The following is a 113,998-nucleotide window of genomic DNA, read 5'->3' on the forward strand; positions in this document are numbered from 1 at the left end:
CCGCTGGATCACTCCAGCGGCCCGCCCCTCCCGCGTACGCGTGCGTCAGTGGCCGGCCGAGTGGCTGGCGCCGCCCGACGGGGTGCCGGTGGCGGTCGGGGTCGCGGTGCCCGTCGGGGTGGCCGTGGAGCCGGGCTCCGCGCCGTGGCCCGCCTCGCCGGTCGGGGTGGCGGTGGCCGAACCCGTCGGCTTCGCGGCCGGGGGCTGCGGGATCTCGGTCGGGCCGTACTCCTTGAAGTAGCTGGTCGCCGGGACGACGAAGGCCTCCAGGGCCACGTCACCGGTCTTGCTCAGCTTGAAGACGAGCTCCTGCGCGTTGCCGTCCTTCACGGCCTCGTGGCCGTTCTCGATCGTGGCGGAGGCGTTGCCCTTGCCGCCGATGACGACCGAGCCGCCCGCGGCGATGGTGATCGGGCCCGAGCCCGTGGCGGGCTTGAGCTTCACCTGGCCGGGGGAGTCGCCCAGGGTGATCGAGTCGAGCGTCTGCGGCGTGCTGCCGTTGTTGAACACCGTCGCCGAGACGACGGCGGGACCCGCCGCGCCGACGGTCGGCTGGGTGATCACGAGGGCGTTCTGGATCTTGACGTCTTCCACCGTGACGGCGGCGTTGTCCGGCTTGACGCCGAGGGTCTGCGCGTTGTTCCCGGCGCCGCAGGCGGACAGCGAGGCGATCGAGATCACGATGGCGGTTGCGGCGAGGGCGCCGCGTCGAAGGCTGCGGCTCACGGCGGCGGCATCTCCTAGGACGTACGGAACAGGCATGGACGAGTCGGCTGGAGTCGAGCTCAGGACCAACCGGCTAAGGGCGAGCTAAAGGTGCGTCAGCGGGCTTAGGTTACCGAGCCACCCTCCCCCGCCCGCACCCGACCCGCCCCTTGAAGCCCCGCCCCTCCCCGCCCCCGTCCCGGCACCCCTGCCCGCGAGCATCCCGAACCCACTCCACGATGGCCTGATCACGTCGCATTGACGCGCCGTTCACATAACCGACTTGATCAATTCGGGGACCGTCCTCGCATCGCGCTCGCATTCCACCGCCCGGCTCACGGAAAAACCCGGTTCACACCTGCGGGTGATCAATTCGAGATTCGGTCCCGGATGCATCCGCACGGGTGGCCGATCCTCGAACGGAGTACGTGAGCTTGTACGCTCCGAACCCCCCAAAACGGGGCATCCCGCCCCCATCGGAGCCCCCCGGACCGGCGTGACGCCCGTGTTTCTCTCCGTCCGTGCAGCCGCTCCGACCTGCGAATACCGCCTTCCGGAAGCCCTCCGCAGCACGTCCCCGTCGCTGTTGTCAAGCCCCGAGATATGCCCTGACCTGCGAAAACGCCATTCAGAAGAAGCCGTTTCCGTGTTACCCTGGATAGCCACGGAAGGGGTACCTGTCACATGACGTTCAAGGTTGGCGACACCGTGGTCTATCCCCATCACGGGGCCGCGCTGATCGAGGCCATCGAAACTCGCCAGATCAAAGGCGTGGACAAGACCTACTTGGTGCTCAAGGTCGCCCAGGGCGACCTGACGGTTCGTGTGCCGGCGGACAATGCGGAGTTCGTCGGTGTTCGCGATGTAGTCGGTCAGGATGGGCTGGACCGGGTCTTCGAGGTGCTGCGCGCGCCGTACGCCGAGGAGCCCACGAACTGGTCCCGACGCTACAAGGCAAACCTCGAGAAGCTCGCCTCCGGCGATGTCATCAAGGTCGCCGAAGTGGTCCGCGACCTCTGGCGCCGGGAGCGCGAGCGCGGACTCTCCGCAGGTGAGAAGCGCATGCTCGCCAAGGCTCGGCAGATCCTGGTGAGCGAGCTGGCGCTCGCGGAGAACACGAACGAGGACAAGGCCGAGGCTCTCCTCGACGAGGTCCTCGCGTCCTGAATGAAGCGATGCCGCGGTGCCCGTTGGCGTGCTGTGTTCCACACAGCGCTGCCGCCGGGCGCTGCGGCATGTTTCGTCTCAGGAGCCTCAAGCCCTGAGCGCCGGTGACGCCCGCGGGGCCGAGGAGCGGCGTACGAGGTGACGTCCGTCTCGTGACGCGTCCGTCCACGAAACTCCCGTATCCCCAACCCCCTCGCGTCCCACAGATCGCGTCCCACGGACCTTGTGCCACGCGCCACGCCCCGACCGTCGTCACGGAAAGGGCCCGGTCAAGGCGGTGCGCCGGCACTCCCCCCAGCCTTCGGCCGGGGGCACCCCCAGGGCCATACCCATGTCCGCCGAGGAAACAAACCTGCCGGAGTGCAACCGATGACTGACGAAACGCGTCCCACACGGACCGCCGTGGTGATCCCCGCGGCGGGCCGGGGCGTACGCCTCGGCCCGGGCGCCCCCAAGGCGCTCCGCGCGCTGAACGGCACCCCCATGCTCATCCACGCCGTCCGGGCGATGGCCGCCTCCCGTGCCGTCTCCCTCGTCGTCGTGGTCGCTCCCTCGGACGGCGCCGTCGAGGTCAAGAACCTCCTCGACGACCACGCGCTGCCCGAGCGCACCGACTACCTCGTCGTCCCCGGCGGTGACACCCGCCAGGAATCCGTACGCCTCGGTCTCGCGGCGCTCCCCGAGGGCGTCACCACCGTCCTCGTCCACGACGCGGCCCGCCCGCTCGTCCCCGTCGACACCGTCGACTCGGTCATCGAGGCCGTCCGCGACGGGGCCGTCGCCGTCGTCCCCGCACTGCCGGTGTCCGACACCGTCAAGGAGGTCGAGCCCGCGGCGACGAAGGGCGACCCCGAGAGCGTCGTCGCGACCCCCGAGCGCTCCCGGCTGCGCGCCGTCCAGACCCCGCAGGGCTTCGACTACGAGACCCTCGTCAACGCGCACGCGACCGTCGCCCTCACCGGTGACGGCGCCACCGACGACGCCGGCATGGTCGAACGGCTCGGCGCGCCCGTCGTCGTCGTGCCCGGCCACGAGGAGGCGTTCAAGGTGACCCGCCCGCTGGACCTCGTACTCGCCGAGGCCGTACTCGCCCGCCGGAGGGCCAACGATGGCTTCTGAGCCGCTGAACGCGCCCCTCATCCCGCGGACCGGCATCGGCACCGACGTCCACGCCTTCGAGAAGGGCCGCGAACTCTGGTGCGCCGGCCTCCTCTGGGAGGGCGAGGAGTACGGCCTCGCCGGGCACTCCGACGGTGACGTCGCCGCCCACGCCGCCTGCGACGCGCTCTTCTCCGCCGCCGGCATCGGCGACCTCGGCGCCCACTTCGGCACCTCCCGCCCCGAGTGGTCGGGCGCCTCGGGCGTCACCCTCCTCACCGAGGCCGCCCGGATCGTCCGCGCCGAGGGGTACGAGATCGGCAACGTCGCCGTCCAGGTCATCGGCGTACGCCCCAAGGTCGGCAAGCGCCGCGACGAGGCGCAGAAGGCGCTGAGCGCGGCCGTCGGCGCCCCCGTCTCCGTCTCCGGCACCACGACGGACGGCCTCGGCCTCACCGGCCGCGCGGAGGGCCTGGCCGCCCTCGCGACCGCGCTGGTGTACCGCACCGCCTGACGCACACAGGGACGTACACAGGGACGCACACCGGGACGTACGCCTTCGGGGGTCACCGAAAATCTCGCCCCGCGACCGGCAATCGGTCGCGGGGCACTACCACACGCCCACTACCCTGGAGTGGTGACTATTCGCCTGTACGACACCAGCGCCCGGCAGATCCGTGACTTCACCCCGCTCACACCGGGCACCGTCTCGATCTACCTCTGTGGCGCCACCGTGCAGGCCGCCCCGCACATCGGGCACATCCGGTCGGGGCTGAACTTCGACATCATGCGCCGCTGGTTCGAGTACCGCGGCTACGACGTCACGTTCGTCCGCAACGTCACCGACATCGACGACAAGATCATCGCCAAGGCCGCCGACCAGGGCCGCCCCTGGTGGTCCATCGGCTACGAGAACGAGCGCGCCTTCAACTCCGGCTACGACGCCCTCGGTTGCCTGCCGCCCACCTACGAGCCCCGCGCCACCGGCCATGTCACCGAAATGGTCGAGATGATGCGCGGGCTCATCGAGCGCGGCCACGCCTACGAGTCCGACGGCAGCGTGTACTTCAACGTCCGCTCGTTCCCCGGCTATCTCCAGCTCTCCAACCAGGACATCGACGACCTGCGCCAGCCCGACGAGGGCGTCTCCGGCAAGCGGGACCCGCGCGACTTCGCCATGTGGAAGGCGACCAAGCCCGGCGAGCCCGACTGGGAGACGCCGTGGGGCCGCGGCCGGCCCGGCTGGCACCTGGAGTGCTCGGCGATGGCCCACAAGTACCTGGGCTCCGCCTTCGACATCCACGGCGGCGGCCTCGACCTGATCTTCCCGCACCACGAGAACGAGATCGCCCAGGCCAAGGCGTTCGGCGACGACTTCGCCTCGTACTGGGTGCACAACGCCTGGGTCACCATGAGCGGCGAGAAGATGTCGAAGTCGCTCGGCAACTCGGTGCTCGTCTCCGAGATGGTGAAGAACTGGCGCCCCATCGTCCTGCGCTACTACCTGGGCACCCCGCACTACCGCTCGATGATCGAGTACAGCGAGGAGTCGCTGCGCGAGGCCGAGGCCGCGTTCGCGCGGATCGAGGGCTTCGTCCAGCGCGTCACCGAGAAGGCGGGCAAGACCGTGCCGCCGGCCCCCGAGGTGCCGCCCGCGTTCGCCGAGGCGATGGACGACGACCTGGGCGTCCCGCAGGCGCTCGCGATCATCCACACCACCGTCCGCCAGGGCAACAGCGCCCTCGCCGCCGACGACAAGGACGAGGCCATCGCCCGCCTGGCCGAGGTCCGGGCCATGCTCGGCGTCCTCGGCCTCGACCCCCTCGACCCGCACTGGGCCGAGGAGAGCGACCGGGGCGAGGAGCTCCACGGCGTCGTCGACACGCTTGTACGCATGGTGCTCCACCAGCGCGAGTCGGCCCGGGAGCGCAAGGACTGGGCCACCGCGGACGCGATCCGCGACCAGCTCGCCCAGTCCGGCCTCGCCATCGAGGACAGCCCCGAAGGCCCCCGCTGGACGCTGGGCAGCCGCTGATGATGTGCCGCTCGGGCAGCCGGGCGGCACACTTCACTTACAGACCTATGTACGGACGTGAACGCACGTGCGTACGCAACACCGAGGATTAGGTAGTCATGGCCGGGAACAGCCAGCGCAGGAACCGCCGTACGTCCAACAAGAAGGGCGCGACGGTCGGCAGCGGTGGCCAGCGGCGCAAGGGCCTCGAAGGCAAGGGCCCCACGCCGAAGGCCGAGGACCGCAAGGGCCACAAGGCGTTCCGCGTCTCCAACGCCATCGCCCGACAGGCCGCCAAGCGCCGCCCCGCGCCCCGTCGCGGCGGCCCCAAGGGCACCTCGGAGATGGTCGTCGGCCGTAACCCGGTCTTCGAGGCGCTCCGCGACGGCGTGCCCGCGACCACGCTCTACGTCCAGCAGTTCATCGACAACGACGAGCGCGTCCGCGACGTGCTGAAGCTCGCCGGTGACCGGGGCAACATCCACCTGATGGAGGCCCCGCGCCAGGAGCTGGACCGGATGACGAACGGCCTGAACCACCAGGGCGTCGTCCTGCAGGTCCCGCCGTACGAGTACGCGCACCCCGAGGACCTCACGGCGGCCGCCTACGACGCCCACGAGGACCCGCTGATCGTGGCCCTCGACGGCGTCACCGACCCCCGCAACCTCGGCGCGATCGTCCGCTCCACCTCCGCCTTCGGCGGTCACGGCGTGGTCGTCCCCGAGCGCCGCGCGGCCGGGATGACCGCGGGCGCCTGGAAGTCCTCGGCCGGCACCGCCGCCCGTACGCCGGTCTCCCGCGTCACCAACCTGACGCGCGCCCTGGAGGGCTTCCAGAAGGAGGGCCTCACGGTCGTCGGCCTCGCCGCCGACGGCGAGCACACGGTCGAGGACCTCGAGGCGCTCGACGGCCCGGTCGTCATCGTCATCGGCAGCGAGGGCAAGGGCCTGGGCCGCCTCGTCGGCGAGACCTGCGACTACCGCGTCCGCATCTCGATGCCCGGTGGCGCCGAGTCGCTGAACGCCGGTGTCGCCGCGGGCATCGTCCTCTACGAGGTCGCGCGCCGCCGCGCGAAGTGACGCCGGTACGACACTCGGGGAAGGGCCCAGCTCGCTGAGCTGGGCCCTTTCGCGTACATCGGCACAGATGGCGCGATCTTGACGGGTCTCGGACATTCCGAGCACGTCAAGGCAGTGTCCAAACCCCCCGTCACTCGGTTAGATGAGTGTGGACACCAGAACGCCCCGGCCGGGGTTCGACGATCAGCCCGCGCTGAGCATGCTCAAGGTGCATTCCGATCCCGCGCAGGTCATCGTGAACCACGCCAGCTTCCGTGTGCGGCTCGCGCCGGCCCAGCAGCCGAAGTTCGCCGCCGCCTCTCGCGGTCCGGCCCTCGCCGGAGTGGCAGCGGCGGGCGGGTCCGCCGGGCGCCGCCGCCCCGTCGTGTGGACCGGCAAGTCCTCACCCGGGGCAACCGGGCTGCTCCAGGCCGTCCGGGAGTCGTCCGTCTCCACTATGGAGCCCCCCGGGCACCTCGACGCGGGCGCCACGCAGGCCATCCCGCGCATCGACGACACCATGCCGACACCCGTCGTCCCCGCCGACGTGCCGCTGCTTCCCCCCATGCGCCGCGCCGAAGGCGCCTTCGACCAGCCGTACGAGACTCCGTACGAGCTGTCGCGCGACGGCTCGCACCGCGAGGGCCTGTACGGAGGCGCGGGTTACGGGCACGGGGAGGGGGCGGACGGTGACGAGTACGGCGCCCGCGCGTCGCAGCGCCACGGCGCCGACCCGGTCCGGCACGCCTACTACCCCGGGCGCCGGATGAACCTCGGCGTCGTCCTCCTCCCGCTCCGCGTCTTCCTCGGCTTCATCTCCATCTACGCGGGCATGGGCAAGCTCTGCGACCCCGTCTACTTCGACGGCGGCGAGCGCGGCTCCATGGTCAAGTGGCTCAACTCGCTGAACCCCTGGGCCCTCGCCGAACCGCTGCGCGACTTCGCCCTCCAGCACCCGGTCGGCGCCGGACTGACCGTCGCCTTCCTCCAGGTCGTCGTCGGCGTCCTCACCGTCCTCGGCCTCTGGCAGCGGGTCGGCGCCGTCATCGGCGCCCTGCTCTCGGCGGCCCTGCTCCTGACCGTCAGCTGGAAGACCGTCCCGGTCTACGACTCGGCCGACATCATCTTCCTGGCCGCCTGGTCCCCGCTGATCATCGCGGGCGCCCCCGTCTACTCCATCGACGGCCGCCTGGCCGGCGAGGCCTGGCGCAGGCTCGGCCCGCGCTCGGAGCTGTGGGACCTGCGCCGCCGTGTCCTGCGCCGCGGCGCGCTCGTCACCTCGGTCGTCGTCGGCCTGACGCTGCTCGTCGGCTCGGTGCTCGGCGGGGCGGTGCGGTCGGCGGAGATGGTCACCGTGCCCGGTCCGAACGACGACCCGATCAACCACCTGCCCGGCCGGACGCTCCCCGCGGAGCCCGGCGAGCGCACCCCGTCCCAGTCCGCCTCCACGCGGCCCAAGCCGTCGGCGACGCAGGGCGCGAGCGGGGAGACCGAGAAGGACGAGACGGCCGAGCCGACCGAGTCCGCCCGCGAGACCGGCCGGGCGGAGAGCAGCCGGCCGACCGCGACACAGGGCACCGGCACCCGTACGCCGACCCAGTCGAGGCCGGCGGCCCCGCCGTCGACCAGCTCGGGCCCGACGAGCTCGGGCGGCTCGAACGGCGGCGGAAGCGGCGGCGGCACGGGGACGAGCGAGCCGACGAGCGGCTCGTCGTCGGGCGGGAGCGGCGGGAACAGGAACCCGATCGGCGGCCTGCTGGGCTGAGGGCAGGGAGTACGTAGGGAGTACGTACAAACGCCGAAGGGCGGCACCGCGAGAGAAGCGGTCGCCGCCCTTCGGCGTACGTACGCGTACATACGCGTACGTGTTCAGGGAGTCTCAGAGGGCGCCCTGGGCGGCCAACTCCTTGGCGGCCTCGGTGAGGTCCTTGGCGGTGTCGATGGCGCGCCAGTAGGCCCCCTGGGGCAGCGGGAAGCCGGCGAGGCGACGCTCCCGGGCGAGCCGGGGGAAGGTGGTGCGCTCGTGGTCGCCCAGGTCGGGGAGAAGCTCGGTGAACGCGGCGGAGAAGACGTACACGCCCGCGTTGATGAGGTACGGCGACGGCGGCGACTCGATGAAGTCGGTGATGTGCCCGAAGGTGTCGGTCTCGACGGCCCCCCACGGGATGCGGGGGCGGGCGAGGGCGAGGGTGGCGGTGGCGTCGCGTTCGGCGTGGAAGGCGGCCATCTCACGCAGGGAGAAGCGGGTCCAGATGTCGCCGTTGGTGGCGTACCAGGGCTGTGTGGGCTCGGGCAGGTGCGCGGCGGCGTACTTGAGGCCGCCGCCACGGCCGAGCGGCTCGGGTTCGACGACGGTCTTCACGCGCAGCGGAAGATCGGCGGAGGCGAGCCAGTCCTGGAGCACCTCGGCGAGATGGCCGCAGGACACGACGGCGTCGGTCACGCCCTCGGCGGCGAGCCAGGACAGCTGATGGCCGATGATCGGGGTCCCGGTGCCGGGGATCTCGACCATCGGCTTGGGGCGGTCGTCGGTGTAGGGGCGCAGGCGCGAGCCCTGGCCGCCCGCCAGGACCACGGCCTGCGTCGGGGAGGTTTCCATACCGCGAACGATATGCGCACCGGGTGAGGCAGCCGTTCAGCGTCGGGCGTCAGCTCGCGTACATCACACCGGTCGCGAATGAGGTGTCGCAGACCGGGCGGGAGTAGGACTGGGCGCGGGTGGGGCCGTAGTGGCGTACGGCGGCCTTGCCGAGGGCGCGGGCGATGGACATGCAGTGCTTGGCGAGGGAGGGGGTGTTCTCGATCTCGCGCTGGAGGTGCGTCAACGCGGTGCCGGGGTCCTTCTCCTGAAGCTCAGCGAGGAGGCGGTCGCGCAGAATATCCTGCGGGGCACGGGACTTGGCGGGGACGGAGACGTCCTCGGAGGATGCGGTGAGCATCTGGGTGTCGGACCCCTTGCCGGCCCACGGGACGGCGGAGACCGCGAGCGTCCCGGAGAGCACCAGGACGACGGGCAGGACGAGGGCGAGAGAGCGGCCGATACGGCGGGCAGTGTGCGTCACGGAGGCGAGCGTAGCGGCCGGTGATGATATGGCGACATTTAGTCACTCTCGCGGGGGATGGTTCGAGGCGGCTTTTCGATTCGGGTGTTGACGAGGTGCCCGAATTGGGTGCTGTGCCGGGGTATTTGTCGACATACCCGATGGCTACGTGAACGGCCCCGTATCTGCAAGAGATACGGGGCCGTTCAGCGGTGCTGCGGGGTGGGTCAGCCGTCAGCCGTCAGCCGTCAGCCGTCAGCCGGAGAGCCGTTCACCGGTGGAGGTCGAGAAGACGTGCAGCTCGTCGGGGCGCGGCACGACGTGGAGCGTGGAGCCCTTCTCGGGGACGGCGCGGCCGCCGACGCGGACGACCAGGTCCTTGTCCTCGCTGCCGACGCGGGCGGAGCCGTAGACGTAACCGTCGGCGCCGAGCTCCTCGACGACGTTGACGGAGACGGCCAGCCCTTCCTTGCTGGTGGCGCCCGAGACGTCGAAGTGCTCGGGGCGGATGCCGACCGTCACGGTCGTGTCGCCCTTGCCGGAGGCGGCGGAGAGCGCGTCGCGGGAGACCGGGACGACGCTGTTGCCGAACTTCACGCCGCCGTCGGTGATCGGGACCTCGATCAGGTTCATGGCGGGGGAGCCGATGAAGCCGGCGACGAAGAGGTTGGCCGGACGGTCGTACATGTTGCGCGGCGAGTCGACCTGCTGGAGCAGCCCGTCCTTGAGGACGGCGACGCGGTCGCCCATGGTGAGGGCCTCGACCTGGTCGTGGGTGACGTACACGGTCGTGATGCCGAGCCGGCGCTGGAGCGAGGCGATCTGCGTACGGGTGGACACACGGAGCTTGGCGTCGAGGTTCGACAGCGGCTCGTCCATGAGGAAGACCTGGGGCTCACGCACGATGGCGCGCCCCATCGCCACACGCTGACGCTGACCGCCGGAGAGCGCCTTGGGCTTGCGGTCCAGGTACGGGGTGAGGTCGAGGATCTTGGCGGCCTCTTCGACCTTGGCGCGGATCTCGCTCTTGTTGACGCCGGCGATCTTGAGGGCGAAGCCCATGTTGTCGGCGACGCTCATGTGCGGGTAGAGCGCGTAGTTCTGGAACACCATGGCGATGTCCCGGTCCTTGGGCGGCAGGTGCGTGACGTCGCGGTCACCGATGCGGATGGAGCCGCCGTTGACGTCCTCGAGCCCGGCGAGCATCCGCAGGGAGGTGGACTTACCGCAGCCGGAGGGCCCGACGAGGACGAGGAACTCGCCGTCCTCGATCTCGATCTCGAGCTGGTCGACGGCGGGCTTGTCGGAACCCGGGTAGAGCCGGGTCGCCTTGTCGAACGTGACAGAAGCCATGATGGCGTGTCCCTTCACCGGCAGGAACGTGCCGGACGATCCGAGTAAAGGAAGGATTGAGGTCTAGTCCACCGGAGTGAACCGGGGGTGACGCTACCTTGGCGATGTCCGATCTGTCAGTAGTCGGGGACGCAGAGATTTTCGACGGGGGCTCGCTCCTGGGCAGAGCAGCACTTTTTTGACCCGCGCCTTCGGTGGCAGAGCAGCTGACTCTTGGCCCTGCCATCTCTATGGCGCTTCATGCTTCAACACCCATCGCCGAACCAGTACGGCCCTGAGGGCCGCACAGAGCCGGTCTTACGCGGGCTCCACATGCATTCCGGACCGACGGCCCGTCGGTCCGTACTGATCGTCGGCCTACGCAGCCAGCACAGCGTCTGGCAGTTCCGAGGCTCGGATCAAGGAAGGCGCGGCCCTGCCGGGCGGCAGGGCCGCCGCCACCAACCAGTACAGCCGCATCCCCTCGTCCCGGAGATTGACGGCTGCGTTCCTATCCCGGCCGTGTACGACACCGCACTCCGCGCAGGTCCACTCCCGAACGGAGACGTCCAGTCGAGGCCCCTTGGTGTGGCAAGTAGAGCAACGGCGAGTCGAAGGGAAGAACCGGTCCACGATCACCAGGGTTCGCCCGTACCACTCGCACTTGTAGCGCAGCTGGCGCAGCAGCTCACCCCAGGCCGCATCCCGGATCGTCTGGTTCAGCTTCGCCTTTCGTCGCCGCCCCTTCCCGACAGCCGGACGCATCAGGTTGGCGATGGGCAGGTCCTCCACCACGAGCACTTGGTTCTCGCGCACGAGGCGGGTGGTGAACTGATCCAACAGATCCCTGCGGACATCGCCGATGAGCGCGTACAGACGCGCGATGCGCACCCTCGCCTTCCCCCGGTTCTTCGAACCTCGCTTCTTACGATGCATCTGCCGCTGGCGATGGGCCAGCTCCTCCCCGTACTTCTTCAGCAGACGCGGGTGCTCAAGCACAGAGCCGTCGTCCAGAGTCACCAGAGCCGCAAGACCAAGATCCAGACCCACCGCCTTCGGCTCGGAGCCGCCGGACAGGAACACGGGTGGCAGCGGCTCGATCCGCTCCTCCACCAGGACGGATAGGAAGAAGCGCCCCGCACGGTCCCGCGTCACATTCAGCCGCACCGGCATCTGCCCGGCCGGCAGCGGACGCGACCACCGGACATCCAGCGGTGTCGTCTGCTTCGCCAGCGTCACGAGACCGGTGCCAGGGCGCTCGGGATCCTCGACCCACCGAAAGCCGGTCCTGACGTACACCGCTGAATCCCGCGACCGGCCCTTCTTCTTCTGCTTCGGGTACTTCGCCGACATCTTGAAGAACCGCGAGAACGCCCCGTCCAGATGTCGCAGCGCCTGCTGCAATACCGTCGACGACACCTCACGTAACCATTCCCTCCCCTCCTCTCTCTTCCATCCGGTCAGAGCCCGGCAGGTCTCCGCGAACCCGACAGAGACGCGGTGCTGCTCCCAGGCACCCGACCGGAGGGCCAGGCCCTCGTTGTAGACCCAACGGCAGGCGCCGAAGGTCTGGATCAGCTGCTCGGCCTGGTCGGGGCATGGATAGAAGCGGTAGCGGTAGACCCGCTGCTGCGTGCCCGCTTGCTTGACCCGTTGTCGCATCACCCCAGAAGCGCGACCGTGCCTCTCATGCCGGTCGGCGATGCCCAGCGCGTCACGCTTCACGCGCTTGGCTTCAGCACCGACGACCCGTACCGGCTCCTCCTCCGATGGCTCGGCCATCGCCCCTCCCCACCCTGCTGTCTGATATTCGGAACGGCACTCCAGTCCGGTCAACGAACGTGTGGGCGGGTGGTTACGGTGGTCGTGAAGTTCTTGGCTGGGGGTTCGCAGAGCTGTGTAGAGTGGGGGAGCCCCTCGCGCGCGGGCGAAAGCGTGCGATGCCTCCTTAGCTCAGCCCGGTCGAGAGCGCCGCACTTGTAATGCGAAGGTCGTCGGTTCGAATCCGACAGGAGGCTCCACCAATCTCGTGTCCCGGACCACACAGGTCCGGGACACTTGTGCGTTACGGGGGCGTATTTGGACGGGGTGTTTCTGGGGAGGGGTGCGGCGGATGAGTCGTCGTTCCAGTGGGCTGATCGGTGCGTGGGCCGAGGCGCAGCGTTTGGCACAGCGGGAGCGGGAAGGGCAGCTGCAGGCGGTGCTGCGGCAGCAGCGGGACGCGGAGCGGGTGCAGCGGTCGCATGAGCGGGATGTGGCGCGGATGCAGCGGGAGCAGCGTGCCGCGTATCGGCAGCATCGTGATGCGGATGCGTTGCGGCGGACTCGGGAGTTGGACGAGCGGGTCGAGGTGCTGTCCGGGCTGTTGGCGCGGGGGTGTCGGGCTGCGGCGTTCGGTGTGGAGTCGATGCGGCGGTCGGAGGAGATCGAGCCGTTCGCTCCAGGGCCGCTCGCGCAGCCGGTGGTGATGCCGGATCAGCGGCGCTATCTGGGGCAGGGAGGTTGGACGGCGTCGGGGCGGGCGCAGGCGGAGCAGGAGGCGCGGGCGCGGTTCGAGCGGGATTGGTACGCGGCGCAGGCTGCGGAGGGGCAGCGCCAGCAGCAGTTGGCCGCCTACCGGCGTCAGTACGACGAGTGGGCCGCGGGGCGCTTGGCTGAGATCCGGGCGCACAACAGCGGGATCGCCGGGATGGTGGAGTCTCTGCGGGCGGGGGACCCGGAGACGGTGGTGGAGTTCTTCTCGGCGGTTCTGTACGCGTCGATGGCGTGGCCGGAGGGGTTTCCGCGGCAGGTGTCGGCTGCGTATGACCGTGGGGGGCGCGGGCTGGTTCTGGACTGGGATCTGCCGGGGTTCGAGGTCGTGCCGGGGGCGAAGGGCGTCAAGTATCTGCCCAGTACCGACCAGGACAAGGAGGTTCCGCGGCCGGTGCCGCAGCGGCGGGCGCTGTACCGGGACGTGGTGGCGCAGAGTGTGCTGCTCGCGGTGCGGGATCTGTTTGCCGCTGACCGGTTCGGTGTCCTGGAGGGGGTGGCACTGAACGGCTTTGTGGGTGGGGTGGATCCGGCGACGGGGTTGGCGGCGCGTGTCTGCGTCGCGTCGGTGTTGGTGGAGCGTTCGGTCTTCGACGGGCTCAATCTTGAGTTGGTCAGTGCGGTGGAGTGTCTGACGGGGGCGGTGTCGGGGCGTCTGTCCGCGAAGCCTGATGAGCGGGTGGCGGTGGTGCCTCTGCTCGTGCCGGAGCGGGTGGCGTCCGGGGTGGTGTCGCATGGTGAGGGCGAGGAGCCCGATCTCTTGGCGATGGATCCGATCGCGTTCGAGGGGCTGGTCGCGGAGTTGTTCCGGGCGCGGGGGCTGCAGGCGGTGACGACGCGGCGTTCCAACGATGGTGGTGTGGACGTAGAGGCGTTGGACCCGGATCCGATCAGTGGTGGGTCGATCGTCGTGCAGGTGAAGCGGTATCGGAACACGGTGCCGCCGAGTGCGGTGCGCGATCTGTACGGGACGGTCCAGGGGGCGGGTGCGAACAAGGGGGTTTTGGTGACGACGTCCGAGTTCGGGCCGGGCTCGTACACCTTCGCCAATGGGAAGCCGTTGACGTTGATCTCGGGTGCGGAGTTGGTGGATCTGCTGCATCAGCACGGTTTGCGGGGCCGGCTGGGGACGGGGGTGTCGGAGGCGGTGACGGTGGTGTCCGAGGCGTTGGCTCCAGCCGGGGCGGATGATGAGGTCAACGTGCTGGGGATGGTGTGGTCGGGGTCGGTGGCCCTGGATGTGTGCGCGTTGGTGTGTGAGGGGGGCCGGGTGCTCGGGGAGGAGTATTTCGTCTTCTTCAACAACGCTTCGACGCCGGATGGTGTGGTGCGGATGGTGCCTGCGTTGTGGGGGGACAAGGCTGCTGTCCGGGTGGGCTTCGATGCTCTGCCTGCGCGGGCGGATCGGCTGGTGCTGGTGGCGGCTGTCGATCCTGAGGTGAATCCGGAAGCGGACCTCGCCGGGTTCGTGGACGCGGGCATCCGGCTGCGGGATGGTTCGGGCGCCGAGCTGGATCAGCTGCAGGTGTCTGAGGGCCGGGCCGGTGAGACTGCTCTGGTACTGGGGTCGTTCCGGCGGCGCTCGGGGGGCGACTGGGATTTCGTGCTGGGAGGCAGGGGCTACAGGGGCGGGTTGGCGGAGTTGGTGGGTGACTTCGGTATCGAGGTCGAGTAGGAGCCCTTGGGTCGGAGGGCGCAGACCTTCGGATCTCCGATCTCTGCTTCCGGGGAACGGGTGGGGCCCGGATCGGCGTATGTGCCGGTCCGGGCCCTGTCGACGTCGGTGGGGTCGCCGTCAGCGGCCTGAGAGTTTGTTGGCCAGGGTGGCGATGGGGGAGGTCGTTGCCGTGTGGGTGGTGGATTCGGTGTGGTCTGCCTGGCGGTAGGCCGCGTACATGGTTTGGACGCCGAGCCAGCGGAGGGGTTCCGGTTCCCATTTGCGGACCTTGTGGTTGACCCAGGGGAGGGCCGTCAGGTCTGTGGGGCCCGACTGGCCCGAGTCCTGTTGGATCAGGTCGCGCAGGGTGCGGGCTGCCAGGTTGGTTGTGGCTACGCCCGAGCCGACGTAGCCGCCCGCCCAGCCCAGGCCCGTCGAGCGGTCCAGGGTGACCGTCGCGCACCAGTCGCGGGGGACGCCCAGGACGCCGGACCAGGCGTGGTCGATGCCGATGCCCGTGAGGGACGGGAAGAAGCGGGTGAGGATGTCGCGTAGGGCCTCGATCGTCTCGGGCTGCGTGCGGCCGTCGTTGTCCGTCTTCGAGCCGTAGCGGTACGGGACGCCTCGGCCGCCCAGGGCGATGCGGCCGTCCGCCGTGCGTTGGGCGTACATGTACGCGTGCGCCATGTCGCCCAGGGTTTCGCCGCCCTGCCAGCCGATCTCTGCCCACTGGGCGTCGGTGAGAGGTTCCGTCGCGATCATTGAGGAGTTCATCGGCAGCCAGGTGCGGCGCTGGCCGGCGAGGGATGCCGTGAAGCCCTCGGTGCAGCGCAGGACGTACGGCGCGCGGACCGTCCCGTACGGGGTGATCGCGTGCTTCGGCTTGATCTCCGTGACCGGGGTCGACTCGTGGATCGTCACGCCGAGCGCCTCGACCGCCGCCGCGAGGCCCTTGACCAGCTTCACCGGGTGCAGGCTGGCGCCGTGCGGGGTCCAGGACGAGCCGACCGCGCCGGCGACCCGGATGCGGTCGGCCGTCTCCCGGGCGCCGTACAGCTCGCGTTCCTTCTCGCCGAACGCGATCTCCACCGCGTGGAAGGCCTTGAGGCGGGTCAGCTGGGCCGGCGAGTTCGCGATCTCCAGGACGCCGCCGCGGTTGATGTCCGCGTCGATGTTCTCCGCCGCGCAGATCTGCATGACCTCGGTGACCGTGTCGTTCATCGCTTGCTGGAGGCGGACCGCCGCCTCGTGGCCGTGCAGCTTCGCGTAGCGGTCGCGGCCTGCGATGCCGTTGTAGAGCCAGCCGCCGTTGCGGCCGGAGGCACCGTACCCGCAGAACTTGGCCTCGAGGACGGTGATGTTGAGGAAGGGGACCGCCTTCTTGAGGTAGTAGGCCGTCCACAGGCCGGTGTAGCCGCCACCGACGATGCATACGTCCGCCGTGGCGTCCCCGGGCAGCGGCTCGCGCGGGGCGGGGGCGCCCTCCTGCGCGTACCAGAACGAGATGCCGCCGTTGATCGTGCTGCTGCTGTTCCTGCTGTTCCTGCTGACCATGGGCGGGAGGGTACTGGATGGGTGGGGGCCTTGGACCCTGCCATCAGGGTCTTTCGGCGCGGGGCGGGGGTGCCGGGCGCGCCTAGGTTCGAGGGTGCGGATTTCGTTGCCGTCTCGCCCGTTCCGAAAGGACCCTTTCATGCCCGTACGCAGGACTGTTCGCGTTGCCGTGGCCCTGGTTGCGGCCGGGGCCGTCGCGCTGGCCGGGGCGGGATGTTCGTCCTCCGTCACGTCCGCGTCGGCGGCCGTGGCCGAGGACGCGGACGGGCCCACTGCCGTTGTCGGCGCGGGCCTTACGACCGTTGTGGAAGGGGCGAAGATCATCGTTGGGGATCCGAAGGCTCCGCATACCGCCACCGTGTATCTCGACCCGCGGTGCAGCTACTGCGCCAAGTTCGAGGAGGGCGGCGCCGTGGCGCTCGCGCAGGCGGCGGCCGAGGGGAAGGTACGGATCGAGTACGTCGTCGCCTCCTTCCTCGACGCGCGCTCGGGCGGTACGGCCTCGGCGCGCGCGGCGAACGCGATGCGGGCGGCGGCGGAGGCCGGGAAGTTCGCGGAGTTCCAGGCCGCGCTGTTCGCGGGTGGCGGGGCGGAGGATCCGCTGAAGGTCGCGGACCGGGTGGAGGGGCTGCGGAGCGCGGAGTTCGACCGGGCGGTACGGGAGGACACGTACCACGGCTGGGTCGCCTCGGCGGAGAAGGCTTTCGAGGACTCGGGGGTCGGCGGGACGCCGTCGGTGTTGGTCGACGGCCGGCAGGTGGGCGTGGGCGGCGACGCGCTGTACGACCAGGACGCGTTCGCTCGGGTGTTGCGGGACGCGGGGGTCTGAGGGGTCTGAGGGCGGGGTTTACTCGGGTGTGCCCTGCCGCGCTCGTGTGTAACTTCGTCCTGTGATCGAGATTCCCGCTGAACTGGCAGCGTCACAGGCGAAGTACAACGGGGAGGCCGGCCGCGCGTTCGTCGCGGCGCTGCCCGGGCGGGCGCGGGAGTTCCTGGACCGGTGGGGGCTGAGGGTCACCGGGCCCTCGATGTACGGGGTCGCCTCGCTGGTGCTGCCGGTGACCCGGAGCGCGGACGGTACGCGCGCGGCGCTGAAGATGCAGCTCCTCGACGAGGAGAGTGCGGGCGAGGCGGAGGCGCTGCGGATCTGGGACGGCGCCGGGGCCGTACGGCTGCTCGCGGAGGACGCAGGGACCGGCACGATGCTGCTGGAGCGGCTTGACGAGGGCCGGCACCTGTCGACGCTGGGGGACGCGCGGGAGGCGGTACGGATCCTCGCGGACCTGCTGGCCCGCCTGGTCGCCGTACCCGCGCCGGAGGGCCTGCGGGGGCTCGGGGAGATCGCGGCGCGGATGGTGGCGGACACCCCGGACGCGGCGGCCCGGCTCGGCGCGGAGGACGCGGCGCTGCTGCGGGACTGCGCGGCGGCGGTACGGGAGGTCATGGGCGAGCCTGGCGACCGGCTGCTCCACTGGGACCTGCACTACGACAACATCCTCGCGGCCGAGCGCGAGCCGTGGCTGGCGATCGACCCGAAGCCGCTCGCCGGGGACCCGGGGTTCGACCTGCTTCCGGCGCTGACGGACCTGTGGGGCGTGGATGGGGATGCGGACGGTGGCGCGGACGGCGACGGGGGTGCGGATCCGGCGGTCGTGACGCGGTGGCGGTTCGACCTGTTGACGGAGCGGCTCGGGCTCGATCGTGAGCGGGCGCTGGCGTGGACGCTGGGGCGCGTGCTGCAGAACGGGCTGTGGGACGTGGAGGACGGGGAGCCGGCCCTCGACCCGAATCAGGTCGTCATCGCCCGGAGCCTGATGGGTGGGATGAGTCGCGGGCGTTGAAGGTGGAAGGTGGTACGAGCACGCTGACGCGGTGCAGGCTGGGGACATGATTCGTACCGCCACACCTGCCGACGTGCCCGTGATCCACGCGATGGTCCGCGAACTCGCGGAGTACGAGAAGGCCCTCCACGAGGCCCGCGCGACCCCCGAACAGCTCCACGAGGCGCTCTTCGGCCCCCAGCCGGCCGCCTACGCCCACATCGCGGAGTCCCCCGAGGGCGAACCGGTGGGCTTCGCCCTGTGGTTCCTCAACTTCTCGACCTGGCGCGGGGTCCACGGCATCTACCTGGAGGACCTGTACGTCCGGCCGTCGAGCCGCGGCGGCGGCCACGGGAAGGCCCTGCTGGCCGAGTTGGCCCGGATCTGCGTGGAGCGCGGGTACGAGCGCCTCGAGTGGTCGGTCCTGGACTGGAACGAACCCGCCCTGGAGTTCTACAAGTCGCTCGGCGCGGTGTCCATGGACGAGTGGACGGTGAACCGGCTGACGGACGACGCCCTCCGCCGGCTGGGTGCGGGCGGGTAGCGCGATTGTCGCGTCAACTGGCTTGTGAATAAGCCGAGTTACGGGTCGCTAGCGAGTAGCCTGGATCCATGCACCTCATTGATCCGGGCGCATAGGGGAGCCGGCCCCGGCGGAGGCAGAGGGGGCCTCGCCGGGGCCGGTCTTTCCCTCCTCGTACGAGGTGGTTCCCCTGCCATCTCGGCGGTGAGCGTCAGCTCGCCGTAGGCCCGGACGAGGAGGTTGCAAGATGGCCGCAAAGGATAAGGAGTCCTGGATCAAGGAGTTGGCCTCACGGTTCGCGGTCGCACTCGCAGTCAAGGCACTGTGGGCCGCGATCACGAGGCTGGCCGTCCGCGACGACGCCTGAGCAGTGCCCATCCGGCCGGTCCTCGGTACCCCTTGCTGAGGGCCGGCTGTTCTGTCCGCCTGCCGGCTGTTTCCCTCCGCCTGTCGCCTGTCGCCTGCCGCCCGCTGTCGCCCCGTTCGCTACGGGATCAGGACCACCTTGCCGATGGTGCCCCGGGTCTCCAGCGCTCGGTGGGCCTCGGCGGCGGCGGCCAGGGGGAAGGTGTGGACGGCCGGGCGGAGGGTGCCGGTGGTGGCCGCGGCGAGGGCGGCGAGTTCGAGGTTGCGGATGTCGCCGCCCGCCTTCTGGAGCATCGTCGGGCCGAGGACGGATTCCGAGGTGATGCCCCTGGCCGCGAGTTCCTTCTCCGTGAACGTGAGCGGTTCGCCGTCCTGGAGGCCCGTGCTGGACCAGCCGAAGACCAGGTGCCGGCCGCCCTTGCCCAGGAGGTCGACCGCCGCGCGGCCCGTGTCCCCGCCGACGGAGTCGAAGACGACCGTCGCCGTCCTGGCGCCCAGGAACGCGCGGACCCGGTCCGGCCAGTCCGGGAGCTTGTAGTCGACGGCCAGGTCGGCGCCGTTCTCGTGGACCCGGGCCACCTTCTCCGGGCCGCCCGCGAGGCCGATGACCGTGGCGCCCGCGTTCTTCGCGTACTGGACGAGGAGGGTGCCGATGCCGCCCGCCGCCGCGGGGACGATCGCGATCGACTGTGGGCCGAGCTCCGTGAACTGGAGGATCCCGAGCGTCGTACGGCCCGTCCCGATCATCGCGACCGCCTCCGCTTCGCCCACGTGGTCCGCCAGGGCGTGGAGCTTGGCCGCGTCGACGACCGCCTTCTCCGCGTAGCCCCCGGGGGCCATGCCCAGGTGGGCGACCACGCGCCGGCCCAGCCACGACGCGTCCGTGCCCTCGCCCAGCGCGTCCACCGTGCCGGCGACCTCGCGGCCCGGGATCGTGGGCAGCTCGGCCGGGGCCGGGAAGGGACCGGTGTGCCCCATGCGCAGGACCGTGTCCAGGAGGTGCACGCCCGCCGCGGCGACCGCGATCCGTACCTGACCGGGGCCGGGGACCGGGTCCTCGACCTCCTCGTACGTGAGGTTCTCGGCCGGGCCGAAGGCGTGGAGCCGGATCGCGTGCATGGTGTACTCCCCGGTCGGTGGGTGGTGTGCGGCTGCGCGTACAGCCTCTGACCTCAAGTGGACTTGAGGTCAAGCCTTCTTGGCGGGCGTGCGTTGTCAGTGGTGCCCGGCACCATGGATCCATGACGACGGGCAGGAAGAAGAAGATCGCGGCAGCGCGGCGGGCGGAGGTGCGGCTGCCGCCCCTGGAGGCGTACGAGGGGGGAGGGCTCGCGCCGGACGGGGACTACGACGGGTTGGAGTTCCGGGGGCTCGACCTGGCGGGGCAGAGCGGGACCGGGGCGCGGTTCCTGGACTGCGCGGTGCGGGACTGCGCGCTGGACGAGACGCGGCTGACCAGAGCGCGCGTCCTGGATTCCGTACTGAGCGGGATCCGTGGCGTCGGTACGGATCTGGCGGGGGCGTCGCTGCGTGACGTGGAGATCGTGGACGCGCGGCTGGGCGGGACGCAGCTGCACGGGTCGGTGCTCGAGCGGGTCCTGGTGAGGGGCGGGAAGCTCGACTATCTGAATCTGCGCGAGGCGAAGCTGAAGGATGTCGTCTTCGACGGCTGCGTGCTCGCCGAGCCCGATTTCGGGGGTGCGGTCCTGGAGCGGGTGGAGTTCCGGGACTGTGTGGTGACGGGGGTGGACTTCAGCGGGGTCCGGATGACGGACGTCGACCTGCGGACGGTGCAGCGGATCGAGATCGCGCGGGGGGTGGACGCGCTCGCGGGTGCCGTGATCAGTACGGGGCAGCTGTTGGACCTCGCGCCGCTGTTCGCCGCCCAGTTGGGGGTGCGGGTGGAGGACCAGGGGTGAAGGAGAGCGTTACGGGAGGCGGGGTTACGGGAGGCGGGGTTACGGGACGCAGGGCTACGGGACGCGGGGGAAGCGGGCCTGGAGGTCCCAGATCACCGGGTTGTCGCCCAGGCCCTCGTGCATGTCGGTGAGGTCGGCGACCAGGTCGTGCAGGAAGTCGCGGGCCTCGCGGCGCAGCTCGCGGTGGCTGAAGGTGACCGGGGGCTCGTCGCCCGGCATCCAGTCGGCCTCCACGTCCACCCAGCCGAAGCGGCGCTCGAAGAGCATCAGGTCCGAGGACTCGGTGAAGTCGAGTTCGGCGTACTGACGCTTCGCGGAGCGGCTGCCGCGCGGGTCGCGGTCCAGCTGCTCGACGATGTCGCACAGCGCCCACGCGAAGTCGAGCACCGGCACCCATCCCCAGGCTGTGGACACCTCGCGGTCGGACTTGGGGTCGGCCAGGTACACGTCTCCGCAGAACAGGTCGTGGCGGAGCGCGTGGACGTCCGCGCGCCGGTAGTCGGTCTGCGGGGGGTCGGGGAAGCGACGCGAGAGGGAGTAGCCGATGTCGAGCACAGACGATGGTCCCACGCGCCCGGACGTCCGCCTGCCCGGGACGGGGTCCTGCCCGGGGGACCGGGTGATGGGTACCTGGGCGGGACGGGGCCTTGCCCGGGGTCGGGTACCCGGGCGGGACGGGGCTCTGCCCGGGGGATGGGTACCTGGGCGGGACGGGGCTCTGCCCGGGGTCGGGTACCCGGGCGGGACGGAGCCCTGCCCGGGGTCGGGTACCCGTCTCGGGACGCGTACGCCCGGGCGAGTGCCTGCCCGGGACGCGTACGCCCGGACGTCTGCCTGCCCGTGACGGGGCCCTGACCCGTACCTGAGCGGGGCGGACGCCCGCCCGCCCGTCCCGTCGCGCTCGCCCCCCTCAGCCCCGTGAGCGGGCGTGGAGGGTGCGGGCCAGGCGGGGGCCCAGCCAGCGCTTCAGGCGGCGGAGGGGTTCCAGGCCGTCCGCCGCGCGGTCGATCCGGTAGTAGAGCTGCGGCGGGATGTGGGGGAGCAGGGGCGAGTGGCGCTGGCCGAGCAGCGCGAACATCTGGCCCGGGGGCAGCCGCATGTAGCGCGGGAGGTTCTCGTACCACCGCGCGCTGTAGCGGGCCGCGCTCTGTGCCGAGAGCAGCTCGGCGCGGCGCCGCCTGCCGTAGCGGGTGAGCGCGGCGTCGAGGCCAGCGGCCCCGGCCCCGGCAACGCTCCCGGCCCCACCCTCAACCCCGCCCGCCCCGCGCAGCGCCTCCGCCAGCGCCAGGGCGTCCTCCAGGGCCAGCGTCGTGCCCGCGCCGATCGAGTAGTGGGTGGTGTGGGCGGCGTCGCCGAGGAGGACCAGGTTGCCGTGGTGCCAGGCGCGGGTCGTCAGGGTGCGGAAGTTCAGCCACTGCGCCGCGTCGTCGTCCTGTGCGCGGCCGATCAGCCGCTGGCCGTCCAGGAGGTCGTGGAACAGCTTCTCCAGCACGTTCAGGCTGTCCGCCTCGCCCATCCGGTCAAGACCGAGCCCCGTCCACGTCTCCGGGGCGCACTCCACCACGCACGTCGACCGCTCGCCGCTGAACCCGTAGGCGTAACACCAGATCCAGCCGTGCTCCGTCTCCTTGAAGGCGAAGCTGAAGGAGTCGAAGACCTTCGTCGTGCCGAGCCAGATGTAGTGGTTCCGGCCCGAGGCGATCTCGGCGCCGAAGTGTCCGGCGTACGCCTCGCGCAGCGCGCTGTTGACCCCGTCCGCCGCGACCACCAGGTCCGCGTCAGCCAGCTCCGGGGCGTCCGGGCCCGTGATCCCGTGCTCGAACTCGACCCGTACGCCCAGGGCCTCCGCCCGCTCCGCGAGGAGCGCGAGCATCCGGCGCCGGCCGATGCCGAAGCCCTCGTCGCCCCGGTGGACGGTCCGCTCGTCGCGGACGATGGCGACGCCGTCCGTCCAGGTCACCGACGCCGCGCTGATCGCGTCCGCCGACTCCGGGTCGCCCGCCCGCAGCTTGTCGAGGAGCCCGGCCCAGTAGGTGACGCCCCAGCCGTACGTGGAGCCGGCCGGGTTCCGTTCGTAGACGGTGATCTCGTGGGACGGGTCCTGCCGCTTCATCAGGATCGAGAAGTACAGGCCGCCGGGCCCACCGCCGACGCAGGCGATCTTCACGCGCGCTCCCACTCGACAACGTCGACAACGCTCAACAGCGCTCAACGACACTCAATGACGGAACGGCTACGGAGGGTAGCAGTCTCAGGACAGCAGACGCTGTTCCTTCGCCACGGCGACGGCGCCCGCACGTGTGTCCACGCCGAGCTTCGCGTAGATCCGCCCCAGGTGGGTCTTCACGGTCGCCTCGCTGATGAAGAGCGCGCGGGCGATCTCGCGGTTGCCGAGGCCGTGCGCGAGCTGGCCCAGGATGTCCCGCTCGCGGTCGGTGAGCGTCGGGCCCGCCGCGCCGCGCATCCGGTCCATGACCCGGCTCGCGACCGGCGGCGACAGGGTCGTACGGCCCTGGGCGGCGGAGTGGATCGCGGCGAACAGCTCCTCCGGGCGCTCCGCCTTCAGCAGGTACCCGGTCGCGCCCGCCTCGATGGCGCGGGTGACGTCGGCGTCCGTGTCGTACGTCGTGAGGACCAGGACGTGCACCCCGGAGCCCGCCCCCGCGATCCGGCGCGTCGCCTCCACGCCGTCGATCCCGGGGCCGAGCTGGAGGTCCATGAGGACGACGTCCGGGCGCATTTTGGCGGCCATCGCGACCGCCTCCTCGCCGCTGCCCGCCTCGCCGACGACCTCGATGTCGTCGGCGCTGCCGAGCAGCGCGAGCAGCCCGGCGCGGACGACGGCGTGGTCGTCGCAGAGCAGGATCCGTACCGTCATGGACCGGCCTCCAGGGTCGTGGGCAGGGGGATGGCGACGGAGAGCACCGTGCCCTCGCCGGGGGTGGACTCCACGGTCAGCGTGCCGCCGAGCTGCTGGGCCCGCACCCGCATCGCGGGCAGCCCGTGGCCGCGGACACCGCTCCTCGCGCCGGCCGACGCCGACGCCGACGGCTCGAAGCCGCGCCCGTCGTCGGCGATGTCGAGGACGACCTGGTCGTCGAGGTAGGTCAGGGTCACGGCGGCGGATCCTGCGGAGGCGTGCTCGCGGACGTTGGCGAGCGCGCCCTGCGCGATGCGCAGCAGCGCGGACTGCACGCGCTCGGGCAGCGGGACCGGTACGCCGTCGACCCGGAAGGCGGCCGACTCGCGCCCCGCGACCGTACGCAGCGCCTCCTGGAGGCCGCCGCCCTCGGCGAGGTCGGCGGGGGCGAGGTCGTGGACGAAGCGGCGGGCCTCGGCGAGGTTGCGTTCGGCGATGGACTCGGCCGTACGGACATGACGGCGGGCGGTCGACGGGTCGCTGTCCCAGGTCCGCTCGGCCGCCTGGAGCAGCATCTGCTGGCTGGACAGGCCCTGCGCGAGGGTGTCGTGGATCTCCATCGAGAGCCGCTGGCGCTCGGCGAGGGTGCCCTCGCGGCGCTCGGTCGCGGCCAGCTCGCGCCGGGTCCGGATCAGGTCGTCGATCAGGGCGCGCTGCCGCTCCGCCTGCCGCTGCGCGTGGACGAAGACGGCGGTGGCGATCGCGGCGACGGCCGGCGGGGCGACCACGAGATCGGGGTCGAAGCCGTTCTTCGACAGCTGGACCTGCGCGGCGACGACGAAGACCGTGAGGAGTGCGACCAGGACGAAGGCGGCGCGGCGCGGGAGCGTGCGCAGGCCCGTGTAGAAGAGCGGCACCGCGCACCAGCCGAAGCTCGGCGCGAGCACCACCAGGAGCATCCAGACCGCGACGACGGTGACCAGCCAGGCGATCCGGCGCGGGGTGGCGCGGGCGCCGAGGGCGGGGCCGAGGAGGTAGAGCGCGGCGAGCGCGGCGGAGAGGAAGACGATCCAGGGGCTGCGGTCCTCCCATGGGTGCCGCAGCAGGAAGCGGGCCAGGGACGCGCCGAGGAGGAGGAAGAAGGCGACGTGCATGACCCGCGCGAGCCAGCGTGCGTCGGGGTCCTCTTCCGGGGCCTGCGCCGTCACTCGAAACTCCTCTGACCTGGGGCTACGTACCCATCCTGGCCCAGGAGGACCAGAGGGCCATCAACCGATCGGCTGACACGCCCGTCGTCCATCATGCGCGACGGCGGCAGCCGGTCCGTGGACCGTACGGGCCCGGAAACGGCCGGAGGATCGATGGCAGAGCGAAGGAACCGCCGGCCCCCACCGGATGGCGCCGACCGCCTCGACCACTGCCCACGCGATACCCCCCGGTCTTTCAAGAGGAGCCCGCCATGAACAAGAAGATCGTCTTCGGTGCCGCCACCGCCGCCGTCCTCGCCGCCGGTACCTTCGGCGCCGTCTCCGCGAACGCCTCCGCCCCGGCCGCCGCGCCCGCCGCCGCCGTCAAGGCCGACGCGTCGAACAAGAACCTGCAGCAGTCCACGCACCTGACGATCGAGGCCGCCACCAAGGCCGCGAAGGCCACCCTGGAGGCCGCCGAGGACGAGAACCAGCGCGTCTCGGTCGCCGTCGTCGACCGCAACGGCAACACCATCGTGACCCTCCGTGGCGACGGTGCGGGCCCGCAGTCCTACGAGTCGGCCGAGCGCAAGGCGTTCACCGCCGTCTCCTGGAACGCCCCGACCTCCGTCCTCGCCGGCCGCCTCGCCCAGGCCCCGAACCTGAAGGACATCCCCGGCACGCTGTTCCTCGCCGGTGGCGCCCCGGTGACCGTCAAGGGCGCCCCGATCGCCGGCATCGGCGTCGCCGGTGCCCCGAGCGGGGACCTGGACGAGAAGTTCGCGCAGGCGGGCGTCGCGGCGCTCGCCAAGTAAGGCCCGTCGCCAAGTAAGGCTCGCCGCCGAGCAGGGCTCGGCACGTAAGGCTCGGCTCGCCTAGGCGAGTCGTACGAGAGGTGCCGCCCGGACCCCCGCCGGGCGGCACCTTCGGCGTACCCCCGCCTAAGATCGATTCGTGGACATACGCAGCCGAACCGCCCTGGCGACCGCCCTCGCCGGGCTGCTCGTGCTCGTCGGCTGCACCGGCGGCACGGTCGGCGCGAGCGGGAGCGGGAGCGGCGGCATCGACATCGGCGGGGTGCACGGCACGCCCGGCGCGGCCGGGCTGCGCGACCCGTACTTCCCCAAGCTCGGCAACGGCGGCTACGACGTCAGCCACTACGCGCTCGACCTCCGCTACGACCCGAAGCGCGGCCGGCTCGACGCGACGGCCATGATCACGGCCCGCGCGACCCAGGACCTCAGCGCCTTCAACCTCGATCTCGCCGGGCTCACCGTCGACTCCGCCTCCGTCGACGACGCCCCGGCCGCCGTCAACCGCGCCGGGAACGAGCTGACGCTCCGGCCGCGTGACGACATCGACAAGGGCGAGGAGTTCCGTACGAAGGTCACGTACTCCGGCGTACCCGAGACGATCACCGACCCCGACGGCTCGCAGGAGGGCTGGCTGCGGACGGCCGACGGCGCCCTCGCGCTGGGGCAGCCGGCCGGCTCCATGGCCTGGTTCCCCGGCAATCACCACCCGTCCGACAAGGCGGAGTACGACATCACGCTGACCGTCCCGGCCGGCACGCAGGGCGTCGCCAACGGCGTACGGACCTCCGAGCGGACCGCGAACGGCCGGACCACGACCGTCTGGCACGTCGCCGAGCCGATGGCGAGCTACCTCGCGACCGTGGGGATCGGCAAGTACACGACGAAGGTGTCGGCGACGCCGTCCGGGCTGCCCGTGCTCACCGCCGCCGACCCGACGGTCGCCGAGCGGAGCGCCAAGCTGCTTGACCGGATCCCCGAGCTCATCGCCTGGCAGGAGGAGAACTTCGGTCCGTACCCCTTCTCCGCCGCCGGAGCCGTGGTCGAGCGGACCGGTGACGCGGGCTACGCCCTGGAGACCCAGACCCGGCCGGTCTTCCCGCTGGACGCGTTCACGCCGGAGATCCTCGCGCACGAGCTGGCGCACCAGTGGTTCGGCAACTCGGTCACGCCCGAGACCTGGCAGGACATCTGGCTGAGCGAGGGCTTCGCGGTGTACGCGGAGTGGCTGTACGCGGAGGACTTCGAGGACGTCCCCGCGCGCACCAGCTTCGAGGCGGCGTTCGAGTCCGACGCCAACTGGGCCTTCCCGCCCGCCGAACCGCCCTCGGCCGAGAACCTCTTCGACCCGCCCGTGTACCAGCGGGGTGCGATGGTCATCCACAAGATCCGTGAGCGGGTCGGCGACGAGACGTTCTACGAGATCCTGGCCGGCTGGCCGGCGACCCACCGTCACGGCAACGCCTCCACCGCCGACTTCACCGCCTACGTGGAGGACGTGGCGGGCGAAGACCTGGACGACGTGTGGGACGTGTGGCTGTACGGGAACGGGAAGCCGGCGCAGCCGGACTAGAACTTCTCCGGTCCGGGTTACGACCCGCTCGCGCCCGACCTGAACAGGATGTCCTCGACCGCGCGCAGGTCGCGGTTCCAGAACGTCGTCTTGGGGTTGGGGCCGACGTTCAGGTGGCCGAGGTCCTTGGGGACCGAGACGTCGAGCATCGCGACGTCGTTGTTGCTGCCGAGCGCGCGGTCCTGGTAGCCGATGGACACCGCCTCCACGGCGACCGTCTGCTCACCGCCCTTGAAGAGGAACAGGCCCGCGTACGCCTTCTGCTTCGGCCCGATCGTGGCGATCGCCTTCGGCTTGGGCCCCATCGCCGGGATCGGGCCGTCGATCTCGGCGCCGAAGCCGATGCGCGGGTAGTGGTAGAGGGTGCACGGCTTGTCGGTGAAGTTGGTGGCCGTGATGAGCAGGTGCTGGCCCGAGTCCTGTCGCCAGGCCGATGTGGCGATCGACAGGTCGTTGTCGTTGCAGGCCACGGTGGCCGTGGAGCCGCCTCCACCGCCGTCACCCGTCTTGCTCGGTGCGGGGGTGGTGGGGGGCGTCGTGCTCGGCGGGGCGGACGTCGGGGCGTTCGAGGGGGGAGTGGCCGACGACGGAGTGGCGGACGCCGTGGGCTTCTTGGCGTCGGCGGCCGGGTCGTCGGGCTGACAGGCCGTGGTCGTGAGGAGCGCGGCGGCGGCCGCGAATCCGAGGGTGCAGGTCTTCCATCTGGCTGAGCGAGCAGTGCGCATGAGTAGCCCCCGTGTACTTCGCTTGGACATCGCTTGGCTGGAATCGTGTGCTCGACCGATCCTCTGCCCTGGCGGCATCGGGGACATCCGTGGCCCGGGGGACCGTTACGGAGTCAGGACCTGAGGTCGACATTCCGCAGGGGTCGGGGGCGCGGGGCGGGGCGCGGGCAGGGGAGAGCCCCGGCGCGCTCGGCGCGCCGGGGCTCCCTGGGACGTGCGTACGTCAGAGGTTGACGCCGAAGTCGCGGGCGATGCCCTCCAGGCCGGAGGCGTAGCCCTGGCCGACCGCGCGGAACTTCCACTCCTGGCCGCTGCGGTACAGCTCGCCGAAGACCATGGCGGTCTCGACGGCGGCGTCCTCGGAGAGGTCGTAGCGGGCGAGCTCGGCGCCGCCGGCCTGGTTGATGATGCGGATGTACGCGTTCCGCACCTGGCCGAAGTTCTGCGAGCGGTTGACCGCGTCGTAGATGGAGACCGGGAAGACGATCTTGTCGACGTTGGCCGGGAGGCCCGCGAGGTTGACGTTGATCTGCTCGTCGTCGCCACCGCCCTCGCCCGTGCGGTTGTCGCCGGTGTGAACGATGGTCTGGTCCGGCGTCGACTTGTTGTTGAAGAAGACGAAGTGCGCGTCGGAGGCGACCTTGCCGGCGCCGTCGACGCCGATGGCGGAGGCGTCGAGGTCGAAGTCGGTGCCGGTGGTGGTACGGACGTCCCAGCCGAGGCCCACGGTGACGGCGGTCAGGCCCGGAGCCTCCTTGGTCAGGGAGACGTTGCCGCCCTTGGACAGGCTTACAGCCATGGGAAGTCCCTTTCTTCGTGCTTCATGTGGTCCTGCGTTCGTCACCCGGGATAACGCGGACGATGCCCCGCCGGTTCCATGCTGCGGAATCCATACGAAAACAGGATGACGTGGGGGAGCACGTCCAGGGAACATGGACACATGTCCGGTCCCTATCTGATCCGCGGCTCCGTCTCACTGCCCGAGGCCGAGCTCATGTGGCGTTTCTCGCGGTCGTCGGGGCCGGGCGGGCAGCACGTCAACACCAGCGACTCGCAGGTGGAGCTCCGCTTCGACCTCGCGTCGACGGAGGCGCTGCCCGAGGTCTGGAAGGCGCGCGCGCTCGAACGGCTCGCCTCGCGGCTCGTGGGTGGGGTGGTGACGGTCCGCGCGTCGGAGCACCGCTCGCAGTGGCGCAACCGCGAGACGGCGGCCGTCCGCCTGGCCGCGCTGCTCGCGGAGGCGACGGCCCCGCCGCCGAAGCCCCGGCGGGCGACGAAGATCCCGCGCGGGATCAACGAGCGCCGGCTCCGGGTGAAGAAGCAGCGCTCGGACACGAAGCGGGGGCGCCAGGGCCGCGGCTGGCGCTGACCCGGCGCCAGGCGGCCGTGCGCCCAGGGCTTCACGCGCCCCGCGCCCGGGCCTCACGCGCCAGGTGCCCCGCGCCCAGGGCCTCACCCCAACCTGCGGTACTTCCCCCGGAAGTACGTCAGCGGGTTGTCCTCCGTCGCCGTCGGGACCTTCGCCGTGAGGACGCGGGCCACCACCAGGGTGTGGTCGCCCGCCACCACCCGGTTCTCCGTACGGCATTCGAGCGTCGCGAGCGCGCCCGCGAGCAGTGGGGCGCCGCTCTCCTCGCCCCGGACGGTGGGGACGTCCGCGAAGAGCAGGCGGTCGCTCACCCGGCCCTTCATCGCGAAGCGGCCCGCGATGTGGCGCTGCTGCTCGGAGAGGACCGAGACCGCCCACACCGGGACCTCGGCGAGCAGGTCGTCCATGCGGGAGCCGTTGCGCAGGCTCACCAGGACCAGTGGCGGGTCCAGGGAGACCGACATGAACGCGGTCGCCGTCATCCCGACGTCCTCGCCGCGCGGGCCGTCGTCCGGGTCGTGCGCCGTCACCAGGACCACGCCCGCCGCCAGGCGGGACATCGCCGCCCGGAACTCGTCGTTGCTCACCCCCTCAGCATGAGGGATCGCCAGATCCGAAGTGGGGGGCGGGGAAGGCGTCGTCGTCAGCACACCCGCACGCTAGCCCCGGCCCACGCCCCCATACATCGGGCCCCGGGACCAGGCCAAGCACCCCCGCCGGTCCTAGGACCATCGGCCCCGGGATCGTACGGCCCTGTTCGCTTTGCGTTCACGAAGGCGCGGAAGCGCGTTCCGGAGGCCTCCCGAGACGCTCCGCACCCCTCGCTCATCCCTTACTCACCCCTTGTGACTTGAGTCACAGAGCGCAGTATTTGTTGACCCTGTGTACCGGGTGCACAGCTCGCTGTGATTCAGTGGCGGGGACAATGCAGCACGAGAGCCGATGAGAACCCCTGGAGTTGCTGTCGAGGTCTCGGGGAGAGCGAGCGATGGAGACCGAGTCGGAGCCGTACGTCCGTCTTGCGACCCTGCGGCAGCTGCATCAGGTCGTGGCCGACCTCAATACAGCCCGCAGTCTGGCGGACACCCTGCAGACCGTTGCCGACGGCATCGTCGCCGGTCTCAACTACGAGCTGGCCTGCGTCAACCTCGTCCGCCCCGACGGTGACCTGGTCGTCGCCGCCTTCGCCGGCAGCCCCGCCGCCGAAGCGCTGATCACCGGCCGGGTCGGCTCCCGCGCCTCCTGGGAACGCCGCCTCTCCATGGGCGTCGCCTGGGGTGACCTGCGGTTCATCCCGCACACCGAGGGCTGGGTCCTCATAGAGGACGACGTCCCGCAGTGGCACACCGAGGGCCCCGCCCCCCGCTTCGAGGACGAGTGGCACCCGCACGACCGCCTCTACGCCCCCATGTACGCCTCGGGCACAGGGCGCGAACTGCTCGGAGTCATCTCCGTCGACCGGCCCCGCAACGGCCGGCACCCCGGACCCTGGGGCCAGGAGGCCCTGCAGATGTACGCCTCCCAGTCGGCGATCGCGATCAGCAACGCCCGGCTGCGAGCAAACATGCAGCGGGCCCTCGTCCGGCTGGAACGCGAGCAGCAGGCCCTGCGCGCCAGCGAAGAGTCGTTCCGGCAGGCCTTCGAGTACGCCCCCTCCGGCATGGCCATCGCCGAGATGGGCGGCGACCAGCACGGCCGCCTGCTGCGCACCAACGACGCCCTGTGCCGCCTCCTCGGCCGGCCGGCCTCCGTGATGCGCCGCTACTCCTTCGCCGACCTCGTCCACCCCGAGGACATAGGGCTTCTGCTGCGCACCTCCGCCGAGGGCGGCCGCGCCGAGCTGCGCCTCGGCCGCCGCGACGGGACGTACGTCTGGGTCTCCCTCCGTAACTCCGTCGTCGCCGACACCGCCGACGGACCGCGCTTCCTCCTCACCCACGTCGAGGACATCGAGGAGCGCAAGCGTCACGAGCTCCAGCTCGCCCACCGCGCCTCGCACGACGCCCTCACCGGCCTGCCCAACAGCGCCGAGCTGCGCTCGCGGCTCAGCGCCCGGCTGTGCGAGCGCCCGCACGCGACGCCGGAGACCGACTACGACACCCCGTACGGCCACGAGCACGGCTTCGGCTTCGACGCGGGGCCGGGCGCGGGCGGTCCGTACGACCATCACGTCCACTCCGTCGCCCCGGCCGGCGGTGACATCGACGACGGTACGAAGGGGCTCGCGGTCCTCTTCTGCGACCTCGACGGCTTCAAGTCGATCAACGACCGCTTCGGGCACCACACCGGCGACGCCGTGCTCATCGAGGTCGCCCGGCGGCTCACCACCGGCGTCCGGGACGGGGACACCGTCGCCCGCCTCGGCGGAGACGAGTTCGTCGTCCTCGCCGACGGCCTCGGCGCGGCCGACGCGGCCGACCTGGCCGTGCGGCTCCGCAACGCGATCATTCCGCCGATCCGCGTCGACGGGCGGGCGGTCCGGGTCGGGGCGAGTTTCGGCATCGGCTGGGCCGAGTGCGGAATGACCGTCGAAGAGGTCCTGAACTCCGCCGACCAGCGGATGTACATCGAGAAGCGGTCCCGGGCCAAGGTCCACCGCCGCGCCGGATAAGGGTGCGCGGACCCCTCGCTTGTCAAGGTCCGGATCGTCGGGTTCTCCGTTCGGGGTAGGCTCGGCCGGTCGGCGACGGCTGGCGAGCATGGATAGGAGTGACCAGGGATGGCTGCCGGTAACGACGGCGCGAACACGCCCGAGGACGACGATCCGTTCGGCTACCTGTACGCGGACGGCCAGGCGGCAGGCGCCCAGCCGCCCGGTCAGGGCGGTGGCTACGGCTACCCCGGACCGGCCGCGCAGCCGGGCGTGCCCCGGACCTCGTACAACCAGGTCAGAACGGTCGGCGAGCGCCAGTACGGCGGTCAGCAGCAGTACGGCCAGGGTCCGCAGGGCGGCCCCGGCGGCTACCCGCCGCAGCCCGGGCAGCAGGTCCCGCACCAGCCCGGGTACGGCCAGCCGCACCCGCAGTACGCCGCGCCCGAGACGTACCCGGGCGGCTCGCAGACCCGGCAGATCCCGCACCAGCGCGGTGGCGGTGGCGGCGGTCGCGGACCGAACACCAGGGGTCTGCTCATCGGCGCGATCGCGGTCGTCGTGGTCGTCGTGATCGGTATCACGGCCGCCGTGATCACCAACTCCGGCGGCGACGACACCAACGGCGGCAACGCCGGCGGCAAGCCGACCGGCGGGACCACCCAGAGCCAGGGCACCCCGTCCGGCGAGCCCAGCACCAAGCCGTCGGAGGCCCCGCTGCCGCAGCAGGACGCGGCCACGCTCAAGCTGGGCGGCTCGGCGTCCCTCGCCAAGGACATCAAGGGCGCGGAGGGCGTGACCGGCGCCTACGTGACCGGCTTCAACGCTGTCGGCTCGTCCGTCACCTGGCAGACCGAGGTGCCCGCCGAGGGCGCGTACAAGATGTCGGTCCGGTACGCGATCCCGGCCAAGGACGCCAACGCCACGGTGACGGTCAACGGCAAGGCGAACACCAACCCGATGAACCTGAAGAACTTCATCGGCTCGTCGGACCCGAACCTGGAGAAGAACTGGCAGACCACCTGGTCCCAGGTGACGCTCCAGAAGGGCAAGAACACGATCATGCTCTCCTGCGAGCAGGGGAACCAGTGTGACGTGATCTTCGACTGGGTGAAGATCGACAACCTCTGAGCCGTACGGCTCGAAGGGCGCCGGGGTGGACGAGCGGTACGTCCACCCCGGCGCCCTTTCACATGCCGATCCCGTCGTTGCCACGAGGCCCCGGCGGCTGCGGCGGCTGCTGCTCGGGCCCGGACCGTGCGGGACCGCTCGGTCCGGCACCCGGCGCGGGCGCGGCCGGACCACGCTTACCGGCGGCGCCGGGCTGGTTGTGGATGAACCCCGCCTGCCAGCCGGGCGCAGGGTTCTCGGGCGCGGCGGGACGGGGGGCGGCGCTCTCGGGGGCAGGCTGCTTGTGCGCGATACCCGCCTGCCACCCCGGTCGGGGTGGTTCCGGTGCGGGTTGTTGAGGTGTGGGTTGCTGCGGCACGGGCGCTTGCGGCGTGGGTTGCTGAGGCGCCGGTTGCTGAGGAGCGGGTTGCTGCGGTGCCGCTTGCTGAGGAGCGGGTTGCTGCGGTGCCGCTTGCTCTGGCGCCGGTTGCTCCTGCCCCGGCCCCTCCCGCTGCGCGCCGATCTGGGCCTGCTGCGGCGCCGGTTGCACCAGTTCCGGTGCCTCGGGCGTGAGCACCTGACCGTTCGGTCCCTGGACCGTGCGGGCCGCGTCACGCTCCTGCGCGGTGACCATCATCTCGGGGCCGCGCTGCGGCAGCGGCGTCTGCTCCATGGTCGCCTGGACCAAGGCCTGCATAGCGTGGTCCCAGGAATACTGCTGCAGTACTTCCCGCAGGTAGAGCGCATCGGCCTGGCGCTGGGGGAGCTCCTGATCCAGCTGGTTGATCGCTTTCATCCATGCCTTGGCGCGGCTCGTGCCGTCGGTCGGCTCGGGCACCACGCACCGCTCGCCGATCTCCGCCGGCACGCGATCGGTGTCCTGGAAGAACATCGCGGCGCCGCTCTCCTCGTTGACCAGTACGGGAACACCGTGGGCCAGTCCCTCGGCTGCCACCATGCCGTAACCCTCGTGCTTCGAGGGCATGATCACCGCGTGGGAGCCCCTGATGTCCTCATTGAGCTCTTCCACGTTGCTCGTGCGGCCCTTGACCGTCGCGTTTCCGCCACTGAGTTTTGCGAGTTTGGCCGTTGCCGCTTCTATTTCCTCATCCTTGACACCTCGGACGGTGAGGTGGACGGAAACGCCGGCCTTGTTCAGCAGGCCTATCGCCTCCGCGGCGTCGTCCACGCCCTTGAGGGGGTCGTCGACCCGCCCCATGACCAAGATGTTCAGTCGGTCCGGTGCGGGGTCGTGCTGCACCGGATCATAAATTCGGGTGCCCGGGATGACTTCATGGGAATGCGGGATATGCGAGCCATCTGCGGAAAGCTGTCTGCTCGCTTCCGACAGGAGAGGTCCGACTCCGGCCGCGACGTCCGCGCGCGCCAAGGTTTCACGTTCGACCGAAGAGTCCTCGAAGGCCTTTTCCGTCGCCTTTTCGTGGGAAAGCCCCTTTACGAACGGCAGCCGTTCGGGGCTTGTGTGCAGGAAGTGCACCACGCGCGCGTCCGGATACCAGTTCTCGCGCAGCTCGGCAGCGGCCGGTCCGGAGAAGCGCGAGTGCCCGATGATCATGTCGTAGGGCTGGCTCGCCGGGTCTTCCAGACCATGCGTCGTGGGGTCCTGGCCGGCGACGTGCTCGATCCAGTCCCGCCCCTTCACCCCCTCCGGGGGTTGCGTGGTCACCTCCCTCTGTATGCCTTGGTGCTGGGGCATTTCAGGGTTGGCCGTGAACAACGTGACGTTGTGCTGGCGGGCGAGAGCCTCGGCCATCTCCTGGTTGAATACCTCCACACCTCCCGCGCCTCTGCCGCTGTTGTCCGACACGACGAGAATGTTGTACCGCTTGTCAGTCATTGGTCCCCCCGTATTCCTCTATCACCACTCGCCCTGCGTCAGAAGCCGTAGGTTTCCCGCAGTTCGCGGCCGATTCCCTCGGAGATGAAGTCCGTCAGGTCGAAGGCGGAGAGGTGCATGATGCCGGATTCCGCACCCGGGTGGATCCTCGCGGCGTACTCGTCCAGGATCTCCGCCAGAACTCCCGCGCGAGCGGCAGAGATGGCGACGTGGTCCGGGTCTCCCTTCTCGCGGAAGGTGCGGACCTCTCCGGGGTGCGGCGCCCTCGGCTTCCGCCCGAGCTCGGCACTGCGGGCGAAGAATTTCCCCTCGGCTCCGATCGGGCCGGGAACCGGCTGGCCCTCGGGCCAGTCCACTCCTGCGGTCGAGTGCACGCTCGGGTCGATCAACTCGTGCTGCTCCCGCCAGAACACCCTCGACCGCCCGGCCAGAAGATCCTGAACGTCCTGCGCTGCCAGCGTCGTCGTGGGGTTCACCGAGAAATCCGAGGACTCCCGCATGTACGCCAGGGTGGGCATGTTCTCCGATGCGCGCGAGGCCGCCCGGAAGAGTGCGTCATACCGCGGCCGCAGGTCGTCCACGTCGGACGGCCGGTGGGACACGCGCGCCACGTTGACCGCTCCGACGGGGTGCGGGGTCGGGGCGTTCGCGCCCATCGCCGCCCGCAGTTCGTCGGCCGCCACGTGTACCAGCCGGCTCAACTCCGCCGTGTTGCCGGCGATCTTCAGCGCAGGCCGCCCCGGCGCCAGCCGGTTGACCAGGTCGGCGAACGGGAGGGTCAGCGTCATCATGTGACCCTCAGGCACGACCACGGCCCGCCCCGGCACCAGGTAGTCGTTCAGATACGGCTCGCTCCGGGTCTCCCACGGGCCCGGGTCCGCGGCCATCCGGGCCTCCCACTCCGCCACCGCCTCGGCGAAGGTGATCGGCCGGTCGACAGGCCCGGCGGCGCGCCGGGAGATCAGATGACGCGTGGGATCCGACGGCTCCCCCTCCTGCGGCGCGGGACCCTCGGAGACGGACAGCGCCGCCTCCAACTCCCGCCATGCCGCGCGGCGCTCCTCCGACCACCCCCCGCCCAGACTGTCCAGGCGCCATACGCGGTTCTCCTCTTGCCACATCATCCGCGACGCCGCCGAATAGATCATTTCGTATGCGTCGGCAAGTTCCAGTTGGCCGCTCATCCCGACTCTCCTTCACGATCGATCAACTCACCCACATCCTCACATCGCGCAGGCGGTCCGATCATCTTCGCGGGTGGAGCTGTTTTTGTGGCGTCCCGTCAGGAGGGCGGCAGCCGTGAGCCCCGTGGGACCTTCGGTTCCGCGGGGCGTCGGCTTACGCGGCTTCGGACTCGTCCGTCACCGTCACACGCGTGAGCAGGTCCTCGTACGCCGTGCGGTCGAACTCGCCCGCGACCGGGGCGAGGACCGTTGCCGCCGAGAGGGCTACCGCGCGGGTGAGGCGGTCCGGCCAGGGGAGTTTGTCGACCAGGCCTGAGAGGAGGCCCGCTACGGCCGAGTCGCCGGCGCCCGTCGGGTTGCCCTTTACGGCGGCCGGGGGGCTCGCGCGCCAGAGGCCGTCCGGGGTGGCGGCCAGGAGGCCGTCGGGGCCCAGGGAGGAGACGACCGCGTGGGCGCCGCGGCGGCGGGCGTCGCGGGTGGCGCGGTGGGGTTCGCGGGAGCCGGTGAGCTGGGCGAGTTCGTCGGCGTTGGGCTTGACCACGTCGGGGCGGGCCGCGATGCCACGCCGTAGGGGTTCGCCGCTGGTGTCGAGGAGGACGGGGACGCCGGCCGAGCGGGCGAGCCGGATCAGCTCCGCGTACGCGCCGACGTGGATGCCGGGCGGGAGGCTGCCGCAGAGGGCCACCGCGGATGCGTCGGCGAGGAGATCGGTGTAGTGGGCGGTGAACGTCGACCACTCGGCCGGGGTGACTGTCGGGCCCGGTTCGTTTAGTTGGGTCGTGTCGCCGCTTGCGGTGTCGACTACCGCGACTGTACGGCGGGTCGTTCCGGTGGTCGGGACCAGGGCGTCGACCACGGGGCCGCCTGCCAGGTGGGTGCGGAGGATCTCGCCCGTCGAGCCGCCCGCGAAGCCTGTCGCGACCGTCTCGTGGCCCAGGGCGGCCAGGACTCGGGCGACGTTGAGGCCCTTGCCGCCGGGGCGTTCGATGACCTGGGTGACGCGGTGGGAGGCGTGCGGGACGAGGGCGGGGACGCGGTACGTGAGGTCCAGCGCCGTGTTGAGGGTGACCGTGAGAATCACCTGCCGTACCCCCGTACCTCGTCCAAAGTTCGCGCCCCGATCATGCCAAACAGAAGGCGGTTGGCCCAGTCCCCGGGCCAACCGCCTTGCGTCCGTCGGGGCGATATCAGGCCAGGTGCGGTTCAACCACCCAGTTGCCCTTGCGCATCACGCCCTTGACGTCGAAGTCGGCGTCTAGGACGACCAGGTCGGCGTCCTTGCCCGGTTCCAGGGAGCCGACGCGGTCGTCGATGCCCAGGACCCGGGCCGGGTTGGCGGAGACGGCCTGGACGATCGAGTCGACGGGCAGCTTGTCGATGGTCGCCGCGCGCTTGAACGCGCGGTCCAGGGTGAGGGTCGAGCCCGCGATGGAGCCGCCCTCGACCAGCCGTGCCACGCCGTCCTTGACCTCGACGGCCAGCGGGCCGAGCGAGTAGAGGCCGTCGCCGAAGCCGGCCGCGTCCATGGCGTCCGTGATGAACGCGACGCGCCGGGGGCCCGCGTGATGGAACGCCAGTTCCAGGGCGGCCGGGTGCAGATGGGTGCCGTCGTTGATGAGCTCGACGGTGATCCGCTCGTCCTCCAGGAGCGCGGCGATCGGGCCGGGGGTGCGGTGGCCGAGCGCGGGCATCGCGTTGTAGAGGTGGGTGGCCACGGTGGCGCCCGCGTCGATGGCCTCGACGGTCTGCTCGTACGTAGCGTCGGTGTGGCCGATCGCGGCGACGACGCCGTGCTCGGCGAGCAGGCGTACGGAGTCGATGCCGCCGGGGAGTTCGGTGGCGAGGGTGACCATCTTGGCCTGGCCGCGCGCGGCGTCGATCAGCTTGCGGACGTCGGCCGGGTCGGGGTCGCGCAGCAGCGTCTCGTCGTGCGCGCCCTTGCGGCAGGGGGCGATGAACGGGCCCTCGAAGTGGATGCCGGCGATGTCGCCCTGCTCGGCGAGTTCGGAGAGCAGGCCGGCGCGTCTGCCCAGGAAGTCCATCTCGCCGGTCACGAAGGAGGCGACGACGGTGGTGGTGCCGTGCAGCCGGTGGGTCTGGACGCCGGTGAGGATCTCGTCGACGGTGCCGGAGGTGAAGGAGGCTCCGCCGCCGCCGTGGTTGTGCATGTCGACGAAGCCGGGGACGACCCAGTGGCCCGTGAGGTCGAGCGCCGGCGCGTCGGCGGGCGCGGAGCCCGCGATGCGACCGCCGTCGACGATCACCCGTCCGTTCTCGACGATGCCGGTCGGCAGCACCACACGGGCCCCGGCGAGAACTGTGGATACGGCCATCAGGCGGATACCTCCGAGTCGAGGGAGAGAAGGTCCCAGGCGAGGAGGCCCGCGCCCAGGCATCCGGCGGTGTCCCCGAGGGCTGCCGGTACGACGGCGGGCAGCTTCTGGAACGTGACGCGTTCCTCCACGGCGGCCCTCAGTGGTGTGAACAAGGTTTCCCCGGCCTCGGCGAGACCGCCACCGATGATGAGCGTGCGGGGGTCCAGCAGGGTGAGCGCGGTGACGAGGCCGTCCGCGAGGGCGTCGACGGCCTCCTGCCAGACCTGGACGGCCCGGGGGTCGCCGTCCGCGACCGCCTTGGCGCAGTCGGCGGCGTCGGCGTCCGGGTCGCCGGAGGCGGCGGCCCAGGCCTTGGAGACGGCGGAGGCGGAGGCGTACCGCTCCAGGCAGCCGCGCTGGCCGCAGCCGCACTCGGCGCCGCCGGGGCGGACCACGATGTGGCCGATCTCGCCGGCGTAGCCGTGGGCGCCGGCCTCGATGGCGCCGCCGATGCCGATGGCGCCCGCGATTCCGGTGCCCAGCGGCACGAAGAGGAAGCGGTCGGCTCCGTTGCCCGCGCCGATCCGGCCCTCGGCGAGGCCGCCGGTGCGGACGTCGTGGCCGAGGGCGACGGGGATGCCGTCGAGGCGCTCGCTGAGCAGGGCGCGCATCGGGACGTCGCGCCAGCCGAGGTTGGCGGCGTAGACGGCGATGCCGTGTGCGGCGTCGACGATGCCGGGGACGGCGACTCCGGCGGCCGCGGCGGGCTCTCCGTACCGTTCGAGGCCGTAGGCGCGCAGCTCGGCGGCGAAGCCGAGGATCGTCTCGACCACGGCTTCCGGGCCGCGCTCGCGCCCGGTGGCGCGCCGTGCCTCGTGGAGCAGGGTGCCGTCCGCCCCGACGAGGGCGGCCTTCATGCCGGTGCCGCCCACATCGAGGGCGATGACGTGTCTCACGGGAACAGTCTCGCCCGTTCCTGCCCGAAAGGTCTAGTCCACTGACCGATATTGTTGCGCTGGGATACAAATTCGAGTGATGGCGGGTGCGACCTGCGGTGACGGGCTTCACAAGGTCTTCACCCGTAGACCGAGAATCTACCCAAGTGGTGTAGACCTTATGCTTCCTCTCCTGTGAAAATCACAGCTCAACGACGAGCAGAGGGTGGGGCGACGCTGTGCAGCGGCGATTCATAGGACTGACCGCGACGATCGCCGCGCTGGGGCTGACCGCGGGTCTGTCCGGTTGCGGGCTCACCGAGAGCGCCGCCGGCGACGTGACCCTCAGGCTGGTCGCGGCCGATTACGACCTGAACGGCGGCGACACCACCAAGAAGTACTGGGACGGGGTCACCGCCGCGTACGAGGCCAAGCACCCCGGCGTGCAGGTCGAGGTGCAGATCGAGTCCTGGAACGACGTCGACCGCAAGGTCGCCGAGATGGTCAAGGCCGGCCAGGCCCCCGACATCGCCCAGATCGGCGCCTACGCCGACTACGCGGCCGCGGGCCAGCTCTACTCCGCAGACGAACTGCTCTCCATCCCCGTCCAGGCCAACTTCCTCGCCCCGCTCGTCACGGCAGGCGAGAACAAGCGCACCCAGTACGGCCTGCCTTTCGCCGCCTCCACCCGGCTGCTCTTCTTCAACCAGGACCTCTTCGACAAGGCCGGCATCAGCGAGCCGCCGGCCGACTGGGACGAGCTGGCCGCGGCGGCGAAGAAGCTGAAGGCCAAGGACGTGAAGTACCCGTTCGCGCTGCCGCTCGGCCCGGAGGAGGCGCAGGCCGAGACCATGATGTGGCTGCTCAGCGGCGGCGACGGCTACACCGACGGCTCCGACCGCTACCGGATCGACTCCGAGCAGAACGTCAAGACCTTCGAGTGGCTGAAGACCGAGCTGGTCCAGAAGGACCTCACCGGCCCCGTCGCCCCCGGCAAGCTCAACCGCAAGGACGCCTTCGCCGCCTTCTCGCGCGGCGAGGTCGGCATGCTCAACGGCCACCCCTCGCTGATGCAGGAGGCCCAGAAGAAGGGCGTCAAGGTCGGCAAGGTCGCGCTGCCCGGCGCGGACGGCAAGTCCAGGGCGTCCATGGGCGTCGCCGACTGGATCATGGGCTTCAAGCAGAACGGCCACCGCCAGCAGATCGGCGACTTCCTCGACTTCGTCTTCAGCGACGAGAACGTGCTGAAGTTCGCCGGCGACAACGACCTGCTGCCGCCGACCGTGAGCGCGTACTCCCGGATGGAGAACGACCCGGAGCACAAGGACCTCCACGAGTTCCTCGCCGAGCTGCCGAACTCGCAGCTCCCGCCGGTCGGCAAGACCTCCTGGGCCCAGGTCAGCGACACCATCAAGCAGAACATCGGCAAGGCGGTCACCCCGGGCGCGAAGCCGGCCGACGTACTCGGCGGGATCGCCCGCAAGGCGACGGCGGCCGAGAGCGCGGAGTAATAGGTTGTTCGTATGACCGACGCGAGCGATCCCCGACCCGACGACGCCCCTGGCGGCGACGACACCGGGCTCGGGGAGCGGGAGCGGGCCGTGCTCGCGCTCGAACGCCGCTCCTGGCCGGGGCCCGGCGCCAAGGAGCGGGCGGTACGCGAGCGGCTCGGCCTGTCCGCGACCCGGTACTACCAGCTCCTCAACGCCCTCCTCGACGACCCGCGCGCCCTCGCGCACGACCCGGTGACGGTCAACCGACTGCGCCGGGTCCGTGCGGAGAAGGAGCAGCGCCGCTGAGGCCGCGTCGGTAGGGTCGTCGTATGGTCAGCAGCCTTCCGCACCCGACCACATCCGCAGGCCGCGACGGTCTGGCCGCGCTTCTCGCGCGACCGGAGAAGGCCGTCGTCGCCCTCGACTTCGACGGGACGCTCGCCGAGATCGTCCCGGACCCCGAACAGGCCCGCGCGCACCCCGGCACCGTCCCCGCGCTCTCCGCCCTGGCCCCCCGGATCGCCTCGGTCGCCGTCGTGACCGGCCGCCCGGCGAGCGTGGCGGTCCGGTACGGCGGCTTCGCCGGTGTCCCCGGCCTGGAACACCTCGTCGTCCTCGGCCACTACGGCGCCGAGCGCTGGGACGCGGTCACCGGCACCGTCCAGGCCTCGGCCGTCCACCCGGGCGTGGCCACCGTCCGGGCCGAGCTGCCAGGCGTCCTGGACGGCGTCGGTGCCTGGCCGGGCACCTGGATCGAGGAGAAGGGCCGCGCGGTCGCGGTCCACACCCGCCGCTCCGCCGACCCCCAGGCGGCCTTCGAGGCCCTCAAGGCCCCGCTCGGCGACCTGGCCGCGCGCCACGGCCTGGTCCTCGAACCCGGCCGCATGGTCCTCGAACTGCGCCCCCCGGGCATGGACAAGGGCGTGGCGCTCGCGGAGTACGTACGGGAGGTGGGCGCCGGCTCCGTCCTGTACGCGGGCGACGACCTGGGCGACCTGCCGGCCTTCGCGGCGGTCGAGAAACTCCGCTCGGACGGCACCCCGGGCCTGCTCGTGTGCAGCGGCTCGACGGAGGTCCAGGAACTCTCCGACCGCGCCGACCTGTCGGTCCAGGGCCCGGCGGGCGTGGTCCGCTTCCTGACGGCCCTGGCGGAGGCGGTACGGGAGGGGGCGGGGGCCTGAGGAGACCGCGCCGCGCGGCGCAGCCCGGGCGGGCTGCGCCGCGCGCCCGAGCAGGCTCAGGGGGCGCCCGGGCAGGCTCTCCGCGAGATCCGCGAGATCCGCGAGATCCGCGAGATCCGCGAGATCCGCGCGGGCCGTGGCGGCTGAGCCGCACGCGCCCCGGCGAGGGGCTAGTCAGTGCCCCGCAGCGCCTCCAGTTGCTCCAGGAACCACCGCTGCGGCGGCAGGGCCGTCGCGGCGACGGCGAGGCGCTTCGAGCGGTCCGCGCGCTCCGCGGCGGGCATCGTCAGGGCGTGGTGGAGGGCGCGGGCGGTTTCCGAGACGTCGTACGGGTTGACCGTCAGGGCGTCCTCGTGGAGTTCCTCGTAGGCGCCCGCGCCCGTCGAGAGGACCAGGGCGCAGCCCGTCTCCGAGACCACCGGGATCTCCTTCGCGACCAGGTTCATCCCGTCCCGGACCGGGTTGATCAGGGCCACGTCCGCGAGGCGGTACGCGGCGAGTGAGCGGGGGAAGTCGTCGCGTACCGACAGGAGCACCGGCTGCCAGTCGGGCGTGCCGAACTCCGCGTTGATCTCCTCCGCCAGCTCCGCCACCGACGCGGTGTACGCGCGGTAGACCTCCAGGTCCTGGCGGGAGGGGTACGCGGAGGCCAGGTGGACGACCTTGCCGCGCCACTCCGGGTGCTCCTGGAGCAGCTCCCGGTACGCCAGCAGGCCGCGGACGATGTTCTTCGACAGCTCCGTGCGGTCCACCCGCACGATCGTCCGCCGGTCGCCGATCTCGGCCCGCAGCGCGGCCAGCCGGTCGTCGACCTCGGGAGTGTGGGCGAGCGCGCGGAGGTCGTCGGCGTCCACCCCCAGGGGGAAGACGTGCACCCGGGTGCGCCTGCGCTCGCCGCCCGCCCTGCGGTGCTCCACCCCGCGCCACGGGTCGTCGCTGCGCCAGAAGCCGTCGGCCTCGCCCGCCGGCCCGTGGATGTGCGCGCCGGTGATGAACGCCTGCGCCCATCCCCAGGTGTGGAAACCCAGCTCGTCCGCGCCGAGCATCCCCCAGAGCAGCTCCTCGCGGACGTCCTCCGGCAGCATCCGCATGTACTCCGGCAGCGCCCACGGCGTGTGCGTGAAATGGCCGATCCGCAGGTCGGGGCGGAGCTCGCGCAGCTGCCCCGGGACCAGGGCCAGGTGGTAGTCCTGCACCAGGACCGCCGCGCCCTCGTCCGCCCGGGCCGCAAGCTCCTCGGCGAAGGCCCGGTTGTAGCTGCGGTACGACTCCCAGCGGCGGCGGAACTCCGCGTCGAAGACCGGCTCGCGCGGGATCTCGTACAGGTGGTGGTGGAGGAACCACAGCACCGAGTTCGCGATCCCGTTGTACGCGTCGGCGTACACCTCCGGGTCGATGTCCAGCATCCGTACGCCCGGCTCGGACTCCCCGCGCCTGACCGCCTCCCGGTCGCCCTCCCCGAGGGCCGCGCACACCCACACGCTGTCCTGGGAGGAGATCGCGCTCAGGCCTGAGACGAGACCGCCCCCGCCGCGCCGGGCACTGAGTGTGCCGTCGGCGGCGAGGGCGTACGAGACAGGACCTCGGTTGGACGCCACGAGCACAGAAGCCATGTGGCGAACCTAGCCCGTCACGTAAACGCTCAAACGTACGTATACGACTCTGGCGAATCCTCGCCCCTCGTCGCGGCTCAGTGGCCGCCTCCGTGGACGCCTCAGTGGTCGCGGCGTCCGCGCAGGGCCGCCTTCGCCACCAGGCCGGTCGCGGCCAGGGCGAGCGCGAGCCCGCCGAGCAGCCAGAGCCGCTCACCGCTGGAGCCGGTCTCGGCCATCGAACCACCGGGGCCGTGCGGGCCGTCCGGGGCGTGTGGGGTCGGGCGGGGCTGGTGGGTGGTGAGCGCGGGGGACGGTGCCACCTCCGACTCGGACGGGGACGGCGTGGGGTCCACCGGGTCCGAAGGCGTCGGCTCCGGCGTCGGCTCCGGCGTCGGCTCCGGCGTCGGCGGGTCCAGGACCGGAGTCACCCCGCACGCCGGGTCCTCACTCCCCTTGCCGCAGTTCGAGCGCGGCGACTCGACCTCGACGCTGTTGCCGAGTCGGCCGTCGCCGCGCACCGGGTCGTGGACCTTCACCGAGTACGTGACCGTTGCCGTCTTCCCGGCCGGGATGTCACCGACGTAGCCGATCTTCGGCCCGTCGTACGTGACCTTGCCGAGCGTCGCCTTCGCGTCGCCCAGGTAGGCGGCGTCGTCCAGGTTGCCGGTCAGGTCGTCGCTGAACTTGGCGTTCGGGTGGTCCAGCCGGCTGATGTTCTTCGCGGTGATCGTGTACGTCAGGGTGTCGCCGGGCTTCACCTTCTGCGGGCTCGCCGTCTTGGTGATCTCCAGGTCCGGTACGGGGACGGAGAAGGCCAGGCCCGAGGGCACGTACGTGTCGCCCGTCGTCGTGAACGTCAGCTCCGCCGACCGCGCGCCCACCGGGATCGCGCCGTCCGGGATGTCGAAGGCCTTGGTGTCGATGGAGAGGTTGTTCGTCAGCTTCGGCGCGACGGCGCCGTCGTCCTCGCTGACGAAGAAGTTGTTCGTGTTGCCCGTGTGCGCCTCGGTGACGTTCTTGCCGTCGACCAGGAACTTGTCGCCGGGCGTGTTCCAGTCGCCCTCGTACGCCGTCACGCTCGCCCGCGCCTTGCCCGTCGTCCGGTGGAAGCCGTCGACGGTGATCGTGGTCGCGGGGGAGGTGGAGCGCTGCAGGACGTGCCCGCCGTAGACGTACACGTTGCGGCGGTCGGGCGCGTGGGTCGGCTCGGGGCCGGGGAACGCGTAGACGACCGTCAGGGACCAGCCCGCCACACAGCCCTTGCCGTCCGGCGCCCAGATGTTGCCGACCGCGACCCGCGCGTCCGTACCGGTCACGCCCGCGAACGCGGCCGTCACGTCCGACTCGCCCGTGTAGTAGTGCGGGCCGCCGGTGTCCGCCGGGTCCGTCACCATGCTGTCGATCGAGACCGCCGTCGCCGTCCCCGCCCCGACCCTGATGTGCGGCGCGGTCGTGGCGTGGTCGCCCGGCGAGGTCACCACATCGGCGCCGGAGACGTCACAGCGCTTCAGCTGCGCCCCGCTCGGCCCCTTGTACGTGCCGTCGTTGCCGCCCCAGAAGAGCCGGGCGTACGCGACCCTCGCCCCGGCCGGGACGACGACGTGGCCGGTGCTGGAGCCGTAACCGCCGTCCATGGAGGCGGTGTTGATCCGCTTCATGGCGAAGGTGTTGTTGTTGTCGCTCCCCTGCCCGGAGGCGGCGGTGGCGCAGCGCGCGGCCAGGTCGGCGGGGGCCGTGGGGCAGCCCATGACCGTGTTGCCGATGGTCGTGAAGTCGCCGTACAGCGACTCGGCGTAGCGCTTGCCGAAGGGCTCCACCACGTCGGCCGCGGCGGGACCGGCCACGGCGAGGGAGAGCGAGCCGAGTGAGCCGGCGGCGAGGACGAGCGCCGCCACCGACATGGTCATCCGATTTTTGAACCGCATGAAAGGGAAATTTAGGCAAAAAACACAATCATTCGGCGTTACGCCACGCGGCGGTGCGCGTACTCCGCGATCTCCACCATCGGCGGCCGCTCCTCCGTGTCCACCGCGTACGTGTGCGGCGTGAAGCCGTCCTCGCCGCGCTCGAACTGGGTGAGCCGGGGCCGCACCAGATGGCCCCGGGAGAGCCGCAGCTGCGCCGTCCGGTAGATCGCCGCCGCCATCCGGCCCAGCGCCCGCCCGTCCTGGTGCCGGTGCTTGCGGACCCCGACGTCCACCTGCGCGAGGGCGTCGAGCCCGACCGTGTGCAGCGCGTCCACGAGCAGGCCCAGCTCCACTCCGTAACCGACCGGGAACGGCAGCCGTTCGAGCAGCGAGCGGCGCGCCGCGTACTCGCCGCCCAGCGGCTGCACGAAGCCGGCCAGCTGCGGCCAGTGCAGATTGAGCAGCGGCCGCGCCACGAGCTCCGTCACCCGACCGCCCTGACCTGGGGCGTCGCCGAGCGGGCGGTCGTACATCGCCTTCACGAAGTCGATGTCCTGGTCGGTGAGCAGCGGGCCGACGATGCCGGTGACGAAGTCCGCGGAGAAGTCCCGCAGGTCCGCGTCGACGAAGCAGATGATGTCCCCTTCGGTCACCATCAGTGACCGCCACAGCACCTCGCCCTTGCCAGGCACGGCCGGTATCCGGGGCAGGATCGCGTCCCGCGCCACCACCCGCGCCCCGGCCGCGGCCGCCACCTCCGCCGTACGGTCGGTGGAACCGGAGTCGATCACCACCAGTTCGTCCACGAGCGGAACGGCCTCGGTCATCAGCTCGCGCCGGATGACGGAGACGATCTCGCCGACCGTCGCCTCCTCGTTCAGCGCGGGCAGCACGACGCTGACCGTCGTCCCGTGCTTCGCCGCCAGGACGCGGTCCAGTCTTCGGTCCGCCACGGACCAGGACCGCCGGCCCAGCCAGCGCTCCACTTCCTCCAGCACGTGATCTCCATCTCGCGGTTCGGACGGCAGGTTCAAGCCTCCGGGCCTTCGGTTACAGTCTTGAACAACGCGGACGCCCGATGCATGTCGGGGTGCCGCCCGCGCCACACAATCGAATACCGCTCATCCAGAGGGGCAGAGGGAAACGGCCCGTTGAAGCCCCGGCAACCCTCCAGTCGGTCTCGTCCGCAGTCGTCAGCACTGCGCCCGCGAGGCTCCCGGCTAGGGAAGGTGCCAAATCCGTCTCATGGCGACGTTCGCCATGGGAAAGATGAGGAGAAAGGGCCTCGCCTCCATGGCTGTACAGACTGTTACCCCCGACACCGCCCCCACCGCAGGCACTGCCGAAAGCGCTCGGACGGTCGATCTCGGTCCCGCTTCCGGACTTTCCTGCCGGGAATGCGGCGAAGTCTTCGCACTCGGCCCGATCTTCGCCTGTGAGCTCTGTTTCGGCCCCCTCGAAGTCGCGTACGACCTTCCCGTCGGTGACCCCGAGGCGCTGCGCAAGCAGATCGAGGCCGGCCCCGCCAACATCTGGCGCTACGCCCCCCTGCTGCCCGTCCCCGCCGACGTCGCCGAGAAGCCGAATCTGAACCCGGGCTGGACCAAGCTCGTCCAGGCCGACAACCTCGCCCGCGAACTGGGCGTCGAGCCCGGCAAGCTCTTCGTCAAGGACGACTCCGGCAACCCGACGCACTCCTTCAAGGACCGCGTCGTCGCCCAGGCCCTGGAAGCCGCCCGCGCCTTCGGCTTCACCACGCTCTCCTGCTCCTCCACCGGCAACCTGGCCGGCGCCGTCGGCGCCGCCGCCGCCCGCGCCGGCTTCCGCTCCTGCGTCTTCATCCCGCACGACCTGGAGCAGGGCAAGGTCGTCATGGCCGCCGTCTACGGCGGCGAGCTCGTCGGCATCGAGGGCAACTACGACGACGTCAACCGCTTCTGCTCCGAGCTCATCGGCGACCCGCTGGGCGAGGGCTGGGGCTTCGTCAACGTCAACCTGCGGCCGTACTACGGCGAGGGCTCCAAGACGCTCGCGTACGAGATCTGCGAGCAGCTGGGCTGGGTCATCCCGGACCAGCTCGTCATCCCGATCGCCTCGGGATCGCAGCTCACGAAGATCGACAAGGGTCTGCAGGAGCTCATCAAGCTGGGCCTGGTCGAGGACAAGCCGTACAAGATCTTCGGCGCCCAGGCCGAGGGCTGCTCGCCGGTGTCGGCCGCCTTCAAGGCCGGTCACGACGTCGTACGGCCCCAGAAGCCGAACACCATCGCCAAGTCGCTCGCCATCGGCAACCCGGCCGACGGCCCGTACGTCCTCGACATCGCGCGCCGCACCGGCGGCGCGGTGGACGACGTGAACGACGAGCAGGTCGTCGAGGCGATCAAGCTCCTGGCCCGGACCGAGGGCATCTTCGCCGAGACGGCGGGCGGCGTGACGGTCGGCGTGACGAAGAAGCTGGTCGAGGCCGGCCTCATCGACCCGTCCCTCACCACCGTCGTGCTCAACACGGGCGACGGCCTCAAGACCCTGGACGCGGTGGCCGACACCTCTCAGGCGACCGCCACCATCAAGCCGAGCCTGGACGCGTTCCGCGACGCCGGCCTGGCCCACTGACCCCCACTCGTCCGTACACGGAAGGCAGCAGCACATGAGCGTCAAGGTCCGTATCCCCACCATCCTCCGTACCTACACGGGCGGCCAGGCCGAGGTTCCGGCGGAGGGCGCGACCCTGTCCGAGGTCATCTCGGACCTGGAGAAGAACCACGCGGGCATCTCCGCCCGCGTCCTGGACGACCAGGGCAAGCTGCGCCGCTTCGTGAACGTCTACGTGAACGACGACGACGTCCGCTTCGAGCAGGGCCTGGAGACGGCGACGCCGGACGGCGCGGGCGTCTCGATCATCCCGGCGGTGGCGGGCGGCTGCTGAGCCCACGACTGCTCAGCCCACGGCCGAGCGCTCGCTTTACCCTGAGTAACTGAATTGCCCCCTCCGCGAGAGAAGCGGAGGGGGCAATTCTGCATGGTTGAACGGGGTAGAGTTGGGGAAGTCCCCCCGGCTTCACCGCGCTGCTCCGTGCCAGCCGCATATGAGAATGCGCCGCACGCGACAAGAAGCAGCCAAAGTGCGCGAACGATCTGTACCTTCTGCGCGCTTTGCCGGGCCCGACTTGCCCCGGAATTCAATCAATTCTCCGGAATTCTCCTTTACGGCGTGCCCAGAATTCTCGCCCGATTGACCTGTTGCAGAGGGCAGTTGGGCAGATACATTCAGCCGCGGTCGACGCGTTCCGGCGCAGGGTCTGACCCGGGTCCGCGAAGTGCGGGTCCCGCGCAAGGGCCAGTAATAGGGGAGTTAGGCATGGCTCAGGGCACCGTCAAGTGGTTCAACGCGGAGAAGGGCTACGGCTTCATCGCGGTCGACGGTGGTGCGGATGTATTCGTCCACTACAGCGCGATCCAGATGGACGGATACCGCACCCTCGAAGAGGGTCAGCGGGTCGAGTTCGAGATCTCGCAGGGCCAGAAGGGTCCGCAGGCGGACATGGTCAAGCTCGCCGTCTGAGCACGGCGCGATCGGCCACCACGTACGCACTCACGCGTTCTCACGCCGAGGGGTCCGCATCCTGACCGGGATGCGGACCCCTCGTGCGTGTGCGGGGGCTCCGTGGACCCGGGCTCGATCCTTGAGAGTCGCTTGCACTCGCATGGGCCGAGTGCTAATCATTGGCGTTAGCACTCTGAAGGTGAGAGTGCTTACGAGGATCGGGCAGACGAGGTCCGCGGCCAGGTGGGGCAAGGAACCGCCGGGTACGCAGGCCGTCCGTCGCGGGCGTCGGCGCGGTCCTGGAGCGTTATCCACCCCATGTCCGGGAGGACCACTTCACATGGCCAAGATCATCGCGTTCGACGAGGAGGCACGGCGCGGTCTCGAGCGCGGGATGAACCAGCTCGCCGACGCCGTCAAGGTCACCCTTGGCCCCAAGGGCCGTAACGTCGTCCTCGAGAAGAAGTGGGGCGCCCCCACGATCACCAACGATGGTGTTTCCATCGCCAAGGAGATCGAGCTCGAGGACCCGTACGAGAAGATCGGCGCCGAGCTGGTCAAGGAAGTCGCCAAGAAGACGGACGACGTCGCCGGTGACGGTACGACCACCGCGACCGTCCTCGCCCAGGCGCTCGTCCGCGAGGGCCTGCGCAACGTGGCGGCCGGCGCCAACCCGATGGCCCTCAAGCGCGGCATCGAGAAGGCCGTCGAGGCCGTCTCCGGCGCCCTGCTCGAGCAGGCGAAGGATGTCGAGACCAAGGAGCAGATCGCTTCCACGGCCTCCATCTCCGCCGCCGACACCCAGATCGGCGAGCTCATCGCCGAGGCGATGGACAAGGTCGGCAAGGAAGGCGTCATCACCGTCGAGGAGTCCCAGACCTTCGGTCTGGAGCTGGAGCTCACCGAGGGTATGCGCTTCGACAAGGGCTACATCTCGGCGTACTTCGCCACCGACATGGAGCGTATGGAGGCGTCCCTGGACGACCCGTACCTCCTGATCGTCAACTCCAAGATCTCCTCGGTCAAGGACCTGCTCCCGCTCCTGGAGAAGGTCATGCAGTCGGGCAAGCCGCTGCTGATCATCGCCGAGGACGTCGAGGGCGAGGCCCTGTCGACCCTGGTCGTCAACAAGATCCGCGGCACCTTCAAGTCCGTCGCGGTCAAGGCCCCGGGCTTCGGCGACCGTCGCAAGGCCATGCTGAACGACATCGCCATCCTCACGGGCGGCACGGTCATCTCCGAGGAGGTCGGCCTCAAGCTCGAGAACGCGGGCCTGGACCTGCTGGGCCGCGCCCGCAAGGTCGTCATCACCAAGGACGAGACCACGATCGTCGACGGTGCCGGTGACAGCGACCAGGTCGCCGGTCGCGTCAACCAGATCCGCGCCGAGATCGAGAACTCGGACAGCGACTACGACCGCGAGAAGCTGCAGGAGCGCCTGGCGAAGCTCGCCGGCGGTGTTGCGGTCATCAAGGCCGGTGCCGCGACCGAGGTCGAGCTCAAGGAGCGCAAGCACCGCATCGAGGACGCCGTTCGCAACGCGAAGGCGGCCGTCGAGGAGGGCATCGTCGCCGGTGGCGGCGTGGCCCTGCTCCAGGCCTCCAGCGTCTTCGAGAAGCTCGAGGCGGACCTGACGGGCGACGAGGCCACCGGTGCCAACATCGTCAAGCTGGCCCTTGAGGCCCCGCTGAAGCAGATCGCCATCAACGCCGGCCTCGAGGGCGGCGTCGTGGCGGAGAAGGTCCGCAACCTGCCCGTCGGCCACGGCCTGAACGCCGCGACCAACGAGTACGTGGACCTCATCGCCGAGGGCATCATCGACCCGGCGAAGGTGACGCGTTCCGCGCTGCAGAACGCGGCCTCCATCGCCGCGCTGTTCCTGACCACCGAGGCCGTCATCGCCGACAAGCCGGAGAAGGCCTCCGCGGCCGCTCCGGGCGGCATGCCGGGCGGTGACATGGACTTCTGATCCGTCTGGATCGGTAGCTCCGGCAGTTCCTCGCGGACACGCAGCTCCGGCTGTGGCTGTACGCGAGCTGTACGCGACTGAGGGCGGCACTCCCTGCTGGGGGTGCCGCCCTCGGGCGTTCGGGGTGATGCTGGTGGGGTGGGGGCGGCACGGGCCACGGAAAGCCGCCGCCACCGGCCTACGGAAGGCGGGAGCGAGCCATGATCACGCTGCTGACGACACCGACCGACCGCGAGCTGGTGATCACCCGCACCTTCGACGCCCCGCCCGCCCGCGTCTGGGAGGCCTGGACCCGGCCCGAGCACGTCCGCCAGTGGTACGGCGTGGCCGCGATGCCCACGACCGTCTGCGACATCGACCTCCGAGTCGGCGGCGCGTGGCGCTGGGGCCAGAAGGCGCCCGACGGCCGGGAGATCGTCTTCTCCGGAACGTACGAGGAGATCCTGCCGCACGAGCGCCTCGTCTACACCGAGGTCTTCGAGCTGATGCCGGGCCCGCCGGTGCACGTCACCCTCACCTTCGACGACACCCCCGACGGCGGCACGGCGCTCACGAGCACGTCGATCTGGCCGTCGACGGAGATCCGCGACCAGGCCCTCGCGACCGGCATGGAGGCCGGGATCAAGGAGGAGTACGACCGGCTCGCGGTGTACCTGGGGATGATGTGAGCCTGGACGTGCCGCGGCTCGACGCGGGGCCGTACGAGCTGCGGGCGTGGGAGCGGGCGGACCTGCCGCTCGTGGAGGAGGCGTCGACGGACCCGTACATCCCGCTGACGAACACGGTCCCGCCGGTGTACTCGGAGGGGGAGGGCGAGGCGTTCGTCCGCAGGCAGTGGAGCCGCGCGGAGACGGGCGCGGGCTACTCCTTCGTGGTCGTCCGCCGCCGCGACGCCCGCCCCGCGGGCATGATCGGCCTCTGGCTCCGCGACCTCCCGGAGGGCCGCGCGACCCTCGGCTACTGGATCGTCCCCTCCTGCCGGGGCGAGGGCGCCGCGGCGGCGGCGCTGACGGCGGTGAGCACCTGGGCGCTGGGCGAACTGGGCATCCCGCGCCTGCAGTTGCTCGTCGAACCCTGGAACGAGGCCTCGGCGCGGACGGCCGAGCGGTCCGGGTTCGTACGGGAGGGACTGCTGCGGTCCTGGCAGGAAATGGGCGGCGAGCGGCGGGACATGGTGATGTACGGGCGGGTGCGGGAGGGCAGCCCTGGGTAAGGGCATGGGGGAAAGGGCATGGGGGAACCCGACCCGCGGGGGTGGAGCCGATGCGTCGCTCGGAATTACCGCACCTCTCCCACTACTGGGAGCTGTCAGGCCGTCAGGGCGGCGAGGACCAGGTCGTACGGGTCGAGGGCAAGGTCCACGTCTACGAGAACTTCCCCGACTACCTCCTGACCAGCAGATACGAAGGCCCCTACTTCTCCGTACGCACCCCGGGCCTCCACGACGCTTCGGGGGCGCTCGTCCCGTGCACTCCGGAGGAGTGCCGCCGCTGGGTGAACGCCGCCGTCCTCCACGTCAGGACCGTGGACACGATCAGCGCCGAACTCCGCGCCGCCCACGCCAGGGTCGTCGCCCTCCCGTGGCGGAGACCGCTGGCCCTGCGGCGCGCGCTCGACGCCTGGGCGGAGACCCGGGGGCGTTACGAGCGGGTGCTGGCGGAGGCCTTCGTTGCGTACGCGCCTGTGGGCGAGGAGATCCGCGCGGCGGTCCGGGCCGAGCAGGAGAGGGTGGCGGCGGAGATCCGCGAGCGGGAGCGGCTGAGGGCGAAGGAGCGCGCGCGGAGGGCGCGGCTCGCGGAGCGGGCGGTGTGGGGCTGGTGCGTGGTGGACGCGGAGGGCGCGGAGGGCGGCCGGCGCACGGTGCACGTCTTCCGGCACGACGTCCACAGCGCCGAGCTGCCGGCGCGGGCGCGGGAGGGGGACGGCGCGGGCGTCGACCTGGCGGGCCTGCGGCGGGCGCTCCTGGACCTGAACCTGCCCGACGTCGTCTGGGACCGCGCCGCGCTGCGGGAGGCACGGCGGGAGGCGGGCGTCGCGTTCCGGAACTGGTGGCAGGAGCTGTTCTACGAGAACTACCGCACGCTCACGGAGCCCCCGCCTCCACCGCCTTCCACCTCCCGCTGGAGCACGGGCGGGAGCGGGACCAGCGGCTCGGGTGGGTACAGCGGGGGTGGCTTTAGTTGTGCGAGCGGCTTCTGACTGTCGTCTGAGCGAAGCGTCCCGGGGTCGTGCCGACGTGGCGTTTGAAGTGGCGGGTCAGGTGCGACTGGTCGTAGAAACCCGTCTCCGTGGCCACCTCCGCGACGGGACGGCCGGCGAGGAGGAGACCGCGGGCCCGGGTGACGCGGCGGGACGTCACGTACTGGTGCGGGGCGATGCCGAAGGCCGTGGTGAACGCCCGTACCAGGTGGGTGGGGTGGGCGTGCAGGAGCCGCGCGGCTTCCTCCAGGCTTACGCCCTCCTCGAGCCGGGCGTCGAGGAGCTCGCGCAGGGTGTGAGCCACGCCCCGTACACCGTTGGTGGCGACGGGAGTGGGGGTGAGGGCGGGGGCGAGGCGGGGGCGCAGGTGGCTGCGGAGGCGTTCGGCGATCAGGGCGAGACGGCTCTCCGCCTCCAGCTCGTCGCCCGGGTGCGCCAGCGCCGCGTGCAGCCGCGCGACCCGGGCGCGGAGCAGCGGGTCGGCGAGGTCGGGGCCGTCCACGGCCGGGCCGATGAAGCTCTCGTCCAGCTGGGTCAGGTCCAGGTAGAGCACCCGTTTGCGGAAGCCGCGGTCGGTGGCGGGGGAGCCGTTGTGCGGGACCTGGGGCGGGAGCAGCGACACCGTGTCGTGCGGGGTGCCGTGCTCGCGCCGGTCGAGGTCGTAGCGGACGGCGCCGTCGTCGACGATCAGCAGCGTCCACGCGTCGTGGACGTGCATCGGGTACGCGTGCTCGGTGAAGTGGGCGTGGAAGACCTCCACGACCCCGGGGATCCGCGGGCGCCAAGCGGTCACCGTTTCACGCGTCACCTTGCCACCATGCCAAGAACGTACAAGAAGCGGTGGCGGGGCGACGGGCAGTCTCGAGGCATGAGCAACGACGTACGCTTCGACAACAAGATCGCCGTGCTGCTGCGTGAGGACCTGGAGACCTGGCAGCGGCTGAACGTCACCGCGTTCCTGGTCAGCGGCCTCGGCACCGAACTCCCCGAGGTGATCGGCGAGCCGTACGCCGACGGTGACGACGTCTCCTACCTGCCGATGTTCCGGCAGCCGGTCCTCGTCTTCGAGGGGGCGAAGGAGACCCTGACCGCCGCGCACGCCCGCGTACTGTCACGCGCCCTGCCCCGCGCGGTCTTCACCGCCGACCTCTTCACCACCGGCAACGACCGCGACAACCGGGCCGCGGTACGCGCGGTCCCGACGGCCGGCCTCGACGTGGTCGGCCTCGCCGTGTACGGCCCCCGCAACGCGGTCGACAAGGCGCTCAAGGGCGCGCGGATGCACCCGTAGGTTCAGTGCGGAAGCGGTGGCGGTATTCGGTCGGGGTGGTGTCGAGGCGGCGGCGGAAGGCTCGGATGAGGGTGTCCGTCGTGCCGAAGCCGCAGGTGGACGCGATGCGTTCGAGGGTGTCGTCCGAGGTTTCGAGGGTGGCGCGGGCGCGTTCGACGCGGGCGGCCTCGATGTAGACGCCCGGGGTCATGCCGAGTTCGTCCTTGAAGATCCGGGTGAGCTGGCGGCTGCTGACGTTCGCGTACGTGGCGAGGTCGTCGACCGTGAGGGGTTCGGCGAGGTTGCGGGTGATGTGGTGGCGGAGGTCCTCGACGCGCCGGGTCGTGGAGACCGGTTCGAGCGGGACGCTGAACTGGCTCTGGCCGCTGGGGCGTTTGAGGTACATGACCAGCTGGCGGGCGACGCGCAGCGCGACGGTCTCGCCGAAGTCCTCGGCGACGAGGGCGAGCGAGAGGTCGAGGCAGGCGCTGATCCCGGCGCCGGTCCACACGTCACCCTCGCGGATGAAGATCGGGTCGGCGTCGACCTCGACCAGCGGGTGTTCGGCGGCGAGTTGCCGCGCGGTCGACCAGTGGGTGGTGGCGCGCTTGCCGTCGAGCAGCCCGGCGGCGGCGAGGATGTGCGCGCCGACGCAGACGGACGTGACCCGGCGGGTCCGGGCGGCGAGGGCACGGACCCGGTCGACGACCGCCGGGTCGGCGAGCGCGTGCACGCGGCGCTGCCCGTCCGCGTCGGTCTGGACCTCGACGGAGCCGGGGACCAGGAGGGTGTCCGTACTACGGGCGAGGGCCTCGTCGAAGGTGACGTCGGGGAGGATCCGTACCCCGGCGGACGTCGTGACCGGGTCCATGGTCTCGGCGGCCAGGAGGACGCGGTAGCCGGCCGCGTCCTCCGTCTCGCGGCGCAGGAGCGCGAAGACCTCGGGCGGGCCGGTGACGTCGAGGAGATCGACGCCGTCGAAGAGGACGATGACGATGAGGTGTTCCACCGGGCTAGGGCTCATTCTCGATGTCCGTATCTGCAAGTTGGGTGACATTGCCGACGCGTCATGGTCGGCCATAGCGTTTCAGACGGAGCGAATGACACCGAACAAGGGGTACTTCGATGGGTACGAGCACGACCACTGGTGGGTCCACGACGCTGCGTGAGCTGAACGGCTTCGACGACACGCCCGCGTCCCTTGCCGACGCGACGCTGATCCTCGTCGACTACCAGAACACGTACACGCGCGGCGTGATGGAGCTGTCCGGCTGGCAGCCCGCGCTCGAAGCGGCCGCCGAGCTGCTCGGGCGGGCGCGCGAGGCGGGCGCGACGGTGATCCACGTCGTCAACGACGGCGGCGAGGGAACCCCGTACGACATCCGGGCCGAGATCGGCGAGATCCACCCGAGCGTGGCGCCCGTCGAGGACGAGGCCGTCGTCGTGAAGCACGTCCCGAACGCGTTCGTGAACACCGACCTGGCCGAGCACGTCGACGCGGCCGGGCACAAGGACGTCGTCATCGCCGGGTTCATGACCCACATGTGCGTGACGTTCACCGCCGAAGGCGCGTTCCTGCGCGGAAACCGCCCCACCGTCATCGCCGACGCCTGCGCGACCCGACCCCTGCGTACGGGGATCGCGGGGGTCGCCACGGTCGCCACTGTCACCGCCGAGCAGCTTCACCACAGTGCGCTGGCGACGATCGGTGACTTGTATGGGGTGGTGGTGGCGTCGGGGGCGGAGCTGCGGTGAGCTGGGCTGAGCCGGCCCGTCCCCGCTCATCTCAGTGGACGTAGTCCTTGAGCTTCTCCGTGTCGAGGGTGATGTCTACGGGGCCGGGGAGTCGGACGGTGTCGCCGAAGGGGTGGGCGGCGCGGTGCTGGTAGACGCCGTGGCGGGGTTCGCTGAAGACGACGACTGAGCCGGCGTCGCGGTCGACGAGGAGATAGACGGGGATCTCGGCGGTGGCATAGCCGTCGCGCTTCTCGATGCGGTCGCGTCGGTGGGTGTCGGAGTCGTAAGAGGTGATCTCGACAACCATGAGAACGCCCTCGGGGTCGCCCCACTCCGCCTTGGCCGCGAAGTGCCCGAGTGGAGCGAGGGTTCCGTCCGGCCTCGCGACGCCCTTGCGGTACGTCTTGATCGCCATGCCCCACTCCGGGTAGAGGCCGAGCTCGGGACGGTGCTGCATGCACTGTCGCATGAGCCACATGTAGATCTCCGCGTGATCGCCGTCCGGCACGGGCTTGACCCTCAGTTCTCCGTTGATCAGTTCGAGGGTGACGCCCTCGGGGGCAACTCGGGCGAGTTCCTTGAAGTCATCGATGTCGATCGGCCCGTACTTGACGACCAGCCGGCCGTTCAGAAACTCGAGCTTCACGCCTTCGGGGGCGCGGTCGGCGAGTTCCTCGAAGTCCTCGATGGACATGTCCGGGCGGTCATCGGCGGTGCTGGGGGTCATGGCGTCGCCTCCTCCCCTCCATCGTGCCCCGTCGTCGGCGCGGACGAGTTGAACCGTCATGTGTGAGTCCCTTCGCGGGCGCGGATGGCCGCCGCGTGGGCGCGGACACGGGCGGCGGGGAGGACGGGGGTGCGGCGGGTGTTGGGTGGGGGCGTGGCTGTGGGTGCGGCTGTGGGTGCGGATTCGCCGTGGCAGGGGCCGCATTCGCCGTCCCTGAGGAGGTGGGCGTAGGCCGGCGCGCCGCACTTGGCGCACTCCAGGAGGCGGAGGGGTGGGCGGTCGCGGCGGCGGATCGGCTCCGGTGGGAGTTTCGTCGCCAGGCGCTTGCGGGCGAGGGCCGCCGGGTGGTGGACGGGGGTCGGGAGGCCGGTGGTGAGGGCGCGCGTGACGTCGTCCTCGGTGGCGTCCCGGGTGAACCACTCGTTGACCAGGGGCGCGAGGGCCTGGCACTCCGCGTGGGAGAGGGACATCGCGGAGTTCGTACGGCCGAGGGCGGCGAGGAGGACGTAGGCGCGGGAACGGGTGGGCTTCTGCTTCGGCACGTCGCCGCGCTGGAAGGCCGCCCACCAGGCGTCGTCACGGGCCGTACGGGACCACCACGTTCGGGTGATCCAGAGTCCGTCGAGGCACTCGCGGCCCCGGCGCAGATGGCCGGTTCGGGTGATGCGGGTGAGGGCGGTGCGCAGCGCGCACTGGCCGTAGGGGAGGTGCTTGGCCAGCATCTTCACCGAGATGTCGCTGCCGTCGAGCAGCCGGTCGATGTAGGCGGCGATGGCGGCTTCGCGGGGCGGGAGGTGCGCGAAGTCGGTTGAGGAGGGCGGGAGTTGGTACGGCGTGGAACGCTTGCCGTAGCCGGGGTTGGCGAGGGGGTGGAGCTCAGCACTAAACTCGGCATCAGCCATGGATCGAACCTTCTCGATCTGGTTGGTGAGGCCCTCGCAGGTGTTGGTAGCACCTTGCGGGGGCCGTTTCTTATTCACGTGTTCACTCACCGTAGAGGCATATGACGCTGGGTGGCAAATTGCTCGCGGAGAGTCAACTCCGGGGGTGGGTGGGCGGGTTGATCCCAAGCCCCGTACCCATTCCGTAGAACAGCGCTCGAAGCTCGGAGCTTGAGCTTCGGGTCTCCGAGGCGGTCGTGGCGGGGGCGTTGGTGGGCTTCTGGTTCGGCCGCCCTCGTTCTGAGTGTGGCGACCGGAGGTGGTGCGTCAAGGGCGCTCCTTCGTCGCGTCGGCTGCGCCGATTCCGCTCCGCTCCACCCTTGACCCACCACCTCCGGTCGCTTGCTTTTACTCGGGGGGCGGCCGGGGGCGTGGCCACCGGGCAGGCCGGGGATCGCTGCGGTGGCGGAGCGGGGTGGCGGCCCGGTGGGGTGGGGGCCGGGTATCGCTCCGGCCGGGCGGGTCCCTCGCGTCCGGTGGGTGGGGGCTCGGTTTGTGGCGGGGGTGGGGGAGTTGGCGTGGGGTCGGCTCTGGGTGCGCGGCAGTGGAGTGGGGCGGCTCGGCACCGGCTCAGCGGGCGGCGGTCGTCGTTCGGTCGGGCCTCATGCCCCGCTGATTGCGGCCGTCGTTCGTGCCCTAAGTGCGCCGAACTCGGCATGGTCTCGCGTGAACTGCGGTCGTAGCCGGGCAAATCGGGTGCTGGGTGGCGACTTCGGGGGCAAACGTGCACTCGGCGGCGGACGCCCGGGTCAGCGCCTCTCCACCAGTATCGAATAGGCCCTCTCAAGGCCCTGGGTGTAGCCATCCCCCAACTCGACGTAGACGTGTCCGCTGGCCGCGCAGGCTTCACGCAGGGCAGTGCTTTGTTCCCTGACCCACGCGGCGATCTCCCGGTAGGTGGTGTCATCGGCTCCGTCGAGCCAGTCCGGGGCGGCCCTCAAGTGTTCGGTGGTCAGCTCCGCGTTCCCGAGGAAGACGCAGCTCAATGGCATCCCGAGACCAGCGGCGGCGGTGGCCGCCGCCGGCGTGACGATGTCGCCCTCGACCACATAGCCGTCCAGGGGATCGGAGTCGTCCAGGCTCTCCGCAGTGGCACGGATGAACTCGACGAGGAAGGGCTGCGCCGGTACGGCCTTGTCCGGGTGCGTGCCGTGGCGCACGCCGTGCTCGGGCGCGGCGCGCTGCAGCATCGAAACCAGAGCGTCCGTCGGGCATCCCGGGATGCCGTCCCGTTCCAGCAGCATCCACGCGAGGGTGCTCTTGCCCACCCGCGGCGGGCCGCCTATCAGGTAGATCACGTGTAGACCGTACCCCGGGTGGCAGTTCGGGTGATCTCCTGACCAGAATCAGAATGAGGTTTCCAAGGCTGGGAATTGACGGTAGTTCAGTTTGTGTTGGCGCGGTCCTGAGGGCTGTGGAAGCTGACTCCGGACCAGGCATCGACTTCGCACTGGCTGTCGGCATTATTCCCGGCGGTCACGACTGTGCCGTTGGAGCGCAGGCCAAGGCTGTGCGTTGAACCGGCCGCCACGGCGACAATGTCGCGCCAATCGCCGACTTCGCACTGTCGGTAGCTGTTGTCTCCCGCTGCGAGGACCAGTCCGGACGCAGTGACCCCGACGGTGTGGTAGCTGCCCGCGCTGAGCGCCACCACGTCTTCCCAGTCATCGACCTCGCACGCTCCGGTTGCCCGGTCGCCGGTCGCTACTGCCCGCCCGTCAGCTCTGAGGCCGACGGTATGGAGATACCCAGCCGAAATGGCTGCTAGGTCACGCCACCCTTCAACGGCGCACTGCCGTCTTCGGTTGCTTCCCGCGGCCAGTGCAGAACCGTCCGACCGGACGCCGACCGAGTGCCAGTCACCACACGAGAGGACGACCATCTCGCGCCAGGACTGCACGGCACACTGTCCTTCTGAACTCCGGCCAACCGCTAGCACGCGGCCATTGGCGAACAGCCCGAGTGTGCGGCGCCAGCCCGCGGCCACGGCCGTGACGCCTCGCCATCCAGCGACATCACATTGCCCATCGCCATTCCACCCCGTTGCCAGCACCGTGCCGTCCGACCGGAGTCCCACCGTATGAGACCTGCCCGTGTTCGTCGCGGTATGGACGTTGCCTGCTGCCACCGCGACGACGTCTTCCCATCGCTCGACACGACATTCAGCGGCTGCGGAATTGCCCACGGCGAGAACGGTTCCATCCCAGCGCCGTCCGACCGAATGACGCCTTCCGGCCGCCAGCGCCGACGAGTTGGCGAGCATTCCGCCTCCTTGTGCTTGGCGCGAGCTCGCGGCGTGGGATGTCACCCTACTTTGGACTGGCGCGATGGCGCCTTCCACAGGCTGAGATCGCCACCATGAAGGAACGTGGGTACTGATGGAAGGTCGGCGGATGAACCGGGCCGAGGTCACGGATGTCTTTGTCTTCGGGAAGGGGGACAGTGCCGTTTACATCGACCCCATCGAGGGGGACTTCAGGGCCGGGGACCGTGTGAAGATCCTCCGCGAGGGGGCGGAGGTCGCCGAGGTCGTCATCTTCCCGCGCGACGGCAGCGTGGTCGGCGCGGTCCGAGCCGGCCGACGTGCGCATGCCCTCGTGAAGGGATTCGTCTGCGTCGCCGGCGACATGATCGAAGCCGAGTGAGCGGCTCTTCGGTGTGCTGAGCCCGCCGGCCCGAGTTCGGGGTCCGGGGCGTGCGACCCGTGATGGGCCTAGCCCATCGTCAGGGTGCGCAGAGGCTTGCCGGTCTCGGGGTCGAGGTCGATGAGATGGACCTGAGACCCTTCGGCTGGGTCACCGGTGACCAGGCGTATCTGGTTGGGCCCTGCCCAGTGCGCTTCGTACAGGCCGTTGGTGTAGTCGTCGCCGTTGAAGTAGCCCACCTTCCAGCGACGCTGGGTCGGGCCCCAGCCCTCGTCGACGTAGACCCACCAAAGCGGGTCGATCATGTCCGATCCCTCTTCGATCACGAGGTGCCGGTCGGTTAGGCCGGGGGCCGTCCTGTCCGACGTCTCTTCGGTGAGACCGAAGAGACCGAAGAGGAAGAAGGGCATCGCCGCGACGGCCGCGAGCCCGGCCGCTATGCCGGTGAGGATGCGGACGACCAGGCTGCGCACCCCGACGAACACGGCCGCCGTCAGCAATCCCACGACCAACACGCCGAACAGCAAAGGGTGGTGGAACACCTGCGCCACCAGACGCAGACCGCCGTCCCGGCTGCACCACCAGCCGGTCAGCTCGGCCAGGGAGATCAGTACCGCTGCCAGCACGAGGCCGCGTGCGCGCTTCCGGGGTTGCCGCACCGTCGTTTCCACCGTGCTCCTTGCCATTGGGCGGTCGGGATACGTGAGTGTGGCGCACCCCCACCGTGCGGCTACCGGCGGGGCATGAGTCCCGGCCCGACGACCGCCGTCCGCCGCTGAGCCGGTGCCGCCACCGCCCCATTCCACTGCCGCGCCTACCCCTCACTCGCCCGCAGGCGCTGAGCCGGGCCCAGTCACGAACCCTGCTTCCGCGCTTGGCCCCCACCCCGGGCCGCCCTCCGAGTGTGAAAGGGCGGGTGGAGGCGGCGGGTCAAGGGTGGCCGTAGGCCATCGCGAAGCGACGCGACGAAGGAGCGCCCTTGAGGCGCCGGTGGAACCCGCCACACTCGGAGAGAGGGCGGCCAGTCCAGAGACTCGCGGGGGCGGTCACCACCGGGAGCCGTCAGAGACCAACCGGGGTGCGCGGCGGCAGTGTGCGCCGGCCGGTTGGTCCCCGACTCGCTTCACTCAGCGGGGTCCCGTAACGCCCTCGATGAACGCTGTCCAGGCGGCGACCCGAAACACGAGCTTCGGCCCGGCGGGGGTCTTGGAGTCGCGGACGGGGACGATGCCGGGGTGGTCGTCGGAGACCTCCAGGCAGTTACTGCCGTCGCCGGCGCTGTACGAGGACTTGCGCCAGGTGGCGACTTCGACGCAGTCGCCGCCGGTGCCGTCGCTGAAGCTGGACTTGAACCAGATTGCTGTGCTCAGGTCGTACTCAGGAGCGTTGATCTTCATGGGCGTAATCCTCCGCCACGGACTCGATCAGGGCCAGGGACTCGCGAGGTGACAGCGCGGATGCGCTTACGAGTTCGTAGGTGAGAGTGTGGCGGGCGACGGTGGCAGGGTCATCCTCCAGGCGGCCTGACCCGAGGCCCTGCAAGTACGCCAAGGGAGGGGCGTCCTCGAAGCACATCAGCTTGAGCGGACCGCCCAGAGATGCGTGGGCCCCCGCCGCGAAGGGGAGCACCTGCACGATCACCCTGTGGCGCCGTGCCAGCGCCGCCACATGCCGTAACGCCTCGGCCATCACGCCCGGTCCACCCACCACCTGGCGAAGCGCCGCTTCTCCCATCACCATCCACAACAACGGCTTTGTTGGGTCGTCCAGCAGTCGGCCACGAGCCAGCCTCCCGTCGACGAGCTCGTCGATCTCTGCCTCGGTAGCCGTGGGCCGATACGCGCGAAAGAGCTCCCGTGCATACGCCGGCGTCTGCACCAAGCCGGGGATCAGCAGTGGCTCGAACTCCTTGATCGTCTGCGCCACCGCTTCCGCCTCCGCCGCCTCGGCGAAGTGGTCCGGGTACTTGGACTTGTTCGCCGCCGGGCAGTTGCGCGTGAAGAAGCCGTCCGTTCCCAACAGCTCGTCCAGTTGGGACGCGATCTCCGGTCGGATCCGTCTCGTACCCGCCTCCATCTGGCCGATGTACGAGCCGCTCACGAAGAGCAGTTCGCCCAGCGCTTCCTGGCTCAGGCCCTTCCGTTCCCGCGCGTGGCGCAGTTCCGCGCCGATTATCGCCCTGGGTGAGGTCGACGGGTCTGGCTTCCTCTGTCCGGCCGTGGCCATGGGTCATCAACTCCCGCTTGCACATCTGGGGTTGTTGGGGCTGCACCACTGTTCCCCAGTCTTCTCCATCCGGACACTCGGTGTAGTCGAAACCGATACACAGAGTGGAAAGGCCCCTAAAATGCCTACTTCGCTTGAGCGTCTGCAAGCCGTTCAGGAAGTCGTCAGTCAGCTCAAGGGTGAGTTCGACGCCCTCGGCGTCGCCCTGCCCTCCCTCGGTGTCGACCCGCTCACGATGGCCGGGACCGGTGAGGCGTATCCGCTTGTCGAGCTCGGGCGGTGCAACCTCGACACCGCGTTGCGGCTCGCGGCGGTTCTGAATGAGGTCCGGCGGTGAGCATGAACATCGGGGCGTACGTCGTGGACACGCGTGACGGGCGGATCGGGCGGGTCATGGGGTGTGTGGGGCCCTGCGTGCAGCTGAGGCCGCCGGGTGGTGGGCGGGAGTGGGACTGCCCGGCCGAGTTGCTCAGTCCCGCGCTGCCAGGAGAGGTGCTTCGGGCTCGGGTGCGGGCTCTCAACCGTGAGGGGCGGCTGCCATGAAGTCCCCATGTGGCAGGTGGGGTTGACCCTACCTCCGGTCCGCCTGCCGGCCGGATGGGGCGTGGGCGTCTGATCGAAGAGGCTGCGTCCATGACGACTTACGGACGCACCAGCCTGGTTCTCGCTCTTTCCGCCGCCGTCGCGGCCACGCTCGCCGTCGCCCCCGGCGCCGCCGCATCGGCATCCGCCACGCCCGGCCTCTCCTGGAAGCCGTGCGGGCCGGCGGGCCTCGGTCAGGAGTGCGCCACGCTCTCCGTACCGCAGGATTACGCCGACCCGGCCGGTCCACGGCTCTCCCTCGCGGTGTCCCGGATCCGCAGCGAGCGGCCCGAGGTGCGGCGCGGGACGCTGGTCGTGATCCCGGGCGGGCCCGGCAGTTCGGGGGTGCAGCGGCTCTCGCAGAAGGGTGCGGCGCTGGTCGAGGAGCTGGGCGGGGCGTACGACCTGGTGGCGTTCGACCCGCGTGGGGTCGGTGGGAGTTCGACGGCGAACTGCGGGCTCGACCCGGAGGACCGGCGGATGGTGACCCTGCGGTCGTGGCCGGCCGCGGACGGGTCGATCGACGAGAACGTCGAACGGTCCCGGCGGACCGCCGAGGCCTGTCTGCGCAACGGCGGTGAGCGTCTGCGCAGCTTCACCACGGCGAACCAGGCGCGGGACCTGGACCGGTTCCGGCAGGCGCTCGGGGAGGAGAAGCTGTCGGCGTGGGGGGTGTCGTACGGGACGTACGTGGGGGCGGTGTACGCGACGAAGTACCCGCACCGGACGGACCGTTGGGTGCTCGACAGCAGCGCCGACCCGAACCCGGAGCGGGTCGCGCGGGGGTGGCTCGCGGACATGGCGAAGGGCGCGGAGGACCGCTTCCCGGACTTCGCGGTGTGGGCGGCGGACCCGGCGCGGGGTGAGTTGCGCTTGGCGGAACAGCCGTCTGGCGTACGGTCGTTGATACTCGAACTCGCGGCGCGCCTGGACCGCGAGCCGAAGGAGTCGACGACGTCGGGTGTCCCGCTGACCGGGAACATTCTCCGGCAGGCGCTGCAGAACGCCCTCTACTCCGACACCGCGTTCGCGTCCTTCGCGGAACTGGTCCGGTCGGCCCGGGCCCCGGAGGGGGTTCCCGTCCTGCCCGCGCAGTCGACCGCCCCGATGCCGGACTCGGACGCGGCGCTCAGCGTCGCCGTGATCTGCAACGACGTGAAATGGCCCGGTTCGGTACGCGCCCACGAGCGCGCCGTAGCCGCCGACCGCGCCCGCCACCCGCTGACGGCGGGCATGCCGGCCAACATGACTCCCTGCTCCTTCTGGCAGCCCCCGACCGAGAAGCCGACCCGCATTACCGATCGGGGCCCCTCCAACATCCTCATGATCCAGAGCCTCCGCGACCCGTCGACCCCGCACGCGAGCGGCCTGAAGATGCGCGAGGCCCTGGGCACCCGCGCCCGGCTGGTCACCGTCGACAAGGGCGGCCACGGCATGTACCTGAGCAACGGCAACGCCTGCGGGAACGCCGCCGTGACGACGTTCCTGATGACGGGGGAGCGGCCGGCGGGGGACGCGTACTGCGGCTAGGCGGTGATCGGTGACGGGCGGGTCAGTGCGCGGGGCGCCGTGCCGCCAGCCAGGCGCGGGCCTCGCGGAGTTCGCGGGGGCGGTATCCCGGGCCGCCGCAGCAGCTCTTGTGGAAACCGACCCCGGCGTTCAGCAGCAGCGTGAGGGTCCGCCAGGCGGCCTTGTCGCGGCGGGGCGGAGGGGCGAAGGCGGAGCCGGCGTGGATCATCACGCGCGCGCACCGCGGACACCGGCGCTCGCGCCAGTTGTCGTACGGCTGCTTGTACGAGGCACGGCACGGCAGGCAGACGTAGGAGGTCTTGGCGTGTCCCATGGGGGCAGCGTAGGGGCAGGGGGGACGGGGTGCCACGGAGTTGATTCGGGCGATCAGGAGCGGGGCCGCAGCCAGTCACGTGCGGCGGCCAGGGTCACCTCGATGTCGTCGCTCCATGAACAGACTTCCAGCCACGACAGGTAGCCACCCTGCGTGAAGGCCAAGACCTCGCCGGGGCACTCGCCGGCCTCGGTGACGAGTGGCGCTTCGGCCGCCACGACGGTGCCGGAGGGGGTGGGCGCGGGCTCGACCTGGCTCGTGTCGAGCTCGAAGTAGGCGGTACCGCACCCACAGGTGCAGCGAGCCCGCACGCTCAGATACGGCACCTGCCTTCGGAGCGCGGCATGAACCGGGCTGTCCGAGTTCAGGACTGCCGCAAGCACGTCGGCTACGTCGGCAGGCAGGCTCTCCGTCATCCCGGCACCGTATCCGACCAGCGGCGGAGGGCCGCTCCCGGCTCTGCGCCGGGGGCGGCCCTCCGTCTCGTACCGTACTTAGACCTTCAGCGGTTCCGGTTCGGGGGTCGGGGTCGGGGTGACGCCGTTGGCGCTCGATGCGACCGGGGTTTCCGCCGGGGCCGTGTCTACGTTGAATTCCTCCAGGAGGCGGGGGCTGAAGCCCCAGACGTAGGTGGCTACGAAGCCCACCGCGTAGCCGACCAGGAGGCCCGCCGCGTAGATCGCGATCGTTTCGCCGAGGCCCTTGTTGCCGTCGAGGAGGGGGAAGAGGGCCCAGCCCGAGGGGCCGATGGCCGTTGAGCCGACCTTGTCGCCCAGCATGTTGAAGAGGCCGATGAAGCCGGCGCCGAAGGCGCCGCCCACGCAGGCCGTGACGAACGGGCGGCCCAGGGGGAGGGAGACGCCGTAGATCAGGGGTTCGCCCACGCCCAGGAAGCCGGCGGGGAGGGCGGACTTGATCGTGCGGCGGATGGAGCCGTTGCGAGGGAGCTTGATGTAGACCGCCATCGCCGCGCCGACCTGGCCCGCGCCCGCCATCGCCAGGATCGGGAGCAGGACCGTGAAGCCCTGCTGCTCGATGAGCGTCGTGTGGATCGGGATCAGCGCCTGGTGCAGGCCCAGCATGACCAGCGGGAGGAACAGGCCGCCAAGCACGAAGCCCGCGCCCGCGCCTGCGTTGGCCAGCAGCCAGTTGGCGAAGTCGCCGATCGCCGTGGAGATCTCACCCGCCACGAACATCAGGCCGAAGATCGTCACCAGGCCCGACACCAGGACCGTGAGGGTCGGCGTCACCAGGACGTCCAGCGACTCCGGGACCCAGCGGCGGCACCACTTCTCGACGTACACGGCGAGGATCGCCGCGCCCAGTGCGCCCAGTACGCCACCCTGGCCCGGCGACAGCGTCTGACCGAACGCGTCGATCTTCGCCACCCCCGGGAAGACGATGATCGCCGCCACCGCGCCGCCCAGGATCGGCGTACCGCCGAATTCCTTCGCCGTGTTGAAGCCTACGAACACCGCGATCAGGGCCATGAAGCCGCTTGCCATCGCCGCCAGAGCGGGGGTGACCCCGGTCAGCCAGCCCAGGTTGATCAGGAGGCCGTTCAGGCCCGCGATGATGCCGCAGCCGATCAGCGCCGGGATCAGGGGGACGAAGATGTTCGCGATGCGGCGGAGGAAGAGTTTGAAGGGGGTCTGGTTCTTCGACTTCTGCGCCGCCTTGATCGCCGCGCCCCGCTCCGCCAGATCAGGCGCCTTCGCCACCAGCGCCTCGAACTCCGGCGTCACCCGCGCGACCGTGCCCGGGCCGAGGACGATCTGGTACGTGTCGTCCTCCACCACGCCCATCACGGCCGGCAGCGCCCGCAGGGCGTCGTCCTGGACCAGGGAGCGGTCCCGCAGGCCCAGCCGGAGCCGGGTCATGCAGTGAGCCACCGAGTCGATGTTCTCGGGGCCGCCGACGAGCGGGAGGATCGCGGCGGCGATGGCGCGGTTCTTGTCGTCTGTGCTCATGTGCGGTGGTGCCTTGCTGTGGGGGAGGGGAGAGGGGGAGCGGGTGTTACGGGGTCAGGGCCTCGCGGAGGTGGCCCTTCGAGTCGTGGAGTCGCTGGTCGGCCGTCTTGGCATCGATGTCGGCCAGGATCATCAGGATCGCGGTCTTCACCTCGCCGTCCGCCTCGGCGAGCGCGCTCTCGATCTGCTCGTCCGGCGCCCCGGTCGCGAGCGAGACGATCCGGCGCGAGCGGGCCTGGAGCTTGTCGTTGGAGGCGCGGACGTCCACCATCAGGTTTCCGTACGTCTTGCCCAGCCGGATCATCGTGATCGTCGAGATCATGTTGAGGACCAGCTTTTGGGCCGTGCCCGCCTTCAACCGGGTCGAACCGGTGAGGAGTTCGGGGCCCGTGACGATCTCGATGCCGTGCTCGGCCGCCGCCGCCAGTCCGCTGTCCGCGTTGCAGGACAGGCCGATCGTCAACGCGCCCGCGGCTCGGGCGTGTTCGACCGCGCCGATGGCGTACGGGGTACGGCCCGAGGCGGAGATCCCGACCACCGTGTCGTTCGGGGTGAGGCCGAGTCCGTCGAGGTCGGCGGCGGCGAGCTCGCGCGAGTCCTCCGCGCCCTCCACCGCCTTCACCATCGCCGACGGGCCGCCCGCGATCAGGCCGACGACCTCCGAGGGGTCGGTGTTGAAGGTGGGCGGGCACTCGCTGGCGTCGAGGACGCCGAGCCGGCCGGCCGTGCCCGCGCCCGCGTAGATCAGGCGGCCGCCGCGCGCCATACGGGCGGCGGTGGCGTCGATCGCGGCCGCGATCAGCGGCAGCCGCTCCGCGACGGCGGCCGGGACGGTCTGGTCCTCGGCGTTCATCGTGCGGGCGATCTCGAGCGTCGGGAGCTGGTCGATCTCCGCGAGTTCGGGACGGAACGCTTCGGTGGCGAGGGTGGCCAGCTGGGCGCGCAGTTCGGAGTACGTAGCTGAGGAAGCAGAAGACACGTGCGGCTCTTTCGGGGCTCTGGTCAACGGGTGCGGGGGGCGTGGCGGTGGGCCAGGGCTTCGTACGAGGCCGCGAGGGCAGGGGCCGCCGTCTCGTACGTACGTTGGGTGACGCAGGTGAACAGACAGTCCACGACCAGGAGTTGACTGGTACGGGACGACATGGCCGCGGGGCGCAGTTCGCTCTCGCGGGCGGTGGAGGTGGTGAGGATGTGGTCGGCGTACTGCGTCACGGGCCCGTCCGGGCGCCCGGTGATCGCGACCGTGGTGGCGCCGTGGTCGAAGGCGACGCGGAGGGGTTCTATGACGTCGCCGGTCGAGCCGGAGTGCGTGATCGCGATGGCGACGTCACCGGAGCGGAGCTGTACGGCGTTGGTCACGGCGAGGTGCGGGTCGCTGTGCGCGTGCGCGAGGAGGCCGATGCGGAGCAGCTTCTGGACGAGGTCCTGGGCCACGAGGCCGGAGGCGCCGACACCGTAGACGTCGATGCGGCGGGCGCCGGCGAGGGCGGCGACGGCGGCGCCGAGCTGGACGGTGTCCAGGCCGGCGGCGGTGTCGGCGAGGGTCTGCTGCTCGTCGTAGGCGAGCTTGGCGACGACGTCCGCGATCGGGTCGTCCACGGCGATGTCGGCGGTGACCGCGGGCGCCCGGCCGGACTGCTGCTGCGCGGCGAGGCCGGCGAGGGCGAGGCGCAGGTCGCGGTAGCCGGGGTAGCCGAGGAGGCGGGCGGTGCGGACGACGGTCGCCTCGCTGGTGCCGGTGAGCTCCGCGAGGCCGGTGACGGTGAGGGCGGCGCAGCCGGCCGGGTCCCCGGCGACGGCCTCGGCGACGCGCTGCATGGAGCGGGTCATGGAGGGCGCGAGCGTCCGCACCTTGGCCGCGAGCGCGGCGGGTGCGGGCGGGGCGGGCGCGGGCGGGGCGGCTTCGGCGGCCCCGGAGCCCGTGCCTTGGCCCTGCGCAGAGGCGGCGGCGGACGCGGCGGAGGGCGGGGTGCCGGGCGAGGGCACGGTCCCGGTCTGGCCGCTGAAACTTTCCTTCACGTCATTGGTCACATCTGAAAGATATTTTCGGAGACGGGAGGCGTCAAGACCCCATGAGTCCCCCGAGGTCCCGGGACGGTCCCGGATGCGGAAGGGACCTTCGCCCCCGAGGCTTGTCGGGTGACAATGTGCGCATGGACGACATCGACCCTCTGGAGCAGGCCCTGCACGCCGCCCGCGCCCTGGTCCTCGCCGATCTCGCGGCGCGCGACGTGGCCGCCGCCGAGGTCGTGTCGATGGTCGAGGACGCCGTCACCCACCGGCGCTGGTGGGTCGAGCAGTGGCCCGAGGGCATGGAGTACGTCGCCGGCCTCGTCGCCCAGGACGTCCAGGACGCCCTCCTGGGACGGTACGGACGCTGGCCCCTCTGCCCGGTCTGCCCCACGGGCGACCCGCACGCCCTCGACGTCGAACCCGAACTCGGCCCCGACCCCCACTGGGTCTGCGGCAAGGCCGGCGTGGTCGTCGCCCCCGTGGGCGGCCTGACGTGACCCTCTACATCGACCCGCCGACCTGGCCCGGCCACGGCCGCATGTGGTCCCACCTGGTCAGCGACGTCTCCCACGACGAGCTCCACGCCTTCGCCGCCACGATCGGCGCCCCGCCCCGCGCCTTCGAGCGCGACCACTACGACATCCCGTCCGACCGCTACGCGGACGCGGTGTCGGCGGGCGCGGTCGAGGTCGGCTCGAAGGAACTCGTACGCCTCATCACGGAGGCGGGGCTGCGACGACCGAAGGGGCGCCCGGAGGACTGGCCGTCGGAGGGGTGACGGGGGCCGCCCCGGCCCGTCCGGAAAGTCCGATGACGCCCGTGTGACGCAATTGCGGCCGGAACCCTCGGCGCCCTTCCCTGTCCCCGCTAAGGTGCGGCGGGAGCTGCACAGGCCGAGACACGGGGGGTCCGATGTCGGTGGAGATCGTCACCGCGGCGGCGGGAGTCGTCGGGAAGGCGACCGCCAAACCGCTGGCGGACGCGGCGATGCGCAAGGAAGCGGTGATCCGGGCGCTGAAGGCGGTCCGGCTCGACCCCAAGACTCCACCGCAGGACTTCTTCAGCCTCTACGCGTACACGCTCATCGAGTACTGCGTCGGGCGCTCGCCGTCCGTCACCGCGTTCTTCCGCGACGCGTACGTGCGGGATGCCTTCCACAGCTCCTTTTCCTCGGGGAACTGGAGCCGGCTGCGGGACGAGGCCGCCGAAGCCGTCGCCCGCAACCGCGAGACGATCGAATTCGGCCATCTCGACCACGGATTCGAGGAGCACGTCGACGGCTTCCTCGCCGCCTTCCAGGCGCTGGTGGACCGCAGCCGGGCACCCCACGAAACGCGCGTGGAGCAGAAGGTCGACGCCCTCCTGGAACAGGTGAGCCGGACCCGTGCCGACGAGGAGAACCACCGCGCGCGCACGGAGCCGGGGCGGTCCGAACTCTCGCCCGCGCAACGGCTCATGCAGGACGTCCACGAATGGTTCACCGCGGTCGGCTACGAGGTGCGGCGCAGCTGGGAGCCGGCCCAGGACAGCGTTGCCCTCCTCGTCGACATCCCGCAGCGCCGCCGCGGGAAGTTCGACCGCACGGTCATGCTCTGCGTCGAGGGTGAACTGCTCCCGCACCACCTGCGACTTCTGGGGGAGCTCGTCGCCTCGGAGTCCGCCGCGGAGGGGTGGGGGCTCGCCCGCCTCCGGGTCAGCGAGGCGGCTCGTCGGCATGCGGCGGGCAGCGGCGACGTGCTGTCCTGCTATTCGTTCGACGAACTCGTCGACCTGGAGGCCGACTTCGAACCGTACATCGAGTGGATCGAAGCCGAGGTGCGCCGCCGGGGTGTCGACTCCCGGTACGTGCCGGTCTCCTGTCGCAAGGAGGAGATCGACCCGGCGACGCAGCGTCCCCTCGACACCAGTACCTACGACTGGCGGGACGGGGGGCTCGGCGCGTATGTGGAGGGCTGGCTGCAGGAGCCCGCGAAGCGGCACCTGTCCGTGCTCGGCGAGTTCGGCATGGGCAAGTCGTGGTTCGCCCTGCATCTGGCGGGCGAGATGGCCCGCGGCTGGCGCGACGCCAAGCTCAAGGGGGTGCCGCGCCCCCGGATCCCGCTGCTCATCCCCCTGCGTGACTACGCCAAGCAGACCACGGTCCAAGGTCTGCTCTCGGAGTTCTTCTTCAACCGGCACAAGATCGATCTGCGGAGCTACGACGTCTTCCGGGTCCTCAACCGGATGGGGCGCCTCCTGCTGATCTTCGACGGCTTCGACGAGATGGCGGCGCGCGCGGACCGGCACACGGTGATCTCGAACTTCTGGGAACTGGCCAACGCCGTGGAGCCCGGCGCCAAGGTTCTGCTCAGCAGCCGCAAGGAGCACTTCCGCGACGCGGACGAGGCGCGCGACCTGTTCGGCGCGAAGGTGGGTGTCGCGGCGACCACGCTGCCGAAGGACGGACCGGCCTTCGACATCGTCGAACTGGTCCGGTTCGACAACGAGCAGATCGAGCGCATGCTCCGGCACGACATCGCCGAGGACAAGGTCCGTCTGATCATGGCCAACGAGGACGTACGCGAGCTGATGGGGCGGCCCGTCATGTCCGAGCTGGTCATCGACGCGCTGCCGGAGATCGAGCGAGGGGCCGAGATCGACCTCGCGCGCATCTACCTCTACGCCGTACAGCGGAAGATGGACCGCGACGTGAAGGCCGAGCGCACCTTCACCTCGCGGGGAGACAAGCTCTTCTTCCTGTGCGAGGTCGCCTCGGAGATGCTCTCCACCAACAGGCTCAGCCTCAACTATCGAGACTTTCCAGACCGGTTGAGGTCCTGCTTCGGAGCCGCGGTGCAGAGCGCGAAGGACCTGGACTTCTGGGAACAGGACATGCGCAACCAGGGCATGTTCGTGCGCAATGCCGAGGGGGACTACGGGCCCTCCCACAAGTCGCTGCTGGAGTTCCTCGCCGCGTTCAAGTACGCGGCCGAGCTGGGGCTGCTCGGCGGCGACTTTCTGGCCCTGATCCCGACGGCGGGTGCGCACGTCGACGCGGAGGCGGCGGCGGAGGCGGCGGAGGAGTGGACGTGGTCGCGGTTCTTCGCCGCCCGGTCCGCCGACGGAGAACTCCCCCCGCTCAAGGGGTTCACGGCCGAGCCCCCGGCCGTGCTCGGCGCGACCTTCGGCGTGCTGGAGCAGAACGACGCGGTGTACCAGTTCCTCGACACGATGGTGCGCGAACGGGAGGACCACCGGGAACGGCTCCTCGACGTGGTGCGGGCGACCGCCGGTGTACAGGCGTCCACGGGCAGACTCGCGGCCAACTGCCTGAACCTGATCCTCCAGTCCGGCGGCAGTCTGGAGGGGGCGGACCTGAGCGAGGTGGACCTGCGGGGCTTCGCTCCGTGGGCGGAGGTTCGGACGGAGTCGCTGGCAGGGGCGAACCTGCGCCGAGCGGATCTGCGCAAGTCCGAACTCCGAGGTCTGGATCTTTCCGGGGCCGACCTCACGGGCGCCCGTCTGCGCGGCGGCGAGTTGCTGGACAACGGCTGGTTCTGGCAGCCGGTCCTCGCGCACAGCAGCGGAGCCGTGGTGGTCGCCGGGCGTACCGAGGCGCTGCAGTGGCCGACGGGGCGGCTCGACGAGCCGCCGCTGAGGCTGCCCTTGGACGGGTATTCCCCAGCGATGCGACTGCTGGAGTGGGACGCCACGACATGGTGGTGCGGTGACGCCACCGGCGGCCGTCTCGTCGACGCGACGACAGGCGCGGTGGTCCGGACGGTCTCGGCCGACATGGGTGCCCAGCCCGTCCTGTGGCGAGGGCGCCGCGCCCTGGCGGAGTACCGCTTCCAGGACGATCGGATCACCGTCGTGGACCCGGAGACGGGCCGACTGGTCCACGAGCTCGATCTCCCCCCGGTGCCGCTGGCCAGGGCGACGATGTTCATGCGGGGAGGGAGTGGCCTCGTCGTTCTGGCCCAGGACGAGGACCGCCTGCACCTGGTGACCGCCGGTGGCGACGAGGGGGAGGGCTGGCACACCCTCTGGACGGAGGAATGCCGGCCGGGCAGCAACGGGACCATGCTGGACTCGACGTCGGACAGTGCTCTGCTCGTGCTGGACGACCGGGCTGTCGCGGCCGTGGACGCGTGGGGGCCGACCGCCCTGCTCGACGGCCGGGGGCTGCCTTTCCCGGTGCGGCTCGACGGGCACGTCGAGGCGTTCGTCTTCCGCGCCGCCTCGCACATGGCGGCCCTGTCGATCGACGGGAGCCTGTTCGCCTGGCGCCTCGAACAATCCGCCGTCCGTAAGCTCTCGTGGAGGATGCCGCGGGTGCCCAGTGGGATCCGGGCCCTCAGGTCCGCCGAGGACGGCGACCGGCTCGTCGTCCTGACGAACATGGGCGAGCTGTGGACGTGCGACTTCCGCACGGGCGAGATCCTCTCCCGCACGACGCTCGGAAGCCGCCTCCGGGGCACCCGGTTCTCGCTCGGCTGCGGCCTCGACCCGGCGGAGCTGGACGCGATCCGCCGGGTCGGCGGTGTGGTGGAGGGCTAGGGGGTACGGGAGGCGACCAGGTCGCCCTGGGGCGCGGGGGACGGGGTCGCGGAGGCGACGACGTTGCTGCGGGATGGGCGGCGGGTCAGCCGGAGCGAGAGACCGACCGTGCCCAGGGCCACCACCGTCATCGCTGCGCCCGCCCAGGCCGTCGAGGCGAATCCGAGGCCCGCGTCGATCGTGGTGCCGCCGAGCCAGGGGCCCGCCGTGTTGCCCAGGTTGAAGGCGGCTGTCGTCGTGGCGCCCGCGAGGGTCGGGGCGGCGCCGGCCACGTTGAACATGCGGGCGTTGAGGGCGGGGGCCGTGTAGAAGGCCGAGACGCCGAGCAGGAACGAGAGGGCGATCACGGCGACCGGGCTCGAGGCGAAGAGGGCCAGGGCGACCAGGAAGACCGTCGAGGCCGTGACGCCGCTGAGCAGGACCCCGAAGAGGTGCGCGTCCGCGACCCGGCCGCCGATCGTCGTACCGATCAGCGCGCCGATGCCGAAGAGGCCGAGGATCGCCGAGACCCAGCGGGCGTCTATCCTGGCCGTGTCCGTGATGACCGGCGCGAGGTACGAGAACGCGCAGAACACGCCGCCCGCCGCGAGCGCCGTGATCACGATCGACAGCAGCACCTGGCGGTCCCGGTAGATCGCCAGCTCCCGCTTGAGGCGCGGCTTCGTCTCCGGGACCGGGATGTGCGGGATCCGGGTGACCACGCCGACGAGCGCGATCGCGGAGGCCGCGCCGACCGCCCAGAACGCGGCGCGCCAGCCGAGGTGCTCGCCGAGGAAGGCGCCCGCCGGGACACCGAGGACGTTGGCGATGGAGAGGCCGCCGATCATGACCGCCATCGCGCGGGCCCGCGAGCTCACCGGCACCATCGCGATGGCGACCGCCGCCCCGACCGCCCAGAAGCCGGCGCACGCGAGGGCGCTCAGGACGCGCGAGGCGAAGAGGACCGAGTAGTTCGGCGCGAGCGCGCCGGCGACCTGGCCGAGGCCGAAGACCGTGATCAGGGTCACGAGCGTCGTCTTGCGCGGGAGGCGGAGGGTGGCGACGGCGAGCAGCGGGGCGCCGACGACCATGCCGATCGCGAAGGCCGAGATGAGGAGACCCGCCCGGGGTATGGACACGCCCATGTCGTCGGCGATGGGCGGCAGCAGCCCGGACAGCATGAACTCGCTCGTGCCGAGCGCGAAGACGGAGAGGCCGAGGATGTAGACGGCCAGTGGCATGCGGGTGGCGGCGGCGGGGGCGGTGTCGGACGGGCCGGTGGGGGCGGCCTGGGGGGCGGTGGGCTCGGCGGGGGTTGACGGCATGACATGCGTCAACCCGCAGGTCACCCCTGTCATTCCCCCGGGGTGGAGTGTCTCGCGATACGGACGACGACGCCGGCCGCGCCCTCGCGGGGGCACGACCGGCGTCCGGTGGTGTCAGGATCAGAAGACGAGGTTGCCCGCGTCACCGACGTACGGCAGGGAAGCGGACTGCTTGCCGCGCAGCGGAGCCTTCCAGTTGCCCGTGCCCCCGTACAGGTACTGGGACGTCGGGTTGGTCGCCACGAGGTCCGGGCGGCCGTCCCGGTCGCCGTCGCCGATGGCGGCGAGCTGCTGGTACGTGTTCCAGCCGGCGCCGACCTTCGTACGAGGCGTGAACGTGCCGTCACCCCTGCCCGTGTGCAGCCAGAGGACACCTGTCTTGTCCCGGGCGAGCAGGTCGCCGCCCGGCCCGCCCGCGATGTCGCCGACGGCCACGAGGTCGTTGTAGATCCCCCAGCCGTTGCCGATCTTCGTGCGCGTCGCGAACGGGGCGGTGGCGGAGCCGGTCCCCTTGTACAGCCAGAGCGCGCCCGCCTTGTCGGTGGCGAGCAGGTCGGGACGCCCGTCCCCGGTCAGGTCGCTGCCGGCTGCGATCTTGTCGTAGACCTGCCAGCCGGCGCCGACCTTCACCCGGGTGGCGAAGCAGCCCCGGCCGTTCCCCTGGTAGAGCCAGAGCACGCCGGCCTTGTCACGGGCCACGAGGTCGCCGACGGCCGAGCCGCCGAGGTTGCCCGTCGCCTCGATCCGGTCGTAGGCGTTCCAGCCGCCGCCGATCAGACGACGGGACTGAGCCGTCAGCTGGCCGAACTCCTTGTAGTACGCGGTGTCGCTCGTCCACAGACGACCGGAGGCGTCGCGGGAGAGGACGTCCGAGCTGCCGTTGTCGTCGAAGTCGTGCGGGTTGGTCTTGCGGACGACCTTGAAGGTGCCGGAGGCGGAGGTGGACGGGCCGATGCCGTTGGTCGGCTCGGCCGTCATCTCCCAGGTGTAGTCGCCGTTGTAGGCGCTCGTGAAGTCCCCGCCGATGGTCCCGTCCCAGGTGAACGTCACGTTGGGGGAGGTCGGGTAGCGCACGGAGAACTCGCGGACCAGCCCGGTCCGGACGTGGCGCAGGGTGACCTGGGCGTCCACGCTGTGCCGGGAGAGCTGCCAGGTGAAGGTCGCCTTTCCGGCGTTCTCGTCCAGGTCGACGGTGGCGGGGATGTCGTTGCCGCCGATGACGACGTGGGTGGGCTCACCGGTGCTCGCGACCTGGGTGACGACCGGCGCCGCGCCGTTCGCGCCGGGCGTGAGCTTGTACATTCCCTCGCCCTGGGCGACGGTGCCGCCGCGGACGTACAGGGCGTCGGGGGCGGCGGCGGACGAGGTCAGGTGGTCGAGCACCTTGACCTTCGCTCCGGTCGCCGGGTCGTACGCGGTGAGGGCGTACAGCGGGTTGATGTCGCCGTTGGAGATTCCGCCCGCCTCGCCGTACAGCACCCAGCCGCCGACCAGGCCGATCTGGAGGTCGCTCGTCCAGGCCGTGTCGGTCGGGATCACCTGGACCTTGTCCGTGGCCCGGTCCAGGAGGAACACCATGGGCAGTCCGGTCTCGTCGCCCTCGGTCCAGGCGACGTGCGTCTCGGAGACGGCGATGTCGCCGCCCGCCGAGCCCGGCGTGCGGTCGTGGATCTCGTCGACGGCGCCGGTGGCGAGGTCGAGCAGGCCCCACTTCTTCGTCGTGCCGTCGTCGAACGTGACGAGCGCGTCCTCGGGGGTGCCCGGGGTGACGGCGACGGCGGTCGAACCGGCCGGAAGTCCGGTGACGGTCACCGCGCCGCCCTCCGTGGCGTGCCTGTGCATCCGCGTCGTCGTGCCGTCCGCGGACGTCGTGAACACCGCGTTCGCCGCAGAGCCGACGTACTTGGCGCCGTCGCCGGGCGACCCGACGGGGACGTCGAGCACGGACATGGTGCTCAGGTTCCGGAGCGTGACCATGTAGAGCGCCGGGTAGACCAGGTAGTCCGTCGTCCGCGAGGAGCGCAGTTCGGTCCTGGAGCCGTACAGCTGTGAGGAGCCGTCCGAGTACCGCGTCCAGCGCTTATCGGTGCCCGTCTCCGGCCGCGCCAGGAAGCCCTTCAGTCCGGCGTTCGTCAGCTTGGCGTCCTTCGGGAAGGAGATCGGCGTCGCCGAAGCGTCCGTCCTCGAAGCCGTCCCGTCGTTCGCCACGTCGGCGGCGGTCGCCGGGAGGGCAGTCAGCGCGCCCGCCCCGAGGGTGACGGCGAGAACGGTGGTGGCGGCGGCCAATAGCCGACGCCGGGTCGAGCGAGCGTGGGGCACGTGCGGTTTCTCCCTCAGATGCGCAGAAGTGTGCGGGCGCACCGGGCGCCACCTGATGGGACTCACGAATCTGCGATTGGTTGTACGAGCATCGCGAGCAGATTCGGCAGGCCTCAACCCCGCCAACTCACCTTCACCTGTTCAGTAGCACCCAACGGTTCAGGGGGCTGCCCCGGCCCGTCTCCGGAGCCTGGGGCAGCCCCCCGAAGGGACGGCCGTCCGTCACCCGAGGGTCAGCAGACCGGTCCAGCCAATCTCGCCTACGAGGGTGGAGGTGCCGTGGGCGTCCTTGCCTCCTCGGTAGAACCGGAGGGTTCCGTCCGCCTTCACGGCCCAGAAGTCGGGGAAGCCGTCGCCGGTGGCGTCCGGAGTCCCTTGAATCATGGGCATGCTGGCGCGGTTCCAGCCGCCGGTCCCGTAGACCTCGTCCTTTCCGGTGCCGGAGTTCGCCGCCGCCGCAAGCGAGTTCAGATCGACTCCGCCCCCCGTGACCGCCTTGCCGTGTCGGAGCAGGAGTCCACGCCCGGCTTCCTCACTGCGGAAGAGGAGGTCGGGGACGCCGTCATCGGTGATGTCGTCGACGCTGACGATGTCGCGGCTGTCCCACGCACTGCCTGCCAGCAGCCGGGCTTCGGTAAAGCTGCCGCCGGTGTATCCGGTGAAGGCCCACAGCTGGGTTCCGGCACGGGCGAACATGTCGGGCAGGCCATCGCCGGTGATGTCGCGGGTCACCGCGAGCTGGGTGAGGGAAGCCGGGTTGGGCGCACCGGCGGGGAGGAGGATGTCGACGCGCTCGTCGACGTCGAAGCTGCCGTATCCGTCACCGGGGTAGAGGTAGAGCTTTCCGTCCGGCATGCGGGCCACGACGTCGTTCACCCCGTCGCCGGGATACCAGTCGCCGACGTGGCTGATCAGGGCAGGTGTGTTGGCTGTCGCGTGCTTCCAATAGCCGCTGGGGAACGGCTCCTCTGCTCCGTGTGCTCCGGGCATGTGGATGTTGACGTCGCCAGCGGCATCCGCCGGGTACGTGCGCAGATTTCCTGAGGCGTCGACCGCCAGGAGGTCGGGTGTGCCGTCGCCGCTCACGTCGCCGGCCGGGTCAACTACCTTGCGCGGTCTCACGTTGAACACGTACTTGGCGGGCGCGGATCGGTTGACGCCGTCGAACGCCCATACGTAGAGGGTGTTGACGCCGGCCATGGGCGGCTTGAGGCCCGCTGCCGTAACCGGCGCTCCCGCAGTGGTGGTGCGGGGTGTGCTGGCCGCGACGTTGGCGGTGTTGAAGGTGTACTCGTACCTGATCACGCTCTTGTCGTGCGTGGTGACCCCGTTGGAGGTGGCGGCGGTGGAGAAGGTGAAGTCACCGCCGATGCCGAATTCGACCGAGCTCCAGACGTCGGAGTTGTCGCCGGGCGGTGGGAATTGAGCCGAGGTGACCGTGGGGCTGCTGGGGATGCTGTTGTCGATCGTGAACTGGCAGTACGCCGCCGTACCCGCCGGGCCGTACGCGGATACGGCGCCTTCGGTGTCCCTGGACCACGCCGACCAGGAGTACGTCTTGCCGTGGGTGAACTCCGTCCACTCGATCCGCTGGCTGATGGCTCCGTTGCTCGCGGGCGGGAGGTCCTGGTCGAAGACCGCGTTGTCGGGGTACCCGGTCGGCCAGACCTTGAGGTGAACGAACTCCAGGTTCTTGTCAGGGTCGGAGCCGGTCGCCCTGAAAGTGATGTCGCTCTTGCCGATGGTGAGGTAGGGGCTGGCGGTGTCACAGACGCCACCGGGCTCGGTGATCATGGACTTTTGCAGGGGTTCGGCGGGAGGCCGGTTGTACGTGGTCTCGATGTACGGCGAGTACTCGCCGTTGGCCATGAACTTCTTCCAGGCATTGGTGTCGCCCTCGTTCGCAGCGCGCAGGCCGAGAGCGATGGTGTTCCACGTCTTCGTAGCGGCATCCTGAGCCACGGACTTGATGTCCGTCTTCACCCAGGCGTCCGGACAGCTGGCGGAGTCGTAGCCGACCCCGTTGCTGTGACTACGGATGAGTCGTCCCCAGGTGGGCTGGTTGTTCCAGGTGCTGGCGGTGGTCGCCACGCCGGTGAGGTGGACGTTGTACTGGCGCTTGGAGCATCCCCAGGAGTACGTCTGCCAGAAGTGGACGTACGAGGACTGCACGGTCACGCCGTGCAGTGCCTGCGGGTGCTCGAAGTTGAAGACGGCGCGGGAGAGTCCGCCGGTCGTCGCCTCGTATCCGACGCGGGCCTCGTTCGTGCCGTCGTTGAAGTTCCGCCCGTCCCAGAAACTGGATGTCGGCGCCGGCTTGTAGAGCAGCGTCCAGTTCGTCTTTCGGCTCGTGAACGGCGGGTCGATGAAGACCGGGTACACAGTGTCCGGGTCGGTGAGCACCTTGGTGCTCACGGCGAGTTCGAGGACGTTGTCCGCGTCGAGGGTCGCCCCAAGCGCGGCCTCATGGGTTCCGGGCTGGGGCCCCGCCAGGCCGGGCAGAGTGAGCGTGGTGTCGCCGAAGGAGGGGGCGAGCGGGGGGATCGGTTCGCCGACCGTCGCCTTCACCGTCCCGGCGGAGTCCCACATGTAGGGGGTGGGCGCCGCTGCGAGCTCCTTGCCCCCGGCATCCCGTGCGCTGACGACGTGCGTGTCCTTGTCCAGAGCGAAGGACATGGTGGGTGACGAGAGTCGGTAGTCGAGGTCCGCGAGGAGCGGGTCCTCGGCGGCCTCGCGGGTGTGGACGACGAGGACGTGGGAGTAGCCGCCGTCGCGTGCTGTGAGGAGCAGGTCGATTCCGGGGCGTACGTTCTCGTACAAGGCCCGGGGGCCGTCGATGACGGGGGCGGGGAGCGGGCCGGGCCAGCTGACGACCAGGTCGTGACCGTCGACGGTGAGCCGTACGAGCTCGGTCCAGGAACGATCGTCCTCGGTGCGGGGGTTCGTGGGGAGCAGGGGCGCCCGGTCGAAGGCGCGCGAGGTCCGTTCAGGGCTGTCGGATGTGGCGCCGCCCCTGCTGCTGCCGGCGCTGAAGAGAAGCGGGTCGTTCACCGCGCGGGGGGAGAAGCCACCCTTCACGCGCGCCAACGTGGTGTCGATCTTCTTCCACTCGCCGCCGACCTTGGCACGGATCGTGCCGCTGTACGTGCGGGTGCGCAGCAGGCCGTTGGGCTGGGCCCAGGTCGTGGAGTGGGCGGTGCGCTCGGCCTCGGCCTCGACGTCCTTGCCCGTCCGCTTGGCCTCTCTGGTGGCCTCGGTCGCGCTCAGGGGGTTGGGCGGGGCGGTGTCCTTCGCGGCGCGCGGGGTCCCGGGCTCGTCGGTGGCGAGGTGGACGGTGAGGGGAGCCGCGACGGCTACGGCGAGGAGTACCGCGAGGGCGGTGTAGAAGCGCCTGCCGCGCTTTCCGCGGACACTGCCCGTTTCCCTCGTTGCGTCGGCGACGACGGGTGGGGTGTCCCCCGGAGAGGTTTCCCGGGCAAGTGTGTGCCCGGTGGTTTCCGAAGCCTTGGAGGCGTCCATGAGTCCCTTTCCCCCCTCGGGCGCCTGGAAGCTGAGCTGCCCTCGGAATTCCTGCTGTGCGCGCACAGGTGTGCCAGCAGAGCATGAACCATCTTCACGCTTTCGTCACTGCTCGTATTCGGCGCATCCGTGGGCAACCGAGTGAGGATCCGGGGCCGTCCTATCTCGTGAGGGACGCAGTCGATCACTCGTGTACGACCAGGTGAAGCGCCCAGAGTCGCCTGAAGCGGACGTATCGGTGCACGGCTTTGTCCATGGCTGGGCAAAACCCCGCCGATTGGTGCGTGTGTTAGGCATTCAAGTCCTATCACATGCATTTCTGATCCTTTTCGGCGGTATAGCGATCTTGGGGCGAATTGGATTGAGATATTCACGTGAGGGGTGTCACATGACTCTGGGGAATGTGGATTTCCTGTGCGTGTGACCTGCACAATCGGCGGGCTATTTATCGTTTTCCCCGCGCGGCTGGCTCCGTTGGCCGGCGGTGGAAGTGGGGGTAACTCATGTCCTCGTCCGCCTCCGGACGTTCGTTCCGCCTGCCCGGAACCCGGCGCCCGCGCAGGGCCAGGGCGAGGGCCGGCGCCGTACTGTCGGTGCTGGTCGCGCTGACGCTGCTCCCGACTGAAGCTTGGGCGGCGCCGCCCCCGGACAACCCGGAGACTCACGCCGTCGACCTGCCCCCTCTTCAGGCGGCGGACGCGACGCCGGAGGACGAGGCAAAGGCCGAGGAGCTTGAAAGCTGGTCCGGTGCCCCGGTCGACCCGCCGGCCGACTACGTCCCGACCGAGGTGTCGCCGCCGGCGCAGGGCAACAAGCCTGTCCCGCTTGACGGGGCGGGCGAGGCACTGGTTCAGGTCCCCAATCTGCCGGTGAAGCTCGGCAGGGCCAGCCCGACGGCAGAGGAGCCCGCGCCGCCGGCCCCTTCCGGCGTGTGGAACGTTGCGATCGAGGCGCGCGCAACGACTGAGGCCGCCGACGTCGACGGCGCCATCCTCACCGTCACCCCTCCCTCGACGGGGTCGACTCCCGTCGATGTCGAACTCGACTACAGCAAGTTCGAGGACCTCTTCGGCACGGAGTGGTCCTCCCGCCTTCAGCTGCGGCAGATGCCCGAGTGCTTCCTGACCACGCCGGCGCTCGACGAATGCACCATCCCGGTCGCCGTTCCGAGCGTCAATGACCCAGAAACGAACACGGTTCGCGCGACCATCGATCCCGCCGCGAACCAGGCGGCCGGAATGTCCACGCAGTCAGGCGGGGGCTCCGTAGTCCTGACGGCCGGCGACTCGGGGGCGGGGCCGGGCGGCTCGTACAAGGCGACCTCCCTTGCGGCGTCTGGTTCCTGGACGGCGGGCGGCAGTGGCGGCGGTTTCAGTTGGAGCTACCCGCTGGCGGTCCCCCCGCCGCCTGCCGGGCCGGCGCCCAAGATCGCCTTCTCGTACTCCTCGCAGTCCGTGGACGGGAAGACCTCGGTCGCCAATAGCCAGGCGTCCTGGATCGGTGACGGCTGGGACTACCACCCGGGCTTCGTCGAGCGGCGCTACCGCTCGTGTTCCGACGACCGGAAGAACAACCCGAACAACGACAACGAGACCGACAAGAAGAAGTCGGACCTGTGCTGGGCCAGCGACAACCTCGTCCTGTCGCTCGGTGGCTCTGCGACGGAACTCGTACGTGACGAAACCGATAAGACCTGGGTGCCTGCCAACGACGACGGTGCCAACGTTGAGTACCTCGCGAAGGACGGTACGCCCAAGGCCGAGGCCAAGCAGGACGGCAAGTACGACGGCGAGCACTGGCGGGTCACGACTCGCGACGGCACGCGCTACTACTTCGGTCGCAACGACGTCGACGGTGCCAGCGGCACACGGGCTCTCACCAACTCGGCCCTCACCGTGCCCGTTGCCGGCAACCACAGTGGCGAGCCCTGCCACCAGGCCACCTACGCCGCATCTCTCTGCAAGCAGGCCTGGCGTTGGAACCTCGACTACGTCGAGGACGTCCATGGCAACGCCATGATCATTGACTGGCAGAAGGAGTCCAACTACTACGCCAGCAATGACAAGTTCAGTGACCCGGAGCCGTACGACCGAGGCGGCTACCCCACCCAGATCCTCTACGGTCTGCGTGCGGGCAACCTTGGGGGCGCCCCCGCGGGCAGGGTCCAGTTCGAGGTCGACCAGCGCTGCATCAAGCAGGGCTCCACGGAATGCTCAAACACGGAATTCGAGTCCAAGACCTACGGTGATAAGCAGCCGTGGTGGGACACGCCTTCCACGCTGCACTGCAAGCAGGGACCCACCAAGTGCTACGTCAGCGCGCCGACTTTCTGGAGCCGGATCAGGCTCACGGGGGTCAGCACGTACGGACAGCGCACGCCGGGCTCCACCGAGCTGGATCGGGTGGATACCTGGACGCTGAAGCAGTCGTTCCCGACGCACCGCACCCACACGCATCCGCCGCTCTGGCTCGAGTCCCTCACGCGCACCGGCTATGGCCCCAAGGACACCAACGGGAACCAGCCGACCACCTCGCTTCCCGCGGTGTCCTTCGAGCCCAATGTCCTTCCCATGCCCAACCGCGTCGCCAAGGGCGAGGCCGACGCCACCCCGGGCTTCGACCGACTGCGGGTGGAGACCATCCGCACCGAGACCGGTGGTGACATCGACGTCGACTACTCCGCCCCCTGCCCCAAGGGCGGCACCCACCCCTCGCCCCAGACGAACACAAGCCGCTGCTTCCCGGTCCACTGGTCACCCGACCCCGATCTGGAGACGCCGCCGCTGGAGTGGTTCAACAAGTACGTAGTCGAACGTGTCGTGGAGAAGGACCGCGTCGGGCGCCAGCCCGATGTCGTCACCACCTATGCGTACGATGAGGAGGGCGGGGCGGCCTGGGCGAAGGACGCCGACGAGTTCTCCAAGCCGGAGCTTCGCACTTATAGCCAGTGGCGCGGCTACGCGCAGGTGACCGTCACCCGCGGGGAGACCGCCAACACGGGTGGCGCGGACGCCACCGAGGCGTCCAAGACCGTCACCCGCTACTTCCGGGGCATGTCCCGTGATGCCGGCCGCGCGGCGATCACGATCAAGGACTCGAAGGCTGTTGAGACCCTGGGCGAGGACCTCCCCGCGTACCAGGGCCGCGTCGCTGAGTCGATCGTGTACACGAAGTCAGGGGCGGGCGGTACCGATCACTCTCGCGAGCTGTCCTGGCCGTACGTGAAGGAGACGGCGAAGCGGGTGCGAGGTGATGGTCTCCCGGACTTGAAGGCCTACCGTACAGGGACCGTCAGAACCGACGCGATCCAGACTGTCGGCACCAACACGCGCACCCTGAGCACGGAGACCACGCACGAGGACACGTACGGCCTTCCGGTCACCACCTACAGGTACGCCCTGGCCACGGACGGCACGACCAGGTCCGACGAGTCCTGCACGAAGCCGACGTACGTCCACAACACCGCCAAGAACCTCATCGGGCTGCCTCAGCGCGTCCGTACCACCGTCGGAAGCTGCACGGTCGCGCCACTGGCGACCGGCAACGCAATCATCTCCGACGCCCGCACGTCGTACGACGCGTTGAACGCCTTCGGCGCCACGCCGACGAAGGGCCTGCCTTTCCAGACGGACACGACCAACGGTGACGGCACCGGTTGGATCACGTCTGCCCGTGCTGAGTACGACCAGCTCGGCCGCGCGCTCAAGGTCACCGACGCCAAGGGCAACGCCGTCAGCACGGCCTACAGCCCGACAACCGGCCCCGCTTTCGAGGTGACCACGACCAACGCCAAGACCCATCGGGCGATCTCGACGCTCGACCCGGCCCGGGCCTCGGTCCTCACAGCCACGGACGCCAACAACCGTAAGACCACCGCCACGTACGACGACCTCGGCCGGATCACCGATGTCTGGTCGCCCTCTCGGCAGGGCAGCCCCAAGCCGTCGGTCACCTTCGACTACCAGATCAGCGACAACAAGGTCCCGGCGGTCACGACGTCGACGCTGAGGGACAACGGAACCTACGAGCAGTCGGTCGCCCTTTACGATGGCCTCCTGCGACCCCTCCAGACGCAGACCGAGGCGCTCGGCGGCGGCCGGATCGTCTCCGACACCAAATACAACTCCAGCGGCACGGTCCGCGAGACGTGGAACGGCTACCAGGCCGAGGGCGAGCCGAACGCCGAGATCTTCGTGCCCCTGTCTCTCTCGGAGATCCACAACTCCACCAAGACGGCCTATGACGGACTTGGCCGCGCCGTACGCACGACGACGCTGTACGAGGGCAACCCGCAGCACGCCAGCACCGTCCAGTACGGCGGCGACTGGACCCTGACCCGTACGGCCATGCCAGTGGACGGCGGAGTCACGCCGCTATCGGGCAGCCGTGCGGTCAAGACCTGGACCGACGCGCTCGGCCGTACGGTCAAGGTGCAGCACTACACGACCACCAACCTCACGGGCCCGGCACCTGCCGCGATCGACACCCACTACGCGTACGACCCCCGGGGCAAGCTGGCCAAGGTCACGGACCACGAGGGCAACGACTGGACGTACACGTACGACGTCCGGGGCCGACTGATCGCCTCCGCCGACCCCGACATGGGGCCCGCGAGCTTCGGCTACAACGAGCTCGACCAGCAGGTCATGTCCAAGGACGGCCGAGATCGGGCCCAGCACACGACCTACGACGAACTCGGACGCCAGACGGAACTGCGCGACGACTCGACCACCGGCCCGCTCGTCACGTCCTGGACGTACGACTCGCTGCCCGGCGCCAAGGGCTACCCAGTCGCCTCCACCCGCTACAACAGCGGCACGGCGTACACGAGCGAGATCACGGGGTACGACACCGAGTACCGTCCCACCGGATCGAAGATCACTATCCCGGACACGCCCGCCACCAAGGGGCTCGCGGGCACGTACGCCTACACCAACACGTACACCGAGACCGGAAAGCTCCAGTCCGTCACACTGCCGGCAACTCCGGGCGGCCTGGCGGCCGAGAAGGTGATCACGCGCTACAACGCCGAGGGCGCCCCGATCACCACCTCCGGTCTGGCCTGGTACACCGCAGGCACGGTCTACAGCCCCTACGGGGAAGTGCTGCGCACGGTCTCGGGTGAGGCGCCGCGCCGCGTCTGGACGACGAACACGTACGACGAGAACACCGGCCGCTTCAGCGCCGCGCTGAGCCAGCGGGAAGCGACCATCCCGAACTCAAGGATCTCGAACGTCTCGTACGGCTACGACACGGTCGGCAACGTCACTTCTATCAAGGACGAGCAGACCAACGTCGAGAACGGCAACCCGGTCCACGGGACCGACCAGCAGTGCTTCTCCTACGACCCGATGGGCCGCCTGGTCGAGGCCTGGACCGGCACGAGCGGCTGCCCGAAGTCTTCCGGCGATCAGGGCGCGGCCCCGACCCTCAGCCAGGTATCTCCAGGCGTGAACGGCGGTGGCTACTGGCACTCGTACGAGTTCGACACGATCGGCAACCGCACGAAGCTGACCGACCACGACCTCACCGACAGTGCCCGGGACGACGTGCACACGTACACGTACGGCAAGACGGTCCCCGGCAACGGCACCCAGGAACCGACGACGGCACAGCCGCACACGATGACGGGCTCCGTCTCCACGCTCAAGGAAGCGGGTTCGACGGTTGAGTCCACCTCCAGCTACATCTACGACGCCTCTGGCAACACCACAGATCGGGTGATCGGTGGCGACGCCCAAGCGCTGGAGTGGGACCGCCGCAACAAGCTGACCAAGGCCACCGGTTTCGCGAACGGCAAGGGCGCGCTGATCAGCCCTTCGGGGAAGTGCCTGGATGTCCAGGGTGGCTTGAGGGCGGACGGAACGCCGATCCAGCTCTACACCTGCAACGGCACCTCCGCCCAGCAGTGGCAGACGTCGGGCGGCACTCTCAAGGCCCTGGGCAAGTGCGCGACCGTCAGTGGCATGAACCTGGTGCTGTCCACGTGTAACGGCGGGGACGCCCAGAAGTTCACCCACCGCCCCGCCGACAACTCACTGTTCAGCCAGCTTGCCAGTGCCTGCGTCGAGGTGCCGGGCGCCGACTACACCGACGGCCGTGACCTGACGCTCGCCGGCTGCGACCAGAGCGACCGGCAGAAGTGGAGGCCGGGCGACACCACCACCTACCTCTACGACGCGGCCGGCAACCGCCTCATCGAGGACAACGGCACCACCCGCACGCTCTACCTTGGCGACGCCGAGGTCACGGTCACCCAGACCGGCCAGGCCCTCGACGCCCAGCGCTACTACACCCACGCGGGTGCGCCAACGGCGGTCCGATCCACGGGCGGCGCAGCGACAACCAAGTACCACAAGCTCACGGTCCTGCTCTCCGACCACCACAACACGTCGACGACGGCGATCGAGCAGACGAACAACCAGTCTCTGACCCGCCGCGCCTACGACCCGTACGGCAATCCCCGAGGCACGGAGCCCACCAACTGGCCGGGCCGCCGCACATTCGTCGGCACGGGCATCGACGACCCGACGACGGGCCTGACACACATCGGCGCCCGCGAATACGACCCGACGACGGGCCGCTTCATCTCTGCGGACCCTCTCATCGACCTCACGGACCCGCTCCAGATGAACGGGTACACGTACGCGAACGTCGACCCTGTCAACCTTTCCGACCCCAGTGGACTTGCCGCGTGTCGCACTCCTGACGAGTGTGGTGGTGGAACACAGTTCGGGAACAACACCTCGTCCAAGAATCCCGACAAGCCTTTGAATGACCCGTCGTTGGGCTGCAATGGCTGTGACGGAGATAGCTATGACGACGGCTGGTGGATTACCAGTGGCTGGAGTTCCTCGGAAACCGGTCCGGAAATAGTCAAGGGCTACATGATGGTGTTCCCTGGGATCCATGTTCCCAAGGACTGGGCTGGCGCCTCGCTATTCAAGATGCAGTTGGCCAAGCAGTTGGATAAACTGCCTGGCGGTCAGTGGGGCATGGCGAAGTGGATTACTGCACCCGACGACGCTGCACATGTCGCTGGTTTCCATCAAATTATGGCAATCCAGCGGTGGCATGCTTGCGGGACGATCGACGGTGGATGCCCTAAGTCGGTTTCGTCCAATTCCATGTTCCTGGCAGCGCTCTCTCAGATGGGTCCCGGTGAGGGGCCGGGAGGGGGTTGGGGCGCGGGCCTTCCTGTTCGTGGCGGAAAAATAGGGAACGCCATGTCCTTCTGTCCGGGGGGCAACAGCTTTGCTGCGGGCACCGAAGTCCTCATGGCAGACGGCACTTCGAAACCTGTGGAGGATGTCGAAACCGGTGACACGGTTGTGGCGACGGACCCCGAGACCGGCGAAACCAAGATTGAGACGGTTACTGCTGAAATCCTAGGTTCTGGCGAGAAGGGCCTAGTGAGCATCACGATTGACGTTGACGGTGACAAGGGCACGAAGACCGCTACCATCACTGCGACGAGTGGCCATCCGTTCTGGGTCCCTGAGCAGGGCCAATGGACGGATGCCAAGGATCTAGCGCCGGGTGAGTGGCTGCGGACGGCCAATGGGACGCCCATTAAGATCGCTGCTCTCAGTCGGTGGACTGCGCAGGACACCACCGTCTACAACCTGACCGTAAGCGACCTTCACACGTATTATGTGCTGGCGGGGGCTACGCCGGTTCTGGTTCACAATTCCACGCCGTGCACTCCTCCGCTGAAGTCGCTACACCCTGACAGTTCGCTCGATAAGAGTTCGCTGGACTTCTGGCATAAGCAGGACACCGAGGACATCGTCTTTTCGTTGAGGCCCGGGGCCCACGAGCCGCTGATAGCGAAGTCGGACGGAACCATCATGAATGGAAACACGAGGGTCGCGGTTCTACGGTCGCGCGGATATGACGTCGACTCCCTGCCTCGCGAGTCCTACGGCGGGCGCAGAATGACCGACGAAGATTTCTGGGACATGGACCAATGAACATTCGAGATCGAGTTCTTGTAGTCCTAGAGTCGGACTCCAAGGAGAGATTCCTGCTGGCCCTGGGGCATCGGCTGGGGATCTCGGCACGCGGTATCTTCACTGAGGAAGTGCCGGGCGGGTTGCAGCGAGCCCAAGCCTGCAACGAGATGACGATCGCCATTTGGTCGCAGGTATGGGCGATGAAAGATGAACTGGGGAGCGGTTACCCGGATTCAGAATTCCTCGCGATCCTGCTCGAAAAGGCCGACATGGGAGATGCGCGGACACATCTCCGTAATGCGATTGAGAGTGCCCTTCTCTCGGTAGTCGGCGATGAGGAATCAGAGTAGGGAACAATAGGCCTGTAAAGCGCCCCGGTGCGAGCGTCGAGGGTATTGAGGAGCCCCGTCGGAAGGGTATTCCGGCGGGGCTCCTGGATGTTTGACGGCAACGTCAGCGGAGGACGGCTGCGGCGGGTGGGTCGTCAGGGTCGTTGTCCGTCGGGCTGAGGGAGTCGCCGAGGGTGTTGATGGCTTGGCATCAGAGGCAGAGTCGGACGTGGGCGTAGACGCCGCGGTGACGCCGTGTGGAGGGCGAGTTTGAACAGCGTGTGCAATTGGCGACCTTGCGCGGGAGCTCTTCCTCACGCACGGCATGCTCCAGGGCGGACTTGAGCACTGAGTGGATGTAGGTGAGCGTCAGCCGGGGGGCTTGTGGCAGCACTGGTCGGCGGCGCAGCAGCGGGGCTGTTCGCGCCGGTCGTCGATGCCGCGCGGGCAGCACTGGTAGGCGGTGCGGAGCTGGTTGAGCCAGGTGCGGCAGTCCTTGGCAGAGAGCTTGGCGATCCTCTTCCTGCCCAGGCCACGGATGAGGTTCGACGCCGTTTGGGCTTGCTCAAGGTGCCGTCGGCGGCGAGGGCGTAGCTGGCGGCCTCCCTGTTGCGGTCGGCCTCAGGCCTCCAGCCCCGCCAGCTCCCACTCCACGTTCCGCCGCGCCCGCGCCTCCCAGTTCGCCGTCCCGTACTCCGTGCGGAACAGCCTTGGCAGGGCGAGGAGCTGGCGCAGGACCGCTGCGCGGCCCTGGCGGAAGGCGTCGTCCGGGACGAAGGCGTACTCCTCGCGGACCGCGCGCACATACCCCCCGTACGTATCCTCGTCCGTCGCCAGGATCGCCAGGTCCGCGTCGCACAGGATCTCGCCGTTGACGTCGCCGTCCGCCGGGTCGTGCGTCACCGTGAGGCGGACCAGGCGGGCCACCTCCGCGACCTCGTGCGGCGCCAGGCCGGCCTCCGTCAGGGCCTTCTCGGCCAGGGTCGCCGAGCGCTCCTCGTTCTCGGAGCGGTCCGGGCGGTAGACCGCGTCGTGGAACCAGGCCGCCAGTCTGATCAGGTTCAAGTCGCCGTCGCGGTGCGGTAGTTCGTCGATTCGGTCCAGGACCGCCCTCAGGTGGTCGACCGTGTGGTACCTGCGCTGCGGTTCCGACCAGCGCGCCAGCAGGTTTCTGCCGTACGGCTCCGGGAGCGGGCCTTCGTCGTCTCCCCGTGCCGCCAGCAGCGTCGAGGTCCAGCGTGCGAGGAGTGCGGGGTCCACGTCTGCGGTCATGAGGGGATCATCCCTCGGATCCGGTCGGCCTTACATACCCCCCATGGGTATGTTACGGTGCTGCGCGAAGGTACCCCCTAGGGGTATGCGTCGAGCGAAGGAGCAGGGCAATGTCAACCGTCAATCCCCGGCGCTGGTGGGCACTCGTCGTGCTCGCCGCCGCTCAGTTCATGGTCATCATGGACACCTCGATCATCGGCGTCGCGCTGCCCGAGATGCAGAAGGACCTGGGCTTCTCGCAGAGCGAGCTCCAGTGGATCTTCAACGCGTACGTGATCGTCTTCGGTGGGCTTCTGCTGCTCGGCGGTCGGCTCTCCGACCTCCTCGGTGCTCGCCGGATCTTCGTCACCGGCTGGGTGGTGATGATCGCCGGGTCGGTTCTCGCCGCCGCCGCGCAGACCGCTTGGGTCGAGATCGCCGGACGTGCCGTCCAAGGTGTCGGCGGTGCGCTCATCGCGCCCTCCGCCATGACCCTGCTGATGATGCTCTTCATGCACGACCCGAAGGAGCTCGGCAAGGCCATGGCGCTCTACGGCGCCGCCGCGCCCGCCGGCGGTACCGCCGGTGTGTTCCTCGGCGGTGTCTTCACCGAGTGGATGAGCTGGCAGTGGGTGTTCATCATCTACATCCCCATCGGCCTCGCCACCCTCGCAGCCACCAAGGTCCTCCCCGCCGTCGAGTCCCGCCGCGGCTCCGTCGACGTCCTCGGCGCCGTCGCCGTCACCGCCGGTCTCGCGCTCGCCGTCTTCGCCGTCGTCCGCGCCCCCGAGGTCGGCTGGGGCTCCACCGGTACCGTCCTTCAGCTCGTCGGGGCAGCGGCCCTGCTCGTCCTCTTCTTCGTGATCCAGAAGTCCATCCGCGAGCCGCTCATGCCGCTCAGCGTCTGGCGGATCCCGCGCCTCGGCTCGGCCAACCTGGCGATGACGCTGCTCGGCGCCGCGTGGATCCCGATGTGGTACTTCCTCAACCTCTACCTCCAGCAGGTCCTCGGCTACGGCGCCTTCGCCTCCGGCGCGGCCCTGCTGCCGATGACCGTCCTGCTGATGATCTTCATGACGGCCATCACCGCCCGCCTCATGGGCCGTTACGGCGCCAAGCCGCTGATCGCGGGCGGTCTGCTGCTCCTCGCGGCCGGGCTCGTCTGGCTCGCCGCCGTCCCGCCGACCGGCACGTTCCTCGTCGACGTCCTGCCCGCCTCGCTCGTCGCCGCGCTCGGCATGTCCCTCGCCTACATCCCGGCGATGATCGCCGCGATGTCCGGCGCCCCGCAGGAGCAGGCCGGTCTCGCCTCCGGCATCGTCAACACCACCTACAACGTCGGCTCCGCCCTCGGCCTCGCCGCGCTCACCGCCCTCGCCATGTCCCAGGGCGCCGACCAGCTCGGCAACCTCCCGGCCCTCACCGACGGCTTCTCCGCCGCCTTCGTCGGCGCCGCCGTCATCGCCGCCGTCGGCGGTGTCATCACCCTCCTCGTCATGAAGAGCGACAAGGCCCTCGCCGCCGGCGCCCCCGCCGAGTCCGCCCCCAGCGGCGACAAGGTCTCCGCCTGACCACGCGTCAACCCGCCGACCAGGGGCCGTCCGATCTCATCGGGCGGCCCCTTCCCCGTACCGGAAGGAAGAACCCGCCGTGCGCCACCACATCAGCACCCGCGCCGTCCATGTCGTCAACGACCCGCCCCCGCCCGGCAGTCGGCCCCTCTCCGTGCCGCTCGTGCAGTCCTCGGCCTTCGCCTTCGACTCCGCCGACGCGCTCGCCGACGCCATGGCGGGGCCCGACGGGCCGTACGCGTACAGCAGGCGCGGCAATCCGACCGTACGGGCCCTGGAGCAGACCCTCGCCGGGCTCGAAGGCGGGGCCGGGGCGCTCGCCTTCGCGTCCGGCATGGGGGCCATCAGCGGGGTCCTCCTCGCCCTGCTGCGGCCCGGTGACCGGGTACTCGCGCAGCGCTGCCTTTACGGGGGGTCGTACGCCGTTCTCTCCGACCTGTCCGCCCGGTACGGGATCGAGGTCACCTACATCGACGTCGACGGCGACGACACGGTCGAGGTCGAGCGCCAGGCCGGTACCGGAGTCGCCCCCAAGCTCCTCGTCCTCGAGACCATCGCCAACCCCACCGGCCACGTCCCCGACCTGCCCGCGCTGCTCGCCGTCGCCCGCCGCCTCGGGATCACCTCCGTCGTCGACAACTCCCTCGCCTCGCCCGTCCTGTGCCGCCCCCTGGAGCTCGGCGCCGACGTCGTCGTCCACTCCACGACCAAGTACCTCTCCGGGCACTCCGACGTCCTCGGCGGCGCCGCCGTCTTCGCCGACGACGGGCTACGGCGCCGGATCTGGCCCCGTACCGTCGAACTGGGCGCCTGTGCCGACCCGTTCGCCGCGTGGCTCACCCTGCGCGGCACCCAGACCCTTCCGCTGCGGATGCGCGAGACCTGCGCCAACGCCGCCGTGCTCGCCGAGCGGTTCGCCGCGCATCCGCGCGTCACGGCCGTCCACTACCCGTGGCTCCCGGGCCATCCCTCGTACGACACCGCGCGCAAGGTGCTCTCCGGGGGCGGCGGGCTGCTCTCCGTCGAGCTGGCCGGCGGGCGGGAGGCGGGGCGGGCCTTCATCGAGGGGGTACGGATCGCCCGGCTCGCGCTCTCCCTCGGCGGGGTCGAGAGCCTCGTCGCCCACCCCGCCTCCACCTCCCATCGCGAGCTGGATACACGGGCGTTGGCGGCGGCCGGGATCGCGCCGGGGCTCGTACGGCTCTCCGTGGGGATCGAGGACGTCGAGGATCTGTGGGGGGACTTCGAGCGGGTTCTCGCGGACCATCCCTAGAGGCGTTCTTTTGGGTTGACAAAAAGAACGAGCCATTCGTAAATTGGGTGTTGCCAGGGAACGATCTCTCCTAGGTCAAGGGGGAAGCGCCATGCGCTACTTCGAGGACTTCCGGCCCGGCGACGTCCACGAACTGGGCACCGTCACCGTCACGACGGACGAGGTGCTCGACTTCGGCCGCCGCTTCGACCCGCAGCCCTTCCACGCGGACGAGGAACTCGCGAAGAACTCCTCGTTCGGCGGCCTGATCGCCAGCGGCTTCCACACCCAGGCGCTCTTCATGCGCCGCTACGTGGACGGACTGCTCGCCTACAGCGCCTGCCTGGGCTCGCCCGGCATCGACGAGGTCCGCTATCTGCGGCCCGTCCGCCCGGGCGACGTGCTCACCGCACGCGTGGAGATCCTTGGCTCCACCCCGTCGCCGTTCAACCCCGCCACCGGCACCGTCAAGCCGCGGTGCACGCTCGTGGCCGCCGACGGGACGGCCGTGTTCAGCATGATCCTGCACAGCATCTTCCGGCGCCGTCCCGCCGGTACCGAGGCCGCACGTCTGTCGTCGATGCCCGCGGCCGAGGATCCCGTCGCCTGTGCGCGCGTGAGTGCCTGAGCACGGCCGTCCGCCACCTTGTCCATCACACGAAGGGGGACCTCCTGTGGAGGCCGTATCCCGCACCGCCCAGTGGACCGCCGCCGCGCGCGCCCTGGAGACCGAGCGCGAGGACCGGCTCTTCGCCGATCCCTACGCGCGCACCGTCGCCGACCGGATCGGCTTCGAGCTCCTCGAGCGCTACGCCGGGGCCGGCACCGTGCCGTTCCTCGCCATCCGCACCACCTACCTGGACCGGGCCGTCGTCAAGGCGGTCGAGGAGCGCGGCATCCGCCAGGTCGTCCTCCTCGCCGCCGGCATGGACACCCGCTTCTTCCGGCTGCCCTGGCCCGACGGCGTCACCGTCTACGAACTCGACCGTCCCGCCCTCCTCGACGCCAAGGCGGCCATGCTCGCCGACGAGCCGCTCCCGGCCGGCCGTACCCGCGTCACCGTCCCCGTCGACCTGACCCAGGACTGGACGGGACCGCTGAAGGAGGCGGGCTGGAAGAGCGACGAACCCGTCCTGTGGGTGGTCGAAGGGCTGCTGTTCTTCCTGCCCGAGCAGGCCGTACGGACCCTCATCTCGACGCTCTCCGCGCACGCCGCGCCCGGTTCTGTGCTGCTCGGCGACGTCATCTCCCGGGCCGCCCTGGACAACCCGCTCTCCCGTCCCTTCCTCAACTCCCTGAAGGAGGACGGCAATCCGTGGCTCTTCGGCACCGAGGAGCCCGAGGCGCTGCTCACCGACTGCGGCTGGGACGTACGGGAGGTCAGGCAGCCCGGTGAGGAGGGCGCCGACTTCGGCCGCTGGCCCTACCAGGTCCCGGCCCGCACCGTCCCGCGCGTACCGCGGTCGTTCCTCTTCACCTGCGACCTGCCGACCCGCGGAGAGCGCGACACCGAGGAGCAGGCCGCATGAGCGCCCACGACTTCCACCAGCAGGTCATCACCGACGCCGGCGCCGCCGTCCGCGGCCTGACCGTCGCCCTCGGCGAACGCCTCGGCCTCTACAAGGCCCTCGCCGCCCACGGCCCGGCGACCGCCGCCCAGCTCGCCGAGAAGACCGGCACCAACCCGCGTTACATCGAGGAGTGGCTGCACGCCCAGCTCTCCGCCGGGTACGTCGAGCGCCACCCGAGCGCCGGCACGTACACGCTCCCCGCCGACCACGTCGCCGTGCTCGCCGACCCGAAGGCCGTCACCTACGCCGCCGGGTTCTTCACCGCCCTCAAGGCGCTGTACGCCACCGAGGACCTGCTCGTCGACGCGTACCGCACCGGTGACGGCGTCGGCTGGGCCGAGCACGACGCGGCCCTGGACACCGGCATGGGCTCCTTCTTCCAGCCGACGTACGAGCACAAGCTCGTCTCCGACTGGCTGCCGGCGCTGCACGGCGTCACCGAGAAGCTCGCGGGCGGCGGGACCGTCGCCGACGTCGGCTGCGGTGTCGGGCACACCACGCTCCTCATCGCCAAGGCGTTCCCGGCGGCGACCGTCCACGGCTTCGACTACTCCGAGGAGGCCGTCTCCATCGCCCGGCAGCTCGCCGAGGAGGCCGGCCTCTCCGACCGGGTCGTCTTCGAGGTCGCCGCCGCCGACGACTACCCGGGCTCCGGCTACGACCTGGTGACCTTCTTCAACGCCCTGCACGACATGGGCGACCCGGTCGCCGCCGCCCAGCACGTCCACAAGTCCCTCGACGGGGACGGCACCTGGATGCTCGTCGAGTCGAACGTCTCGCCCGCCGACATCGACACCCGTACCCCCGCCGCGCGCATGTTCATGGCCCTGTCCGCCGTGATGTGCCTGCCCGTGGCCGTCGCCCAGCGCGGCCCGCACGCGCTCGGCAACCACTCGGGCGAGTCGGCCTTCCGCGCCATCGCCGAGGAGGCGGGCTTCACCCGCTGGCGGCGCGCTACGGAGACCCCGGTCAACGCGGTCTACGAGGTCCGGCCGTAGGGCCGCCCGTCCTCAAGACTCCCGCATCCCGACGACCCTCATCGAGGAGTTTCCATGGGCGTCAGCGCCCCCCTGCCCGTCACAGACCGGTTCATGGACGTCCTGGAGCGGCTCAGCTCGCGCTCCATCGAGGAGTACTACAACCCCTACCAGCAGTTCGACTGGCCGGACCGGCTCGACGAGCGGCAGCTGTGGATGACCCCCGAGCTGCTCACCGTGTACGGCACCCCCCACTTCGACGAGCTGGGTGAGGAGACGATCCAGAAGCTGTCGAAGTGGGAGTCGATCAACTTCTACAGCCTCAACGTGCACGGCATCCGTGAGCTGCTCATCGAGGTCGTCGGCCGGATCCACATGCCGGGCTTCGAGGTGCCGTCCGACTTCTTCCACCACTTCATCGGTGAGGAGAACGAACACATGTGGTTCTTCGCCGAGTTCTGCCGGCGCTACGGCCACAAGATCTACGGCTCCACCGCCATGCGGGCCGACTCCGCGTGGGAGCCGGAGGTCGAGAACTTCCTCGTCTTCGCCCGCATCCTGTTCTTCGAGGAGCTGGTCGACCACTACAACATGCGGATGGCGCAGGACGAGTCCCTCTGTCACACCATCCGCGAGGTCAACCGCATCCACCACCAGGACGAGTCCCGCCACATCGCGTTCGGCCGCGAGCTCGTCTCGCTGCTCTTCACCCGGATGCGCGAGTCGGTCCCCGCGGCGCGGGTCGCGGAGGTCGAGGCGTACCTCAAGCGGTACGTCGTCTACAGCGTCAACTCCCTCTACAACCCGCACGTCTACCGCGACGCCGGCATCGCCGACCCGCTGGCCCTGCGCAACGCGCTGGTCGCCGACGAGCGCCGCCGCCCGTACGAGCGCAAGGCCATCCGCAAGCCGCTCGCCTTCTTCCTGAAGACCGGGATCTTCTCCGACGACATCCTGCCCGTCGTCTGAGGCCCAGGCACCCCAGGCATCCAGGAACCACAGGCACCCCAAGCACACCAGGCCCTCCCACCGAGAGGTGCACCGACCATGACCGTGACCACCCCCGCGACCGCCGGGGAGACCAGGGGGCTTCCCTCCCTCGGTCCCGAGGCGACCGCCCTGCTGCGGCTCCTCGACGACACCTTCGAGAGCTGGGGCGTGGCCGCCGGCGCCCGTCCGATGACCATGCCCCCGCTCCTTCCGGTCGCCGACCTGGCCCGGCTCGACTACTACGACAACTTCCCCCACCAGGCCGTCGTCGCCGCCCCGCTCTCCCTGGAGCGCCGCGAAGCCTCCGGCATCTACTGCGACGACAACGGCTGCTTCCCGTGCGACGCGCTCCAGCCCGCCGCGCTCGGCCTGCCCTCGGCGTCCTGTTACGCCGTCTACCTGGACCACCAGGACCGGCAGGTCGCCGACGACGCGCTGGTGACCGTCTGCTCCTGGTGCTTCCGCAAGGAGACCCACTACGAGGGCATGCGGCGCCAACTCGGCTTCCGCATGCGGGAGATCGTCGCGATCGGCACGCGCGAGCACGCCGAGACGCACCTGTGCGACTTCACCGAGCGCATCCACGCCTTCGCGGCGGCGCTCGACCTGCCGCTGCGCAAGGAGGCCGCCTGCGACCCGTTCTTCGACAAGGGCGGCTCCAAGGCGGTGCTCGCCCGCCTCACCCCGGTGAAGCACGAGTTCCTGTACGAGGACCTGGCGATCGCCTCCGTCAACACGCACCGGAACTTCTTCGGCGACCGCTGCGCCATCACCCTGGAGTCGACCGGCGGCCCCGCGTTCACCAGCTGCGTCGCCTTCGGCCTCGAACGCTGGCTGTCCGCCCTGACCCGCCGCCACGGCGACTGGGCCGCGGCCACCCTGGCCGTGGCGGAGGCACGTACCGCGGTCGGGCCGGTGAGCTGACGTGCCGGCCCGCCCCGTCGCCCCGCCGGCGGGCGGCCTGGCCCTGCCGAGCCTCGGCATGGACATCGTGTCCGTCACCCGCGTCCGCCGGCTGCTCGCCGAGTACGGCGAGACGTTCTTCGAGCGGATGCTCACCCCCGGCGAACTCGCCGACTGCCGCACCTCCACCGGGCTCGACGTACTGAGCCTGTGCGGGCGGATCGCGGCCAAGGAGGCGGCCTTCAAGACCCTCCGGGTCCGGGGCAGGTTCCTGCCCTGGACGGACATCGTCGTACGGCGCTCCGAAGGCGGCTGGCCGCTGGTGGAGCTGCGGCGGAGCGCCGCCGAGATGGCCGCCGAGACCGGCATCACCGAGATCACGGTGTCCATCAGCCACGACGTCGACTACGCGGTGGCGGTCGCCGCCCCGATCGTCGCGGCCCCCACTTCCCCCACTTCCAGCTAGCCCCCACTTCCCTCCAGAAGGAGAAGCACCATGTCCGACGGCCTGCAGCAGGTGAAGAACTGGATCCTGGACCGGCACCCCGAGCGGTCCGACATCGCCGACGACCTCGACCTGATCGAGAACCGGCTCATCGACTCGCTGTCCTTCGTCGAGTTCGTCTTCCTCCTGGAGCAGCAGTGTGGGAGGGCGATCCAGATGGAGACCCTTGAGGTCGACTCCATCCGCACCCTCGCCGCGATCGAGAAGCACTTCTTCACGACGCAGGTGGAGGTCGAGGCATGAGCGGCAGCCGGCGTCTGTTCACCTCCGAGTCGGTGACCGAAGGACACCCCGACAAGATCGCCGACCGGATCAGCGACACCATCCTCGACGCGCTCCTCGCCGCCGACCCGAACGCCCGGGTCGCGGTGGAGACCCTGCTCACCACCGGTCTCGTCCACATCGCGGGCGAGGTGACCACCACCGCGTACGCGCCGATCGCGAAGCTGGTGCGCGAGGCGATCCTCGACATCGGCTACGACTCCTCCATGAAGGGCTTCGACGGCGCCTCCTGCGGGGTCTCGGTCTCCATCGGCGCTCAGTCCCCGGACATCGCGCAGGGCGTGGACACCGGCGGCGCCGGCGACCAGGGCCTGATGTTCGGGTACGCCTGCGACGACACGGCCGAGCTGATGCCGCTGCCGATCGCCCTCGCCCACCGGCTCGCGCGCCGGCTGACGGCGGTCCGCAAGGACGGGACCGTCCCGTACCTGCGCCCTGACGGCAAGACGCAGGTCACCATCGAGTACGACGGGGACCGCCCGGTCCGGCTGGACACGGTCGTCGTCTCCTCGCAGCACGCGTCCGACATCAGCGTGGAGGGCCTGCTGACCCCGGACGTACGGGAGTTCGTCGTCGAGGCCGAGCTGAAGGCGCTCGCCGAGGAGGGCGTCAACCTGGAGTCCGACGGCTACCGGCTCCTGGTGAACCCGACCGGCCGGTTCGAGGTCGGCGGGCCGATGGGCGACGCGGGCCTCACCGGCCGCAAGATCATCATCGACACGTACGGGGGCATGGCCCGGCACGGCGGCGGCGCGTTCTCCGGCAAGGACCCGTCGAAGGTGGACCGCAGCGCCGCGTACGCGATGCGCTGGGTCGCCAAGAACGTCGTCGCGGCCGGTCTCGCGCGCCGCTGCGAGGTGCAGGTGGCGTACGCGATCGGCAAGGCGGAGCCGGTCGGCCTGTTCGTGGAGACCTTCGGCACGGGCACGCTCCCGGACGCGGCGATCCAGGACGCCGTCAGCGAGGTCTTCGACCTGCGGCCGGCCGCGATCATCCGCGACCTGGACCTGAAGCGGCCGATCTACGCGACGACGTCGGCGTACGGCCACTTCGGGCGCGAGCTCCCCGAGTTCACCTGGGAGCGCACGGACCGCGTGGACGCGCTGAGGAAAGCCGCGGAGGTGTAGGGGATGCGGATCGCTGTCACGGGGTCCATCGCGACCGACCATCTGATGACCTTCCCCGGCTGGTTCAGCGAGCAGCTGCTCGCCGACCGGCTCGACCGGGTCTCCCTGTCGTTCCTCGCCGACAACCTGGAGGTCAGACGCGGCGGAGTGGCAGCGAACATCGCCTTCGGGCTCGGTGTCCTCGGGCTGCGCCCGGTCCTGGTGGGCGCGGTCGGCGCCGACTTCGAGCCGTACCGGGTCTGGCTGAAGGACCACGGGGTCGACACCGACTCGGTGCGGGTCAGCTCCTCGCTGCACACCGCGCGCTTCGTCTGTACCACCGACCGGGCGCAGAACCAGATCGCCACCTTCTACGCCGGAGCGATGGCCGAGGCCCGCGAGATCGAGCTGCGGGAGGTCGTCGCCCGGACCGGGCGTCTGGATCTGGTCCTGGTCTCCCCGGACGACCCCGAGGCCATGCTCCGGCACACCCGCACGTGCCGCGAGCTCGGGATCCCGTTCGCCGCCGACCCGTCGCAGCAGCTGGCGCGGCTCGGCCGGGAAGAGGTGCGGGGGCTGGTGGAGGGCGCGCGCTGGCTCTTCTCCAACGAGTACGAGACGGCCCTGCTCGGCGAGAAGTCGGGCTGGTCGGAGCCGGAGATCCTGCGCCGGGTCGGCGCCTGGGTCACCACGCACGGCGCGTCCGGCGTCCGGATCCGCCGCGAGGACGGGGAGACCCTGTCCGTACCGGCGGTGGAGGTGCCCGGTGTGGTCGACCCGACCGGGGTCGGCGACGCCTTCCGGGCCGGGTTCCTCGCCGGGACGGCCTGGGGCCTGCCCGAGCGGTGCGCGGCGCAGCTGGGCTGCGCGGTGGCGGCGACCGTCCTCGACTACGTGGGGACGCAGGAGTACCGGCTGCACCGGGAGCCGCTCCTCGACCGGATCAGGACGACGTACGGGCTCGGCTGCACCGCCGAACTCCTGGTCCACCTCAGGGGGTTGTCATGAGACCTGCCCTGCGGGACGAGCTCGCGCGCCGCGTCGTCGTCGCCGACGGCGCGATGGGCACCATGCTCCAGGCCGCCGACCCGACGATGGACGACTTCACGGGCCTGGAGGGCTGCAACGAGGTCCTGAACGTGACCCGGCCCGACATCGTCGCCGCCGTCCACGACGCGTACTTCTCCGTCGGCGTGGACTGCGTGGAGACCAACACCTTCGGGGCGAACCTGGCGGCGCTCGCGGAGTACGGCGTCGAGGAGCGGGTCTACGAGCTGTCCGAGGCCGGTGCCAGGATCGCCCGTACCGCCGCCGACGCCCACACCGCGGCCGACGGCCGGCCCCGCTGGGTCCTCGGCTCCATGGGCCCAGGGACGAAGCTGCCGACCCTCGGCCACATCACGTACGAGCCGCTGCGCGAGGCGTACCGGCAGAACGCCGAGGGGCTGATCCGGGGCGGCGCCGACGCCCTGCTGATCGAGACCTCGCAGGACCTGCTCCAGACGAAGGCCGCCGTCATCGGCGCCCGCCGGGCCCTGGAGTGGTGCGGGCTCGACCTGCCGCTGATCGTGCAGGTCACGGTGGAGACCACCGGGACGATGCTGCTCGGCTCCGAGATCGGGGCGGCGCTGACCGCCCTGGAGCCGCTCGGCATCGACATGATCGGCCTCAACTGCGCCACCGGACCGGCCGAGATGACCGAGCACCTGCGGTACCTGTCCCGGCACGCGGGCATCCCCGTCTCCGTGATGCCGAACGCGGGGCTCCCCGTGCTCACCTCCGACGGCGCCCACTATCCGCTCTCGCCGGCCGAACTGGCCGACGCCCAGGAGCGGTTCGTACGGGAGTACGGCGCCGTGCTCGTCGGCGGCTGCTGCGGTACGACCCCGGAGCACCTGCGCGCGATCGTGGAGCGGGTGCGGGGCGCGGCCGTCCCGGCCCGTACCCCGGTCGCGGAGCCCGGCGCGTCCTCGCTCTACGGCCACGTGCCGTTCCGGCAGGACACCGCGTACCTGGCGATCGGGGAGCGGACAAACGCCAACGGCTCGAAGAAGTTCCGCGAGGCGATGCTCGACGGGCGCTGGGATGACTGCGTCGAGATGGCGCGCGACCAGGTCCACGAGGGCGCGCACATGCTCGACCTGTGCGTCGACTACGTGGGCCGGGACGGCGTCGCCGACATGGCCGAGCTGGCCGGCCGCTTCGCCACCGCCTCCACCCTGCCGATCGTCCTCGACTCCACCGAGGTCCCGGTGCTCCGCGCGGGCCTGGAGAAGCTCGGCGGGCGGGCCGTCATCAACTCGGTCAACTACGAGGACGGAGACGGGCCCGAGTCGCGGTTCGCGCAGGTCACGGCGCTCGCCAAGGAGCACGGGGCGGCGCTGATGGCCCTGACCATCGACGAGACGGGTCAGGCGAGGACGGCCGAGGCGAAGGTCGCGATCGCCGAGCGGATCATCACCGATCTGACGGAGACGTGGGGGTTCAGGGAGTCGGACCTGCTGATCGACTGTCTGACGTTCACGATCTGCACCGGCCAGGAGGAGTCCCGGCGCGACGGCGTCCACACCATCGAGGCCATCCGCGAACTCAAGCGCCGCCACCCGGACGTCCAGACGACCCTGGGGCTCTCCAACATCTCCTTCGGCCTGAACCCGGCCGCGCGGATCGTCCTCAACTCGGTCTTCCTCGACGAGTGCGTGAAGGCCGGCCTCGACTCGGCGATCGTGCACGCCTCGAAGATCCTGCCGATCGCCCGCCTTGAGCCGGAGCAGGTGCAGGTCGCGCTCGACCTGATCCACGACCGGAGGAGGGACGGTTACGACCCGCTGCAACGGCTCCTCGAACTCTTCGAGGGCGCGACGGCGAAGTCCCTGAAGGCCGGGAAGGCCGAGGAGCTGCTCGCGCTGCCGCTGGAGGAGCGGCTGAAGCGGCGGATCGTGGACGGCGAGAAGAACGGCCTGGAGGCGGACCTGGACTCGGCCCTTGCGGAACGGCCGGCCCTGGAGATCGTCAACGAGGTGCTGCTCGACGGCATGAAGACGGTCGGTGAGCTCTTCGGCTCGGGCCAGATGCAGCTGCCGTTCGTCCTCCAGTCGGCCGAGGTCATGAAGACGGCGGTGGCTCATCTCGAACCGCACATGGAGCGCTCCGACGCCGACGGCAAGGGCACGATCGTCCTCGCCACCGTGCGCGGCGACGTCCACGACATCGGCAAGAACCTCGTCGACATCATCCTGTCCAACAACGGCTACGACGTGGTGAACCTGGGCATCAAGCAGCCGGTCTCGGCGATCCTGGAGGCCGCCGAGGAGCACCGCGCGGACGTCATAGGCATGTCCGGTCTGCTGGTCAAGTCCACGGTGATCATGAAGGAGAACCTGGAGGAGCTGAACGGCCGCGGCCTCGCGTCCCGGTTCCCCGTGATCCTCGGCGGGGCGGCGCTGACCAGGGCGTACGTCGAACAGGACCTGCACGAGCTGTACGAGGGCGAGGTCCGCTACGCCCGCGACGCCTTCGAGGGCCTGCGCCTGATGGACGCGCTGATGGCGGTCAAGCGGGGCGTGCCCGGGGCCGTACTGCCGGCGCTGAAGCAGCGTCGGGTGCCGAAGCGGGACACGCCCGTTCTCGACGTACGGGAGCCGGAGCCGGCCGGCCGCTCGGACGTGGCCGTCGACAACCCCGTACCGGAGCCGCCGTTCCTCGGCACGCGCGTCGTCACGGGCATCCCGCTCGCCGCGTACGCGCCCTGGCTGGACGAGGCCGCCCTGTTCAAGGGCCAGTGGGGGCTGAAGGACCCCGCGACGATCGGGTCGGAGGGCCGGGCCCGGCTCACGGGCCTGCTGGACCGGGTCGAGCGGGAGGCCCTGACCGAAGCGGCCGTCGTGTACGGCTACTTCCCTTGTGTGTCCAAGGGCGACGACCTGATCGTCCTGGACGAGGACGGAGGCGAGCGGACCCGCTTCTCCTTCCCCCGCCAACAGCGGGGCCGCCGCCTCTGTCTGGCCGACCACTTCCGCGCCGAGGACTCCGGGGAGGTGGACGTCGTGGCCCTCCAGGTCGTCACGGTCGGCTCCCGGATCGGCACGGAGACCGCGAAGCTCTTCGCCGCCGACGCCTACCGCGACTACCTCGAACTGCACGGCCTGTCCGTTCAGTTGGCCGAGGCCCTGGCCGAACACTGGCACGCGCGCGTGCGCGCCGAGTGGGGCATCGGTGCCGCGGACCCGAAGGCCATGGCCGGCATGTTCCGTACGGAGTACCAGGGCTGCCGCTACTCCCTCGGCTACCCCGCCTGCCCGGACCTGGAGGACCGGGCGAAGATCGCGGCGCTGCTGCGGCCCGAGCGGATCGGGGTCGAGCTGTCGGAGGAGTACCAGCTGCATCCGGAGCAGTCGACGGACGCGTTCGTGGTGCACCACCCGGAGGCGAGCTACTTCAACGCGGGCGGCAGGCGCTGACGGCGCGTACCACCCCCTTCCCCCTCTCTCTTTTTCACCTCTTCTGAGTTCGAGGAGTTCTGTCTCATGCCTGATTTCAAGGTCGCGGACCTGTCCCTGGCGGAGTTCGGCCGTAAGGAGATCACCCTCGCCGAGCACGAGATGCCCGGCCTGATGGCGATCCGCCGGGAGTTCGCGGCGAGCCGGCCGCTGGCCGGGGCGCGGATCACGGGCTCGCTGCACATGACCGTGCAGACGGCCGTCCTGATCGAGACGCTGGTCGCGCTCGGGGCCCGGGTCCGCTGGGTGTCCTGCAACATCTACTCGACCCAGGACCACGCGGCGGCGGCGATCGCGGCGGCCGGGATCCCGGTCTTCGCCTGGAAGGGCGAGACCCTGGAGGAGTACTGGTGGTGCACGGAACAGGCCCTGACCTGGCCGGACTCACCGACCGGCGGCCCGAACATGATCCTGGACGACGGCGGTGACGCCACGGTCCTCGTCCACAGGGGTGTGGAGTACCAGAAGGCGGGCGAGGTCCCGGACCCGTCGACGGCTGAGAACGACGAACTGCGCGTGGTTCTCGACCTGTTGAAGAACACGAAGCTGGACTGGACGGCCCTGGCGGCCGGCATTCGCGGAGTGACCGAGGAGACCACGACAGGCGTGCACCGCCTGTACGAGATGCACCGCGCGGGCGCGCTGCTCTTCCCGGCGATCAATGTGAACGACGCCGTGACGAAGTCGAAGTTCGACAACAAGTACGGCTGCCGCCACTCGCTCATCGACGGCATCAACCGGGCGACGGACGTGCTGATCGGCGGCAAGACGGCGGTGGTCTGCGGGTACGGGGACGTGGGCAAGGGCTGCGCGGAGTCGCTGCGCGGCCAGGGCGCCCGCGTGATCGTCACGGAGATCGACCCGATCTGCGCGCTGCAGGCGGCGATGGACGGCTACCAGGTGACGACGCTGGAGGAGGTGGTGGAGACGGCGGACATCTTCATCACCACCACGGGCAACAAGGACGTCGTCATGGCGTCGGACATCGCCCGCATGAAGCACCAGGCGATCGTCGGCAACATCGGTCACTTCGACAACGAGATCGACATGGCGGGGCTCGCGCGGATCCCCGGGATCGTGAAGGACGAGGTGAAGCCGCAGGTCCACACGTGGACGTTCCCTGACGGCAAGGTGGTGATCGTCCTCTCCGAGGGCCGCCTGCTGAACCTCGGCAATGCGACCGGCCACCCGTCCTTCGTGATGTCGAACTCGTTCGCGGACCAGACCCTGGCCCAGATCGAGCTCTTCACGAAGCCGGAGGAGTATCCGACGGATGTGTACGTCCTCCCCAAGCACCTGGACGAGAAGGTCGCCCGGCTCCACCTGGACGCGCTCGGTGTGCGGCTGACCGAGCTGCGCCCGGAGCAGGCGGCGTACCTCGGGGTGCAGGTGAGCGGCCCGTACAAGCCCGACCACTACCGCTACTGATGGCCGGCCCTTCGGACGGCCGCGACCCATGGCTCCCGGACCGGCTCCTGCGGACGGAACGGGACGCGTTGATGCCGCTGCTGCGTCGGACTCCAGAGGATCGGTTCGAGCTGCGGACCGCCTGCCCGGGCTGGACCGCCCGGCAGGTGCTCGCGCACTGCGCGGCGGCCTTGGTCCGGATCGTCGAGGGCCGCCTGGAGGAGGGCGTCTTCCTGCCGGAGGCCAACGCGGCCGACGTCGCCGAGCGGGAGCCGTGGCCGCTCGCCCGGATCCTCGACGAACTGGAGCGCGGCCTCACGGAGGCCGGCCCGGTGATAGCGGCGACGGAGGACGGCACGCTGGACGCCGTGGCGCTGGGGGAGTGGGTCCACGCCGGCGACGTACGGGAGGCCTTCGGCGAACCTGGCGCGTACGGCGGGGCGGCGACCCTGGACCTGGCCCTCCCCCTGCTGGCGGCCACGAGCCGCCGCAGGGACACCCCGGCGCTCGTGGCCACCCTGACGGGCCGGTCCGAGCAGCTCGCCCTCGGCGGCCCGGTGGAGGGCCGCGCCCCGGCGCGCTACCGGGGCGACGCGGAGACGCTCGTACGGATCTACTCGGGCCGCCCACTGGTCGGCACGCGGTACGAGCTGACGGGCGCGACGGAGCAGGAGCTGCTGATCTATCGCTAGCTCTTTCGGCGCTGGCCGCGATGCGGAGGGCGGCGGGTACTGCTCGACTGAGGAGTACCCACGTCCACCCAGAACGGGAGCAACAGCATGCCGGTCATCGTCACGGTCGAGTTCCCGGGCGCCACGCAGCAGATGTACGAGCAGGTCAACGCCCAGATCGACGCGGCGCCCTGGTGGCCGGCCGAGGGCTTCATCGCCCACGCGGCGGGCCCGGACGGCAGCGGAGGCTGGCGGGTCGTGGACTTCTGGGACTCGCGGGAGTCGTTCGTCGCGTTCACGGAGAAGGCGATGCCGATCTTCCAGTCGGCGGGGATGCCGACGGCCATCCCGAAGGTCCAGGACGCGGTGAACGTCATCACGAGGTAGGGAGCGGGGAGCGGGGGGCGGGGACACCGGGACGCCGGGGCACGGGAAATTCCGTTGCCGGGCGGGGAGGGGGAAGGTCACCCTTCACGGCATGACTTCCCTCTCCTCCCACTCCGTGGCGAACCTGTTCTCCGCCGAAGGACGCCTGAAGGCGATCCCGCGCAAGGCCCCGCGCCGGGCGCAGCTCCTCGCGCACCTGGCGGAGACCCTCTTCGAGCCGTCGCGCGCGTACAGCGAGCGCGAGGTGAACGAAGCGCTGCTCACCGTCCACGAGGACTTCCCGGCCCTGCGCCGCTACCTCGTGACCGGCGGCGAACTCTCCCGTACGAGGGACGGCGCCGCCTACCGCCGGGCCCTCAAGCCGGCCCAGCAGCAGCCCGGCTCCCCCGGAGGCGCGATCCCCGCCGTGGCATGAGCGCCGCGCTGGTGGCCGGCCTGCTGGCCGGCTACGGCATCGCGATCCCGGTCGGCGCGGTCGGCGCCTACCTGGTGGCGGTCACGGCACGCACGGGCTGGCGTACGGGAGCGGGCGCGGCCCTCGGGGTAGCGACCGCGGACGGCGTGTACGCCCTGGTGGCCGTCCTGGGCGGCTCGGCCCTGGTCCCGCTGCTCGCCCCGGTGACGACCCCGCTGCGCTGGGTCTCGGCGGTGGTCCTTGTGGCCCTGGCGGCGCGGGGGGCGTGGACGGCGGTCCGGGCGTACGGGGCGCGGGCGCAGGCGCAGGCGGACGGAACCGAGGACGGGCGACTGAGCCCCCTCAGGGCGTACGCCACCTTCCTGGGGATCACGATCCTCAACCCGATGACCGTGATCTACTTCGCGGCCCTCGTCCTGGCGACCGGCCCGGAGGGCCCGTCGACGCCCCTGGACCGTACGGTCTTCGTCCTGGCGGCCCTGGTCGCCTCCGCGAGCTGGCAACTGTTCCTGGCCTCCGGCGGCGCACTCCTCGGCCGCGGCCTCACCGGCCCGAGGGGCCGCCTGGCGACGGCGTTGGTGTCGAGCGCGCTGATCGCGGGCCTGGCGGTGCACTTGGTGAGCTGACCGGATCCGGGGTCCGGCCTCTGGGAGGATAGCGTCGATATCCTTTTGCATACGGGGGAGTTGGCATGCCGGGGGCTGCGGGTCAGCTGGTCAGCGGGCGCTATCGCTTGGTCGAGGCGGTCGGGCGCGGGGGCATGGGTCGTGTGTGGCGGGCCCGTGACGAGGTGCTTGACCGTGAGGTGGCGGTCAAGGAGGTCCTCTTCGAGGCCGTACCGACCGAGCTGCGCGCCGAGTTGATCGCCCGTACCGAGCGGGAGGCGCGAACCGCGGCCCGGCTGCGGCATCCGGGCATCGTGACCGTGCACGACGTGACGGAGTACGAGGGCGCGCCGTGGATCGTCATGGAGTTTGTCGGCGGGCCCTCGTTGGCGGGATTGCTCGCCCGTGAGGGGCGGCTGCCGTGGGAGCGTACGGCGGCGATCGCCGCGACGCTGGTGGACGCGCTGGCGCACGCGCACGCGGCGGGGGTCGTGCACCGGGACATGAAGCCGGACAACGTGCTGCTTGCCGACGGCGACCGGCCGGTCATCACGGACTTCGGGATCGCCCGAGTCCTGGACTCCACGCAGCAGTTGACCCGTACGAACACGGTCATCGGTACGCCGCAGTTCATGCCGCCCGAGCAGTTGGAGGGCAAGCCGGTGGGGCCGGCGGCGGACATGTGGGCGCTCGGCGCGACCCTCTACGCGACGCTGGAGGGCCGCCCGCCGTTCGACGGGCCGTCGTTGACCGCGATCATCGTGGCCGTCCTCACCCAGCCGACGCCCCGGTCCGTGCACGCGGGGCCGCTGGCCGAGCTGCTGTCGGCGCTGATGTCGAAGTCGCCGGCCGAGCGACCGGACGCGGCGGCGACGGCGGAGTGGCTGGAGAGGCTGGGGAGGCTGGAGAGGCTGCGTACGCCGGACGTCCCGAGAGTCGTCAACCGGACCCCGACCGTGCTGGATCAGCCGGTCGACGCGCCCGCGCCCGCTTCGGTGTCCACTCCCAGCCGTCGCAGGCTGCTGATCGGCGGGCTCGCGGTGGTCGTCGGTGTCGGCGGGCCCGCGATCGCGGAGCTCGCGAGCCGGGGCGGCGACGGAGGCGGGAACGGGAAGGCCGGTGACGGGCCGTTCGCGACGCTCCCCACCCTCACCCTCAGCGGCCCGGAGGAGCGGATCCAGTCGCTGGCCTACAGTCCCGACGGCAAGACGATCGCCGCAGGGGCGGCGGAGGGCACCATCTACCTCTGGACCAGCGCGGATTTCGCGACCGCCCCCGTGGCCGACACGCTCGTCCCGGGCGGCTACAACACCGGAGCCGTCGTCTTCAGCCCCGACGGCAAGACCCTTGCCTCCGCGGGCAACGACCGCACCATCCGGCTGTGGGACACGACCACTCAACGGGTGCGCGCGACACTCACGGTCCCGAAGGCACCGCTGATTCCCGAGAGCCTCGGCCAGTACGTGTCGACCCTCGCCTTCAGCCCGGACGGAGCCATGCTCGCCACGGGGGGAGGTGCCACGCGTGCGATGTGGCTCTGGGACGTCCGTACCCGCGAGCTCGTCGCCACCCTCGACTGGTCCGGCGGCGGGGTGACGGCGCTCGCGTTCTCCTCCGACGGCAAGACCCTGGCCATCGGGACGTACGACGAAGGCGTCATGCTGTCGGATCTGGTGTCGGGCAAGCCACCGGTCGTTCTGCGTGATGCCCCGGAAGGCAGGGACGGCTGGATGGAGGGGTTGGCGTTCAGCCCTGACGGCACGACGTTGTACGGCCTCGCCGCCGAGGATCTCGAACAGTGGGACATCACCACGCGCAAGCGCACCGCCTTCACGGGCTTCAGTCTGCTCGCCAGAGCCGTCGCGTTCAGCGGCGACGGAACGGTGGCGGTCACCGCCGGCGACAGGCTCCAGCTGTGGGACCCCGTGAGCCGTACCGAGCGGCAGATGATCAAGGACGGGGCCAGGGCCGACGCGGTGGCCCTCAGCCCCGACGGCCGGACCGTCGCCCTGGGCCGGGAGGGCGCCGTCGAGCTCTACCGCCGTAACTGACGCCCGCAGGAAGCCGGATTGCCCGCAGGTCTGCCCTCGCGGGCGGCGACACGCACCGCCGAAGGCGGTGAGGATGCAGGGGCAGCACCCTGTCCAAGGGCGAAGGAAGGAGCGGTCGATGCGCAGGTCGGCTCGGGATGAGAGGCGCAAGCAAGGGACGGCGCCCGAGTCGTCGCGTGCGGCCGGGGACCGCGCCGAGGCCGTGACCGCCGGGCCGGGGCTCCTTCAGCCCGGTCGCACCGCGGACCTGTCCCCGCTGCAGAGCAGTTGGGGGAACGCGGCGGTCACCGCGGCGGTCCAGCGCATGGAGGCGCCGGCGGGCCGCAAGCGGAGGGTGTCCCCGACGGCGGAGCAGCAGGACGATTCGAAGCACATGCGGGAGGCCGAGTCGTCCTCCGAGGACATGGAGTCCTCCTCCGAGGAGGAGCTGGAGGAACAGTTCTCGGCGGAGTACGTCGCACGGCTTGGTGAGCAGCAGACCAACACCATGAACCTCCTGGAGAGGATGGACGAGCAGAACGCCCCCGAGCGCGCCGTGAGAGCCGCCGAGGACAAGCTGGAGATGATCAGCATCCTTCGGAACCTGGCCCCGATGATGTCGGTGGAGACCGTGAACGAGGCCATCCGGCTCATCAGTGCGAAATCTGACAGTCCTTCGAAGAGGAACTACCTGAGCAGGCTCGACGCGCAGCTCGGCTATCTCGCGCAGGAGTTCCCGTCCCAGGGGCTTCCGACCTTGGAGAACGTCCAAGCCCTGTGGTCCCAACTGCAGCCCGCGTTCGGCGGTGCAGGGGCCCAGGTGGGCGAGGACGGCTGTGAGGACCGGGCCCACGCGATCTGCCTGGCGTTCGCCGAGGCCTCGCCGGCGTTCGCCGCCCACCATCTCTCGAAGCAGTGGGCCACCTCGTCGGGGGCCCGGCTGCACACGGATCACCAGTGGAACCACCACGTCGCGGCCTCGGTGACGACCGCGAACGGGGTCCTGGTCATCGACCCCGTCTTCTCCCGTTCGGGTCCGCTCGAACTGAGCGAGTGGGCCAGGCGCGTCCAGGTCGACGTGGACACGGACGTCCATCAGACCGCCTGGGGATTCCTCGGCAAGCCGGGTCAGGACAACCGTCCGGACGCCAACAGCGCCGTGGAGTACATGGGCTGAGACTCCCCGTCGCTCCTCACCGCCTCCGCGCGCGCGAGGCCAGCAGGAGCGCGGCGCCGCCGACGGTGACCGCCCCCAGCGCCCCCGCCGCCATGATCCCGCCCCGCGAGCGCCAGGACATGACCGACCAGCAGGACTGGGCGGACAGGAGCGAGCCGGCGCTGAGCCAGGAGCCGACCGAGGCGACGGACGCGGCCGAGCCGATGGAGCCGACGGAGAGCGCCGAGCCGACGGAGCCGATGGACAGGACGGATCCCACCGAGCCGATGGACAGGACGGAGTCCCGGGACCAGAGGGAGAGTGCGGCGGTCATGGTCCGATCGTAGGCCTGGCACGGGCCTACGACCTCTCGGCGGGGCGTACGTCCTCGATACTCCGCGCCACGAGTGGGTGAAGTCGCGCGACCGTACGGCCGACCCGGCACGCCCCCCGCCCTGCGGCGCGTGGTCGCGCGGGCGAGGCTGGCGGTGACCTTCACTCTCGCCCCGAGGAGGCCGGCGTGCCCCCGTCCGAGCAGGAATCCGCACTCTCCCGGCGGCGGTTCCTCGCCGTCGCCGGTGGCGCCGCGTGTCTGGGTGTCCTCGGTGCGCCGCAGGCCGCCGCCGCGACGGCCTACACCGTCACGGCCCACAACAACTCCACCCAGTTCCAGACCGTCTGCCTCTACCAGAGGGCGGTCGGCCTCGGTGTTCCCAGTGCGTTCTCGCTCGCCTGGCTGCTCGCGCCCTGCCGGCCGGGCGGGCACGTGACCTTCACCTGGTCCGAGGTCTACAGCTTCGTCTGGGCGCCGACCGGCACGCTCACGCCCGGCATCGTGTTCTCGCACTGGGACCAGCTGGCCGCCGACCCGGACGACCAGTCCCTGAACGGGACCGGGTTCGGGTTCGACAACGGGAAGTACGGGTTCGTGCCCGCCACCTCCGGCGCCCCGCAGGTGGGCTCCCTCGGCATCGACGTCCTCGCCACCGTGCCGCAGGACACCGCCTCCGTCGGCATCGGGATGTCCTCCGCCCCGGTCTTCGCCGCGCAGGCCGATCCCGGTGCGGACCTGGTGTTCACGCCGCACCCCCAGTACTGGATCGCCGCCGGCACGTACACCCGCGGTGAGGTGCTGGACGTCGAGGAGATCGAGGCCACGGCCGAGCTCCCCTTCGACGGCACCTTCACCCAGCAGGCCGTCCTTCAGCCGACCGGCGACTGGATCATCAGCTAGGCAGAAGCTGGGCAGCAGCCGGGCATTCAGTCGGGCCGGGCTCAGCGCCCCAGCGCCGCCCGCAGCGTTATGCCGTGGTGGTTGCGCAGGCGCCGTACCTCCCAGACCGAGAGCGCGGTCACCGACAGCGGGCCGCCGACCATGAAGCCGTACAGCACCTCCGGCGGCGCGGCGATGTCGGGGCCGTTGAACAGCTGGAAGGCGAAGAGCGACCAGACGAGGAGCGGAGCGAGCATCGCCGGCAGCAGCTGGTGCACGTCCGAGGCGCGGAAGCAGGTGGCGACGCAGATGTAGGCGACGACGACCGTGTACGGGATCGAGGCGATCAGCACGACGAGGGCCGCGACCGCGCCGACGACCAGGACCAGGAACGCCACGATCGTGGAGATCCACCCGGGGCCGGTGATCGACTCGAAGAAGCCCTTCAGGTCGTCGGCGTTGACCGTCTCGCCCTTTATGGTCAGGACGGACACCCACAGCGCCAAGGGGCCGAGAGCGAGCGCGAGGGCCGCCAGGATCGGAGTGTGCAGCCGCGCCGCGAAGTGGCGGCGCCTGTCCCGGGTGCTCGCGGCGAGGAACACCATGATGCCGATGACGGTCCCGACCAGCAGGATCCCGCACGCAAGCCCCAGTTCCAGGAGCTTGCCGAGCACGTAGTCCTCCCCGTCGCTGCTCAGGGGGTACGCCACGAACAGCCCGACGGCGGCGACCAGACCGAGCACCGTCCGGGCGAGCTGGATCCGGCTCACCAGACCGTCCTCGACGGGGGCCAGGCCGAACTCGTCGCCGGGGTTCCCCGCCGAGCGGGTCAGGAACGCGCGCAGCGCTCCTCCGGCCGTACGCCGATCACCCGATATCTGTCGTGTCCCGCTCATCCGGCATCCCCCCGAGGCACTGTGTCTCCCCAAAACAACAGCGAGCACCTTACCCGGCCGGATGAGCCGCTCTGCGTCCGAACGGGTCGGGTTGGCCTGGTCGCGGCGTGTCGGGGCGGGAGGCGGAGTGCTCGTACCGACTATGCGTTTGTCATATTTTTCTCGCTTTGTGTCGGCTTCGGTCCTCAGGAGGACGCCGCATGTCGCCAAGAGTCCGTCGGTCCCTCGGCTCCCTCGTCGCCCTCCTGCTGATGCTGGCCGGGGTCACGGCCCTCGGGGCGACTCCGGCCCAGGCCGCGACCGAGGAGATCACCGTCAGTCTGTACCGCGTCGTCGAGCTGTCGTGCAACGAAGGCGACGGCGAGGCCTGCGGAAACGACTACTACCCGAAGTTCGAGATCGACCATCAGGGCCTGTACGACGGCAAGGACGACTACTGCTGCGCCCACGGGGACGACATCCGCACCGACTGGGTGCACAAGAAGACCGTGGACACGACGCGTAGTCCCGTCGACATCCACATCGAGCTGTGGGACCAGGACGACGGCAGTGCTGACGACATCATCAACTGGGTCCGGGGCCAGGACGACCTGGACCTCAAGTTCGACATGAACACCTGCGTCTTCACCGGCGGCGGTCTGACCACTCGACAGGGCGCCGGCATCCCGACGCTCGCGGGGGAGAGCGAGACGGGTGGCGAGGACTCCGCCCGGGGGTACTTCACCATCACCACCCCGTCCTGTATCGAACGCTCGAAACGCACGGACAGCGACGGCGACGGCATCATGGACGCCTGGGAGACCCCGGGCCGGGGCCTCGACCACAACGGCGACGGCACGGTCGACCTCCCGCTCGGCGACGCGCCGTACAGGGCCCTGCCGTACCGCAAGGACCTGTTCGTCGAGGTCGACTACATGGCCGAGAACAAGCCGCAGGCGGGAGCTCTGGACGACGTGGTCCAGGTCTTCGCGAACGCACCTGTCGACCCGTACCCCGACCCGGCCGAACCCTCCAGGACCAAGTACCAGGGCGTCGCCCTCCACGCGGTGGAGGACGAGACCGTACCGTCGGTGGACGAGTTCAAGTTCGAGTCCGACGGCCCGGGCGCGCTGGACGACTTCAACGACATCAAGAACGGCAACCCGGTCGTCCAGCAACCCGCGGCCTGCTCGGGGCACTTCGGCACCGCCGCCGACCGCG

Annotated in this window: 100 protein-coding genes, 1 tRNA gene and 1 riboswitch (1 of these 102 cut by a window edge); of the genes, 59 read left to right on the forward strand and 42 right to left on the reverse strand. The window is 70.4% G+C overall.

The features are described from left to right. Window positions 1-45 precede the first annotated feature (45 nt). Window positions 46-726, reverse strand: coding sequence for a DUF461 domain-containing protein (locus tag ACFWRO_RS08790; RefSeq protein WP_384506356.1), 681 nt, complete (start codon window positions 724-726; stop codon window positions 46-48). A 663-nt stretch (window positions 727-1,389) separates the two neighbouring features. Here ACFWRO_RS08790 and ACFWRO_RS08795 point away from each other — a divergent pair. The 6 genes from ACFWRO_RS08795 to ACFWRO_RS08820 all read left to right on the forward strand — a co-directional run bounded on the left by ACFWRO_RS08795 (window position 1,390) and on the right by ACFWRO_RS08820 (window position 7,807). Beyond that, on the forward strand, window positions 1,390-1,872 hold the full coding sequence (locus tag ACFWRO_RS08795; protein ID WP_003953493.1) for a CarD family transcriptional regulator: 483 nt from the start codon (window positions 1,390-1,392) through the stop codon (window positions 1,870-1,872). Window positions 1,873-2,241: 369 nt separating this feature from the next. After that, a complete protein-coding gene (gene ispD / locus ACFWRO_RS08800; protein ID WP_384506359.1) occupies window positions 2,242-2,991 on the forward strand; it encodes a 2-C-methyl-D-erythritol 4-phosphate cytidylyltransferase in 750 nt (249 codons plus the stop codon). Next, window positions 2,981-3,484: a 2-C-methyl-D-erythritol 2,4-cyclodiphosphate synthase gene (gene ispF / locus ACFWRO_RS08805; RefSeq protein WP_384506361.1), complete on the forward strand. Its 504-nt coding sequence runs from the start codon at window positions 2,981-2,983 to the stop codon at window positions 3,482-3,484. The genes ispD and ispF overlap by 11 nt, the downstream gene beginning before the upstream one ends. Before the next feature lie 123 nt (window positions 3,485-3,607). Beyond that, window positions 3,608-5,005 carry a cysteine--tRNA ligase gene (gene cysS, locus ACFWRO_RS08810; protein WP_384506364.1) on the forward strand — a complete coding sequence of 466 codons (1,398 nt, stop codon included), beginning with the start codon at window positions 3,608-3,610 and terminating at the stop codon, window positions 5,003-5,005. Between the two features lie 98 nt (window positions 5,006-5,103). Further along, entirely contained in the window at window positions 5,104-6,063 is a 960-nt protein-coding gene (rlmB, locus tag ACFWRO_RS08815) for a 23S rRNA (guanosine(2251)-2'-O)-methyltransferase RlmB (RefSeq protein ID WP_384506366.1), read from the forward strand. A gap of 142 nt (window positions 6,064-6,205) precedes the next feature. Further along, complete coding sequence (locus tag ACFWRO_RS08820; protein WP_384506369.1) at window positions 6,206-7,807, forward strand: DoxX family membrane protein; 1,602 nt, start codon at window positions 6,206-6,208, stop codon at window positions 7,805-7,807. Between the two features lie 114 nt (window positions 7,808-7,921). Here ACFWRO_RS08820 and ACFWRO_RS08825 read toward each other — a convergent pair whose 3' ends face one another. The 4 genes from ACFWRO_RS08825 to ACFWRO_RS08840 form a co-directional block, all read right to left on the reverse strand. After that, window positions 7,922-8,641: an NDP-sugar synthase gene (locus ACFWRO_RS08825; protein WP_384506372.1), complete on the reverse strand. Its 720-nt coding sequence runs from the start codon at window positions 8,639-8,641 to the stop codon at window positions 7,922-7,924. A gap of 49 nt (window positions 8,642-8,690) precedes the next feature. After that, the gene (locus tag ACFWRO_RS08830; protein WP_362007620.1) at window positions 8,691-9,104 is read right to left on the reverse strand and encodes a hypothetical protein; all 414 of its coding nucleotides are present in this window, start codon (window positions 9,102-9,104) and stop codon (window positions 8,691-8,693) included. A gap of 234 nt (window positions 9,105-9,338) precedes the next feature. Continuing rightward, complete coding sequence (locus ACFWRO_RS08835) at window positions 9,339-10,436, reverse strand: ABC transporter ATP-binding protein (protein WP_384506377.1); 1,098 nt, start codon at window positions 10,434-10,436, stop codon at window positions 9,339-9,341. 357 nt (window positions 10,437-10,793) lie between these two features. Further along, a complete protein-coding gene (locus ACFWRO_RS08840) occupies window positions 10,794-12,197 on the reverse strand; it encodes an RNA-guided endonuclease InsQ/TnpB family protein (protein WP_384506380.1) in 1,404 nt (467 codons plus the stop codon). Between the two features lie 160 nt (window positions 12,198-12,357). Between ACFWRO_RS08840 and ACFWRO_RS08845 the strand changes: the two genes are divergently transcribed. Continuing rightward, window positions 12,358-12,436 (forward strand) — tRNA-Thr (locus tag ACFWRO_RS08845). 92 nt (window positions 12,437-12,528) lie between these two features. Continuing rightward, complete coding sequence (locus tag ACFWRO_RS08850; RefSeq protein ID WP_384506383.1) at window positions 12,529-14,622, forward strand: restriction endonuclease; 2,094 nt, start codon at window positions 12,529-12,531, stop codon at window positions 14,620-14,622. A 120-nt stretch (window positions 14,623-14,742) separates the two neighbouring features. On the opposite strand, the gene ACFWRO_RS08855 is transcribed toward ACFWRO_RS08850, so the two are convergent. After that, window positions 14,743-16,158, reverse strand: coding sequence for an NAD(P)/FAD-dependent oxidoreductase (locus ACFWRO_RS08855; RefSeq protein WP_384506386.1), 1,416 nt, complete (start codon window positions 16,156-16,158; stop codon window positions 14,743-14,745). Window positions 16,159-16,297: 139 nt separating this feature from the next. On the opposite strand from ACFWRO_RS08855, the gene ACFWRO_RS08860 reads away from it, so the two are divergent. The 3 genes from ACFWRO_RS08860 to ACFWRO_RS08870 all read left to right on the forward strand — a co-directional run bounded on the left by ACFWRO_RS08860 (window position 16,298) and on the right by ACFWRO_RS08870 (window position 18,522). Then, window positions 16,298-16,987: a DsbA family protein gene (locus ACFWRO_RS08860; RefSeq protein ID WP_384506389.1), complete on the forward strand. Its 690-nt coding sequence runs from the start codon at window positions 16,298-16,300 to the stop codon at window positions 16,985-16,987. Window positions 16,988-17,048: 61 nt separating this feature from the next. Further along, the gene (locus ACFWRO_RS08865) at window positions 17,049-17,999 is read left to right on the forward strand and encodes an aminoglycoside phosphotransferase family protein (RefSeq protein WP_384506392.1); all 951 of its coding nucleotides are present in this window, start codon (window positions 17,049-17,051) and stop codon (window positions 17,997-17,999) included. 46 nt (window positions 18,000-18,045) lie between these two features. Next, on the forward strand, window positions 18,046-18,522 hold the full coding sequence (locus ACFWRO_RS08870; RefSeq protein WP_384506395.1) for a GNAT family N-acetyltransferase: 477 nt from the start codon (window positions 18,046-18,048) through the stop codon (window positions 18,520-18,522). A 465-nt stretch (window positions 18,523-18,987) separates the two neighbouring features. Here the strand turns inward: ACFWRO_RS08870 and ACFWRO_RS08875 are convergent, their stop codons facing one another. Further along, entirely contained in the window at window positions 18,988-19,986 is a 999-nt protein-coding gene (locus ACFWRO_RS08875; RefSeq protein ID WP_384506398.1) for a zinc-binding dehydrogenase, read from the reverse strand. Between the two features lie 122 nt (window positions 19,987-20,108). Between ACFWRO_RS08875 and ACFWRO_RS08880 the strand changes: the two genes are divergently transcribed. Continuing rightward, a complete protein-coding gene (locus tag ACFWRO_RS08880) occupies window positions 20,109-20,786 on the forward strand; it encodes a pentapeptide repeat-containing protein (RefSeq protein ID WP_384506401.1) in 678 nt (225 codons plus the stop codon). A 54-nt stretch (window positions 20,787-20,840) separates the two neighbouring features. On the opposite strand, the gene ACFWRO_RS08885 is transcribed toward ACFWRO_RS08880, so the two are convergent. The 4 genes from ACFWRO_RS08885 to ACFWRO_RS08900 form a co-directional block, all read right to left on the reverse strand. Next, complete coding sequence (locus tag ACFWRO_RS08885) at window positions 20,841-21,341, reverse strand: hypothetical protein (RefSeq protein WP_384507174.1); 501 nt, start codon at window positions 21,339-21,341, stop codon at window positions 20,841-20,843. A 355-nt stretch (window positions 21,342-21,696) separates the two neighbouring features. After that, window positions 21,697-22,953, reverse strand: coding sequence for an FAD-dependent monooxygenase (locus ACFWRO_RS08890; protein WP_384506404.1), 1,257 nt, complete (start codon window positions 22,951-22,953; stop codon window positions 21,697-21,699). A gap of 84 nt (window positions 22,954-23,037) precedes the next feature. Next, entirely contained in the window at window positions 23,038-23,664 is a 627-nt protein-coding gene (locus tag ACFWRO_RS08895; RefSeq protein ID WP_384506407.1) for a response regulator, read from the reverse strand. Next, complete coding sequence (locus ACFWRO_RS08900) at window positions 23,661-24,800, reverse strand: sensor histidine kinase (RefSeq protein WP_384507177.1); 1,140 nt, start codon at window positions 24,798-24,800, stop codon at window positions 23,661-23,663. The genes ACFWRO_RS08895 and ACFWRO_RS08900 overlap by 4 nt, the downstream gene beginning before the upstream one ends. A 305-nt stretch (window positions 24,801-25,105) precedes the next feature. Between ACFWRO_RS08900 and ACFWRO_RS08905 the strand changes: the two genes are divergently transcribed. Next, entirely contained in the window at window positions 25,106-25,648 is a 543-nt protein-coding gene (locus ACFWRO_RS08905; protein WP_384506409.1) for a heme-binding protein, read from the forward strand. A 139-nt stretch (window positions 25,649-25,787) separates the two neighbouring features. After that, on the forward strand, window positions 25,788-27,218 hold the full coding sequence (locus ACFWRO_RS08910; protein ID WP_384506412.1) for a M1 family metallopeptidase: 1,431 nt from the start codon (window positions 25,788-25,790) through the stop codon (window positions 27,216-27,218). A gap of 17 nt (window positions 27,219-27,235) precedes the next feature. Here ACFWRO_RS08910 and ACFWRO_RS08915 read toward each other — a convergent pair whose 3' ends face one another. Both ACFWRO_RS08915 and ACFWRO_RS08920 read right to left on the reverse strand, forming a co-directional pair. Beyond that, entirely contained in the window at window positions 27,236-27,943 is a 708-nt protein-coding gene (locus ACFWRO_RS08915; protein WP_384506415.1) for a DUF4232 domain-containing protein, read from the reverse strand. Between the two features lie 223 nt (window positions 27,944-28,166). Beyond that, window positions 28,167-28,742 (reverse strand): TerD family protein, encoded by a 576-nt coding sequence (locus tag ACFWRO_RS08920; protein WP_384506419.1) that lies wholly within the window; start codon window positions 28,740-28,742, stop codon window positions 28,167-28,169. Window positions 28,743-28,883: 141 nt separating this feature from the next. Between ACFWRO_RS08920 and arfB the strand changes: the two genes are divergently transcribed. Further along, window positions 28,884-29,312, forward strand: a complete 429-nt coding sequence (gene arfB, locus ACFWRO_RS08925; protein WP_384506422.1) for an alternative ribosome rescue aminoacyl-tRNA hydrolase ArfB — start codon at window positions 28,884-28,886, stop codon at window positions 29,310-29,312. Between the two features lie 83 nt (window positions 29,313-29,395). Here arfB and ACFWRO_RS08930 read toward each other — a convergent pair whose 3' ends face one another. Next, entirely contained in the window at window positions 29,396-29,962 is a 567-nt protein-coding gene (locus ACFWRO_RS08930) for a flavin reductase family protein (RefSeq protein ID WP_384506425.1), read from the reverse strand. A 338-nt stretch (window positions 29,963-30,300) separates the two neighbouring features. Here ACFWRO_RS08930 and cdgB point away from each other — a divergent pair, with 338 nt between their 5' ends. Together cdgB and ACFWRO_RS08940 are read left to right on the forward strand one after the other, a co-directional pair. Further along, the gene (cdgB, locus tag ACFWRO_RS08935; RefSeq protein WP_384506428.1) at window positions 30,301-31,923 is read left to right on the forward strand and encodes a diguanylate cyclase CdgB; all 1,623 of its coding nucleotides are present in this window, start codon (window positions 30,301-30,303) and stop codon (window positions 31,921-31,923) included. 108 nt (window positions 31,924-32,031) lie between these two features. Beyond that, the gene (locus ACFWRO_RS08940; RefSeq protein WP_384506430.1) at window positions 32,032-33,033 is read left to right on the forward strand and encodes a CBM35 domain-containing protein; all 1,002 of its coding nucleotides are present in this window, start codon (window positions 32,032-32,034) and stop codon (window positions 33,031-33,033) included. 58 nt (window positions 33,034-33,091) lie between these two features. Here ACFWRO_RS08940 and ACFWRO_RS08945 read toward each other — a convergent pair whose 3' ends face one another. From ACFWRO_RS08945 to ACFWRO_RS08965, 5 genes are all read right to left on the reverse strand, one after another. Continuing rightward, window positions 33,092-34,870 (reverse strand): glycosyltransferase family 4 protein, encoded by a 1,779-nt coding sequence (locus ACFWRO_RS08945; RefSeq protein ID WP_384506434.1) that lies wholly within the window; start codon window positions 34,868-34,870, stop codon window positions 33,092-33,094. A gap of 38 nt (window positions 34,871-34,908) precedes the next feature. Beyond that, on the reverse strand, window positions 34,909-36,054 hold the full coding sequence (locus ACFWRO_RS08950) for a hypothetical protein (RefSeq protein WP_384506436.1): 1,146 nt from the start codon (window positions 36,052-36,054) through the stop codon (window positions 34,909-34,911). 154 nt (window positions 36,055-36,208) lie between these two features. Further along, window positions 36,209-37,135 carry a 1-phosphofructokinase family hexose kinase gene (locus ACFWRO_RS08955; protein ID WP_384506439.1) on the reverse strand — a complete coding sequence of 309 codons (927 nt, stop codon included), beginning with the start codon at window positions 37,133-37,135 and terminating at the stop codon, window positions 36,209-36,211. A 106-nt stretch (window positions 37,136-37,241) separates the two neighbouring features. Then, on the reverse strand, window positions 37,242-38,387 hold the full coding sequence (gene nagA, locus ACFWRO_RS08960) for an N-acetylglucosamine-6-phosphate deacetylase (protein ID WP_384506442.1): 1,146 nt from the start codon (window positions 38,385-38,387) through the stop codon (window positions 37,242-37,244). Further along, entirely contained in the window at window positions 38,387-39,325 is a 939-nt protein-coding gene (locus ACFWRO_RS08965) for an ROK family protein (RefSeq protein WP_384506445.1), read from the reverse strand. Before ACFWRO_RS08965 ends, nagA begins: the two co-directional genes overlap by 1 nt. A gap of 218 nt (window positions 39,326-39,543) precedes the next feature. Here ACFWRO_RS08965 and ACFWRO_RS08970 point away from each other — a divergent pair, with 218 nt between their 5' ends. Genes ACFWRO_RS08970 through otsB form a run of 3 tightly spaced genes read left to right on the forward strand, consistent with a single transcriptional unit; the run spans window position 39,544 to window position 41,978 of the window. Further along, on the forward strand, window positions 39,544-40,815 hold the full coding sequence (locus tag ACFWRO_RS08970) for an ABC transporter substrate-binding protein (RefSeq protein ID WP_384506448.1): 1,272 nt from the start codon (window positions 39,544-39,546) through the stop codon (window positions 40,813-40,815). 12 nt (window positions 40,816-40,827) lie between these two features. Further along, a complete protein-coding gene (locus ACFWRO_RS08975; protein WP_384506451.1) occupies window positions 40,828-41,103 on the forward strand; it encodes a DUF3263 domain-containing protein in 276 nt (91 codons plus the stop codon). Between the two features lie 23 nt (window positions 41,104-41,126). Further along, window positions 41,127-41,978, forward strand: coding sequence for a trehalose-phosphatase (gene otsB, locus ACFWRO_RS08980; RefSeq protein WP_384506453.1), 852 nt, complete (start codon window positions 41,127-41,129; stop codon window positions 41,976-41,978). Window positions 41,979-42,148: 170 nt separating this feature from the next. Here the strand turns inward: otsB and ACFWRO_RS08985 are convergent, their stop codons facing one another. The 3 genes from ACFWRO_RS08985 to ACFWRO_RS08995 all read right to left on the reverse strand — a co-directional run bounded on the left by ACFWRO_RS08985 (window position 42,149) and on the right by ACFWRO_RS08995 (window position 46,478). Next, a complete protein-coding gene (locus ACFWRO_RS08985) occupies window positions 42,149-43,591 on the reverse strand; it encodes a trehalose-6-phosphate synthase (protein WP_384506456.1) in 1,443 nt (480 codons plus the stop codon). Between the two features lie 101 nt (window positions 43,592-43,692). Beyond that, entirely contained in the window at window positions 43,693-45,498 is a 1,806-nt protein-coding gene (locus tag ACFWRO_RS08990) for a hypothetical protein (RefSeq protein ID WP_384506459.1), read from the reverse strand. A gap of 38 nt (window positions 45,499-45,536) precedes the next feature. Then, a complete protein-coding gene (locus tag ACFWRO_RS08995) occupies window positions 45,537-46,478 on the reverse strand; it encodes a glucosyl-3-phosphoglycerate synthase (protein WP_384506461.1) in 942 nt (313 codons plus the stop codon). 120 nt (window positions 46,479-46,598) lie between these two features. Further along, window positions 46,599-46,756: riboswitch (SAM riboswitch) on the forward strand. Window positions 46,757-46,773: 17 nt separating this feature from the next. Here ACFWRO_RS08995 and thrC point away from each other — a divergent pair. From thrC to ACFWRO_RS09030, 7 genes are all read left to right on the forward strand, one after another. Then, complete coding sequence (gene thrC / locus ACFWRO_RS09000; RefSeq protein WP_384506463.1) at window positions 46,774-48,093, forward strand: threonine synthase; 1,320 nt, start codon at window positions 46,774-46,776, stop codon at window positions 48,091-48,093. A 34-nt stretch (window positions 48,094-48,127) separates the two neighbouring features. Further along, a complete protein-coding gene (locus ACFWRO_RS09005; RefSeq protein WP_384506465.1) occupies window positions 48,128-48,406 on the forward strand; it encodes a MoaD/ThiS family protein in 279 nt (92 codons plus the stop codon). A gap of 432 nt (window positions 48,407-48,838) precedes the next feature. Then, the gene (locus ACFWRO_RS09010; protein WP_005315736.1) at window positions 48,839-49,042 is read left to right on the forward strand and encodes a cold-shock protein; all 204 of its coding nucleotides are present in this window, start codon (window positions 48,839-48,841) and stop codon (window positions 49,040-49,042) included. A gap of 322 nt (window positions 49,043-49,364) precedes the next feature. Then, window positions 49,365-50,993, forward strand: a complete 1,629-nt coding sequence (groL, locus tag ACFWRO_RS09015) for a chaperonin GroEL (RefSeq protein ID WP_384506468.1) — start codon at window positions 49,365-49,367, stop codon at window positions 50,991-50,993. Window positions 50,994-51,193: 200 nt separating this feature from the next. Beyond that, a complete protein-coding gene (locus ACFWRO_RS09020; protein ID WP_384506471.1) occupies window positions 51,194-51,661 on the forward strand; it encodes an SRPBCC family protein in 468 nt (155 codons plus the stop codon). Beyond that, a complete protein-coding gene (locus ACFWRO_RS09025; protein ID WP_384506473.1) occupies window positions 51,658-52,206 on the forward strand; it encodes a GNAT family N-acetyltransferase in 549 nt (182 codons plus the stop codon). The genes ACFWRO_RS09020 and ACFWRO_RS09025 overlap by 4 nt, the downstream gene beginning before the upstream one ends. 50 nt (window positions 52,207-52,256) lie before the next feature. Beyond that, window positions 52,257-53,192 carry a hypothetical protein gene (locus tag ACFWRO_RS09030; RefSeq protein ID WP_384506476.1) on the forward strand — a complete coding sequence of 312 codons (936 nt, stop codon included), beginning with the start codon at window positions 52,257-52,259 and terminating at the stop codon, window positions 53,190-53,192. On the opposite strand, the gene ACFWRO_RS09035 is transcribed toward ACFWRO_RS09030, so the two are convergent. Further along, a complete protein-coding gene (locus ACFWRO_RS09035) occupies window positions 53,170-53,985 on the reverse strand; it encodes an AraC family transcriptional regulator (protein ID WP_384506479.1) in 816 nt (271 codons plus the stop codon). The two genes, ACFWRO_RS09030 and ACFWRO_RS09035, sit on opposite strands and share 23 nt — an antisense overlap. 75 nt (window positions 53,986-54,060) lie before the next feature. On the opposite strand from ACFWRO_RS09035, the gene ACFWRO_RS09040 reads away from it, so the two are divergent. Next, window positions 54,061-54,483: a DUF2000 family protein gene (locus tag ACFWRO_RS09040; RefSeq protein ID WP_384506481.1), complete on the forward strand. Its 423-nt coding sequence runs from the start codon at window positions 54,061-54,063 to the stop codon at window positions 54,481-54,483. On the opposite strand, the gene ACFWRO_RS09045 is transcribed toward ACFWRO_RS09040, so the two are convergent. Further along, window positions 54,458-55,486, reverse strand: coding sequence for a GlxA family transcriptional regulator (locus tag ACFWRO_RS09045; RefSeq protein ID WP_384506483.1), 1,029 nt, complete (start codon window positions 55,484-55,486; stop codon window positions 54,458-54,460). The two genes, ACFWRO_RS09040 and ACFWRO_RS09045, sit on opposite strands and share 26 nt — an antisense overlap. 101 nt (window positions 55,487-55,587) lie before the next feature. Between ACFWRO_RS09045 and ACFWRO_RS09050 the strand changes: the two genes are divergently transcribed. After that, the gene (locus ACFWRO_RS09050) at window positions 55,588-56,217 is read left to right on the forward strand and encodes a cysteine hydrolase family protein (RefSeq protein ID WP_384506486.1); all 630 of its coding nucleotides are present in this window, start codon (window positions 55,588-55,590) and stop codon (window positions 56,215-56,217) included. Between the two features lie 31 nt (window positions 56,218-56,248). Here the strand turns inward: ACFWRO_RS09050 and ACFWRO_RS09055 are convergent, their stop codons facing one another. The 4 genes from ACFWRO_RS09055 to ACFWRO_RS09070 form a co-directional block, all read right to left on the reverse strand. Further along, on the reverse strand, window positions 56,249-56,926 hold the full coding sequence (locus ACFWRO_RS09055; protein WP_384506488.1) for a Uma2 family endonuclease: 678 nt from the start codon (window positions 56,924-56,926) through the stop codon (window positions 56,249-56,251). A gap of 56 nt (window positions 56,927-56,982) precedes the next feature. After that, the gene (locus ACFWRO_RS09060; RefSeq protein ID WP_384506491.1) at window positions 56,983-57,828 is read right to left on the reverse strand and encodes a hypothetical protein; all 846 of its coding nucleotides are present in this window, start codon (window positions 57,826-57,828) and stop codon (window positions 56,983-56,985) included. Between the two features lie 788 nt (window positions 57,829-58,616). Then, window positions 58,617-59,165, reverse strand: a complete 549-nt coding sequence (locus ACFWRO_RS09065; protein WP_384506494.1) for a hypothetical protein — start codon at window positions 59,163-59,165, stop codon at window positions 58,617-58,619. A gap of 86 nt (window positions 59,166-59,251) precedes the next feature. Beyond that, window positions 59,252-60,130 (reverse strand): RCC1 domain-containing protein, encoded by an 879-nt coding sequence (locus tag ACFWRO_RS09070; RefSeq protein ID WP_384506496.1) that lies wholly within the window; start codon window positions 60,128-60,130, stop codon window positions 59,252-59,254. 130 nt (window positions 60,131-60,260) lie between these two features. On the opposite strand from ACFWRO_RS09070, the gene ACFWRO_RS09075 reads away from it, so the two are divergent. After that, a complete protein-coding gene (locus tag ACFWRO_RS09075) occupies window positions 60,261-60,512 on the forward strand; it encodes a hypothetical protein (RefSeq protein WP_384506499.1) in 252 nt (83 codons plus the stop codon). Window positions 60,513-60,580: 68 nt separating this feature from the next. Here the strand turns inward: ACFWRO_RS09075 and ACFWRO_RS09080 are convergent, their stop codons facing one another. The 3 genes from ACFWRO_RS09080 to ACFWRO_RS09090 all read right to left on the reverse strand — a co-directional run bounded on the left by ACFWRO_RS09080 (window position 60,581) and on the right by ACFWRO_RS09090 (window position 62,738). Beyond that, window positions 60,581-61,183: a hypothetical protein gene (locus ACFWRO_RS09080; RefSeq protein WP_384506502.1), complete on the reverse strand. Its 603-nt coding sequence runs from the start codon at window positions 61,181-61,183 to the stop codon at window positions 60,581-60,583. A gap of 456 nt (window positions 61,184-61,639) precedes the next feature. Next, window positions 61,640-61,909 (reverse strand): DUF397 domain-containing protein, encoded by a 270-nt coding sequence (locus tag ACFWRO_RS09085; RefSeq protein WP_384506505.1) that lies wholly within the window; start codon window positions 61,907-61,909, stop codon window positions 61,640-61,642. After that, complete coding sequence (locus ACFWRO_RS09090) at window positions 61,890-62,738, reverse strand: Scr1 family TA system antitoxin-like transcriptional regulator (RefSeq protein WP_384506507.1); 849 nt, start codon at window positions 62,736-62,738, stop codon at window positions 61,890-61,892. Before ACFWRO_RS09090 ends, ACFWRO_RS09085 begins: the two co-directional genes overlap by 20 nt. A gap of 121 nt (window positions 62,739-62,859) precedes the next feature. Here ACFWRO_RS09090 and ACFWRO_RS09095 point away from each other — a divergent pair, with 121 nt between their 5' ends. From ACFWRO_RS09095 to ACFWRO_RS09105, 3 genes are all read left to right on the forward strand, one after another. Further along, the gene (locus ACFWRO_RS09095; protein WP_384506510.1) at window positions 62,860-63,075 is read left to right on the forward strand and encodes a hypothetical protein; all 216 of its coding nucleotides are present in this window, start codon (window positions 62,860-62,862) and stop codon (window positions 63,073-63,075) included. A gap of 2 nt (window positions 63,076-63,077) precedes the next feature. Beyond that, entirely contained in the window at window positions 63,078-63,281 is a 204-nt protein-coding gene (locus ACFWRO_RS09100; protein WP_384507180.1) for a hypothetical protein, read from the forward strand. A 90-nt stretch (window positions 63,282-63,371) separates the two neighbouring features. After that, complete coding sequence (locus tag ACFWRO_RS09105) at window positions 63,372-64,850, forward strand: alpha/beta hydrolase (protein WP_384506513.1); 1,479 nt, start codon at window positions 63,372-63,374, stop codon at window positions 64,848-64,850. Between the two features lie 22 nt (window positions 64,851-64,872). Here the strand turns inward: ACFWRO_RS09105 and ACFWRO_RS09110 are convergent, their stop codons facing one another. The 5 genes from ACFWRO_RS09110 to ACFWRO_RS09130 all read right to left on the reverse strand — a co-directional run bounded on the left by ACFWRO_RS09110 (window position 64,873) and on the right by ACFWRO_RS09130 (window position 68,984). Continuing rightward, window positions 64,873-65,163, reverse strand: a complete 291-nt coding sequence (locus ACFWRO_RS09110) for a deoxyxylulose-5-phosphate synthase (RefSeq protein ID WP_384506516.1) — start codon at window positions 65,161-65,163, stop codon at window positions 64,873-64,875. A 53-nt stretch (window positions 65,164-65,216) separates the two neighbouring features. Then, window positions 65,217-65,579, reverse strand: a complete 363-nt coding sequence (locus ACFWRO_RS09115; RefSeq protein ID WP_384506519.1) for a hypothetical protein — start codon at window positions 65,577-65,579, stop codon at window positions 65,217-65,219. A gap of 78 nt (window positions 65,580-65,657) precedes the next feature. Continuing rightward, complete coding sequence (locus ACFWRO_RS09120) at window positions 65,658-67,133, reverse strand: PTS transporter subunit EIIC (RefSeq protein ID WP_384506522.1); 1,476 nt, start codon at window positions 67,131-67,133, stop codon at window positions 65,658-65,660. A 46-nt stretch (window positions 67,134-67,179) separates the two neighbouring features. Further along, window positions 67,180-68,112: an N-acetylmuramic acid 6-phosphate etherase gene (gene murQ, locus ACFWRO_RS09125; RefSeq protein WP_384506525.1), complete on the reverse strand. Its 933-nt coding sequence runs from the start codon at window positions 68,110-68,112 to the stop codon at window positions 67,180-67,182. Window positions 68,113-68,135: 23 nt separating this feature from the next. Then, on the reverse strand, window positions 68,136-68,984 hold the full coding sequence (locus ACFWRO_RS09130) for a MurR/RpiR family transcriptional regulator (protein WP_384507183.1): 849 nt from the start codon (window positions 68,982-68,984) through the stop codon (window positions 68,136-68,138). Between the two features lie 302 nt (window positions 68,985-69,286). Here ACFWRO_RS09130 and ACFWRO_RS09135 point away from each other — a divergent pair, with 302 nt between their 5' ends. The 3 genes from ACFWRO_RS09135 (at window position 69,287) to ACFWRO_RS09145 (ending at window position 73,685) form a co-directional block, all read left to right on the forward strand. Continuing rightward, window positions 69,287-69,643 carry a hypothetical protein gene (locus ACFWRO_RS09135; protein WP_384506528.1) on the forward strand — a complete coding sequence of 119 codons (357 nt, stop codon included), beginning with the start codon at window positions 69,287-69,289 and terminating at the stop codon, window positions 69,641-69,643. Next, the gene (locus tag ACFWRO_RS09140; protein WP_384506531.1) at window positions 69,640-69,924 is read left to right on the forward strand and encodes a DUF4031 domain-containing protein; all 285 of its coding nucleotides are present in this window, start codon (window positions 69,640-69,642) and stop codon (window positions 69,922-69,924) included. Before ACFWRO_RS09135 ends, ACFWRO_RS09140 begins: the two co-directional genes overlap by 4 nt. 134 nt (window positions 69,925-70,058) lie before the next feature. After that, window positions 70,059-73,685, forward strand: a complete 3,627-nt coding sequence (locus ACFWRO_RS09145) for an NACHT domain-containing protein (RefSeq protein WP_384506534.1) — start codon at window positions 70,059-70,061, stop codon at window positions 73,683-73,685. On the opposite strand, the gene ACFWRO_RS09150 is transcribed toward ACFWRO_RS09145, so the two are convergent. From ACFWRO_RS09150 to ACFWRO_RS09160, 3 genes are all read right to left on the reverse strand, one after another. Then, complete coding sequence (locus tag ACFWRO_RS09150) at window positions 73,682-74,905, reverse strand: Cmx/CmrA family chloramphenicol efflux MFS transporter (RefSeq protein WP_384507186.1); 1,224 nt, start codon at window positions 74,903-74,905, stop codon at window positions 73,682-73,684. The genes ACFWRO_RS09145 and ACFWRO_RS09150 overlap by 4 nt on opposite strands. Window positions 74,906-75,109: 204 nt before the next feature. Next, entirely contained in the window at window positions 75,110-77,308 is a 2,199-nt protein-coding gene (locus ACFWRO_RS09155) for an FG-GAP repeat domain-containing protein (RefSeq protein ID WP_384506537.1), read from the reverse strand. A gap of 222 nt (window positions 77,309-77,530) precedes the next feature. Continuing rightward, window positions 77,531-80,827 (reverse strand): DNRLRE domain-containing protein, encoded by a 3,297-nt coding sequence (locus ACFWRO_RS09160; RefSeq protein WP_384506539.1) that lies wholly within the window; start codon window positions 80,825-80,827, stop codon window positions 77,531-77,533. Window positions 80,828-81,420: 593 nt separating this feature from the next. Here ACFWRO_RS09160 and ACFWRO_RS09165 point away from each other — a divergent pair. Both ACFWRO_RS09165 and ACFWRO_RS09170 read left to right on the forward strand, forming a co-directional pair. After that, window positions 81,421-88,800, forward strand: coding sequence for a ricin-type beta-trefoil lectin domain protein (locus ACFWRO_RS09165; protein WP_384506542.1), 7,380 nt, complete (start codon window positions 81,421-81,423; stop codon window positions 88,798-88,800). Beyond that, complete coding sequence (locus ACFWRO_RS09170; protein WP_384506545.1) at window positions 88,797-89,132, forward strand: hypothetical protein; 336 nt, start codon at window positions 88,797-88,799, stop codon at window positions 89,130-89,132. The genes ACFWRO_RS09165 and ACFWRO_RS09170 overlap by 4 nt, the downstream gene beginning before the upstream one ends. A 600-nt stretch (window positions 89,133-89,732) precedes the next feature. Here the strand turns inward: ACFWRO_RS09170 and ACFWRO_RS09175 are convergent. Next, a complete protein-coding gene (locus ACFWRO_RS09175; protein ID WP_384506548.1) occupies window positions 89,733-90,383 on the reverse strand; it encodes a hypothetical protein in 651 nt (216 codons plus the stop codon). A 110-nt stretch (window positions 90,384-90,493) separates the two neighbouring features. Between ACFWRO_RS09175 and ACFWRO_RS09180 the strand changes: the two genes are divergently transcribed. The 19 genes from ACFWRO_RS09180 to ACFWRO_RS09270 all read left to right on the forward strand — a co-directional run bounded on the left by ACFWRO_RS09180 (window position 90,494) and on the right by ACFWRO_RS09270 (window position 110,710). Next, window positions 90,494-91,933, forward strand: a complete 1,440-nt coding sequence (locus tag ACFWRO_RS09180) for an MFS transporter (RefSeq protein WP_384506551.1) — start codon at window positions 90,494-90,496, stop codon at window positions 91,931-91,933. Window positions 91,934-92,012: 79 nt separating this feature from the next. Next, entirely contained in the window at window positions 92,013-93,206 is a 1,194-nt protein-coding gene (locus ACFWRO_RS09185; protein ID WP_384506553.1) for a trans-sulfuration enzyme family protein, read from the forward strand. A 91-nt stretch (window positions 93,207-93,297) separates the two neighbouring features. Then, entirely contained in the window at window positions 93,298-93,813 is a 516-nt protein-coding gene (locus ACFWRO_RS09190; RefSeq protein WP_384506555.1) for a MaoC family dehydratase, read from the forward strand. 46 nt (window positions 93,814-93,859) lie between these two features. Beyond that, window positions 93,860-94,714: a class I SAM-dependent methyltransferase gene (locus ACFWRO_RS09195; protein WP_384506557.1), complete on the forward strand. Its 855-nt coding sequence runs from the start codon at window positions 93,860-93,862 to the stop codon at window positions 94,712-94,714. Continuing rightward, window positions 94,711-95,754: a class I SAM-dependent methyltransferase gene (locus tag ACFWRO_RS09200; protein ID WP_384506560.1), complete on the forward strand. Its 1,044-nt coding sequence runs from the start codon at window positions 94,711-94,713 to the stop codon at window positions 95,752-95,754. The genes ACFWRO_RS09195 and ACFWRO_RS09200 overlap by 4 nt, the downstream gene beginning before the upstream one ends. 54 nt (window positions 95,755-95,808) lie before the next feature. After that, window positions 95,809-96,702 carry a diiron oxygenase gene (locus tag ACFWRO_RS09205; RefSeq protein ID WP_384506563.1) on the forward strand — a complete coding sequence of 298 codons (894 nt, stop codon included), beginning with the start codon at window positions 95,809-95,811 and terminating at the stop codon, window positions 96,700-96,702. A 78-nt stretch (window positions 96,703-96,780) separates the two neighbouring features. Then, window positions 96,781-97,647: a hypothetical protein gene (locus tag ACFWRO_RS09210; protein WP_384506566.1), complete on the forward strand. Its 867-nt coding sequence runs from the start codon at window positions 96,781-96,783 to the stop codon at window positions 97,645-97,647. A gap of 1 nt (window position 97,648) precedes the next feature. Further along, window positions 97,649-98,092, forward strand: coding sequence for a holo-ACP synthase (acpS, locus tag ACFWRO_RS09215; RefSeq protein WP_384506569.1), 444 nt, complete (start codon window positions 97,649-97,651; stop codon window positions 98,090-98,092). A gap of 30 nt (window positions 98,093-98,122) precedes the next feature. Then, window positions 98,123-98,374 carry a phosphopantetheine-binding protein gene (locus tag ACFWRO_RS09220; RefSeq protein WP_384506572.1) on the forward strand — a complete coding sequence of 84 codons (252 nt, stop codon included), beginning with the start codon at window positions 98,123-98,125 and terminating at the stop codon, window positions 98,372-98,374. Beyond that, window positions 98,371-99,540 (forward strand): methionine adenosyltransferase, encoded by a 1,170-nt coding sequence (gene metK / locus ACFWRO_RS09225; RefSeq protein WP_384506574.1) that lies wholly within the window; start codon window positions 98,371-98,373, stop codon window positions 99,538-99,540. The genes ACFWRO_RS09220 and metK overlap by 4 nt, the downstream gene beginning before the upstream one ends. A 3-nt stretch (window positions 99,541-99,543) precedes the next feature. Beyond that, window positions 99,544-100,527, forward strand: a complete 984-nt coding sequence (locus ACFWRO_RS09230; protein WP_384506577.1) for a carbohydrate kinase family protein — start codon at window positions 99,544-99,546, stop codon at window positions 100,525-100,527. After that, window positions 100,524-103,979, forward strand: coding sequence for a methionine synthase (metH, locus tag ACFWRO_RS09235; RefSeq protein WP_384506580.1), 3,456 nt, complete (start codon window positions 100,524-100,526; stop codon window positions 103,977-103,979). Before ACFWRO_RS09230 ends, metH begins: the two co-directional genes overlap by 4 nt. 66 nt (window positions 103,980-104,045) lie before the next feature. Then, the gene (gene ahcY, locus ACFWRO_RS09240) at window positions 104,046-105,446 is read left to right on the forward strand and encodes an adenosylhomocysteinase (RefSeq protein ID WP_384506583.1); all 1,401 of its coding nucleotides are present in this window, start codon (window positions 104,046-104,048) and stop codon (window positions 105,444-105,446) included. Next, on the forward strand, window positions 105,446-106,117 hold the full coding sequence (locus ACFWRO_RS09245; RefSeq protein ID WP_384506585.1) for a maleylpyruvate isomerase family mycothiol-dependent enzyme: 672 nt from the start codon (window positions 105,446-105,448) through the stop codon (window positions 106,115-106,117). Before ahcY ends, ACFWRO_RS09245 begins: the two co-directional genes overlap by 1 nt. An 87-nt stretch (window positions 106,118-106,204) precedes the next feature. Beyond that, window positions 106,205-106,483, forward strand: a complete 279-nt coding sequence (locus ACFWRO_RS09250) for a hypothetical protein (protein ID WP_384506587.1) — start codon at window positions 106,205-106,207, stop codon at window positions 106,481-106,483. A gap of 91 nt (window positions 106,484-106,574) precedes the next feature. Beyond that, the gene (locus ACFWRO_RS09255) at window positions 106,575-106,898 is read left to right on the forward strand and encodes a DUF2087 domain-containing protein (protein ID WP_384506590.1); all 324 of its coding nucleotides are present in this window, start codon (window positions 106,575-106,577) and stop codon (window positions 106,896-106,898) included. Continuing rightward, the gene (locus ACFWRO_RS09260) at window positions 106,895-107,524 is read left to right on the forward strand and encodes a LysE/ArgO family amino acid transporter (RefSeq protein ID WP_384506593.1); all 630 of its coding nucleotides are present in this window, start codon (window positions 106,895-106,897) and stop codon (window positions 107,522-107,524) included. Before ACFWRO_RS09255 ends, ACFWRO_RS09260 begins: the two co-directional genes overlap by 4 nt. 65 nt (window positions 107,525-107,589) lie before the next feature. Further along, on the forward strand, window positions 107,590-109,554 hold the full coding sequence (locus tag ACFWRO_RS09265) for a WD40 repeat domain-containing serine/threonine protein kinase (protein ID WP_384506596.1): 1,965 nt from the start codon (window positions 107,590-107,592) through the stop codon (window positions 109,552-109,554). Between the two features lie 118 nt (window positions 109,555-109,672). Next, a complete protein-coding gene (locus tag ACFWRO_RS09270; protein ID WP_384506599.1) occupies window positions 109,673-110,710 on the forward strand; it encodes a protein-glutamine glutaminase family protein in 1,038 nt (345 codons plus the stop codon). A 16-nt stretch (window positions 110,711-110,726) separates the two neighbouring features. Here the strand turns inward: ACFWRO_RS09270 and ACFWRO_RS09275 are convergent, their stop codons facing one another. After that, window positions 110,727-111,023 (reverse strand): hypothetical protein, encoded by a 297-nt coding sequence (locus ACFWRO_RS09275; RefSeq protein ID WP_384506602.1) that lies wholly within the window; start codon window positions 111,021-111,023, stop codon window positions 110,727-110,729. A 186-nt stretch (window positions 111,024-111,209) separates the two neighbouring features. Between ACFWRO_RS09275 and ACFWRO_RS09280 the strand changes: the two genes are divergently transcribed. Then, complete coding sequence (locus tag ACFWRO_RS09280) at window positions 111,210-111,923, forward strand: hypothetical protein (RefSeq protein ID WP_384506605.1); 714 nt, start codon at window positions 111,210-111,212, stop codon at window positions 111,921-111,923. A 41-nt stretch (window positions 111,924-111,964) separates the two neighbouring features. Here the strand turns inward: ACFWRO_RS09280 and ACFWRO_RS09285 are convergent, their stop codons facing one another. Next, window positions 111,965-112,798, reverse strand: coding sequence for a hypothetical protein (locus tag ACFWRO_RS09285; RefSeq protein ID WP_384506608.1), 834 nt, complete (start codon window positions 112,796-112,798; stop codon window positions 111,965-111,967). Between the two features lie 200 nt (window positions 112,799-112,998). On the opposite strand from ACFWRO_RS09285, the gene ACFWRO_RS09290 reads away from it, so the two are divergent. Then, window positions 112,999-113,998 carry the beginning of a hypothetical protein gene (locus ACFWRO_RS09290; protein ID WP_384506610.1) on the forward strand. It continues 1,919 nt past the right edge of the window, so only the first 1,000 of its 2,919 coding nucleotides appear in the window; the start codon lies at window positions 112,999-113,001; its stop codon lies off the right edge, out of view.

Source organism: Streptomyces sp. NPDC058579, assembly GCF_042718575.1.
GTDB lineage: Bacteria > Actinomycetota > Actinomycetes > Streptomycetales > Streptomycetaceae > Streptomyces.

Bases quoted from the DNA above. Each gene is read 5' to 3' on its own strand.
- ACFWRO_RS08795 (WP_003953493.1), top strand. From the start codon at position 1,390: ATGACGTTCAAGGTTGGCGACACCGTGGTCTATCCCCATCACGGGGCC.
- ispD (WP_384506359.1), top strand. From the start codon at position 2,242: ATGACTGACGAAACGCGTCCCACACGGACCGCCGTGGTGATCCCCGCG.
- ispF (WP_384506361.1), top strand. From the start codon at position 2,981: ATGGCTTCTGAGCCGCTGAACGCGCCCCTCATCCCGCGGACCGGCATC.
- rlmB (WP_384506366.1), top strand. From the start codon at position 5,104: ATGGCCGGGAACAGCCAGCGCAGGAACCGCCGTACGTCCAACAAGAAG.
- ACFWRO_RS08820 (WP_384506369.1), top strand. From the start codon at position 6,206: ATGAGTGTGGACACCAGAACGCCCCGGCCGGGGTTCGACGATCAGCCC.
- ACFWRO_RS08825 (WP_384506372.1), bottom strand. From the start codon at position 8,641: ATGGAAACCTCCCCGACGCAGGCCGTGGTCCTGGCGGGCGGCCAGGGC.
- ACFWRO_RS08835 (WP_384506377.1), bottom strand. From the start codon at position 10,436: ATGGCTTCTGTCACGTTCGACAAGGCGACCCGGCTCTACCCGGGTTCC.
- ACFWRO_RS08840 (WP_384506380.1), bottom strand. From the start codon at position 12,197: ATGGCCGAGCCATCGGAGGAGGAGCCGGTACGGGTCGTCGGTGCTGAA.
- ACFWRO_RS08850 (WP_384506383.1), top strand. From the start codon at position 12,529: ATGAGTCGTCGTTCCAGTGGGCTGATCGGTGCGTGGGCCGAGGCGCAG.
- ACFWRO_RS08855 (WP_384506386.1), bottom strand. From the start codon at position 16,158: ATGGTCAGCAGGAACAGCAGGAACAGCAGCAGCACGATCAACGGCGGC.
- ACFWRO_RS08860 (WP_384506389.1), top strand. From the start codon at position 16,298: ATGCCCGTACGCAGGACTGTTCGCGTTGCCGTGGCCCTGGTTGCGGCC.
- ACFWRO_RS08870 (WP_384506395.1), top strand. From the start codon at position 18,046: ATGATTCGTACCGCCACACCTGCCGACGTGCCCGTGATCCACGCGATG.
- ACFWRO_RS08875 (WP_384506398.1), bottom strand. From the start codon at position 19,986: ATGCACGCGATCCGGCTCCACGCCTTCGGCCCGGCCGAGAACCTCACG.
- ACFWRO_RS08880 (WP_384506401.1), top strand. From the start codon at position 20,109: ATGACGACGGGCAGGAAGAAGAAGATCGCGGCAGCGCGGCGGGCGGAG.
- ACFWRO_RS08895 (WP_384506407.1), bottom strand. From the start codon at position 23,664: ATGACGGTACGGATCCTGCTCTGCGACGACCACGCCGTCGTCCGCGCC.
- ACFWRO_RS08900 (WP_384507177.1), bottom strand. From the start codon at position 24,800: ATGCACGTCGCCTTCTTCCTCCTCCTCGGCGCGTCCCTGGCCCGCTTC.
- ACFWRO_RS08905 (WP_384506409.1), top strand. From the start codon at position 25,106: ATGAACAAGAAGATCGTCTTCGGTGCCGCCACCGCCGCCGTCCTCGCC.
- ACFWRO_RS08915 (WP_384506415.1), bottom strand. From the start codon at position 27,943: ATGCGCACTGCTCGCTCAGCCAGATGGAAGACCTGCACCCTCGGATTC.
- ACFWRO_RS08920 (WP_384506419.1), bottom strand. From the start codon at position 28,742: ATGGCTGTAAGCCTGTCCAAGGGCGGCAACGTCTCCCTGACCAAGGAG.
- arfB (WP_384506422.1), top strand. From the start codon at position 28,884: ATGTCCGGTCCCTATCTGATCCGCGGCTCCGTCTCACTGCCCGAGGCC.
- cdgB (WP_384506428.1), top strand. From the start codon at position 30,301: ATGGAGACCGAGTCGGAGCCGTACGTCCGTCTTGCGACCCTGCGGCAG.
- ACFWRO_RS08940 (WP_384506430.1), top strand. From the start codon at position 32,032: ATGGCTGCCGGTAACGACGGCGCGAACACGCCCGAGGACGACGATCCG.
- ACFWRO_RS08945 (WP_384506434.1), bottom strand. From the start codon at position 34,870: ATGACTGACAAGCGGTACAACATTCTCGTCGTGTCGGACAACAGCGGC.
- ACFWRO_RS08950 (WP_384506436.1), bottom strand. From the start codon at position 36,054: ATGAGCGGCCAACTGGAACTTGCCGACGCATACGAAATGATCTATTCG.
- nagA (WP_384506442.1), bottom strand. From the start codon at position 38,387: ATGGCCGTATCCACAGTTCTCGCCGGGGCCCGTGTGGTGCTGCCGACC.
- ACFWRO_RS08975 (WP_384506451.1), top strand. From the start codon at position 40,828: ATGACCGACGCGAGCGATCCCCGACCCGACGACGCCCCTGGCGGCGAC.
- otsB (WP_384506453.1), top strand. From the start codon at position 41,127: ATGGTCAGCAGCCTTCCGCACCCGACCACATCCGCAGGCCGCGACGGT.
- ACFWRO_RS08985 (WP_384506456.1), bottom strand. From the start codon at position 43,591: ATGGCTTCTGTGCTCGTGGCGTCCAACCGAGGTCCTGTCTCGTACGCC.
- ACFWRO_RS08990 (WP_384506459.1), bottom strand. From the start codon at position 45,498: ATGCGGTTCAAAAATCGGATGACCATGTCGGTGGCGGCGCTCGTCCTC.
- thrC (WP_384506463.1), top strand. From the start codon at position 46,774: ATGGCTGTACAGACTGTTACCCCCGACACCGCCCCCACCGCAGGCACT.
- ACFWRO_RS09005 (WP_384506465.1), top strand. From the start codon at position 48,128: ATGAGCGTCAAGGTCCGTATCCCCACCATCCTCCGTACCTACACGGGC.
- ACFWRO_RS09010 (WP_005315736.1), top strand. From the start codon at position 48,839: ATGGCTCAGGGCACCGTCAAGTGGTTCAACGCGGAGAAGGGCTACGGC.
- groL (WP_384506468.1), top strand. From the start codon at position 49,365: ATGGCCAAGATCATCGCGTTCGACGAGGAGGCACGGCGCGGTCTCGAG.
- ACFWRO_RS09020 (WP_384506471.1), top strand. From the start codon at position 51,194: ATGATCACGCTGCTGACGACACCGACCGACCGCGAGCTGGTGATCACC.
- ACFWRO_RS09030 (WP_384506476.1), top strand. From the start codon at position 52,257: ATGCGTCGCTCGGAATTACCGCACCTCTCCCACTACTGGGAGCTGTCA.
- ACFWRO_RS09040 (WP_384506481.1), top strand. From the start codon at position 54,061: ATGAGCAACGACGTACGCTTCGACAACAAGATCGCCGTGCTGCTGCGT.
- ACFWRO_RS09045 (WP_384506483.1), bottom strand. From the start codon at position 55,486: ATGAGCCCTAGCCCGGTGGAACACCTCATCGTCATCGTCCTCTTCGAC.
- ACFWRO_RS09050 (WP_384506486.1), top strand. From the start codon at position 55,588: ATGGGTACGAGCACGACCACTGGTGGGTCCACGACGCTGCGTGAGCTG.
- ACFWRO_RS09055 (WP_384506488.1), bottom strand. From the start codon at position 56,926: ATGACCCCCAGCACCGCCGATGACCGCCCGGACATGTCCATCGAGGAC.
- ACFWRO_RS09060 (WP_384506491.1), bottom strand. From the start codon at position 57,828: ATGGCTGATGCCGAGTTTAGTGCTGAGCTCCACCCCCTCGCCAACCCC.
- ACFWRO_RS09070 (WP_384506496.1), bottom strand. From the start codon at position 60,130: ATGCTCGCCAACTCGTCGGCGCTGGCGGCCGGAAGGCGTCATTCGGTC.
- ACFWRO_RS09075 (WP_384506499.1), top strand. From the start codon at position 60,261: ATGAACCGGGCCGAGGTCACGGATGTCTTTGTCTTCGGGAAGGGGGAC.
- ACFWRO_RS09085 (WP_384506505.1), bottom strand. From the start codon at position 61,909: ATGAAGATCAACGCTCCTGAGTACGACCTGAGCACAGCAATCTGGTTC.
- ACFWRO_RS09090 (WP_384506507.1), bottom strand. From the start codon at position 62,738: ATGGCCACGGCCGGACAGAGGAAGCCAGACCCGTCGACCTCACCCAGG.
- ACFWRO_RS09095 (WP_384506510.1), top strand. From the start codon at position 62,860: ATGCCTACTTCGCTTGAGCGTCTGCAAGCCGTTCAGGAAGTCGTCAGT.
- ACFWRO_RS09100 (WP_384507180.1), top strand. From the start codon at position 63,078: ATGAACATCGGGGCGTACGTCGTGGACACGCGTGACGGGCGGATCGGG.
- ACFWRO_RS09105 (WP_384506513.1), top strand. From the start codon at position 63,372: ATGACGACTTACGGACGCACCAGCCTGGTTCTCGCTCTTTCCGCCGCC.
- ACFWRO_RS09110 (WP_384506516.1), bottom strand. From the start codon at position 65,163: ATGGGACACGCCAAGACCTCCTACGTCTGCCTGCCGTGCCGTGCCTCG.
- ACFWRO_RS09115 (WP_384506519.1), bottom strand. From the start codon at position 65,579: ATGACGGAGAGCCTGCCTGCCGACGTAGCCGACGTGCTTGCGGCAGTC.
- ACFWRO_RS09120 (WP_384506522.1), bottom strand. From the start codon at position 67,133: ATGAGCACAGACGACAAGAACCGCGCCATCGCCGCCGCGATCCTCCCG.
- ACFWRO_RS09135 (WP_384506528.1), top strand. From the start codon at position 69,287: ATGGACGACATCGACCCTCTGGAGCAGGCCCTGCACGCCGCCCGCGCC.
- ACFWRO_RS09145 (WP_384506534.1), top strand. From the start codon at position 70,059: ATGTCGGTGGAGATCGTCACCGCGGCGGCGGGAGTCGTCGGGAAGGCG.
- ACFWRO_RS09150 (WP_384507186.1), bottom strand. From the start codon at position 74,905: ATGCCACTGGCCGTCTACATCCTCGGCCTCTCCGTCTTCGCGCTCGGC.
- ACFWRO_RS09160 (WP_384506539.1), bottom strand. From the start codon at position 80,827: ATGGACGCCTCCAAGGCTTCGGAAACCACCGGGCACACACTTGCCCGG.
- ACFWRO_RS09170 (WP_384506545.1), top strand. From the start codon at position 88,797: ATGAACATTCGAGATCGAGTTCTTGTAGTCCTAGAGTCGGACTCCAAG.
- ACFWRO_RS09175 (WP_384506548.1), bottom strand. From the start codon at position 90,383: ATGACCGCAGACGTGGACCCCGCACTCCTCGCACGCTGGACCTCGACG.
- ACFWRO_RS09180 (WP_384506551.1), top strand. From the start codon at position 90,494: ATGTCAACCGTCAATCCCCGGCGCTGGTGGGCACTCGTCGTGCTCGCC.
- ACFWRO_RS09190 (WP_384506555.1), top strand. From the start codon at position 93,298: ATGCGCTACTTCGAGGACTTCCGGCCCGGCGACGTCCACGAACTGGGC.
- ACFWRO_RS09200 (WP_384506560.1), top strand. From the start codon at position 94,711: ATGAGCGCCCACGACTTCCACCAGCAGGTCATCACCGACGCCGGCGCC.
- ACFWRO_RS09205 (WP_384506563.1), top strand. From the start codon at position 95,809: ATGGGCGTCAGCGCCCCCCTGCCCGTCACAGACCGGTTCATGGACGTC.
- ACFWRO_RS09210 (WP_384506566.1), top strand. From the start codon at position 96,781: ATGACCGTGACCACCCCCGCGACCGCCGGGGAGACCAGGGGGCTTCCC.
- ACFWRO_RS09220 (WP_384506572.1), top strand. From the start codon at position 98,123: ATGTCCGACGGCCTGCAGCAGGTGAAGAACTGGATCCTGGACCGGCAC.
- metK (WP_384506574.1), top strand. From the start codon at position 98,371: ATGAGCGGCAGCCGGCGTCTGTTCACCTCCGAGTCGGTGACCGAAGGA.
- ACFWRO_RS09230 (WP_384506577.1), top strand. From the start codon at position 99,544: ATGCGGATCGCTGTCACGGGGTCCATCGCGACCGACCATCTGATGACC.
- metH (WP_384506580.1), top strand. From the start codon at position 100,524: ATGAGACCTGCCCTGCGGGACGAGCTCGCGCGCCGCGTCGTCGTCGCC.
- ahcY (WP_384506583.1), top strand. From the start codon at position 104,046: ATGCCTGATTTCAAGGTCGCGGACCTGTCCCTGGCGGAGTTCGGCCGT.
- ACFWRO_RS09245 (WP_384506585.1), top strand. From the start codon at position 105,446: ATGGCCGGCCCTTCGGACGGCCGCGACCCATGGCTCCCGGACCGGCTC.
- ACFWRO_RS09250 (WP_384506587.1), top strand. From the start codon at position 106,205: ATGCCGGTCATCGTCACGGTCGAGTTCCCGGGCGCCACGCAGCAGATG.
- ACFWRO_RS09255 (WP_384506590.1), top strand. From the start codon at position 106,575: ATGACTTCCCTCTCCTCCCACTCCGTGGCGAACCTGTTCTCCGCCGAA.
- ACFWRO_RS09260 (WP_384506593.1), top strand. From the start codon at position 106,895: ATGAGCGCCGCGCTGGTGGCCGGCCTGCTGGCCGGCTACGGCATCGCG.
- ACFWRO_RS09265 (WP_384506596.1), top strand. From the start codon at position 107,590: ATGCCGGGGGCTGCGGGTCAGCTGGTCAGCGGGCGCTATCGCTTGGTC.
- ACFWRO_RS09270 (WP_384506599.1), top strand. From the start codon at position 109,673: ATGCGCAGGTCGGCTCGGGATGAGAGGCGCAAGCAAGGGACGGCGCCC.
- ACFWRO_RS09275 (WP_384506602.1), bottom strand. From the start codon at position 111,023: ATGACCGCCGCACTCTCCCTCTGGTCCCGGGACTCCGTCCTGTCCATC.
- ACFWRO_RS09285 (WP_384506608.1), bottom strand. From the start codon at position 112,798: ATGAGCGGGACACGACAGATATCGGGTGATCGGCGTACGGCCGGAGGA.